This is a genomic window from Mycobacterium sp. 4D054 (genome assembly GCF_052245755.1).
Lineage (GTDB): Bacteria > Actinomycetota > Actinomycetes > Mycobacteriales > Mycobacteriaceae > Mycobacterium.
The window spans coordinates 1-113,302 of sequence record NZ_JBQQCF010000006.1 but is presented as its reverse complement, the minus strand read 5'-3'; the positions used below and the strand labels follow the sequence as shown (position 1 = coordinate 113,302).

The 113,302-nt window shown below is 69.5% G+C and carries 108 protein-coding genes, 2 tRNA genes and 3 pseudogenes (1 of these 113 cut by a window edge); 62 read left to right on the top strand and 51 right to left on the bottom strand.

Annotated elements, in window-relative coordinates:
• Both ACTWP6_RS07235 and ACTWP6_RS07230 read right to left on the bottom strand, forming a co-directional pair.
• A protein-coding gene (locus ACTWP6_RS07235; RefSeq protein WP_260755668.1) for an NCS1 family nucleobase:cation symporter-1 crosses the window boundary here: on the bottom strand, positions 1-584 show its 5' portion. 979 nt of this gene lie to the left of the window's left edge; only the first 584 of its 1,563 coding nucleotides appear in the window; the start codon lies at positions 582-584; its stop codon lies beyond the left edge, outside the window.
• A gap of 104 nt (positions 585-688) precedes the next feature.
• The gene (locus ACTWP6_RS07230; RefSeq protein ID WP_260755667.1) at positions 689-1,399 is read right to left on the bottom strand and encodes a GntR family transcriptional regulator; all 711 of its coding nucleotides are present in this window, start codon (positions 1,397-1,399) and stop codon (positions 689-691) included.
• 111 nt (positions 1,400-1,510) lie between these two features.
• Between ACTWP6_RS07230 and ACTWP6_RS07225 the strand changes: the two genes are divergently transcribed.
• Positions 1,511-2,848 carry a carotenoid oxygenase family protein gene (locus ACTWP6_RS07225; protein WP_260755666.1) on the top strand — a complete coding sequence of 446 codons (1,338 nt, stop codon included), beginning with the start codon at positions 1,511-1,513 and terminating at the stop codon, positions 2,846-2,848.
• A 30-nt stretch (positions 2,849-2,878) separates the two neighbouring features.
• Here ACTWP6_RS07225 and ACTWP6_RS07220 read toward each other — a convergent pair whose 3' ends face one another.
• Positions 2,879-3,724, bottom strand: coding sequence for an RDD family protein (locus ACTWP6_RS07220; RefSeq protein WP_260755665.1), 846 nt, complete (start codon positions 3,722-3,724; stop codon positions 2,879-2,881).
• Between the two features lie 28 nt (positions 3,725-3,752).
• Between ACTWP6_RS07220 and ACTWP6_RS07215 the strand changes: the two genes are divergently transcribed.
• Positions 3,753-4,745, top strand: a complete 993-nt coding sequence (locus tag ACTWP6_RS07215) for a stage II sporulation protein M (RefSeq protein ID WP_260755664.1) — start codon at positions 3,753-3,755, stop codon at positions 4,743-4,745.
• 92 nt (positions 4,746-4,837) lie between these two features.
• On the opposite strand, the gene ACTWP6_RS07210 is transcribed toward ACTWP6_RS07215, so the two are convergent.
• From ACTWP6_RS07210 to ACTWP6_RS07185, 6 genes are all read right to left on the bottom strand, one after another.
• On the bottom strand, positions 4,838-5,722 hold the full coding sequence (locus ACTWP6_RS07210) for a hypothetical protein (protein ID WP_260755663.1): 885 nt from the start codon (positions 5,720-5,722) through the stop codon (positions 4,838-4,840).
• A 169-nt stretch (positions 5,723-5,891) separates the two neighbouring features.
• Positions 5,892-7,217, bottom strand: a complete 1,326-nt coding sequence (locus tag ACTWP6_RS07205; protein ID WP_260755662.1) for a DUF58 domain-containing protein — start codon at positions 7,215-7,217, stop codon at positions 5,892-5,894.
• 10 nt (positions 7,218-7,227) lie between these two features.
• A complete protein-coding gene (locus ACTWP6_RS07200) occupies positions 7,228-8,148 on the bottom strand; it encodes an AAA family ATPase (RefSeq protein WP_260757838.1) in 921 nt (306 codons plus the stop codon).
• 38 nt (positions 8,149-8,186) lie between these two features.
• Positions 8,187-9,326, bottom strand: coding sequence for a DUF4350 domain-containing protein (locus ACTWP6_RS07195; protein WP_260755661.1), 1,140 nt, complete (start codon positions 9,324-9,326; stop codon positions 8,187-8,189).
• Positions 9,323-9,973, bottom strand: coding sequence for a DUF4129 domain-containing protein (locus ACTWP6_RS07190; RefSeq protein ID WP_443187229.1), 651 nt, complete (start codon positions 9,971-9,973; stop codon positions 9,323-9,325). The genes ACTWP6_RS07195 and ACTWP6_RS07190 overlap by 4 nt, the downstream gene beginning before the upstream one ends.
• Position 9,974: 1 nt before the next feature.
• The gene (locus tag ACTWP6_RS07185) at positions 9,975-11,153 is read right to left on the bottom strand and encodes a hypothetical protein (protein ID WP_260755659.1); all 1,179 of its coding nucleotides are present in this window, start codon (positions 11,151-11,153) and stop codon (positions 9,975-9,977) included.
• Positions 11,154-11,260: 107 nt separating this feature from the next.
• On the opposite strand from ACTWP6_RS07185, the gene ACTWP6_RS07180 reads away from it, so the two are divergent.
• Together ACTWP6_RS07180 and ACTWP6_RS07175 are read left to right on the top strand one after the other, a co-directional pair.
• Positions 11,261-12,247: an LLM class F420-dependent oxidoreductase gene (locus ACTWP6_RS07180; protein WP_443187228.1), complete on the top strand. Its 987-nt coding sequence runs from the start codon at positions 11,261-11,263 to the stop codon at positions 12,245-12,247.
• Between the two features lie 10 nt (positions 12,248-12,257).
• A complete protein-coding gene (locus ACTWP6_RS07175) occupies positions 12,258-12,386 on the top strand; it encodes a hypothetical protein (protein WP_260755657.1) in 129 nt (42 codons plus the stop codon).
• A 46-nt stretch (positions 12,387-12,432) separates the two neighbouring features.
• On the opposite strand, the gene ACTWP6_RS07170 is transcribed toward ACTWP6_RS07175, so the two are convergent.
• From ACTWP6_RS07170 to ACTWP6_RS07160, 3 genes are read right to left on the bottom strand one after another with little or no spacing between them, the layout of a single operon-like run.
• A complete protein-coding gene (locus ACTWP6_RS07170) occupies positions 12,433-13,350 on the bottom strand; it encodes a phosphatase PAP2 family protein (RefSeq protein WP_260755656.1) in 918 nt (305 codons plus the stop codon).
• Positions 13,351-13,374: 24 nt separating this feature from the next.
• Complete coding sequence (locus ACTWP6_RS07165) at positions 13,375-14,361, bottom strand: hypothetical protein (RefSeq protein WP_260755655.1); 987 nt, start codon at positions 14,359-14,361, stop codon at positions 13,375-13,377.
• Positions 14,351-16,003 (bottom strand): HsdM family class I SAM-dependent methyltransferase, encoded by a 1,653-nt coding sequence (locus tag ACTWP6_RS07160; RefSeq protein WP_443187227.1) that lies wholly within the window; start codon positions 16,001-16,003, stop codon positions 14,351-14,353. Before ACTWP6_RS07160 ends, ACTWP6_RS07165 begins: the two co-directional genes overlap by 11 nt.
• A gap of 350 nt (positions 16,004-16,353) precedes the next feature.
• Here ACTWP6_RS07160 and ACTWP6_RS07155 point away from each other — a divergent pair.
• The 3 genes and pseudogenes from ACTWP6_RS07155 to ACTWP6_RS07145 form a co-directional block, all read left to right on the top strand.
• Positions 16,354-16,810: pseudogene (locus ACTWP6_RS07155) on the top strand (dioxygenase family protein); the annotation flags it as partial.
• Between the two features lie 5 nt (positions 16,811-16,815).
• Positions 16,816-17,160, top strand: a complete 345-nt coding sequence (catC, locus tag ACTWP6_RS07150; protein WP_260755653.1) for a muconolactone Delta-isomerase — start codon at positions 16,816-16,818, stop codon at positions 17,158-17,160.
• A 72-nt stretch (positions 17,161-17,232) separates the two neighbouring features.
• Positions 17,233-18,015 carry an ESX secretion-associated protein EspG gene (locus ACTWP6_RS07145; protein WP_443187226.1) on the top strand — a complete coding sequence of 261 codons (783 nt, stop codon included), beginning with the start codon at positions 17,233-17,235 and terminating at the stop codon, positions 18,013-18,015.
• Here ACTWP6_RS07145 and ACTWP6_RS07140 read toward each other — a convergent pair.
• From ACTWP6_RS07140 to ponA2, 7 genes are all read right to left on the bottom strand, one after another.
• Positions 18,002-18,742 (bottom strand): hypothetical protein, encoded by a 741-nt coding sequence (locus tag ACTWP6_RS07140; RefSeq protein WP_260755651.1) that lies wholly within the window; start codon positions 18,740-18,742, stop codon positions 18,002-18,004. The genes ACTWP6_RS07145 and ACTWP6_RS07140 overlap by 14 nt on opposite strands.
• Positions 18,739-20,109, bottom strand: a complete 1,371-nt coding sequence (locus ACTWP6_RS07135; RefSeq protein WP_443187225.1) for a hypothetical protein — start codon at positions 20,107-20,109, stop codon at positions 18,739-18,741. Before ACTWP6_RS07135 ends, ACTWP6_RS07140 begins: the two co-directional genes overlap by 4 nt.
• A gap of 3 nt (positions 20,110-20,112) precedes the next feature.
• Entirely contained in the window at positions 20,113-20,397 is a 285-nt protein-coding gene (locus ACTWP6_RS07130; RefSeq protein ID WP_443187224.1) for a hypothetical protein, read from the bottom strand.
• A gap of 165 nt (positions 20,398-20,562) precedes the next feature.
• Positions 20,563-20,636 (bottom strand) — tRNA-Pro (locus tag ACTWP6_RS07125).
• 243 nt (positions 20,637-20,879) lie between these two features.
• Entirely contained in the window at positions 20,880-21,971 is a 1,092-nt protein-coding gene (locus ACTWP6_RS07120; RefSeq protein ID WP_443187223.1) for a PLP-dependent cysteine synthase family protein, read from the bottom strand.
• Positions 21,968-22,933 (bottom strand): metallophosphoesterase, encoded by a 966-nt coding sequence (locus ACTWP6_RS07115; RefSeq protein ID WP_260755643.1) that lies wholly within the window; start codon positions 22,931-22,933, stop codon positions 21,968-21,970. Before ACTWP6_RS07115 ends, ACTWP6_RS07120 begins: the two co-directional genes overlap by 4 nt.
• Before the next feature lie 46 nt (positions 22,934-22,979).
• A complete protein-coding gene (ponA2, locus tag ACTWP6_RS07110) occupies positions 22,980-25,430 on the bottom strand; it encodes a transglycosylase/D,D-transpeptidase PonA2 (RefSeq protein WP_443187222.1) in 2,451 nt (816 codons plus the stop codon).
• Positions 25,431-25,761: 331 nt separating this feature from the next.
• On the opposite strand from ponA2, the gene ACTWP6_RS07105 reads away from it, so the two are divergent.
• Positions 25,762-26,118: a WhiB family transcriptional regulator gene (locus tag ACTWP6_RS07105; protein WP_396884657.1), complete on the top strand. Its 357-nt coding sequence runs from the start codon at positions 25,762-25,764 to the stop codon at positions 26,116-26,118.
• A gap of 114 nt (positions 26,119-26,232) precedes the next feature.
• Here ACTWP6_RS07105 and ACTWP6_RS07100 read toward each other — a convergent pair whose 3' ends face one another.
• Positions 26,233-27,363, bottom strand: a complete 1,131-nt coding sequence (locus tag ACTWP6_RS07100; RefSeq protein ID WP_260755641.1) for an ArsA family ATPase — start codon at positions 27,361-27,363, stop codon at positions 26,233-26,235.
• 14 nt (positions 27,364-27,377) lie between these two features.
• Positions 27,378-28,436 carry an ArsA family ATPase gene (locus ACTWP6_RS07095; RefSeq protein WP_260755640.1) on the bottom strand — a complete coding sequence of 353 codons (1,059 nt, stop codon included), beginning with the start codon at positions 28,434-28,436 and terminating at the stop codon, positions 27,378-27,380.
• Between the two features lie 74 nt (positions 28,437-28,510).
• Between ACTWP6_RS07095 and ACTWP6_RS07090 the strand changes: the two genes are divergently transcribed.
• From ACTWP6_RS07090 to ACTWP6_RS07080, 3 genes are read left to right on the top strand one after another with little or no spacing between them, the layout of a single operon-like run.
• Positions 28,511-28,672, top strand: coding sequence for a DUF4177 domain-containing protein (locus ACTWP6_RS07090; protein ID WP_157897640.1), 162 nt, complete (start codon positions 28,511-28,513; stop codon positions 28,670-28,672).
• A complete protein-coding gene (locus ACTWP6_RS07085) occupies positions 28,669-29,127 on the top strand; it encodes a RidA family protein (RefSeq protein ID WP_260755639.1) in 459 nt (152 codons plus the stop codon). Before ACTWP6_RS07090 ends, ACTWP6_RS07085 begins: the two co-directional genes overlap by 4 nt.
• Before the next feature lie 26 nt (positions 29,128-29,153).
• Complete coding sequence (locus ACTWP6_RS07080) at positions 29,154-29,930, top strand: MBL fold metallo-hydrolase (RefSeq protein ID WP_443187221.1); 777 nt, start codon at positions 29,154-29,156, stop codon at positions 29,928-29,930.
• Between the two features lie 13 nt (positions 29,931-29,943).
• Here the strand turns inward: ACTWP6_RS07080 and crp are convergent, their stop codons facing one another.
• Together crp and ACTWP6_RS07070 are read right to left on the bottom strand one after the other, a co-directional pair.
• Positions 29,944-30,618, bottom strand: coding sequence for a cAMP-activated global transcriptional regulator CRP (gene crp / locus ACTWP6_RS07075; protein ID WP_003931718.1), 675 nt, complete (start codon positions 30,616-30,618; stop codon positions 29,944-29,946).
• 112 nt (positions 30,619-30,730) lie between these two features.
• Complete coding sequence (locus ACTWP6_RS07070; protein ID WP_260755636.1) at positions 30,731-31,063, bottom strand: hypothetical protein; 333 nt, start codon at positions 31,061-31,063, stop codon at positions 30,731-30,733.
• Positions 31,064-31,255: 192 nt separating this feature from the next.
• Here ACTWP6_RS07070 and nth point away from each other — a divergent pair, with 192 nt between their 5' ends.
• Genes nth through marP form a run of 4 tightly spaced genes read left to right on the top strand, consistent with a single transcriptional unit; the run spans position 31,256 to position 34,568 of the window.
• Positions 31,256-31,936: an endonuclease III gene (gene nth, locus ACTWP6_RS07065; protein WP_260757836.1), complete on the top strand. Its 681-nt coding sequence runs from the start codon at positions 31,256-31,258 to the stop codon at positions 31,934-31,936.
• Between the two features lie 9 nt (positions 31,937-31,945).
• Positions 31,946-32,599 carry a TlpA disulfide reductase family protein gene (locus tag ACTWP6_RS07060; protein ID WP_260755635.1) on the top strand — a complete coding sequence of 218 codons (654 nt, stop codon included), beginning with the start codon at positions 31,946-31,948 and terminating at the stop codon, positions 32,597-32,599.
• Positions 32,596-33,378 carry an NUDIX hydrolase gene (locus ACTWP6_RS07055; protein WP_443187220.1) on the top strand — a complete coding sequence of 261 codons (783 nt, stop codon included), beginning with the start codon at positions 32,596-32,598 and terminating at the stop codon, positions 33,376-33,378. Before ACTWP6_RS07060 ends, ACTWP6_RS07055 begins: the two co-directional genes overlap by 4 nt.
• On the top strand, positions 33,375-34,568 hold the full coding sequence (gene marP, locus ACTWP6_RS07050; protein WP_443187219.1) for an acid resistance serine protease MarP: 1,194 nt from the start codon (positions 33,375-33,377) through the stop codon (positions 34,566-34,568). Before ACTWP6_RS07055 ends, marP begins: the two co-directional genes overlap by 4 nt.
• 4 nt (positions 34,569-34,572) lie before the next feature.
• Here marP and ACTWP6_RS07045 read toward each other — a convergent pair whose 3' ends face one another.
• Entirely contained in the window at positions 34,573-35,532 is a 960-nt protein-coding gene (locus ACTWP6_RS07045; protein ID WP_443187218.1) for an alpha/beta fold hydrolase, read from the bottom strand.
• Positions 35,532-36,038 carry a phage holin family protein gene (locus ACTWP6_RS07040; protein WP_260755631.1) on the bottom strand — a complete coding sequence of 169 codons (507 nt, stop codon included), beginning with the start codon at positions 36,036-36,038 and terminating at the stop codon, positions 35,532-35,534. The genes ACTWP6_RS07045 and ACTWP6_RS07040 overlap by 1 nt, the downstream gene beginning before the upstream one ends.
• 136 nt (positions 36,039-36,174) lie before the next feature.
• On the opposite strand from ACTWP6_RS07040, the gene ACTWP6_RS07035 reads away from it, so the two are divergent.
• On the top strand, positions 36,175-36,879 hold the full coding sequence (locus tag ACTWP6_RS07035; protein WP_443187217.1) for a S1 family peptidase: 705 nt from the start codon (positions 36,175-36,177) through the stop codon (positions 36,877-36,879).
• A gap of 7 nt (positions 36,880-36,886) precedes the next feature.
• Here ACTWP6_RS07035 and acs read toward each other — a convergent pair whose 3' ends face one another.
• On the bottom strand, positions 36,887-38,848 hold the full coding sequence (gene acs / locus ACTWP6_RS07030) for an acetate--CoA ligase (protein WP_443187216.1): 1,962 nt from the start codon (positions 38,846-38,848) through the stop codon (positions 36,887-36,889).
• Between the two features lie 146 nt (positions 38,849-38,994).
• Between acs and ACTWP6_RS07025 the strand changes: the two genes are divergently transcribed.
• On the top strand, positions 38,995-39,741 hold the full coding sequence (locus ACTWP6_RS07025) for an oxidoreductase (RefSeq protein ID WP_260755628.1): 747 nt from the start codon (positions 38,995-38,997) through the stop codon (positions 39,739-39,741).
• 448 nt (positions 39,742-40,189) lie between these two features.
• Here ACTWP6_RS07025 and ACTWP6_RS07020 read toward each other — a convergent pair whose 3' ends face one another.
• Entirely contained in the window at positions 40,190-41,047 is an 858-nt protein-coding gene (locus ACTWP6_RS07020; RefSeq protein ID WP_443187215.1) for an HAD-IB family hydrolase, read from the bottom strand.
• Between the two features lie 456 nt (positions 41,048-41,503).
• On the opposite strand from ACTWP6_RS07020, the gene ssd reads away from it, so the two are divergent.
• From ssd to ACTWP6_RS06980, 8 genes are read left to right on the top strand one after another with little or no spacing between them, the layout of a single operon-like run.
• On the top strand, positions 41,504-42,604 hold the full coding sequence (gene ssd / locus ACTWP6_RS07015; RefSeq protein WP_443187214.1) for a septum site-determining protein Ssd: 1,101 nt from the start codon (positions 41,504-41,506) through the stop codon (positions 42,602-42,604).
• Positions 42,601-43,779 carry a TadA family conjugal transfer-associated ATPase gene (locus tag ACTWP6_RS07010; RefSeq protein ID WP_443187213.1) on the top strand — a complete coding sequence of 393 codons (1,179 nt, stop codon included), beginning with the start codon at positions 42,601-42,603 and terminating at the stop codon, positions 43,777-43,779. The genes ssd and ACTWP6_RS07010 overlap by 4 nt, the downstream gene beginning before the upstream one ends.
• Positions 43,776-44,558 (top strand): type II secretion system F family protein, encoded by a 783-nt coding sequence (locus tag ACTWP6_RS07005; protein WP_443187212.1) that lies wholly within the window; start codon positions 43,776-43,778, stop codon positions 44,556-44,558. The genes ACTWP6_RS07010 and ACTWP6_RS07005 overlap by 4 nt, the downstream gene beginning before the upstream one ends.
• Positions 44,555-45,127 carry a type II secretion system F family protein gene (locus tag ACTWP6_RS07000; protein WP_443187211.1) on the top strand — a complete coding sequence of 191 codons (573 nt, stop codon included), beginning with the start codon at positions 44,555-44,557 and terminating at the stop codon, positions 45,125-45,127. The genes ACTWP6_RS07005 and ACTWP6_RS07000 overlap by 4 nt, the downstream gene beginning before the upstream one ends.
• A gap of 24 nt (positions 45,128-45,151) precedes the next feature.
• Positions 45,152-45,355 carry a DUF4244 domain-containing protein gene (locus tag ACTWP6_RS06995; protein WP_443187210.1) on the top strand — a complete coding sequence of 68 codons (204 nt, stop codon included), beginning with the start codon at positions 45,152-45,154 and terminating at the stop codon, positions 45,353-45,355.
• A 14-nt stretch (positions 45,356-45,369) separates the two neighbouring features.
• On the top strand, positions 45,370-45,684 hold the full coding sequence (locus ACTWP6_RS06990; protein WP_313901381.1) for a TadE family type IV pilus minor pilin: 315 nt from the start codon (positions 45,370-45,372) through the stop codon (positions 45,682-45,684).
• Entirely contained in the window at positions 45,584-46,021 is a 438-nt protein-coding gene (locus ACTWP6_RS06985) for an Rv3654c family TadE-like protein (protein WP_396884655.1), read from the top strand. The genes ACTWP6_RS06990 and ACTWP6_RS06985 overlap by 101 nt, the downstream gene beginning before the upstream one ends.
• Positions 46,022-46,076: 55 nt before the next feature.
• Positions 46,077-47,306, top strand: coding sequence for a serine/threonine-protein kinase (locus ACTWP6_RS06980; protein ID WP_260755620.1), 1,230 nt, complete (start codon positions 46,077-46,079; stop codon positions 47,304-47,306).
• An 18-nt stretch (positions 47,307-47,324) separates the two neighbouring features.
• Here the strand turns inward: ACTWP6_RS06980 and ACTWP6_RS06975 are convergent, their stop codons facing one another.
• Together ACTWP6_RS06975 and ACTWP6_RS06970 are read right to left on the bottom strand one after the other, a co-directional pair.
• Entirely contained in the window at positions 47,325-48,410 is a 1,086-nt protein-coding gene (locus tag ACTWP6_RS06975) for a PAS domain-containing protein (protein WP_260755619.1), read from the bottom strand.
• Between the two features lie 84 nt (positions 48,411-48,494).
• A complete protein-coding gene (locus ACTWP6_RS06970) occupies positions 48,495-50,843 on the bottom strand; it encodes a DEAD/DEAH box helicase (RefSeq protein WP_443187209.1) in 2,349 nt (782 codons plus the stop codon).
• A 279-nt stretch (positions 50,844-51,122) separates the two neighbouring features.
• Here ACTWP6_RS06970 and ACTWP6_RS06965 point away from each other — a divergent pair, with 279 nt between their 5' ends.
• The 3 genes from ACTWP6_RS06965 (at position 51,123) to topA (ending at position 55,002) form a co-directional block, all read left to right on the top strand.
• On the top strand, positions 51,123-51,326 hold the full coding sequence (locus ACTWP6_RS06965; protein ID WP_003882601.1) for a cold-shock protein: 204 nt from the start codon (positions 51,123-51,125) through the stop codon (positions 51,324-51,326).
• A 131-nt stretch (positions 51,327-51,457) separates the two neighbouring features.
• On the top strand, positions 51,458-52,048 hold the full coding sequence (locus tag ACTWP6_RS06960; RefSeq protein ID WP_260755617.1) for a hypothetical protein: 591 nt from the start codon (positions 51,458-51,460) through the stop codon (positions 52,046-52,048).
• 134 nt (positions 52,049-52,182) lie between these two features.
• Positions 52,183-55,002, top strand: coding sequence for a type I DNA topoisomerase (gene topA / locus ACTWP6_RS06955; protein WP_443187208.1), 2,820 nt, complete (start codon positions 52,183-52,185; stop codon positions 55,000-55,002).
• Between the two features lie 15 nt (positions 55,003-55,017).
• On the opposite strand, the gene ACTWP6_RS06950 is transcribed toward topA, so the two are convergent.
• A complete protein-coding gene (locus tag ACTWP6_RS06950; RefSeq protein WP_260755615.1) occupies positions 55,018-56,619 on the bottom strand; it encodes an adenylate/guanylate cyclase domain-containing protein in 1,602 nt (533 codons plus the stop codon).
• 81 nt (positions 56,620-56,700) lie between these two features.
• Here ACTWP6_RS06950 and ACTWP6_RS06945 point away from each other — a divergent pair, with 81 nt between their 5' ends.
• Complete coding sequence (locus tag ACTWP6_RS06945; RefSeq protein WP_260755614.1) at positions 56,701-57,924, top strand: DNA polymerase III subunit delta'; 1,224 nt, start codon at positions 56,701-56,703, stop codon at positions 57,922-57,924.
• A 47-nt stretch (positions 57,925-57,971) separates the two neighbouring features.
• Positions 57,972-58,047, top strand: a tRNA-Thr gene (locus ACTWP6_RS06940).
• A 38-nt stretch (positions 58,048-58,085) separates the two neighbouring features.
• Here the strand turns inward: ACTWP6_RS06940 and ACTWP6_RS06935 are convergent.
• Genes ACTWP6_RS06935 through ACTWP6_RS06915 form a run of 5 tightly spaced genes read right to left on the bottom strand, consistent with a single transcriptional unit; the run spans position 58,086 to position 67,426 of the window.
• Positions 58,086-59,861 (bottom strand): hypothetical protein, encoded by a 1,776-nt coding sequence (locus tag ACTWP6_RS06935; protein ID WP_443187261.1) that lies wholly within the window; start codon positions 59,859-59,861, stop codon positions 58,086-58,088.
• Positions 59,858-60,850 (bottom strand): UDP-glucose 4-epimerase GalE, encoded by a 993-nt coding sequence (galE, locus tag ACTWP6_RS06930; protein ID WP_443187207.1) that lies wholly within the window; start codon positions 60,848-60,850, stop codon positions 59,858-59,860. Before galE ends, ACTWP6_RS06935 begins: the two co-directional genes overlap by 4 nt.
• Positions 60,847-62,127, bottom strand: coding sequence for a hypothetical protein (locus tag ACTWP6_RS06925; RefSeq protein ID WP_443187206.1), 1,281 nt, complete (start codon positions 62,125-62,127; stop codon positions 60,847-60,849). Before ACTWP6_RS06925 ends, galE begins: the two co-directional genes overlap by 4 nt.
• Positions 62,124-63,470 carry a M1 family metallopeptidase gene (locus ACTWP6_RS06920; RefSeq protein ID WP_260755611.1) on the bottom strand — a complete coding sequence of 449 codons (1,347 nt, stop codon included), beginning with the start codon at positions 63,468-63,470 and terminating at the stop codon, positions 62,124-62,126. The genes ACTWP6_RS06925 and ACTWP6_RS06920 overlap by 4 nt, the downstream gene beginning before the upstream one ends.
• Complete coding sequence (locus tag ACTWP6_RS06915; protein WP_443187205.1) at positions 63,467-67,426, bottom strand: Pls/PosA family non-ribosomal peptide synthetase; 3,960 nt, start codon at positions 67,424-67,426, stop codon at positions 63,467-63,469. The genes ACTWP6_RS06920 and ACTWP6_RS06915 overlap by 4 nt, the downstream gene beginning before the upstream one ends.
• 220 nt (positions 67,427-67,646) lie before the next feature.
• Here ACTWP6_RS06915 and ACTWP6_RS06910 point away from each other — a divergent pair, with 220 nt between their 5' ends.
• Together ACTWP6_RS06910 and ACTWP6_RS06905 are read left to right on the top strand one after the other, a co-directional pair.
• Positions 67,647-68,684: a TerC family protein gene (locus ACTWP6_RS06910; protein WP_260755609.1), complete on the top strand. Its 1,038-nt coding sequence runs from the start codon at positions 67,647-67,649 to the stop codon at positions 68,682-68,684.
• A 101-nt stretch (positions 68,685-68,785) separates the two neighbouring features.
• Positions 68,786-69,151, top strand: a complete 366-nt coding sequence (locus ACTWP6_RS06905) for a hypothetical protein (protein WP_443187204.1) — start codon at positions 68,786-68,788, stop codon at positions 69,149-69,151.
• Here ACTWP6_RS06905 and ACTWP6_RS06900 read toward each other — a convergent pair.
• The 3 genes and pseudogenes from ACTWP6_RS06900 to ACTWP6_RS06890 all read right to left on the bottom strand — a co-directional run bounded on the left by ACTWP6_RS06900 (position 69,133) and on the right by ACTWP6_RS06890 (position 71,496).
• Positions 69,133-70,292, bottom strand: a pseudogene (locus ACTWP6_RS06900) (serine hydrolase domain-containing protein). The gene ACTWP6_RS06905 and the pseudogene ACTWP6_RS06900 overlap by 19 nt on opposite strands.
• 40 nt (positions 70,293-70,332) lie before the next feature.
• On the bottom strand, positions 70,333-70,854 hold the full coding sequence (locus ACTWP6_RS06895; RefSeq protein WP_260755607.1) for a 2-oxo-4-hydroxy-4-carboxy-5-ureidoimidazoline decarboxylase: 522 nt from the start codon (positions 70,852-70,854) through the stop codon (positions 70,333-70,335).
• Between the two features lie 156 nt (positions 70,855-71,010).
• The gene (locus ACTWP6_RS06890) at positions 71,011-71,496 is read right to left on the bottom strand and encodes an inorganic diphosphatase (RefSeq protein WP_260755606.1); all 486 of its coding nucleotides are present in this window, start codon (positions 71,494-71,496) and stop codon (positions 71,011-71,013) included.
• A 118-nt stretch (positions 71,497-71,614) separates the two neighbouring features.
• On the opposite strand from ACTWP6_RS06890, the gene dacB reads away from it, so the two are divergent.
• From dacB to ACTWP6_RS06865, 5 genes are read left to right on the top strand one after another with little or no spacing between them, the layout of a single operon-like run.
• Positions 71,615-72,988, top strand: a complete 1,374-nt coding sequence (gene dacB / locus ACTWP6_RS06885) for a D-alanyl-D-alanine carboxypeptidase/D-alanyl-D-alanine endopeptidase (RefSeq protein ID WP_443187203.1) — start codon at positions 71,615-71,617, stop codon at positions 72,986-72,988.
• Positions 72,985-74,046: a zinc-dependent metalloprotease gene (locus tag ACTWP6_RS06880; protein ID WP_443187202.1), complete on the top strand. Its 1,062-nt coding sequence runs from the start codon at positions 72,985-72,987 to the stop codon at positions 74,044-74,046. The genes dacB and ACTWP6_RS06880 overlap by 4 nt, the downstream gene beginning before the upstream one ends.
• Complete coding sequence (gene tilS, locus ACTWP6_RS06875) at positions 74,025-74,999, top strand: tRNA lysidine(34) synthetase TilS (protein ID WP_443187201.1); 975 nt, start codon at positions 74,025-74,027, stop codon at positions 74,997-74,999. The genes ACTWP6_RS06880 and tilS overlap by 22 nt, the downstream gene beginning before the upstream one ends.
• 3 nt (positions 75,000-75,002) lie before the next feature.
• Positions 75,003-75,587, top strand: a complete 585-nt coding sequence (gene hpt, locus ACTWP6_RS06870) for a hypoxanthine phosphoribosyltransferase (RefSeq protein WP_260755602.1) — start codon at positions 75,003-75,005, stop codon at positions 75,585-75,587.
• A gap of 15 nt (positions 75,588-75,602) precedes the next feature.
• On the top strand, positions 75,603-77,825 hold the full coding sequence (locus ACTWP6_RS06865) for a molybdopterin-dependent oxidoreductase (protein ID WP_443187200.1): 2,223 nt from the start codon (positions 75,603-75,605) through the stop codon (positions 77,823-77,825).
• A 6-nt stretch (positions 77,826-77,831) separates the two neighbouring features.
• Here ACTWP6_RS06865 and ACTWP6_RS06860 read toward each other — a convergent pair whose 3' ends face one another.
• The 3 genes from ACTWP6_RS06860 to ACTWP6_RS06850 all read right to left on the bottom strand — a co-directional run bounded on the left by ACTWP6_RS06860 (position 77,832) and on the right by ACTWP6_RS06850 (position 81,063).
• On the bottom strand, positions 77,832-78,569 hold the full coding sequence (locus tag ACTWP6_RS06860) for an SIMPL domain-containing protein (protein WP_443187199.1): 738 nt from the start codon (positions 78,567-78,569) through the stop codon (positions 77,832-77,834).
• 72 nt (positions 78,570-78,641) lie between these two features.
• On the bottom strand, positions 78,642-80,051 hold the full coding sequence (locus ACTWP6_RS06855; protein ID WP_443187198.1) for a PE-PPE domain-containing protein: 1,410 nt from the start codon (positions 80,049-80,051) through the stop codon (positions 78,642-78,644).
• A gap of 61 nt (positions 80,052-80,112) precedes the next feature.
• On the bottom strand, positions 80,113-81,063 hold the full coding sequence (locus ACTWP6_RS06850; RefSeq protein ID WP_443187197.1) for an alpha/beta fold hydrolase: 951 nt from the start codon (positions 81,061-81,063) through the stop codon (positions 80,113-80,115).
• Between the two features lie 208 nt (positions 81,064-81,271).
• Between ACTWP6_RS06850 and ftsH the strand changes: the two genes are divergently transcribed.
• The 11 genes from ftsH to ACTWP6_RS06795 all read left to right on the top strand — a co-directional run bounded on the left by ftsH (position 81,272) and on the right by ACTWP6_RS06795 (position 90,922).
• Positions 81,272-83,629: an ATP-dependent zinc metalloprotease FtsH gene (gene ftsH / locus ACTWP6_RS06845; protein ID WP_443187196.1), complete on the top strand. Its 2,358-nt coding sequence runs from the start codon at positions 81,272-81,274 to the stop codon at positions 83,627-83,629.
• An 18-nt stretch (positions 83,630-83,647) separates the two neighbouring features.
• Complete coding sequence (gene folE / locus ACTWP6_RS06840; protein WP_260755597.1) at positions 83,648-84,256, top strand: GTP cyclohydrolase I FolE; 609 nt, start codon at positions 83,648-83,650, stop codon at positions 84,254-84,256.
• Positions 84,257-84,300: 44 nt separating this feature from the next.
• Positions 84,301-85,107 carry a dihydropteroate synthase gene (gene folP / locus ACTWP6_RS06835; RefSeq protein WP_260757832.1) on the top strand — a complete coding sequence of 269 codons (807 nt, stop codon included), beginning with the start codon at positions 84,301-84,303 and terminating at the stop codon, positions 85,105-85,107.
• Positions 85,100-85,507, top strand: a complete 408-nt coding sequence (gene folB, locus ACTWP6_RS06830) for a dihydroneopterin aldolase (RefSeq protein ID WP_260755596.1) — start codon at positions 85,100-85,102, stop codon at positions 85,505-85,507. The genes folP and folB overlap by 8 nt, the downstream gene beginning before the upstream one ends.
• The gene (gene folK, locus ACTWP6_RS06825) at positions 85,504-86,034 is read left to right on the top strand and encodes a 2-amino-4-hydroxy-6-hydroxymethyldihydropteridine diphosphokinase (RefSeq protein ID WP_443187195.1); all 531 of its coding nucleotides are present in this window, start codon (positions 85,504-85,506) and stop codon (positions 86,032-86,034) included. The genes folB and folK overlap by 4 nt, the downstream gene beginning before the upstream one ends.
• The gene (locus ACTWP6_RS06820) at positions 86,034-86,510 is read left to right on the top strand and encodes a DUF3180 domain-containing protein (protein ID WP_443187194.1); all 477 of its coding nucleotides are present in this window, start codon (positions 86,034-86,036) and stop codon (positions 86,508-86,510) included. Before folK ends, ACTWP6_RS06820 begins: the two co-directional genes overlap by 1 nt.
• A 73-nt stretch (positions 86,511-86,583) precedes the next feature.
• A complete protein-coding gene (locus ACTWP6_RS06815) occupies positions 86,584-87,738 on the top strand; it encodes a DUF6779 domain-containing protein (RefSeq protein ID WP_443187193.1) in 1,155 nt (384 codons plus the stop codon).
• A 77-nt stretch (positions 87,739-87,815) separates the two neighbouring features.
• Positions 87,816-88,763, top strand: a complete 948-nt coding sequence (locus tag ACTWP6_RS06810; protein WP_260755593.1) for a Rossmann-like and DUF2520 domain-containing protein — start codon at positions 87,816-87,818, stop codon at positions 88,761-88,763.
• Entirely contained in the window at positions 88,760-89,701 is a 942-nt protein-coding gene (gene panC / locus ACTWP6_RS06805; protein ID WP_443187192.1) for a pantoate--beta-alanine ligase, read from the top strand. Before ACTWP6_RS06810 ends, panC begins: the two co-directional genes overlap by 4 nt.
• Positions 89,701-90,108, top strand: a complete 408-nt coding sequence (gene panD / locus ACTWP6_RS06800) for an aspartate 1-decarboxylase (protein ID WP_443187191.1) — start codon at positions 89,701-89,703, stop codon at positions 90,106-90,108. The genes panC and panD overlap by 1 nt, the downstream gene beginning before the upstream one ends.
• A gap of 4 nt (positions 90,109-90,112) precedes the next feature.
• A complete protein-coding gene (locus ACTWP6_RS06795) occupies positions 90,113-90,922 on the top strand; it encodes a type III pantothenate kinase (protein WP_260755590.1) in 810 nt (269 codons plus the stop codon).
• Here the strand turns inward: ACTWP6_RS06795 and ACTWP6_RS06790 are convergent.
• On the bottom strand, positions 90,919-92,187 hold the full coding sequence (locus tag ACTWP6_RS06790; RefSeq protein ID WP_443187190.1) for an amino acid deaminase: 1,269 nt from the start codon (positions 92,185-92,187) through the stop codon (positions 90,919-90,921). The two genes, ACTWP6_RS06795 and ACTWP6_RS06790, sit on opposite strands and share 4 nt — an antisense overlap.
• Before the next feature lie 23 nt (positions 92,188-92,210).
• Here ACTWP6_RS06790 and lysS point away from each other — a divergent pair, with 23 nt between their 5' ends.
• The 6 genes from lysS (at position 92,211) to ACTWP6_RS06760 (ending at position 98,791) form a co-directional block, all read left to right on the top strand.
• Entirely contained in the window at positions 92,211-93,716 is a 1,506-nt protein-coding gene (gene lysS, locus ACTWP6_RS06785; RefSeq protein WP_443187189.1) for a lysine--tRNA ligase, read from the top strand.
• A gap of 107 nt (positions 93,717-93,823) precedes the next feature.
• A complete protein-coding gene (gene lsr2 / locus ACTWP6_RS06780; RefSeq protein ID WP_260755587.1) occupies positions 93,824-94,165 on the top strand; it encodes a histone-like nucleoid-structuring protein Lsr2 in 342 nt (113 codons plus the stop codon).
• 289 nt (positions 94,166-94,454) lie between these two features.
• Entirely contained in the window at positions 94,455-96,998 is a 2,544-nt protein-coding gene (gene clpC1 / locus ACTWP6_RS06775; protein ID WP_443187188.1) for an ATP-dependent protease ATP-binding subunit ClpC, read from the top strand.
• A 201-nt stretch (positions 96,999-97,199) separates the two neighbouring features.
• A complete protein-coding gene (locus tag ACTWP6_RS06770) occupies positions 97,200-97,415 on the top strand; it encodes a CbtB-domain containing protein (RefSeq protein ID WP_260755585.1) in 216 nt (71 codons plus the stop codon).
• A 23-nt stretch (positions 97,416-97,438) separates the two neighbouring features.
• Entirely contained in the window at positions 97,439-98,230 is a 792-nt protein-coding gene (locus tag ACTWP6_RS06765) for a CbtA family protein (protein WP_260755584.1), read from the top strand.
• Positions 98,231-98,236: 6 nt separating this feature from the next.
• Positions 98,237-98,791 (top strand): histidine phosphatase family protein, encoded by a 555-nt coding sequence (locus ACTWP6_RS06760; RefSeq protein WP_260755583.1) that lies wholly within the window; start codon positions 98,237-98,239, stop codon positions 98,789-98,791.
• A gap of 10 nt (positions 98,792-98,801) precedes the next feature.
• On the opposite strand, the gene ACTWP6_RS06755 is transcribed toward ACTWP6_RS06760, so the two are convergent.
• Both ACTWP6_RS06755 and mhuD read right to left on the bottom strand, forming a co-directional pair.
• The gene (locus tag ACTWP6_RS06755) at positions 98,802-100,163 is read right to left on the bottom strand and encodes a serine hydrolase (protein ID WP_260755582.1); all 1,362 of its coding nucleotides are present in this window, start codon (positions 100,161-100,163) and stop codon (positions 98,802-98,804) included.
• The gene (gene mhuD, locus ACTWP6_RS06750) at positions 100,147-100,467 is read right to left on the bottom strand and encodes a mycobilin-forming heme oxygenase MhuD (RefSeq protein WP_260755581.1); all 321 of its coding nucleotides are present in this window, start codon (positions 100,465-100,467) and stop codon (positions 100,147-100,149) included. Before mhuD ends, ACTWP6_RS06755 begins: the two co-directional genes overlap by 17 nt.
• Positions 100,468-100,506: 39 nt before the next feature.
• Here mhuD and ACTWP6_RS06745 point away from each other — a divergent pair, with 39 nt between their 5' ends.
• The gene (locus tag ACTWP6_RS06745) at positions 100,507-101,262 is read left to right on the top strand and encodes an alpha/beta fold hydrolase (RefSeq protein WP_260755580.1); all 756 of its coding nucleotides are present in this window, start codon (positions 100,507-100,509) and stop codon (positions 101,260-101,262) included.
• Here ACTWP6_RS06745 and ACTWP6_RS06740 read toward each other — a convergent pair.
• On the bottom strand, positions 101,245-101,496 hold the full coding sequence (locus ACTWP6_RS06740) for a hypothetical protein (protein ID WP_443187187.1): 252 nt from the start codon (positions 101,494-101,496) through the stop codon (positions 101,245-101,247). The genes ACTWP6_RS06745 and ACTWP6_RS06740 overlap by 18 nt on opposite strands.
• 72 nt (positions 101,497-101,568) lie before the next feature.
• Between ACTWP6_RS06740 and ACTWP6_RS06735 the strand changes: the two genes are divergently transcribed.
• Positions 101,569-102,549: a GlxA family transcriptional regulator gene (locus tag ACTWP6_RS06735; RefSeq protein WP_260755578.1), complete on the top strand. Its 981-nt coding sequence runs from the start codon at positions 101,569-101,571 to the stop codon at positions 102,547-102,549.
• Positions 102,550-102,558: 9 nt separating this feature from the next.
• On the opposite strand, the gene ACTWP6_RS06730 is transcribed toward ACTWP6_RS06735, so the two are convergent.
• Positions 102,559-103,461, bottom strand: coding sequence for an A/G-specific adenine glycosylase (locus tag ACTWP6_RS06730; RefSeq protein WP_313901346.1), 903 nt, complete (start codon positions 103,459-103,461; stop codon positions 102,559-102,561).
• Here ACTWP6_RS06730 and ACTWP6_RS06725 point away from each other — a divergent pair.
• Together ACTWP6_RS06725 and ACTWP6_RS06720 are read left to right on the top strand one after the other, a co-directional pair.
• Positions 103,460-104,080, top strand: a complete 621-nt coding sequence (locus ACTWP6_RS06725) for a carbonic anhydrase (RefSeq protein ID WP_260755577.1) — start codon at positions 103,460-103,462, stop codon at positions 104,078-104,080. The two genes, ACTWP6_RS06730 and ACTWP6_RS06725, sit on opposite strands and share 2 nt — an antisense overlap.
• A 59-nt stretch (positions 104,081-104,139) precedes the next feature.
• On the top strand, positions 104,140-104,913 hold the full coding sequence (locus tag ACTWP6_RS06720; RefSeq protein WP_260755576.1) for a hypothetical protein: 774 nt from the start codon (positions 104,140-104,142) through the stop codon (positions 104,911-104,913).
• 18 nt (positions 104,914-104,931) lie between these two features.
• Here the strand turns inward: ACTWP6_RS06720 and disA are convergent, their stop codons facing one another.
• The 3 genes from disA to ACTWP6_RS06705 form a co-directional block, all read right to left on the bottom strand.
• Positions 104,932-106,011 carry a DNA integrity scanning diadenylate cyclase DisA gene (gene disA, locus ACTWP6_RS06715; protein ID WP_396885337.1) on the bottom strand — a complete coding sequence of 360 codons (1,080 nt, stop codon included), beginning with the start codon at positions 106,009-106,011 and terminating at the stop codon, positions 104,932-104,934.
• A gap of 69 nt (positions 106,012-106,080) precedes the next feature.
• Positions 106,081-107,469, bottom strand: coding sequence for a DNA repair protein RadA (gene radA, locus ACTWP6_RS06710; protein ID WP_443187186.1), 1,389 nt, complete (start codon positions 107,467-107,469; stop codon positions 106,081-106,083).
• A 69-nt stretch (positions 107,470-107,538) separates the two neighbouring features.
• Positions 107,539-108,126 (bottom strand): hypothetical protein, encoded by a 588-nt coding sequence (locus ACTWP6_RS06705; protein WP_443187185.1) that lies wholly within the window; start codon positions 108,124-108,126, stop codon positions 107,539-107,541.
• A 260-nt stretch (positions 108,127-108,386) separates the two neighbouring features.
• Here ACTWP6_RS06705 and carD point away from each other — a divergent pair, with 260 nt between their 5' ends.
• From carD to rlmB, 4 genes are read left to right on the top strand one after another with little or no spacing between them, the layout of a single operon-like run.
• A complete protein-coding gene (gene carD / locus ACTWP6_RS06700; RefSeq protein ID WP_067954270.1) occupies positions 108,387-108,875 on the top strand; it encodes an RNA polymerase-binding transcription factor CarD in 489 nt (162 codons plus the stop codon).
• A gap of 23 nt (positions 108,876-108,898) precedes the next feature.
• The gene (gene ispF, locus ACTWP6_RS06695) at positions 108,899-109,420 is read left to right on the top strand and encodes a 2-C-methyl-D-erythritol 2,4-cyclodiphosphate synthase (protein WP_443187260.1); all 522 of its coding nucleotides are present in this window, start codon (positions 108,899-108,901) and stop codon (positions 109,418-109,420) included.
• Between the two features lie 47 nt (positions 109,421-109,467).
• Positions 109,468-110,859: a cysteine--tRNA ligase gene (gene cysS, locus ACTWP6_RS06690; RefSeq protein WP_443187259.1), complete on the top strand. Its 1,392-nt coding sequence runs from the start codon at positions 109,468-109,470 to the stop codon at positions 110,857-110,859.
• Positions 110,859-111,800, top strand: a complete 942-nt coding sequence (rlmB, locus tag ACTWP6_RS06685; RefSeq protein WP_260755571.1) for a 23S rRNA (guanosine(2251)-2'-O)-methyltransferase RlmB — start codon at positions 110,859-110,861, stop codon at positions 111,798-111,800. Before cysS ends, rlmB begins: the two co-directional genes overlap by 1 nt.
• Before the next feature lie 10 nt (positions 111,801-111,810).
• Here rlmB and ACTWP6_RS06680 read toward each other — a convergent pair whose 3' ends face one another.
• Both ACTWP6_RS06680 and ACTWP6_RS06675 read right to left on the bottom strand, forming a co-directional pair.
• On the bottom strand, positions 111,811-113,052 hold the full coding sequence (locus tag ACTWP6_RS06680; RefSeq protein WP_443187184.1) for an SLC13 family permease: 1,242 nt from the start codon (positions 113,050-113,052) through the stop codon (positions 111,811-111,813).
• Positions 113,043-113,302 (bottom strand): annotated as a pseudogene (locus ACTWP6_RS06675) (MBL fold metallo-hydrolase); the annotation flags it as partial. The gene ACTWP6_RS06680 and the pseudogene ACTWP6_RS06675, both read right to left, overlap by 10 nt.

Genomic DNA, 113,302 nt, shown 5'->3' with positions numbered 1-113,302 from the left:
TGCAGGACCCACAGCAGCAGGAAGCTGCCCCAGCCGAGCAGGGAAAGCCCGGCAAAGCCGTAGTTCTCAACCTCGGCGTAGGGCATCAGTCCGGGAAACAGCTTGAGCAGCACCACATCCAGCGCCGCTGAGGCCAGGTAGGTCTGAATGCCATACCAGGCCACCGCGATCAGGCCGCGGATGATCGCCGGGATGTTGGCGCCCAGCACGCCGAACGAGCTGCGGCACACCACCGGGTAGGGCACGCCGGCCCGCTGGCTGGGTTTGGCCACCAGATTGCAGAAAATGTTGACGATCACGATGCCCACGAGCAGCGCGATCAGCACCTGCCAGCTGGCCAGGCCGAGCGCGAACAGGCTGCCCGCGGTGACGTACCCGCCGACGCTGTGCACGTCCGACATCCAGAACGCGAAGATGTTGTAGGACGTCCAGCGCTGCTTGGCCAGCGGCGCCAGATCCTCGTTGGTCAGCCGCGGGTCGTAGCCGGCCTTGATGAGGCCTGCGCCGACGGGATGCCCGGAGGCTTCGACCATGTCGTCGGCGTCGACTCGGGCGCCCGGAGGCAGGTCTCGGATGTCTGTCATGGGATCAGCTCCCTGCTCGAAGGCGAAGAACGTCGATGCACGGAAGCTAGTTTCGGTGTGTTTCTCCACCGTTGCGCCGAGAATATATTTCGCCGGCTCGCCGCTCAGGCGCCGTCGATCACCAGTCCGGTGTCGGCGGGCAGCGAGGCCACCACCCCGTTGAGGCGCTTGTTGTGCGTCGCCGCGGCGGCCAGCAGCGCGTCGGGATCCCGGTCCAGGAACGCGTCGAGCATCACGCGGTGGTCCTCGTGCAGCATCGTGCGCTGGTCGCGGCCGACGTGCACCATCAGCTGCACGGGTTCGGTGATGTTCCAGGCGTTTTCGAGCATGCGCACCAGCCGCAGCATGCAGGACGGACGACTGAGCGCCATGTGGAACTGCCTGCTGTAGCGGTGGTAGGCCTGGGCGTCGTCGAACTTCAGTGCCTGTGCCATGTTTTCGTGTGTCTCGGTCAGGTGGGCGCGGTCGGCGGCGGTGGCCCTGTGCACGGCGGCGGCCATCGCGGCCGACTCGAGGGTCTCGCGCACGAGGTACATCTCGGCGAGTTCGCTGACCGTCAGCTGCGCGACGGCGTAGCCGGCGTTCGGCCGGTGCTGCACCAGTCCTTCCCCGGTCAGGGTTTTGAGGCTTTCCCGGACCGGGATGTGGCTGACTCCGAACAGGTCGGCGACCTCGCCCACCGGGATCGGGGTGCCGGGCGGCACCGCGCCGTCGAGGATCACCCGGCGCAGTTCGTCGACGATGTTCGGCGCCGGCGTGCCGGCGCGGCCCACGACCGCCTTGAACAGCGCCGCGGAGTGTCGGCGATCGGGCATCCTGTGATCCTCCTCCGCATACGGCGGGTTCGCGACACAAACACATTCCACTATTGACAGGTCATTAGTGGGGTGTCAGTGTGGAGTGACCGTGACAGGAGGTTGCGCCCCATGACCGAGACCACCTCGAAGCCCACTCCGGTCGACGCCGACGAGATCTTCAAGGTCGGCAACTACGCGCCGATTCCCGACGAGCTGACCGCGTTCGACCTGCCGGTGGAGGGCGCGATTCCCGCCGAGCTGGAAGGCTGGTACCTGCGCAACGGCCCCAACCCACGGCAGGCGACCGGGCACTGGTTCACCGGCGACGGCATGATCCACGGCGTCCGCATCGAGAACGGCCGCGCCGCCTGGTACCGCAACCGCTGGGTGCGCACGGACAGCTTCATCGACCCGTTCCCGCTGTACAACTCCGACGGCACCCGCAACCTGCGCGCCAGCGTCGCCAACACCCACGTGGTCAATCACGCCGGCAGGACCCTGGCACTGGTCGAATCATCTCTGCCGTATGAGATCACCGACGACCTGGAGACTGTAGGGGCCTTTGACTTCGGCGGCAGGCTGGCGGACTCGATGACCGCGCATCCGAAGATCTGCCCGACCACCGGTGAACTTCACTTCTTCGGCTACGGCAACATCTTCACCCCCCACGTCACCTACCACCGCGCAGATGCCAACGGCGAGTTGGTGATCGACCGTCCGCTCGACGTGCCCGCGTTGACGATGATGCACGACTTCGCGCTGACGGCGAACTACGTGGTGTTCATGGACCTGCCGATCGTGTTCAACATCGACATCGCGGTCGGTGGCGGCCGGGACATGCCCTACCGCTGGGACGACACCTACGGCGCCCGGTTCGGGGTGCTGCGCCGCGACGACCCGTTCGGCGAGGTGCGCTGGTTCGACATCGACCCCTGCTACGTCTTCCACGTCGCCAACGCACACGATGACGGCCGGACGCTTGTGGTGCAGGGCGTTCGCTATCCCGAATTATGGCGTGGCAACGGTGGATTCGACGCCGACGGGGTGATGTGGACCTGGACGATCGACCTGACGACCGGGGCGGTGCACGAAAGCCAGCTCGACGACCGGGTGGTCGAGTTCCCGCGGATCGACGACCGGCTGGCCACGCTGCCGGCCCGGTATGCGGTCTCGGTCGGCGAGGCCAGCCTGATCCGCCACGATCTGGTCACCGGCTCGGCCGTCGAGCACCGGTTCGGCACCGAGACTTCGCCGGGTGGACCGGGAGAAGCGGTCTTCGTGCCGTCGACGTCCGGGCCTGCAGACGAGAGCAGCGGCTGGTATCTGGGTTACGTGTACGACCCTGCACGCGACGGCAGCGATCTGGTGATCATCGACGCCTCGGACTTCTCCGGCGCACCGGTGGCGAGGATCAAACTCCCGCAGCGAGTTCCGTATGGCTTCCACGGGAACTGGATCGCCGGGTAGCCCTCACGACGGCTTCTGCTCGATTGCCGTCTACGACGGCGGTGCGAACCCGTTGCCCGCAGGGGGCTGCGGTGCCGGTGCACTCGGCGGGGGCGGGGCGGTCCAGGGGGGCGTCGGTGCCGGCGCCTGCTGCATGCGACCCAGTTCGCGGCGGTGCCGCTCGGCAAGGACGGCGGCCAGTACCATCGCCGGCGGGGTGCCCGGTGGTGGCGGCGGCGAGATCTGTGCGGCGACATCAGTGGCGATCCGGTAGGCCATCTGGTCGCGCACCTGTGGATCCAACTGTGCTGCGCGAGAAAGGAACTGGCGTGCCATCTCGGTCTGTGCCGGGTTCAGGCCCGACAGCTGCAGCGTGGTGGCCCACCAGGCCAGCTGCGGCGGCATCGCCGGTGGCGGGGCCTGGCGGGGCGCACGCTCGCTGATGACCACGGTGCCGGCGAAGATGTCGCCGATGCGCTTGCCTTTGGGCGACAGCATGCTGCACAGCACGGCGGGGCCGCCGGTGAGCATCCACAGTTCGATCGACCCGGCCAGCGCACGGAACAGCGCCTGACGGAAGCGCTCCGGACTGCCGTCCTCGGACACCACGCGCAGCCCCAGCGCCATCTTGCCCAGCGTCTTGCCGCGGGTGGCGGTCTCGAAGATCGTCGGATAACCGACCAGCGCCAGCACGGTGAAGATGATCAGCACCGCACCCGAGAACGCCGAATCGAACTGCGACAGCGTCACCGCCCACAGGATCACACCGAGCACGTACACGACGAAGACGACGACGACGTCGATCAGCGCCGACAGCGCGCGGACCGGCAGCTGGGCGATCTGCACGTCGAGGACGACGGCGTCACCGGTCACCACGGGCTGTTGCTGGCCAACCATAATCAGCCACGCTACTAAAATCCCTGGAGTGGATGTCGATGCGTTTGTCCTGGCGAACCGGCCGACGTGGGAGCGCCTCGAACATCTGGTGAAAAAGCGCCGCACACTCACCGGTGCAGAGGTCGACGAGCTGGTCGACCTGTACCAGCGGGTGTCGACCCACCTGTCGATCGTGCGCTCGGCGTCCTCGGATGCGGTGCTGATCGGCAAACTCTCCGGCCTAGTCGCCCGGGCGCGGGCGGTGGTCACCGGCGCTCACGCGCCGCTGTGGCGCGAGTTCGTCCGGTTCTGGACGGTGTCCTTCCCCGTCGTCGTCTACCGGTCGTGGCGGTGGTGGGTGGCCTCGGGGGTGGTGTTCTACGCGGTCGCGGCCGTGATCGCGGTGTGGGTGGCGCACTCGCCGGAGGTGCAGGCCTCGATCGGCACGCCCGGCGAGATCGAGCAGCTGGTCAACCACGAGTTCGCGAACTATTACAGCGAGCACCCGGCCGGGTCGTTCGCGCTGCAGGTGTGGGTGAACAACGCGTGGGTGACCGCCCAGTGCATCGGCATGTCGGTGCTGCTGGGAATCCCGATTCCGTACATCCTGTTCCAGAACTCGGCGAACCTCGGGGTCAACGCCGGACTGATGTTTCAGGCAGGCAAGGGTGACGTCTTCCTCGGCCTGATCACCCCGCACGGACTCATCGAGCTGACCGCGGTGTTCGTCGCGGCCGGGGTCGGTATGCGGCTGGGCTGGTCGGTGATCTCGCCGGGGGACCGTCCCCGCGGGCAGGTGCTGGCCGAACAAGGCCGCGCCGTGGTCGCCGTCGCGATCGGCCTGGCGGTGGTGCTGATGCTCGCCGGCGCGATCGAGGGATTCGTGACGCCGTCGTCGCTGCCGACGTTCGAGCGGGTCGCGATCGGGGTGGCCGCGGTGGTGGGCTTCTTCGGCTATGTGTTCCACTTCGGCCGCAAGGCCGCGCTGGCCGGCGAGACCGGCGATATCGAGGATGTGCCGGACGTGGTGCCGACCAGCTGAGCGTTCCGGGTTTCGGCGAGCAGACAGAAACTCGCACGAATCTGGGGTCAACCGTGCGAGTTTGCGCCTGCTCGCGGTCCACAGTCGCGGTCTCAGCTGGCCGCGGCAGCTCGCCATAGGTGCTCCCGAATCCGTTCAGCCATCCGCTCCGGATGGAAGCGAACGTCGGTGACGGTGATGGGAATGACCGTCCAACGCGCGTGCTGGATGCCCGCGAATCGCGCCTTGTCCCTCAGCATCGCGTCACGGCCGGCGTGCCAGTCGACGCTCTCGTACTCGGCCGCAACCTGGTAATCGGGCCAGGCGAAGTCCACGCGCCAGCTTTCCCACCGGCCGTGAATCAGATACTGAAGTTCGGGGCGGGGCACGTCGTGCTCGTGCATTGCCAGTCTTGCCTCGCTCTCCATCGGAGATTCGGCGCGGTCGTCGGCGAGGGGGAGAAGTTCACGTACGGCCACGATGCCCCGCCGACCGCGCTGCTCCGCGATCGCCTCACCGAGATCGGTCGGCGTGCACGACCCGGCGTGCAGGGCCGCGTCGAGCGTCGCGAGCGCGCGAGGCCGCCGCAAGGTGCGCGCGATCTCGACTGCGGTCCATGCGGGTGATGTCGCCAACCGGCCATTCACACGCTGCAGTGGCGCACCGAGGCGCTGGTGCACCACTAGACCCGGGGCGGGACGAATCCGGCGGCCGGGGTCGAGGATGTGCACCGCGGCAGTGCCCTCGGTGTCGAATCCGTACAGTGCGGCTGCAGTGCCCATACAGGCGACCGCGGGCAGGCCGAGGTATTTGTCCAGGGACACCAGCCTGCCGAAGCGATCAGGCTCGGCAGGTGCGTAGACCCCGTGCCATACGCGGATCAAGGTGCCGCGCCGCACCTGTACGTCGAGCTGCTGCCGGGTGAGCACCTGCAGCAGCGCCGCCGTCGTCGCATACCCGCCACCGGTCAGGAAGAGTTGTCGAACGGCATCCTGCACCCCCGAATCCTCATACCGTGCAGCCACCGGGCAGGCGACTCACCTGCGTCGCTGTGGATGAAACTCGGATTGTGGACGGGGATATTCCGTCGAGCAGACACAAACTCGCACTGAAAGGGTCGAATCCGTGCGAGTTTGTGTCTGCTCGCGGTGAGAACCGGGCAGGGGGCTACAGGCGGCCGGCGGCCTTCATCGCCAGGTAGTGGTCGGCCAGCTCCGGCGCGAGGTCCTCCGGCGGCGCGTCGACCACCTCCACGCCCATCCCGCGCAGCCGGGAGGCCACCGCGCGGCGGTCGTTGCGGGACCGTTCGGCAGCGGCGGCGTCGTACACCTCGACCGCGTCGGCCCGCCCCGCGGCGAGCCTGTCCACCCGCGGGTCGGCCACCGCGGCGACGATCACGCGGTGCCTGGCGGTCAGTTGCGGGAGCACGCTCAGCAGGCCCTCGTCGATCGCTGACGCGTTGAGGTCGGTCAGCAGCACCACCAGCGCCTGGCGCCGCACCCGGCGCTGCACCGCAGAGACCATCGCGCGCGCGTCGGATTCCACGAGCGCGGGTTCCAGCGGCGCCATCGCGGCGACCAGCTGGGCCAGCAGGTCGGTGCGGGACGCATTGACCACGGCCGCGCGGGTCTCGCGGTCATGCGCCAGGAAGTCGACGTGATCGCCCGCACGCGCGGCCAGCGCGGCCAGCAACAGCGCGGCGTCCATGGACCAATCCAGGCGGGGCCAGCCCGTGGCGGGGTCTGATCCGGTGGGGTCCACCCCGACCCGGCCCGCCGACGTGCGTCCGGTGTCGAGCACGATCAGCACCCGCCGGTCGCGTTCGGGTCGCCAGGTGCGCACCACGACGTCGGCGCGCCGGGCGGTGGCCCGCCAGTCGATCGAACGCACGTCGTCGCCGACCACGTACTCCCGCAGCGAGTCGAATTCGGTGCCCTGGCCGCGGATCAGCGCCGGCGTCATGCCCTCCAGCTCCCGCAGCCGGGCCAGCCGCGACGGCAGATGCTTGCGGGACAGGAACGGAGGCAGGATGCGGATCCGCCACGGCACCCGATGCGAACCTTGGCGGCCGGCCAGCCCGAGCGGGCCGATCGACCGGGCGGTCACCAGCGCCGACACCTGGTCCCCGCGACGGACCGGCCGTAACTCCGATCGCAGCGTGACCCGTTGCCCGGCAGCGATGTTCACCGGCTGCACTCGCGGTTCGGCCCGCGCGCTGGGAGCCCACGCGTCGCGGATCACGCCGCGGAACCGCGCGCGGCCGGTGTTGCGCACCGTCAACTCCGCGGTCACCGGCTGACCGAGCCGCGCCGACGTCGGACCCCCGCGGCTCAGTTCGAGTGCGCGGGGACTGCCCGCGAGCACCGCGTCGAGCACCACCGCGGCCGCGAGCAGCGCCGCCAGAACCGCGAAAGTCGCTGCGGGGTAGGGCGACAGCACAACCGGGAGCGCGCACAACAGCGCGATCAGCCCGACGCGACCGGTGAGAACCACGAAACGCCGGCTATCTCGGCACAGGCACCGCGGACAGGATGCCCTCGATCACCCCGTCGGCGGTGGCGCCTTCGAGCTCGGCTTCGGGCCGCAGCGCCACCCGGTGCCGCAGGGTGGGCCGGGCCATCGCCTTGACATCGTCGGGGGTGACATAGCCGCGGCCCGACAGCCACGCCCACGACCTCGCGGTGGACAGCAGCGCCGTCGCGCCACGCGGAGACACGCCCAACTGCAGCGACGGGGAATTCCTTGTGGCGCCGACGATGTCGACGATGTATCCGAGCACCTCGTCGGCGACGAGCACCTGACGGACCGCGTCGCGGCCCGCGGCCAGTTCGGCGGGTCCGGCGACCGGCCTCACGAACGACAGATCGCGGGGGTCGAATCCGTGGGCGTGCCGGTTCAGGATCGCGATCTCCTGATCCCGCGGCGGCAGTGGCACATTCAGCTTCAGCAGGAAACGGTCCAGCTGCGCCTCCGGCAGCTGGTAGGTGCCCTCGTACTCGATCGGGTTCTGGGTGGCGGCGACGATGAACGGGTCGGGCAGGGCCCGTGGCTTCCCGTCCACGCTGACCTGACGTTCCTCCATCGCCTCCAGCAGCGCGGCCTGCGTCTTGGGCGGGGTGCGGTTGATCTCGTCGGCCAGCATCAGATTCGTGAACACGGGCCCGGCCCGGAACTCGAACTCGGCGGTGCGTGCGTCGTACACCAGCGATCCCGTCACGTCGCCCGGCATCAGGTCGGGGGTGAACTGCACCCGCTTGAAGTCCAGCTGCAGCGCCGCGGCCAGCGTGCGCACCAGCAGTGTCTTGGCGACACCGGGAACACCCTCGAGCAGCACGTGCCCCCGGCACAGCAGCGCGATCACCAGGCCACTGACGACGGCGTCCTGCCCGACCACCACCTTGCCGATCTCGCTGCGCAGAGCCATCAGCGCATTGCGGGCACCCTCGTGCTGGGTGGGCTGTGTCACGACTGTGCGACCTGCCTTTCGATGTCGTCGAGTGCGCGAACGAGGTTGACCAGTTCGGCGTCGGTGGCCGGCGCCGGCCCGTACAGAATATGGGCGACCGATGCCGAATCCAGCCCGCACCGGGCGGCGACGGCCAGGCTGAGGTCGTGCGGTGCCGCCGCCGCGGTGAGGCCGAGTCGGGGCAGCATGCGCTGGCGCGCCGCCGTGCGCAGCGACTCGGCGGCGACGTCGCGGGTGCGGCGGGACCGGTACAGCCGGCCGCGGCCCTCGACGGTCTCGGAGGCCCGCACCACCACCGGCAACTGCTCGGCGACCAGCGGTCCGACACGGCGCCCCTTCCACCAGGCCAGCAGCGCGACCGCCACGATCAGCTGAAGCACCAGCCAATCGACCTGTGGCGGAATGAGATCGGTGAGCGAGGCAGCGCCGTCGGAGTCGTCGCCCTCACTGCTTTGCGGCGCGTACCAGATCATCCGCGGGTGGGATCCGGTCAAGTTCATGGCCAGCGCCGCGTTGCCCTCTTCGGCCAGTCCGCCGTTCATCACGAACTGGTCGCTGCCGACCGCCGTGACGGTGCGGCCCTCCTTGCTGTAGCGGGCCAACACGCCGTCGTAGCAGCGGGTCACCGGCAGCGAGCCCTCGGCCTCGAACGTCTCGGCGATGCCGAATTGCACGGCGCCGGCGCGGGTGGCCTCGCGCAGGTCGCAATCCGGAGAGCGACCGCCGAACTCCGTGCTTTCGGCCTTGCCCAACTCGGGAGCCAGTGCCTCGCGGGTCTTGCCGAGAGGCGCGATGAGCAGCCGGTCGCCCGGCACCTCGGAGAGACGGCGCAGCTGTTCGTCGTCGAACAGGTGGTAGGTCTGCGCGGCGACCACCAGGGTGTCGGCGCGTGCCTCGCGTTCGACGTCGGCGACCGAGGCGGCCTCCACGACGGTGATGCCGCGCTCACGCAGCAGGGTGATCAGCGCGTGCACACCGTCGGCGGAGGTGGACGCCGGGTCGAGGTGCCCACCGGGGCGCGGCGCGGTCAGCCAGGTCGTCAGCGCGGCGACGCCGACGATCGCGGCCAGCCCCAGCAGCACCCAGCGCAGCACCGACCACCGCTGGGTGAAGGTGGACCCGACTGCGGTGCTCATCGCACCTCGGCCCACGGCTGGTGGGTCAATTCGCTCTGGGCGGCAACCGCACTCGGCATCCGGCTGCCCAGCCGGTCGTCGAGCGCCGCGATGGTCCGGTATTGCGGCTCGCTGCTGGGTCGCTCACCGTAGGTGACGTCGTTGAAAATCTCTGCGGCGGTGAAGAGTTCACCGGCCAACGCGGGCAGCGCGCGGCCGGCGGCGCCGGCGAGTTCGGTGGCGGTGCGGCCCGGCACCGGATCCAGGACGCCGTCCTCCTCCAGCCGGCGGGCCAGCGCGCGGACCCGATGCCTGATGGCGGGCCCCCAATCACCCTCGGCCGCATACCGTTCGGCGGTGGCGCGGTGCTCGGCAGCGCTGAGCACCCGATCCCCGAACAGCGGCGGCGCGGCGCTGCGGTCGCTGCGCATGGCCCGGCGAGCGATGCGAACCGCGACGACCACCGCGACGATGAGCAGCGCCGCCAGCACGGTCACGGTGTACCAGCCGCCGGGGAACTGCGACGCCGACGCGGTCAACCGGTACAACAACTCCTCGATCCAGTCGAGCAGCATGTCCGTCGCCGAGGGTTTGGGATAGATGTTTTTGGCGAGCTCGTTCTGTGCCGCCTCCCGCGCCGTGTCGCGGTCGATGTCTATGGTCGACACGTCAGCGCGGGCCGCCGGTCAGCCAGAGATGGTCGGTGGAGTCGGCCGCGGCCTGCGGCCCGGCCGCGGCGCCGGTCTGCAGCACCAGGTCGAACGCCTCGGCGCGGATTCTGCGGTCGGTGTACTGCAGCACCGTCACACCGGCGCTGAACGGCCCGGTGATGATCTGCCCGACGGCGCCGCCGACCGAGAACAGCACCATCGCGATCATCGCCGCGGTGGTGGTGGCGGACGCGGTCAACACCACCTGTCCGCCGATGCTGAACGGGATCGACACCGCTGCGGCGATGAACTGGGCCACGATCGCGGCGAGCAGCCAGATGCCGAACACGCGCCAGAAGTCACCCTTGATCAACGCGAAGGACCGTTTGACGGCGGTCAGTATGTCGCGGCGTTCCAGCACGATGGCCGCCGGCGCGAACGTGAGCATCACCGACGCCCAGACCGCGGCGAGAACGGCTGCGAGCACCAGCGGAGCGGCGATCAGAAACGCGGCCGGTCCGTCCACCACGGCCACCGCCAGCACGACCACCAGCAACACCACACCGAACCACACGATCAGCGCGAGGGTCTTGAGCACGGTGAACCCGATCAGCGTCCACAGCCTGGGCCGCAGTCGACGCCACGCCTCGCCGATCGTGATACCGGAGCCGAACACCGAACGGCCGATCACCACCGTGAGCAGCCCGCTGAGCAGCGTCGTCGACAGGGCGGTGGTGATCGCGGCGGCCAGGCTGGAGGCCATCCAGCTGACCAGCACCTCGGTGGAGGCCTCGTCACCGTCGAGGGACTCAGCGAACTGCCCGGTCAGCGCGAACGGCCACAGCGACAGCAGCAGCGCGATCACCTGGGAGGCGACCACCACGATCGTCGTCAGACCCAACGTGGCTTTGGGGTTGGCCCGGATATAGGCCACCGCGCCGTTGAAGATGTCCGACAGCGTCAACGGGCGCAGCGGTACCACGCCGGGTTTGAGAACCGGCGGCCCGTACGGCGGGGGATACCCGGGGGCGCCGTAGTGCGGGCCGGGGTAACCCGGTGCGTAGCCGGACGGGTAGCCAGGGGATTGCCAGTGGGGTGGCGGCGGATACCCCTGGTATCCAGGTGGGGGATAACCGGGGCCTGCCGCGCCGGGGGCCGGTGGTCCGGGGGGACCGTATCCGCCGGCGTTGTAGGTCATGCCCACCATCCTGTCGATCACCGGCGAAATTGACAATGTGGGCGGTCCGGGCACGCCGTCGCCTTCCGTACCGTTTTGCATACGCACGTCGGGGTACTCCGGGGCGCATGACTCGTTTCGGCTACACCCTGATGACCGAGCAGAGTGGACCCAAAGACCTTGTGAGCTATGCGGTGTCGGCAGAGCAGGTCGGTTTCGACTTCGAGGTGTCCAGCGACCACTACTTTCCCTGGCTGTCCTCCCAGGGCCACGCGCCATACGCCTGGTCGGTGCTGGGCGCCGTCGCCCACGCCACCGAACGCGTCGAGCTGATGACGTACGTGACCTGCCCGACCCTGCGCTACCACCCCGCGATCGTCGCGCAGAAAGCCGCGACCCTGCAGTTGCTCGCCGACGGCCGGTTCACACTGGGCCTGGGTAGCGGGGAGAACCTCAACGAGCACGTCGTAGGCAAGGGCTGGCCCACGGTGGCGCGCCGCCAGGACATGCTCTCCGAAGCCATCCAGATCATCCGTGAGCTGTTCACCGGCGACATGGTCGACTGGAAGGGGGAGTACTTCGAGGTCGACTCGGCGCGACTCTGGGACGTGCCCGAGGTGCCGGTGCCGATCGCGACGGCGGTTTCCGGAGACCGGTCGGTGCGGCAGTTCGCGCCGCTGGCCGACCACCTCGTCGCGGTCCAGCCCGACAAGCATCTCGTCGACTCGTGGCATGAGGCACGACGGGCTACCGGGCTGCCCGGCGACGTGCGGGTGATCGGCCAGATCCCGATCTGCTGGGACCCCGACCGCGACGCGGCGATCGACCGCGCCCATGACCAGTTCCGCTGGTTCGCCGGCGGGTGGGCGGTGAACTCCGATCTGCCGACGACCGCCGGCTTCGAAGGCGCCACACAGTTCGTGCGCAAGGAAGACGTCGCCGGGTCCATTCCCTGCGGGCCCGACCTCGACGCCATCGTCGAATCGGTGCGTGAATACTGGGAAGCGGGCTTCACCGACATCGCGCTGATCCAGATCGGCGGCGACAGTCAGGAAGCGTTCTTGAAGGAGGCAGCGGCGCCGCTGCTGGACAAGCTCCGTTCCGCATCCCACTGAGAGGCTCTCGATGACCCGCGGTAAAGGGATCTACGACGACGAAGACGACTCGGCGGCGTCGAAATCCGTCGACTCCGAGAAGGACCCGGACCGGGACACCCCGGACGTGGACAAGGACACCGAGGAGCCGACGGCTTAGCGCACCGCGGCCCGGATTCATTCAGCGCACCGCGGCCCGGTTTCATTCAGCGCACCGCGCTGGTGTCCCCGCGGCGCTTGGTCTCCAATCGGTGCCACGACCACCAGAACAGCAGCGCGGCGGCGATCGACCCGGCCGCCGCAAGCCATTGGGCGCTGAGGAAGAGCCGCCACTCGGCGGCGGTGTCAATGTCCTGATGCAGTGCGGCCAGCAGCGCCACCGCGCCCAGCGCCGCGCTCACCGCGCCGACCACGGTGACGATCGCGACGAACACCGTCCTCAGCGTGTACCGCGCCGCCCCCGGGGTGACGACGGCGCGGATCCGTCCGGTGCTGGCCAGGAAATGCGAAGCCGCGCAGGCCACCGCGAGCGTCACCGCGTCGGCGGCCAGCGTGTCCGAAAGCCGGTGCCACTGCGCGATCACCGTGTAGGCGCCGATGCCCACGGCCCAGGTCAGCGCGAAGAACATGGCCACCCCGCGGAACCGGTACGGCATCACGATCAGGGTGGCGAACAACACCGACATCGCCGCGGTGGTGTGGCCGCTGGGCAGCGTGTTGGACAGGTAGTCCTCGTTGCCGGTCAGGTTGGGCCGTTGCAGCACAAAGAACTTCAGGACCTGTGTGACGGCCTGGCTGCCCAGGATCACCGCCATCGCGGCGACGGCGAGGTTGACCTGACGCCGCAGCAGCCCGATGGCGCCGACCAGCAGTGTCGCCGACGCCAGCGACGTCACCGTGATGGTGTCGAGCAGTCTGCTGGCCGCCAGGAACGCCCGCGGATCGACCTGGTCGGCGCCGTACAGTGCGGCGTTCTCGACCTCCTGGCCGGTGGTGGTGCGCACCGCCAGCCAATAGACGGCTGCGAGGAACAGCAAGGCGCACAGCAGGATCACGGTCCACCGACGGTGCGCACGCGTGAGTCGGCGACGCGTTTCGTCCTGGGCGAGAAGATCGGTCTGCACGGGGCCACGATCCTCTCATGCCGGTCAGCCGCGTGCTCGACTGCGCCGCAGCCGCGCCTCCTCGTGCTGGGTGATGTTCGAGTTCTCCAGCACGATCGTCAGCATCACCGCGAAGAACCGGGCCGGGCTGAGCTCGTCGGGCACCAGGTCGGTGCGCAGGGTCACCTCGGGCAGCACGGCGATCTGCGCGGCCACGTCGATCGGCGCCGGCTCCGCGGCGTCGTCGTCGAGCTCGAAGAGGTACGGCTCGATCACGGCGTCGTCGGCGCCGGGCGGCTCGTCGACCGGCCCGGCCCCTTCCCACTCGGGCACCACGAGAGCACACGCGTCGTAGGCGTCGGCCTCCCTGCCGAGTTTGATCAGCAGATCGACGATCCAGTCGAACTGCCTGCGCTCCTCGGTGTGGGCGGTCGACCGCAGCGAGTACATGAACCCCAGCGCCGCCAGCGGATGACGCAGCGCCAGGTTCTTGGCGTCGCCGTAGGACTCCTCGACGCGGTTGGCGGCATTCTTGCCGAACGACGAATCCATCCGCTTGGTCGAGATCAGCAGCTCCGGCCCCGTCTGCCAGGACGACATGATCACGTCGACCTGTTTGAAGTAGTTCTTGCCGGCGATGTTGGCCGAGGCCGCACCGCCGGTGGCGGCGCCGGTGCGCAGCCGCGCCAGCAACTCGTCGCGGCCCGCCGCCTTCGGGATCGACTTCAGAAAGCTCAGCACGTCCCGGTCCACCACCCGCGGGGCCTCGGCCCGCGGCCACACTGCGTCCGGGTCCAGGCCGGCGCGGCGCAGCTCGTAGGCCACCCACACATCGAGGGCCAGCGCGGGCACCCCGGATCGGCTCTCGGCGCCCAGCATGATCGGCACCGCGAGCAACTTGCGCAGCGTGCCGTAGTCGGGGGCGAAGGTGCCGTCGGCCTTCCACGGGTTGACGGTCTTGAACTCGGAATTCTCGACCAGGGCGTCGAACAACGGCCACGCCAGCGATTTGGCGCTGGGTTTACTTGCCACCGTTGCCTTTTCCGCGGGCGACCCGACGCGCGGTGAGGGCCGCGTGGTCACGGCGGACTGCGCGCAGGCCGCGCTCGGACAGTGTCGAGGAACCGAGCAGCAGCACGTCGTCGACCAGGGCCACCGCGTCGAGCAACCGTCCGTCGCGCAGGCAGGCGGCCACCGCCGGACGGATACGGCGAAGGTCGTCGGCGTTGCGGCGCACCAGCTCCGGTGACGGCACCGGCAGCACGTCGGCCTCCCGCGGTTCGATCTTCAGCATCCCCCCACCGTAAGCGCGGCCCACCGTCTCGGCGCCGAGCAGGGTCACCGAGTTCAGCGACGCCAGCGGCAGCAGGCTCGTGCCCAGCCGGCGCAGCTCGTCGCGCAGATACACCCCGTGCACCGAGTTGAGGTGGTGCGCGCGGGCCCGGTTGCCGCACAGGCGCGGGGTGTCGGCGTTCATGTAGGTCAGGAACAGGTCCGCCGGGCGCAGGTAGGGCACCCGCCACCACGGCGTGCGCACCCGGCACTTGTAGGCCCGGTGCACGTCGAGGTCCTCGCCGGAGGCGATGTAGTGCCGGGCCGCGGGGGAGGGTTGTCCGGCGGGTCGGAACAGGTAGGTCGAGCGACCTTCCGCGCCGAGGGTGCGCAGCGCGCCCGGGGTGAGCGCCAAACCGCGCAGGTGGCGCGATCCCGGCGGGGATAGCGCAAGCAGGTCTGATGGGGTCAAGCCGAGCGCGTCGGCCTTGGCCGGTGACAGCGTGAAGAACCGGTTGCTGCCGGTCACCATGCCCAGGGTGGTGTCACCCCAGGTCTCCAGGAATGTGAAGGCGTCGCTGCGCACCGCCGTGTCGAACGCCGAAAGGCCCGCCGCCGACATCAGCCCGGCCGACCACTTGGCGCCGTTGCCTGGCGGACTCCACCGCCGGGGCACCGGCACCCGGGCCAGACCGTCGGCGTCGCGGACCTGGAACAGCTGCATGTGGTCGGCGCCCGTGCCGCCGTCGGGGTGGTAGCCGTCGGCCAGCAGTAGCACGACCTCTTCGAGCACGCCGGGGAACACGCGTTCGTCGAACAGCACCAGGCCGACCGAGGTGAAGTGGTCCATCAGGTACTGACGCACGCCCGCGGCGTAGTTCACGCTCAGCAGCTCGGCGGGCAGCACGAGCGCCAGCCGGCCGCCGGGTCGCAGGTGCAGCGCCGAGTGCACCGTGAAGGCCGCCCAGGATGACGCAAGGTTGGACAGTGTGACGCCCGCGCGCAGCGCGGCCTGACGTGCTCGGGCCCGGGGCTCCCCGGCGAAGTCCTGGTAGCGGACATACGGCGGGTTGCCGACCACCACGTCGTAGTGGCCGAACTGGTTGTGGGAGAAGAAGTCCTGCGTGTGAATGACTGCGTCGATGCCGTGCGCGCGCAGCCCGCGCTGCGATTCGGCGGCCGAATCGGCGTGAATCTCGACGCCCACCAGCGGGCCGGTGTGGCCACCGCGCCGCCCGATCTCGTGCAGGAAAACGGCCTCGCCGCAGGAGGGTTCGAGTACAGCGTGCGCGGGATCGCGGACCGCCCACTCCACCAGGAAACGCGCCACCGGTACAGGGGTGAAGAACGCCCCACGCGCCTTGCGCAGCGAGGCGTGGTCTCCTCTGTCACCGATGAGCATGCCGATATCGTGCCGCAGGGCACCGACAGAACCCCGCTGACCCGCCGACCTCGGCGGACGGGCTCAGGGATGGGTCGGTGCCGACCACGAGAGGACTTTCGGCCGTACCCGGCGGCCCGCCGCCGGAAATACCATGCCCACATCGGCACGGCAGGAGGACAGCGATGGCACGCAGCATCGGCGATCGGTATGAGTGCACGGAGTGCGGGGCGGCCCTCGTCTACGAGAAACCGTGCCCGTGTCCACCCGAGATGGAACACCGGGAGGTCTGCTGTGGGCAGCCGATGACCCAGGTCGCCGGCGCGTCCTGAGCCGGCCAGCTGGACCGCCCAGCATCTCGCCCCGCTCCCGGCCCTTATCACGTGCCCGACTCGCCGGAATGCGGTGCACGAGGCACGATCCGATGCGCAACGGAGAGCATGGCAGCCCACTGGTGTGGGCGGGCGCCATCACCTCCACCGACGGCACCCCGCCGGAGGGTAAGGTCGAGCTGTGGCACGCCGATGCCGACGGCTTCTACTCGCAGTTCGCGCCCAACCTGCCCGAGTGGAACCTGCGCGGCAGTTTCAGCACCGGTCCCGACGGCGCGTTCGAGACCAGCACGATCCTCCCCCGCCGTACCAGGTCCCCACCCACGGCTCCTGCGGCAAGCTGATCGCCGCGGCGGGCTGGCACGCCTGGCGTCCGGCCCACATGCACGTCAAGGTGTCCGCACCCGGCCACGAGCTGCTGACCGCCCAGCTGTACTTCCTCGGTGACCCGCTCAATAAGGACGACATCGCCGGCGCGGTGAAGCCCGAGCTGATCCGCCGATGATGTTCCACGTCCGCATGGACGACGCGATCCCGCCGGACATGGACCCGCAGCAGCGGGCCGATTTGGTGCACCACGAAAAGCTGTACTCGCAGCAGTTGCAGCGGGACGGCAAGTGGCCGCACATCTGGCGGATCGTCGGCGAGTACGCCAACTACTCGATCTTCGACGTCGACTCCAATGACGAACTGCACCACATTCTTTCGGGCCTGCCGCTGTTTCCGTACATGAAGATCCACGTCACGCCGCTGGCCGTGCACCCGTCGGACGTCAACGCGGAGTACGGTTTTCTGTCCCGGGTCCCATTCGTCCCGGTGGCCTCACGTATCCGCTTTTCTCAGTGAAAGTGCGAGAAGACCTCTGCAAAGAGTGGGTTCGTGTGACTCGTGATGACGCGCGGGCAGCAGAATGGAGCCATGGCGGGCGGTCTCTCGGAGAAGGTGTGGTCGGAACTGGTGGGCACGGTCGCGGTGGTCGATCTGGAGTCGGCCTGCGAACTGTACGGCCGTGACCTGCCGCCGTACCCGTTGGGACGGACCCGGCCGGTGGGGTCGGTGTGGCTGGCCTGCCGCGAGGTGGGACGGGCGGAGGAGCGGCTGAGCGACGGGGATCTGCGCGGTATCCGGCCCTGGGTGGAAACCCTTGTGCGGGCGGAGGTGTGCGTCGAATGCCGGGTTCATCACGTCGACGAGGACACCCCCGACCTCCGGCTGCACGGGTTGCGGGCCGGCGGGGACGGGTTCGTCGCGATGCAGCGTCGAGATCGCGACGGAGTGGACGTCGTCGACATCTACGCGGTGTCCCCGGAGAGCCTGGCTGTGGTGGTCACCGGCGCGGCCGGGCTGGTCGGTCCCGGGACCCATCCACGGATCGCGGTGGCCGGCATGGAGGATCGGTTGCCGGAGCCGCCGGAAACGTTGGACCGGTACGACGACCTCGGCCTCACGATGACCCCCGCCGCCGAAGAACCCGAGGTGTGCGTCGTCGAAGGTCGTGATGTCGTGGCGACCGGGACCGTGCAGGTGCGGCATGACGTGGCGCGGCAGTGGGGCGTCGATCCCGACAGTCCGCTCCTGCAGTGGGTGCAGGTCCGTGACGACGGCGACTACCTGTACGAACCGGACGACACCGGCTGCGCCGAACCGCTGGACGCCGAGTTGCTCAATGCCTGCGTGGATCAGCTGATCATTCGGGGATGAACCTTTCGTCGTGCAGACGTTGCAGGGCGCGGCGGTCGACAAGCTCGTCTCGGTATTCGGGGTGCTGCCAGTAGAAGCGGACCCACTCGCGGAGCGCGTCACTGTTGTTTGTCATGGTGTCGGTCACCAGCATTGCGCTGCGGCGGGGCAGCTTCACAACGATCATCTCGCGCCCGATGCTTCGGCCACGGGGCTGACGGTCCAGGATCTGTTCGATCTCGTCCCATTCTCCGCGCTTGAAGACGTTCCAGTGGCCGTTCCAGATCTCAAAGCCGCCGGGGTGGAGGCGCAGGTGGCTGTCGCCGTGCTGGAACATCCGGTAGAGGACCGCGACCCCGAACGTCAGGACGAAGATGCACAGCGAGAAAATCCCCACTCGGAGAGTGCCTCTCGGAACGTAATCGACCATGCCCTGAGGGGCGAACACCAGGTACAAGCCCGCCGCGAGGACACCGCACGTGAATCCGACGATGCTCACCGGGTCGAGCCACTTCGCCGGCCGGATCACCGTGCCGGCGGAACCATATTCCGTCCGTGGTCGGGCCGCTCCCGACAGCGCGTACCCCGCCTGGAAAGTCGCAGTGGAGCACATGATGCCGGCACCGAGCATGATGACCGCGGTGAGGTAACTGCCGCGTAGAAGCCAAGTGACAGACCATCCCACGAGGAAGACGGACAAGACCGCCACGCATACGATGCCCACGATCAGCCGGCCGGGGGATCTCATCGCGGACAGAACGTGTTGCCGATCCAGTTGCCCAACGCCTGACCGGCACCGGACGCGCCGAACACTGCGACAGCGGTGATCGGTGGGCTGAACGTAGCAGTGGCGATGCCCCCGAGGGTGCCCGCAGCCACCGAGGTGGCGCCTTCGGCCGCTGCGACGCACTTCTCGAAACCTGTGTCCGCCACTGCGATATCCCACAACGCAGTGCCGATACCCAGTGCCGGTCCGCCGTACTTCGCCCCGAACCGCACCTTCTCCGCAGCGTCATCGGTGAGCATCGGGATACCTCGTCCGGCTTGGTTTTCCAGTCCACTCAGAGCAGCGCCGGCGGCGGTCAGAATCGGATGGTTGTAGAGGTCGAGCGGCACATCGGCCTGGCGGCCGTCCGGCGTCGTGATGGTGCCGACCTTCTGGCCGTTGGGGCGCTCCAGGAAAAGGATGACCGTGCCGTCGGCGAGTTGTGTCGTGGTCGATTTCGAGCCGGCCAGGCTGTGGTGCGCCCAGTCCTCGAAGACGACCGAGGTCGTCTCCGAGATCGTGTTGCCGTCCTTGTCGAAATGCACTTCGGTGGTCAGCGGCCCACGGTCGGAGAACTGCGGTTCGGCATCGGCAGTCCTGACGTGTTTACTACCGTCCTGCATGAACATCGTCGTGACGGTGGCGATCTCTTCTCCGGCCTCAGAGTGGAACTGCTTGTCCACCTTGGTATCCCGGATCGTCTGCGCCATGTCCGCGTCCCGGATGGTGGCCTGCTGAAGGAGACCCAGGGCGGTCGACGGATCGGGCACGTCGTCACCGGGCCGCTCTGTTCCCGGGAGCAGCAGGCCGCCGAGATCGGCCTGGTTGGGCGCCTCGAATCCGTACGGCTGTGCGGCGTCGGTGACGGCGGCGGCGGTCTCGTCATCGGCGGCTCCGACCGCCAGCAGCAGCCGGTTGACCGCGGCCTGCTCGGACTGGGCCCGCCGTTCCAGCGCCGCGGTCTGTTCGGCGGAAAGCTGAGCGCCGGTGATCAGCACCACCCACTGGTCACTGACGTGCAGCTCGCCGCTCATATCGAGGTGATCGGCTTTGTCCAACAGCGAGGTTCGGGCCGCGCCGATGGTGCCGGCGCCGTGTGTCAGGGCTTGACCGACGGCGGTGGTGTACGCCGAGAACGCACTCGTCTGCTTCGCCGCCCGCTCGAACATCGACGCGGCTGCCGTGTGCGCGTCGCCCGACCAGGCCCTGGTGTCCGGCATCGTGGCGATGTTGGTGCCGACCGCCGTCACCGCGTCTTCGATCGCCGTGCCGGTGTCGGTGATGGACCGGCCGGCGAACGTCAGCGTGTCAGGGTTCCAGCGTTCCAGCCGGGAACGTGAGGGCAACACGGATCAGAAGATCCCGACGAAGCGTTCCGCCAGACCCTGGTCCGTCACCTCATAGGTGTTGCCTGCTCCGCGCACCGCCGTACCCATCTCGGCGACGTTGGCCGCGATTTGGCCGGCGAGCTGGTCGACGTGGGCGCCGACGAGTCCGGCCGCCCACTGCGTGGTCGATCTGTCCAGGCCGTCGGCGGCCGAGGAGACTTTGCCCCCGACGTCGGCTTCGCGAATCCGGCTCGACGCGATGTCCGCCTGCCGGGCGAAGGCACGCAACACGTCCGGGTCAACTTCCACAGCAGTCTCCCTCCGACCGATCGACACGCAGGGTCAGCTAGGAGATTAGTTGCGGCTCAGAGGGGGTCAGGTCACCAATTTCCGGGCCCGGGGACGGCCTGCTGCGACAGCAAGAAGGCCCCGACCGGATCACCGGTCAGGGCCTCTCACCTGCGAACACACGAGTCGGGGTGGCGGGATTCGAACCCACGACCTCTTCGTCCCGAACGAAGCACGCTACCAAGCTGCGCCACACCCCGAGTGAAGCCACGACAGCGTATCGCACCGGGCGCCGAAGACGCCAAACGCCCATCCGTGACGCGACACACCCCGGGGAAGGAACGGAGCTGTCGGTGGCGTTATGCACACTGACAGACACAGACCGACGAAACGAGGCGAGCCATGACCGGGTTGGGCGCATCGATCTACCTGGGCTTCTTCTTGCTGGCCGCGCTGTGGCTGTTCCTGACTTCCGACGGCCCGCTAACGCGGCGCGCCGACGATCAGGGCCAGCGCCCGGACCGCTCGAACTCGGCCAGCACCCCGGACGATTCGGCCGGGTCGATGCCGTGGCTGGTCAGCCACTCGTCGCAGAAGTAGGTGTCGGAGTAGCGGTCGCCGCTGTCGGCGAGCAACGTCACCACCGACCCGCTGCAGCCCTCGGCCACCATTTCGGCGAGCAGGCAGAACGCCCCCCAGATGTTGGTCCCCGTGGAGGGGCCCACCCGCCGCCCGAGCACCCGGCCCACGTGGTGCGCCGCCGCCACGGACGCGCAGTCGGGCACCGAGATCATCCGGTCCACCACTCCCGGCACGAACGACGGCTCGACCCGCGGACGCCCGATCCCCTCGATGCGTGACGACGCGCCGGTGACCACATCCTCCCCACTCATGTACGACGGGTAGAACGCGGAGTTCTCCGGGTCCACCACGCACAGCCGGGTGGGGTGACGCCGGTAGCGGATGTAGCGCCCGATGGTGGCGCTGGTGCCGCCGGTGCCGGCGCCGACGACGATCCAGTCGGGCACCGGGTGGTTCTCCTGGCCCATCTGCGAGAAGATCGACTCGGCGATGTTGTTGTTGCCCCGCCAGTCCGTCGCGCGCTCGGCGTTGGTGAACTGGTCGAGATAATGCCCGCCGGTCTCGTCGGCCAGCCGGTGCGCCTCCTCGTACACCTGCGCCGCCTCCTCGACGAAATGGCAACGCCCGCCCTGGGATTCGATCAGCGCGATCTTCGAGGCACTCGTCGAGGCCGTCATCACCGCGATGAACGGCAACCCCAGCATCGCCGCGAAGTACGCCTCCGACACCGCCGTGGAGCCTGACGACGCCTCGATGACCGTCGTATCCTCACCGATCCAGCCGTTGCACAGCGCGTACAGGAACAGCGACCGCGCCAGCCGGTGCTTGAGGCTTCCGGTGATGTGGGTGGTCTCGTCCTTCAGATACAGCGAGACGCCCGCCGACCAACTCGACGGCAACGGGTAGCGCAGCAGGTGCGTGTCAGCGCTGCGGTGCGCGTCGGCCTCGATCAGCCGGACCGCGTTGTCCACCCATGCCCGCGATTGCCGCTGACACGGGCCCGGCGGGCTCACCGCGCCGATACGGAGGGGCTCGACTGTCCGGCCTTCGATCCCGCGTCGGAACCCCCGGTCGGAGCCGCCACCAGCGTCAGCAATGTCGCCTCGGGGCGGCAGCAGAACCGCAGCGGCGCGAACGGCGAGGTGCCGATGCCGGCCGACACGTGCAGCTGGGTGCGGGCGCCCCAGCGCGACGGGCCCTTGGCCCGCGACCGGTCGAGGTCGCAGTTGGTGACGATCGCACCGTAGAACGGCAGGCACAGCTGACCGCCGTGGGTGTGGCCGGCCATCACCAGTTGGTAGCCGTCGGCGGCGAAGCGGTCCAGCACCCGCGGCTCGGGGGAGTGCGTCAACCCCAGCGTCAGGTTCGCCGACGGGCTGGCCGGCCCGGCGATGGTGTCGTAGCGGTCCCGGGTCAGGTGCGGGTCGTCCACGCCGGCCGCGGCGACGTGCAGGCCGGCCACCTCGAACTCGCGCCGGGTATGGGTCATGTCCAGCCAGCCGCGCTCGGTGAACGCCGCCCGCAGGTCCTGCCAGGGCAGCGGCTCACCGTGGATCCGGTGGGTGGGCTTGGTCAGATAGTTGGCGGGGTTCTTCAGCTTCGGCGCGAAATAGTCGTTGCTGCCGAACACGAAAACACCGGGTACCGACAGCAGGTCGCCGAGGCCCTGCACCACGGCCGGCACCGCTTTCGGGTGCGCCAGGTTGTCGCCGGTGTTCACGACGAGATCGGGTTCCCAGCCCGCGAGCTCGCGCAGCCACGCCTGCTTGCGCCGCTGAGTGGGCCGCATGTGGATGTCGCTGATATGCAGCACCTTCAGCGGGGACGACCCGGGGGTCAGCACCGGCATCGTCGCCTCGCGGACCACGAAGGCGTTGCGCTCGATCAGCGACGCGTACCCGATGCCGGCGACGAGCGTGCCGACCGACGCGGCGGCGGTGGTCTTCAGGATCGATCCCGGTGAAGCGACGTGCATTCGCCCAGCCTATCGCTACTCCCCGTGCGTCACAGGTTCCCGGGGGTCAGCCCGGCGGCGGTGGCGGCGGCGGGCCGAGGACCGGCACCGTGATCGGCGGCAAGCCCGGAATCTGGATCACCTGCTGGCCGACCGGCGGTGGCGGCCCGCCCGGCGGCGGCGCACCGGCCGGCGGCGGTGGCGGAGCGGGGGCGATGCCGTTCGAGATCTGGATGGTGATGATCGATCCCGGAACCGTCTGCCCGGTCGGGGACGTGCCCACCACGGTGCCGTACGACGACGAACTGTTGACCGGCGAGGGCTGATCGGCGACCTGGAATCCGGCCTCGCGCAGACGTTGCCGCGCGGCGTCCTGGGTCAGACCCGCCACGCTGGGCACCTTCGAACCCGGCGCCCCGTCCACGTAGCGCGGATCCGTGGGCGGGAGCGTGACGTCACCGAACGCGGTGGCGATGGGTGTCATCGCGGTGAACCAGGTGCGGGCCGGCTCATTGCCGCCGAACAGGTTGCCGGAGCCGCACTGCCGCAACGGGAACGAGCACAGCTCGGTGGGCGCCGTCGAGTCGTCGTAGATGTAGCTGGCCGCGGCGTACTGGTTGGTGAAGCCCAGGAACGCCGACGAACGGTTGGCCTCGGTGGTGCCCGTCTTGCCGGACATCGGCAGGGTCCAGCCCGCCGAGCCCGCCGCACCGGCGGCGGTTCCCGCACCGGTGTCGTCCTTGCTCATCGCGACGGCCAGTGTGTTGGCCAGCCCCTCCGGGACGACCTGCTCACACGTCTCGGTCGTCACCGACACCGGCTCGCCGTAGCGGTCGTACACCTCGGCGATCGGGTTGGGCGGGCACCACGTGCCGCCGGAGGCCAGCGTCGCGGCCACGTTGGACAGCTCGAGTGCGTTGACCTCCATCGGGCCGAGGGTGAACGAACCGATGTTCTGCCGCTTCACGAAGTCGGCGAGGCTCTCGTTGCTTTCCGGGTCGTAGTCGCGCGCGGTGCCCGGCAGCGCGTAGGAGCGCAGGCCCAGCCGCACCGCCATGTCCACGGTGCGCTGCACCCCGACCTGGGCGATCAGCTTCGCGAACGCCGTGTTGGGGGAGGTGGCCAGTGCATCGGTGACGCTCATCTGGCCGCGGTAGTTGCCGGCGTTCTGTACGCACCAGGTCGCGGGCGGGCAGCCCCGCGCACCGCCGCTGCCCAACCCCTTGGCCTCGAAGCGGCTGGGCGCATCGAGCTGGGCGTTGATGCCCATGCCCATCTCCATCGCCGCGGCCGTGGTGAAGACCTTGAACACCGACCCGGCGCCATTGCCCACCAGCGAGAACGGCTGCGGCTGCATCGTCTCCCCGGCGTCCAGATTCAGGCCGTAGGTACGGTTACTGGCCATCGCCAGCACCGGGTGCGACTCCTTACCCGGCCGGATCACGCTCATCACACTCGCGACGCCGGGTAGATCCGGGCTGGCGTACTGGGTGATCGCGTTCTTGACGGTGGCCTGCACGTCCGGATCCAGCGTCGTCTTGATCATGTAGCCGCCCTTGGCCACCTGATCCTTGCTGATCCCGGCGCGGGCCAGGTACTCCAGCACGTAGTCGCAGAAGAACGCGCGGTCGCCGGCGGCGATGCAGCCGCGCGGCAGTTCCTTCGGCTGGGGCAGTATCCCCAGGGGCTCCTCCCGGGCCGCGCGCAGCTCGTCGGCGTACTCGGGCAGGTTGTCGATCATGGTGTCGAGCACCACGTTGCGGCGCGCCAGCGCACCGTCGGGGTTGGTGTACGGATTGAGCGTGCTCGTGGACTGCACCATGCCGGCCAGCAGTGCGGCCTGCTGCCAATTCAGCTCCGAGGCGTTGACACCGAAATAGGTCTGCGCGGCGTCCTGCACGCCGAACGCGTTGTTGCCGAACGACACCAGGTTCAGGTAGCGGGTCAGGATCTCCGGCTTGGTGAGCGTCTCGTTCAACGTCAGCGCCATGCGGATCTCGCGCAGCTTGCGGGCCGGGGTGGTCTCGATCGCGGCCCGCTTCTCGGCGTCGGTCTGCGCGATCACCAACAACTGGTAGTTCTTCACGTACTGCTGTTCGATCGTCGAACCACCCCGGGTGTCGAGGTTGCCCGACAGGTAACCCGACAGGCCCGTGAGCGTGCCCTGCCAGTCGACACCGTTGTGGTCGGCAAACCTTTTGTCTTCGATAGAAACGATCGCCAGCTTCATCGGGTTGGCGATCTGATCGCTGGGCACCTCGAAGCGCCGCTGGTTATACAGCCACGCGATGATGTTGCCCTTGGAGTCCGTCATGGTCGACACCTGAGGGACCTCACCCTCGACCAGTTGCGCCGAACCGTTGGCGACGACGTCGGACGCGCGGTTGGACACCAACCCGAAACCCCCGACGATCGGGAACATCAATCCGGCGGCCACCACGCTGGCGAGCAACACACACCAGGCGAGCTTGATGACCGTCACCGCGCGCGGCGGACGGCCCGAGGGGTGCTCCGGCATGCGTACAGACTAGCGACGAATTCCGGGCGCCCGGTCACGAGCAGCCCGGATACGGTCGTGACAGGCCATGTCAAACGCCATTCGGAAGCGGTTATGCACAGACGAGCCCCCCGAGGTCCGGCACGATACCCGCATGACGGCACGGTCGTCCCAAAAAAGTGGTCACGGATGTATTGCGCAAACCGTCCCTGACCACCTAAGTTGAGCTGACAGTGCGATGCAGGTCACACCTGGTACTCGCAGTGTGGCGTAGATCGCATCAGCAATCGACGCGTGGGTTAATAATCGTCTGCGTTGTCGGGGCGCGGCCAGAACGATAAGGGGATCGCCGGTGTCAACAATCAAGCCTGCGGCTCGTAAGACCTCCGTGGACCCATCCGGCCAGTCCATTCCGCACAGCGCAGAGGCCGAGGCCCGTATTGCCTGGGTCTCACAAGCCCGGTGTCGCCAGACGGATCCGGATGAACTGTTCGTCCGCGGCGCTGCCCAGCGCAAAGCCGCGGTGATCTGCCGGCATTGCCCCGTCATCGCCGAGTGCGGCGCTGACGCGCTGGACAATCGGGTGGAGTTCGGCGTCTGGGGAGGCATGACCGAGCGTCAGCGCCGCGCCCTGCTTAAGCAGCATCCCGAGGTCGTCTCCTGGGCCGACTTCTTTGCCGCTCAGCGCAAACACCGTACTGCTGGCTAACACCTCGCACAGCTGAGCCGCGATTGCCTGATTCGCGGGTCGGCCCAGCCGATCGGACACGCGGAAGCCGCGCCCTCCGGGGCGCGGCTACTGCATTGGGGCGAAATTCGCGGTCTACGCCGCGGCTGGCCCGCCGGTGATCTGATCGGCGATCGCTCGCAGCGCCTCGAGGTCGGATACGTCGAACGGCAGTGACGGCACACCCACGAGCGCCACGTGCGGGTTCGCGCCGGTGAAACGCGACAGCAGCCTCACCTCCCGCTTGGCCGTCGAGGCCCGGTCGGCATGAATACGCAAGGCCGCCACCGCCACCGAGTCCGGGTCGGTCTCGGCCAGATCGTCGGCGGCCTCGGCCGCTTTCTCGGCGTGCAGTTGACACAACGTCGGATGGGTCCGGTTGAGGATCAGCCCGGCCAGCGGCATGTGCTCGGAGGAGAGCCTGTCGACGAAGAACGACGCCTCACGTAGCGCGTCGGGCTCGGCGGCCGACACCACCACGAACTGTGTGCCCCGCCGTTTGAGCAGATCGTAGGTACGGTCGGCCTTCTCCCGGAATCCGCCGAACGTCGCGTCCAGGGACTGCACGAAAGAGGCTGCGTCCGAAAGCATTTGGGAACCGAGAATCGTCGACATGCCCTTCATCGCCAGGCCGACCGCGCCGGTGACCAACCGGCCGATGCCGCGGCCCGGTGCCAGTAGCATCCGCCACAACCTGCTGTCCATGAAGCTGCCCAGGCGTTTGGGGGCGTCGAGGAAGTCCAGCGCATTGCGCGACGGCGGGGTGTCGACGACGATCAGATCCCACTTGTCTTCTGCCAGAAGCTGTCCCAACTTCTCCATGGCCATGTACTCCTGTGTGCCGGCAAGCGAGGTGGCCACAGTTTGGTAGAACTGGTTGTCCAGTATGGCGTCCGCCGTGCCGGGTCCGGAGTACTGAATCACCATCTCGTCGAACGTGCGACGCATGTCGAGCATCATCGCGTGCAGTTCGCCGGGCACCTCCGGCGCGAGCGGCACCCGCTGCGGGGTGTTGCCCAGATCCCGGATCCCGAGCGCCTGGGCCAGCCGCTTGGCCGGGTCGATGGTCAGCACGACCACGGTGCGGCCGTATTCGGCGGCCCGTAGAGCCATCGCGGCCGCGGTGGTGGTCTTGCCGACGCCGCCCGCCCCGCAGCAGACCACGACCCGGTTGGAGGTGTCGCGCAGAATCGACGCCATGTCGAGGGCCGGTGGGGTGTGGCTCATCGTGTCTCTCCCGCTCACCGCACGCCCTGGTGGGCGAGCTCTTCGGCTAGTTCGTAGAGGCTGCCGAGGTCGACCCCGTCGGGCAGCGAGGGCAGGTCCAGCCGGGCCACATCGAGTTCGGCGAGCTGCTCGGCACTCTCGTTGCGCGCCGCGATGCGGGTGGCGTGCTGGATGGTTTCGGTGAGCAGGCCGGCGAAATCGTCGTCGGAGAGCGTGATGCCCGCGTTCGCCAGACCGGCCCGCACCGCATCGGCGTCGATGACGCCCTCGGCGGCCTTGGCCAGGTCGTCGGGAGCGAGGTAGGCGGGGATGTTGCGGTTGACGATGACGCTGCCGATGGGCAGACCCATCTCCCGCAGCTCCTCGATCGCCTCCAGCGTCTCCTGGATCGGCAGCGCTTCAAGCAGCGTGACGAGGTGGATCGCCGTCAGATCCGAGTGCAGCAGCTTGACCACACCTTCGGCCTGCGAATGCACGGGCCCGCCCTTGGCCAGGTCCGACACGGCCTTGGTGACGTCGAGGAAGCGTGCGATACGTCCGGTGGGCGGCGAGTCGACGACGACCGCGTCGTACACGGCGCCCTTGCCCCGCGGCTGATCCTTCTCGTTACGCGTGACGATCTCTTTGATCTTGCCGGTCAACAACACGTCCCGCAGGCCGGGAGCGATCGTCGTCGCGAACTCGACGGCGCCGATCCGGCGCATCGCCCGTCCGGCCAGGCCGAGGTTGTAGAACATGTCCAGGTATTCGAGGAACGCCGCCTCGGTGTCGATGGCCAGCGCGTTGACCTGGCCCCCGCCTTCGGCGGTCGCGATCTTGACCTCTTCATAGGGCAGTGGCGGGACGTCGAAGAGCTGCGCGATCCCTTGGCGCCCTTCGACTTCGACGAGGAGCACCTTGCGGCCACCCGCGGCCAGCGCCAGCGCCAGCGCCGCGGCGATGGTCGACTTGCCCGTGCCGCCTTTGCCGGAGACGAAGTGCAGCCGCGCCTTGGTCAGGCGCGAAGGCCAGCCGGGCTGCTTGGTGCGGGACGATCCGGAAGAACCGGAAGACCCGGAAGGGGTGGTAGCCACCCAAGCATGCTAGCCAAGGCCTGTCCGATCCCGGATAAGCTCAGCCGCATGAGCGAACAGAAGAGGTGGGCGGCGTGAGCGAAGCGACCAAATGGGAGTACGCGACCGTCCCGCTGTTGACGCACGCCACCAAACAGATCCTCGACCAGTGGGGTGAAGACGGCTGGGAACTGGTCTCGGTGCTGCCCGGACCCACCGGCGAGCAGCACGTGGCCTACCTCAAGCGACCCAAGTGAGCGCCTGGTCGGCCCGACTGGACGAGCTGGGCATCGCGCTGCCCGAGGTGGTCGCGCCGCTGGCGGCCTACGTCCCGGCGGTGCGCACCGGCAACCTCGTCTACACCGCCGGACAGCTGCCGATCGCCGGCGGTGAGCTGACCGTGACCGGCAAGGTGGGCGCCGAGGTGTCGGCCGAGGATGCGCACGCGCTGGCCCGCCGGTGCGCGCTCAACGCGCTGGCCGCCGTCGACGCGCTGGTCGGCATCGACGCTGTGGTCAAGGTGGTCAAGGTCGTGGGCTTCGTCGCCTCCGCGCCCGGCTTCGGCGGGCAGCCCGGTGTCATCAACGGGGCCTCCGAGTTGTTCGGCGAGATATTCGGCGAGGCCGGCGCCCATGCCCGCTCCGCGGTCGGGGTGTCCGAGCTGCCGCGAAACGCGCCGGTGGAAGTGGAAGTGATCGTGGAGGTCGCGTGAGCGACGATCGGGCTGAGGTCGCGTAGGTGGAGCACCCCGCGTACAACGTGCTGCGACCGGTGACCGACACCGCGTCGGTGCTGCTGTGCGAGAACCCGGGGCTGATGACGCTCGACGGGACCAACACCTGGGTGCTGCGCGGACCGGGCAGCGACGAGATGGTCGTAATCGATCCCGGCCCCGACGACAAGGACGAGCACATCGAGCGGCTTGCCGCGCTCGGCCCGATTCCGCTGGTGCTGATCAGTCACCGCCACGGCGACCACACGGGCGGCATCGACCGACTGGTCGACCTGACCGGAGCGGTGGTGCGGTCGGTGGGCAGCGGTTTCCAGCGCGGTCTCGGCGGCTCGCTGACCGACGGTGAGGTGATCGACGCGGCCGGTCTCAAGATCACCGTGATGGCGACCCCCGGCCACACCGCCGATTCCGTGTCCTTCCTCGTCGATGACGATTTGGTGCTGACCGCGGACACGATCCTGGGGCGGGGCACCACCGTCATCGACGACGAGGACGGCGACCTCGGGGACTACCTGGAGTCGCTGCGCCGGCTGCGCGGTCTCGGGCACCGTAGGGTGCTGCCCGGGCACGGACCCGAACTCGACGACATGGTCGCCGTCAGCCAGATGTATCTGACGCATCGCGAAGAGCGACTCGACCAGGTCCGGGCCGCGCTACGCGCATTGGGGGAGGACGCCACGGCCCGGCAAATCGTCGAGCACGTGTACACCGATGTCGATGAGAAGCTGTGGGACGCCGCCGAATGGTCGGTGCAAGCGCAGCTGAACTTCCTGCGGAAGTAACCGCGGAAAGGGTCTACCTCGCTCGGCGGGCCAGCCGCTCGGAGTCGCTGATCAGCACACTCTTGCCCTCCAGGCGGATCCAGCCGCGGTGGGCGAAGTCTGCGAGCGCCTTGTTGACGGTCTCGCGGGACGCGCCGACCAGCTGGGCGATCTCCTCCTGGGTCAGATCGTGCGTGACGCGCAGCGCGCCGCCCTCCTGCGTGCCGAAGCGCTGCGCAAGCTGCAGCAGCTGCTTGGCGACGCGGCCGGGGACGTCGGTGAAGATCAGGTCGGCGAGGTTGTTGTTGGTGCGGCGAAGACGGCGGGCCAGCACGCGCAGCAGCTGCTCGGCGATCTCGGGCCGGTCGGCGATCCACGCCCTCAGCGCTTCACGGTCCATCGACACCGCGCGCACCTCGGTGATGGTGGTGGCGCTCGAGGTCCGCGGACCCGGGTCGAAGATCGACAGCTCACCGAACATGTCCGACGGGCCCATGATCGTCAGCAGGTTCTCGCGACCGTCCGGGGAACGGCGACCGATCTTCACCTTCCCGGAGATGATGATGTACAGGCGGTCGCCGGGCTCACCCTCGGCGAACACCGTGTGTCCGCGCGGGAAGTCGACGGGCTGCAACTGCTTGGTCAGCGCGGAAACGGCGCTCGGTTCTACACCCTGGAAGATTCCGGCCCTGGCCAGGATCTCGTCCACGTTGCCCCTTTGTGCGTTCGATGTTTGTGCGTTCGATGATCAAAAAATGCGCGAGCCGACCTCGAAAGTCGTGACGTCAGTCTAGAGGCAAGCCCTGTGTGACCTGCCCACGCTACACACGATCGGCATGTCGGGTCTGCCGAAACTCAGTATTCGCGAGCGTAGCGAAGTACCCGCCGGCGGTCAGTCCCGGCGCCGACACAGGTTCGAGAAACCCGTCCGTCGGAGTGTCCCGCTGCTCGACGCGCCGGGGCGGTGTGCGCGGCGCCCTGTCGGCGTTCGCCGATGCCGGAGTCTCGGCGCGGTCGGTGTCGGCCCGGCGCAGGAACTCGTCGACGTCGGCCGGGGAGAACGCGTCGCGACGCAGGCCGGCCTCGACGCGCTCCAGACCGAAGGTCGCCAACATCAGCAACCCAGGGATCAGCGCGACGAGCAACCACGACACAACGCAGAAGTAAACACGGTGAAGGTCTCGGCGGGATCACGAAAAGTCCACGTTAAGGACCTATCCACCACCGGGTGTGTCGGTCGTCGTCAGTACCCTGGCCTGGTGACCGTGAAACCGGCCGGCAGGGCCCCGCGCGCCGCGAAATGGGACAAAGAGACCCGGCTCGGCCTGGTCCGCCGCGCCCGCCGGATGAACCGCGCTCTGGCAGAAGCGTTTCCGCACGTGTACTGCGAATTGGACTTCACCAATCCGCTGGAGCTCACCGTCGCAACCATTCTGTCCGCGCAGAGCACCGACAAGCGCGTCAACCTCACCACCCCGGCCCTGTTCAAGAAGTACCGGACTGCCGTGGACTACGCGACCGCCGACCGTACCGAGCTCGAGGAGCTGATCCGGCCCACCGGGTTCTACCGCAACAAGGCCAACTCGCTGATCGGGCTGGGCCAGGCGTTGGTGGAACGCTTCGATGGGAAGGTTCCGGCCACCCTCGACGAACTGGTCACGCTGCCCGGCGTCGGCCGCAAGACCGCCAACGTCATCCTGGGCAACGCGTTCGACGTCCCGGGAATCACCGTCGACACCCACTTCGGGCGGTTGGTCCGTCGGTGGCGCTGGACCGCCGAGGAGGACCCCGTCAAGGTCGAGCACGCCGTCGGCGAGCTCATCGAGCGCCGCGAGTGGACACTGCTCAGCCACCGGGTGATCTTCCACGGCCGGCGCGTGTGCCACGCCCGTAAGCCCGCCTGCGGGGTGTGCGTGCTCGCCAACGACTGCCCGTCTTACGGGACCGGCCCCACCGACCCGCTCATCGCCGCGCCGCTGGTCAAGGGGCCCGAGACCGAGCACCTGCTGGCGCTGGCGGGGCTGTAGGCGCAGGTCTTGTCCGTCAGTGCGTCGACCCGGTGGAGCATCGTGGCGCTGGTCATCCTGATCGCCCTCGGTGTCGCGCTGTGGACCGAACTAGGTGCCGGCGACTCCGAACCGGGCGCGCGACGCGACGTGCCGTCTGCGCGGGACCGGCGCGACGCCGACACCCCGGAGGCGCTGACCGGTCCGCGTGCCCGCGCCGATCTGGCGCCGTGCCCGTCGCCGGGTCCCGGTCCCGGCCCGGAGGCGCTGCGCGGCATCGTGCTCGAGTGCGCCGGGGACGGATCGCGTGTCGACGTCGCGAAAGCGCTGGCCGGCAAGGCCGTGGTGCTCAACCTGTGGGCGTACTGGTGCGGACCCTGCGCCGACGAGCTGCCCGCGATGGCCGAGTATCAGCGCCGCGCCGGCCCGGCGGTCACCGTGCTGACGGTGCACCAGGACGAGAACGAGAGCGCGGCGTTGCTGCGGCTGGCTGAGTTGGGGGTGCACCTGCCGACCGTGCAGGACGGGCGCAGGACCATCGCCGCAGCGCTGCAGGTGCCCAACGTGATGCCGGCCACGGTGGTGCTGCGCCCGGACGGTAGCGTTGCCGAGATCCTGCCCCGGTCATTTGCGACCGTTGACGAGATCGCCGCCGCGGTCGACCCGAAGATTGGAGTCGCGTGAGCTGGGACAGCAGACACGACGAGCTGATCCCGTCCGCCGCTCCGCCCTGGCTGGTCCCGCTCGTCGAAGACCCCGGCGCGGTCAAGAACGCCTACCGCCGCAGAGTTGCGCCCGAGGTGCTGGCGGGGCTCGCTGCGGCCAACACCACGGCCGCGGTGACCGGCACCCGCCGGGACGCTGCGGTGCTGGTGCTGTTCTCCGGCCCCCGGGACGGGGCGCCGGGTGTCCTGCCCGACGACGCCGACCTGCTGGTGACCGTGCGGGCCTCCACCCTGCGCCATCACGCCGGCCAGGCTGCCTTCCCCGGCGGGGCCGCCGACCCACAGGACCGCAGCCCGGTGCACACCGCGCTGCGGGAGGCCACCGAAGAGACCGGCATCGACACCGGCCGAGTGCAGCCGCTGGCCGTGCTGGACAAGATGTTCATCCCGCCGTCGGGCTTCCATGTCGTGCCGGTGCTGGCGTACTCACCGGATCCGGGACCGGTCGCGGTGGTCGACGCGGCCGAGACGGCCGTCGTGGCCCGGGTCCCGGTGCGCGCCTTCGTCAATCCCCAGAATCGGATCTCGGTGTACCGCAAGCAGAACACCCGCCGCACGGCCGGCCCGGCATTCCTGCTCAACGAGATGATGGTGTGGGGGTTCACCGGGCAGGTGATCGCCGCTCTGCTGGAGGTGGCGGGCTGGGCGGTGCCGTGGGAAAGCGACAACGTGTACGAACTCGACGACGCAATGGCGTTGCTGGACGCCCAGGGCAGTTACGGTGATGCGCAACGATGAACTCGTCTCAGTGGCTTGATATCAGCATCCTGGCGTTAGCCCTGATCGCCGCCATCTCCGGCTGGCGATCGGGCGCGCCGGGCTCCTTGCTGGCTCTTGTCGGGGTGGCGCTGGGCGCCGCGGCGGGAATCCTGCTGGCCCCCTACGTCGTCGACCACATCAGCGGCCCGCGCACCAAGCTCTTCGTCACCCTGTTCCTGATTCTGGCGCTGGTCGTGATAGGCGAGATCGCGGGGGTGGTGCTCGGCAGAGCCGTACGCGGGGCGATCCGCAGTCCCGGGCTGCGGGTGGTCGACTCGGTCGTCGGGGTCGCGTTGCAGCTGGTGCTGGTGCTGACGGCGGCCTGGCTGCTGGGCACCGCGCTGGTGTCCTCGCCGCAACCCAATCTGGTCGCCGCGGTGCAGGGTTCCAAGGTCATCGCCGAGGTCGACTCCGTCGCTCCCAGCTGGCTGCGATCGGTACCCAACCGGCTTTCGGCGCTGTGGGAGACCGCCGGACTGCACGACGTGCTCAAACCGTTCGGACCGACACCGGTCGCCGAGATCGACCCGCCGGACCCGTCGCTGGCCACCTCACCGGTGGTCAACACGACCCGGTCGAGCGTGGTGAAGGTGCGCGGAGTCGCGCAGAGCTGCCAGAAAGTGCTGGAGGGGACCGGTTTCGTCATCGCCCCCAACCGGGTGATGTCCAACGCGCACGTGGTGGCCGGGTCGAACAGTGTCACCGTCGAGGTGGACGGACAGACCTACGACGCGGGGGTGGTCTCCTACGACCCCAACGCCGACATCTCGATCCTCGACGTGCCCAACCTGCCGTCCGCCCCGCTGCAGTTCGTCGACGCGGAGGCGCAGCCGGGCACCGACGGCATCGTGATGGGCTATCCCGGCGGCGGCGCCTTCACCGCGACCCCGGCGCGGGTGCGCGAGGTCATCGAGCTCAACGGGCCGGACATCTACCGGTCCACCACCGTCACCCGCGAGGTCTACACCATCAGAGGCACTGTGCGCCAGGGCAACTCCGGCGGGCCGATGATCAACCGGCAGGGCAAGGTGCTCGGTGTGGTGTTCGGCGCGGCCGTCGACGACGTCGACACCGGGTTCGTGCTCACCGCCGACGAGGTGGCCCGGCAGATGGCCAAGGTCGGCAACGTCGAACGCGTCCCGACCGGCACCTGCATCAACGCGGGCTGACCCGTCAGCCGTACACCTGGCCCAGGAAGCGGCGCAGCTGTTCGTTGACCGCTTCCGGTGCTTCCTCATGGCTGTAGTGACCGGCGCCGTCGATCGAGACGTACCGGCCGTGCGGGGCGTAGCGCTGGGTGCGCTGCACCGGATCGGCCAGCACATACGGGTCGGCGTCCCCACGCAGGTGCAACACCGGCACCCCCAGCGGCCGCTTCATCGAACCCATGAAGCGGCGCCCCTCACCGCGCAGCTGGCTGCGCACCGCCCAGCGCTGGTACTCCAGGGCGCAGTGCGCCGCCGACGGGATCTGGATGGCGCGCCGAAGATGGCCGACGGTCTCCGCGAAATCCTCGCTGGCGTGCCATTTCGCCGTGGACCGGCTGCGCACCAGCCGCTCGATTTCGGCGCCGTCGTGGCGGGTCAGCGCGCGCTCGGGCCACATCGGCAGCTGATAGCGCAACATCCACGGCAGCAGGGCCCGACCCTGATCGCGCCGGGTCAGGGTCGAGGTGCGCAGTGCGGCCGGGTGCGGGGAGCTGACCACCGCGATCGCCCGCACGGCTCGTGGATGCAGCACCGAGGTGGCCCAGCAGACCAGGCCGCCGTCAGCGTGGCCGACCAGGGTGGCGCTGTTGTGGCCCAGTGCCCGGACCAAGCCCGCGGTGTCCCCGGCCAGCGTCCACCCGTCGTATCCGCGCGGCGGCTTGTCGCTGCCGCCGTAGCCGCGCAGGTCCACGGCCACGACGCGGGCACCGGTCAGACCGGTGAGCTGATGGCGCCACGACCACCAGAATGACCCGAATCCGTGCAGCAGGATGACCAGCGGGCGGTCCGTCAACGGGCGTGACCGGTCGTCGAGCTCGGCTGGGCGCTGCGCTTCCACCACGTGGAAACGAATCCCGTTGGCGTGCACGTCCAGATGCCGCCACGGCCCGCCGATGCGCACCACCGACGGATCGGGTGGGTTCATTACCAGCCTGAGGGGTCTTTTTGCGTCGACGGATCGCCGTTGGTGGTCGCTACGGTCCTCTTGTCCGGGCCGGGGGTGAACGCCTCCGGGATCTCCTTGACCGTCTCGATGGTCTTCTGGGGGCCCCGAATACGGCGCACCTTCAGGTAACCGAACAGCGCGAGCAGCCCGGTGAGAACGACCATGATGCCGAAGACGATCAGATAGGCCGCCCATTTCCACAGCCAGTTGTCGAGCAGCTCGGCCAGGAAGAAGAAGAAGAAGAAGGTCGAATAGAACAGCACGACCAGCGCGGCGATGAAGAAGACGCTGCCGGTGAGCCCTTTCTTGACGTCCCGGGTGATCTCGGCCTTGGCCAGCTCGACCTCGGCCCGCACCAGCGTCGACACCTGCGCGGTCGCGTCCTTGACCAGATCCCCGATCGACGGGTCGGGTTTCGGTGCGTGAGGGTCCACCAGCGGTATCGACGTCACGGTGTTCGGCACGCCGTTTCTGCGATCGCTCACGCGGGGCTTCCTTCCGGCCACTCTTCTCGGTCGCGTTCATGTTGCCACGTGGCGTCCCACTAAACGATTCCGCCCGAGGATAGACTGCGCGAGTTCCTTGCTGGGCGGGTCGGGCACCTCGATAGGGGATTGACATTTGAACACGAGCGGGCGCTTTGTGCCGGTCCGCGCGGCGCTCCTGGCTCTGGTCGCCCTGCTGACCCTCGCCACCGTTCCCGCCCACGCCGCACCGCCGGTGGCCCTCGGTGGCGGCTCCGGGCTCGTCGTCGACGGCGAGACGCTGTGCACGCTGACCGCCATCGGCACCGACAGCCAGGGCAGCCTGATCGGGTTCACCTCGGCGCACTGCGGCGGCCCGGGCGCCGTCGTCGCCGCGGAGGCCGATCAGGACGCGGGCCCCGTCGGGACGATGGTCGCGGGCAACGACATCCTCGACTACGCCGTCATCAAGTTCGACCCGGCCAAGGTCACACCCGTCAACACGGTCAACGGCTTCCGCATCGACGGCCTGGCGCCAGATCCCCGCTTCGGCGACGTGGCCTGCAAACTCGGTCGCACCACCGGATATTCGTGCGGAGTCACCTGGGGCCCCGGAGAACAGCCGGGGACCATCGTCAACCAGGTGTGCGGGCAGCCGGGTGACTCCGGCGCACCCGTCACCGTCAACAACCGGCTCGTCGGCATGATCCACGGCGCGTTCTCCGAGGACCTGCCGACGTGCGTGATCAAGTTCATCCCGCTGCACACCCCGGCGGTGACCATGTCGTTCAACACGCAGCTGGCCGACATCACCGCCAAGGGCCGGCCCGGCAGCGGTTTCGTACCCGTCGGGGCGGGTTAGCCCCGGCCTACTTGCTCGCCCGGATCGCCTCGAACACGCTCGGATCCACCAGCGTCGAGGTGTCGCCGAGCTCGCGGCCCTCGGCGACGTCACGCAGCAGGCGCCGCATGATCTTGCCGCTGCGGGTCTTGGGCAGCTCCGGCACGACGTGGATCTCGCGCGGTTTCGCTATCGGGGAGATCTCCCGGGCCACCTCGGCGCGCAGCTCGTCGATCATGTCCTCCTGCCCGCCGTGCGCGCTGGACTTGAGGATGACGAACGCGCAGATGGCCTGGCCGGTGTGCTCGTCGGTGGCGCCGACGACCGCCGCCTCGGCCACTCCCGAGTGCCCGACGAGCGCGGATTCCACCTCGGCGGTGGAGATCCGGTGCCCGGAGATGTTCATGACGTCGTCGATGCGGCCCAGCACCCAGATCTCGCCGTCGCTGCCGTACCGGGCGCCGTCGCCGGCGAAGTACCAGCCCTGCTCGGCGAAGCGAGACCAGTAGGTCTCCTTGAACCGCTCCTCATCGCCCCAGATGCCGCGCAGCATCGCCGGCCACGGCTTGTCGAGCACCAGGTAGCCGGTGACGTGCTCGCCGAAGTCAGCGGACGGCTCGAGCTCGTTGCCGTCATCGTCGACGATCTTGGCCGAGATGCCGGGCAGCGCGCGCATCGCCGATCCCGGCTTGCACGCCGTCACGCCGGGCAGCGGCGAGATCATGATCGCGCCGGTCTCGGTCTGCCACCAGGTGTCCACGACCGGGGTCTTGTCCCCGCCGAACGCCATCCGGTACCAGCGCCACGCCTCCGGGTTGATCGGCTCGCCGACTGACCCGAGCAGACGCAGACTCGACAGGTCGTGCTCGGCGGGCAGCTGACGGCCCCACTTCATGAACGTGCGGACCAGCGTCGGAGCGGTGTAATAGATGGTGACGCCGTACTTTTCGATGACCTGGTAGTGGCGATGCTCATCGGGCGAGGCCGGGGTGCCCTCGTAGACCACCTGAGTGGCGCCGTTGGCCAGCGGGCCGTACACGATGTAGGTGTGCCCGGTGACCCAGCCGATGTCGGCGGTGCACCAGTACACGTCGCTCTCGGGTTTGAGATCGAACACGTTGAAGTGCGTGTAGGCGGCCTGGGTGAGGTAGCCCCCCGAGGTGTGCATGATGCCCTTGGGCTTGCCGGTGGTGCCCGAGGTGTACAGCAGGAACAGCGGTTGTTCGGAGTCGAAAGCCTCAGGCGTGTGCTCGGTCGAAGCCTTCGGGACGAGCTCGTCCCACCACAGGTCGCGGCCCTCGGTCCACGGGGTGTCGATGCCGGTGCGGCGGACCACCACGACGTGCTCGACCGGGCTGTCGTCACCGAGCCCGTCGATGGCCTCGTCGACCCCGGTCTTGAGCGTGACCGCCGACCCTCGCCGGAACTGCCCGTCGGTGGTGACGACGAGCTTGGCCTGAGCATCATCGATGCGGGCCTTGAGCGCGCTGGCGGAGAAGCCCGCGAACACGACGCTGTGCATCGCGCCCAGACGCGCGCACGCCAGCATGGCGATGATCGCCTCAGGCACCATCGGCATGTAGATGGCGACGCGGTCGCCGGCCCGCAGGCCGAGTTCGGCGAACGCGTTCGCGGCCTGGCACACCTCGTCCTTGAGCTGTGCGTAGGTGATGTCGCGGGCGTCGCCGACCGGCTCGCCCTCCCAATGGATCGCGACGCGGTCGCCGTTGCCGGCCTCGACGTGGCGGTCGACGCAGTTGTAGGCGACGTTGAGCTTGCCGCCGACGAACCACTTCGCGAACGGCGCGTCCGACCAGTCCAGCACCTCGGTGAACGGGGTCTCCCAACTCAGCCGGTCGGCCTGCTTCGCCCAGAACGCCAAGCGGTCGGCCTCGGCCTCCTCGTAGAGCGCCTCGGTGGCGTTGGCGTTCGCGGCGAACTCAGGAGCCGGGGGGTAGGACGCAATCGCGTCCACATGCGTCTCGGTCATGTGTGTGAGGGTAGTCACCCAACGTTGCAAAGAGGTTGGCAACTCACTTCTGCGGCTGTGGGCGGCGCTTTCGCCGCGACGAGCGTCACGGCGCACGCGGTCACTGGTCGACTACCGTGTCCACGCGTGACCCCTGGTGCCCTTCGATGAGCCCGACCGCCGGCGATCCGTTGGCGCCGCTGACGACGTTACCCGGGGTCGCGCAGGCCGGCGACGAGGCCCGGGAAGCGCTGGGCAGGGCTCACCGGCACCGTACGAACTTGCGCGGCTGGCCCAAGAACGCCGCCGAGGCGTCCCTGCGGGCCGCGCGCGCGTCGTCCGTGCTCGACGGCGGGCCACTGCAGTTCGCGCCGGACGGAGACCGCGACCCGGTGCTCGCCGGAGCGCTGCGGGTCGCCGAGGCGCTCGAAGGCGGTGAGGGGGCACTGGTCGGAGTGTGGCGGCGCGCCCCGCTGCAGGCCATCGCCAGACTGCACGCGTTGGCCGCGGCCGACCTGGTCGGCGACGACGCGCTGGGCCGGCCGCGGGAAGGGGTGGGGCGCCGGCTGGAGCTGCTCGCCGACCTCGCCACCGGCGGAACCCGGGTGCCTGCGACCGTGCTGGCCGCGGTCGCGCACGGGGAACTGCTGACGCTGGAACCGTTCGGCACCGCCGACGGTGTGGTCGCCCGGGCGGTCTCGCGGCTCATCACGATCGCCACCGGTCTGGACCCGCACGGGCTCGGTGTGCCCGAGGTGCACTGGATGCGGCGATCCGGTGACTACCGCGCTGCGGCACGGGGATTCGCCTCCGGAACGCCGGACGGTCTGGCGGCATGGCTGGTGCTCAGCAGCGAGGCGCTGCACGCGGGCGCGCGCGAAGCGCTCTCGATCGCGCAGGCCGCGACGTCCTGACCCCGCCGTCCGCACCCTCCAGCAACACGAAGCGGGCGGTGCTCCGATCGGTCTTGCGACCGAGTCGGCTCACCGCCCGCTAGCACGGGTCACCGGTTACCAAGCGTGCAATATCGGGTTGCGTGGGTGGCCTCGGCGTAATTGCGCTCCGCTACGGCTGCAGCCCAACCCAAAGGGCTGCAATGGCCGTCAGATCTTCGCAATCACGCAGGCCCGCAACGCCTTCACCTCTCCCGCGGTGCGTGCGCCGCGTGGGTTCCGGGACCCGTGCTAGGAGCCGAGATCGGGAGATCGAGCCTTCTCTTCCGGCTCGGCCTTGGCCTCACCCGGCTGCCTTGCGTTCCTTTGTACTCCGTGACCACGGTCACATCAAGTGCCAATCAGGGTGCGAACCCGGATCGTTACTCTCCCGGTCCAGCAACCGGTGTGTCGGTGCAGGTGGCTTGCCTCAGAACGCGAATCGGCGCAACAGCGAGTACGTCAGGGCGCCCGCAGCCAGTGCGCTCACCCCTACCGCGGCGGTGGTCGCGACGGCCGCCCCGGACGGCGCGGGGATCCGGTCGCGCAGCGACACCGGTTTGGAGAACGTGCGCACCGGCCACCCACGGGCGGCCGCTTCTTTGCGCAGCGCCCGGTCGGGGTTCACCACGGTCGGATGCCCGACCAGTTCGAGCATCGGCAGATCGGTGATCGAATCCGAGTAGGCGTAGCAATGCTCGAGCGCGTAACCCTCTCGGTCGGCGAGGGCGCGAATGGCCTCGACCTTGCCCTCGCCGTAACAGTAGAAGGCGATGTCGCCGGTGTACTTGCCCTCGTCGACCACCATCCGCGTGGCCATCGCGTGGGTGGCGCCCAGCGCACGGGCGATGGGTGCCACGATCTCCTCGCCGGACGCGGAAACCACCACCACGTCGCGGCCGCACAGCTTGTGGTCGGCAATCAGCTCGGCGGCCTCAGCGAACACCAACGGGGTGACGATCTCGTGCAGCGTCTCGCCGACGATGGCTTTCACCTGCTCGACATCCCACCCCGCGCACATGTTGGTGATGTAGGAGCGCATCCGGTCCATCTGGTCGTGGTCGGCCCCTGACATAAGGAATAGGAATTGCGCATACGACGACTTCAGCACGGTGCGCCGATTGATTAGCCCTTGGCTGAAGAACGGTTTGCTGAAAGCCAAAGTGCTCGATTTCGCAATGACGGTTTTGTCGAGATCGAAGAAGGCCGCTGTGCGAACGGGGGTCTCCGACGGAGCCGGCGCTGTCGGTGCCTGGCTACCCTCGGTCGCCGGCTCGGGTGACGTCACATGGTCAGCATAGGCGTGGGCTGTGTGACAGATCGCGGCAGATCGTACAAATTGGCAGATCACGACACCTGTCTGCGACTGCATCTTTCCTGGTCTCTGGCCGGGTTGTTGCCATTTCGATACTTGCGCCGGCCCTGTCCGGCGTGTGTATAGTTGTCATTACTCGGCTTATGCCGGGTGTGCATCAGCCCGACCCCCCGGGGCTGATACACGACGACCTCCGCCTCCTCCCCCCCTGGCGGGGGTCGTCCCTTTTGTGGGGGCTATTGGCAAAGTCGTGGCGGCTTTCGCAAAGCGGATAGAAAATGTCCCGAAAACGACGTTGCGGAATGCTGTTTTCGCTGCGCACGGACGTGCTGTGCGCCGGTTATTCACAGTCTCGCGTCGATCCACAGATCGTAGCCAGGACCCTCCAGGGCCCTGGCCTGCGGTGCGGAACCGGTCGAGGCTGGGGTCATGTCCGCCTCCGACGCCATCCTGGTTCTGGTCGACGACCCGCTGCTGGGCACCGACGTCGACCGGATCGTCGCCGCCGCAGGCATGCAGGTCGTGCGCGCGGCGGATCCGTCCAGTCATCGGGTGTGGTCCGGGGCGGCGGCGGTGCTGCTCGACGCCGCGGCCGCCCGCCGGTGTGCCGCGCGTAATCTGCCCCGACGTCCCAGAGTGCTTCTGATCAGCGGCGCAGCAGCGCCCGAGCGCAGTGACTGGGAGGCTGCGGTGGCTGTCGGTGTGCAACGCGTTGTGACGTTGCCCGCAGATGATCGCGCGCTGATGGCCGTGCTGGCCGACGCCGCCGACGCCGCACGGCACACCGGCGCGCGCGGACCGGTGGTGGCCGTGCTGGCCGGCCGCGGTGGGGGAGGCGCGTCGGTATTCGCGACCGCGCTGGCGAAGATCGGCGCGAAATCCCTTTTGATCGACGGGGATCCGTGGGGCGGTGGGCTCGATCTGGTCCTGGGCAGTGAGACCGAACCCGGTTTGCGGTGGCCCGATCTTTCGCCGGCAGGTGGGCGGATCGCCTTCTCCGCCCTCCGCGATGCGCTCCCGTCGCGGCACGGCGTGAGCATCCTCTCTGCCAGTCGGGTGTTGTCTGGTGACGCTGTCAGCAACGACATCGATGCCGCGCCGCTGGAAGCCGTGGTCGAGGCCGGCAGCCGCGCCGGTCTGACCGTCGTCTGCGACGTGGCGCGGCGGCCCGGCCCGGCGAGCGACACGGCCGTGTCGGCGGCGGATCTGGTGGTGTTGGTCACGCCTGCCGATGTCCGTTCGTGCGCCGCGGCCGCTGTGACCGCGATGTGGGCGACGGCCATCAACCCCAATGCCGGCGTCGTCGTGCGCGGGCCGTCCCCGGGCGGCCTGCGCCCGCTGGATGTCGCGCGCATCGTCGGTCTGCCCGTGCTCGCGGCGATGCGACCGCAGCCCGGTGTCGAAAGTTCGCTCGAGCGTGGCGGGTTGCGTGTGCGGACCCGCTCACCACTGGCCCGCGCGGCCCGCGAGGTGTTAGCCGTACTCGGCCAGAATCCGCAACTCGGGCCGGCCGCCGAGGCCGCCGCATGAGCGCCCCGCTGATCGACCGGGTGCGGGAGCGGCTGGCCGCGCAGTCTTCCCCGCTTCGGCCCAGCGTGGTCGCCGCCGCGATCCGCGCGGAGTCCGGCGGTGTCCTCGGCGACGCCGAAGTGCTGACCAACCTCCGCCAACTTCAGACCGAACTGCTCGGCGCGGGCATCCTCGATCCGCTGCTGTCGGCACCCGGCGTCACGGATGTGCTCGTCACCGCACCCGACGCGGTGTGGGTCGACGATGGCACCGGCTTACGACGGACCGATCTGCGGTTCGCCGACGACGCGGCGGTGCGCCGGCTCGCGCAGCGGCTGGCGCTGGCGGCCGGCCGCCGACTCGACGAAGCCCAACCGTGGGTGGACGGGAATCTGAGCGGACTGGGCGCCGCACAGCCGGGGGCCGCGCTCAACGTCCGGCTGCACGCGGTCTTGCCGCCGGTCGCCGTCGGCGGCACCTGCCTGTCACTGCGCGTGCTGCGGCCGGCCAATCAAAACCTCGACGCCCTGGCCGCCGCGGGCGCGGTCGGCCCAGAGGCGGCCGAGCTGCTGCGCGGCGTGATCGGCGCGCGGCTGGCGTTCGTGATCTCCGGCGGTACGGGTGCCGGCAAGACCACCTTGCTCGCGGCGCTGCTCGCCGCGGTACCGGGCCGGGAGCGCATCGTGTGCGTCGAGGACGCCGCCGAGCTCGCGCCCGCGCACCCCCATCTGGTCAAACTGGTGGCGCGGTGCGCGAACGTCGAGGGCGCCGGTGAGGTCACCGTGCGTGACCTCGTCCGGCAGGCGTTGCGGATGCGACCCGACCGCATCGTCGTCGGCGAGGTACGTGGAGCCGAAGTGGTGGACCTGCTGACGGCCCTGAACACCGGCCATGACGGCGGCGCCGGGACCGTACACGCGAACAATCCCGCCGAGGTGCCGGCCCGGTTCGAGGCTCTGGCGGCCCTCGGCGGTCTGGACCGCGCCGCGCTGCACAGCCAGCTCGCCGCGGCTATCCGGGTGGTGCTGCACGTGGCGCGTGATCGCACCGGGCGCCGGCGCCTGGCCGAGGTGGGGGTGCTGCGGCGCCGAGACGACGGGATCGTCGAGGTCCTCACCGGCTGGCACGCCGACACGGGTTTCGGTCCGGCCGCCGACACGCTGCATGACCTCGTGCAGGACGCGAGCAGGACATGACCGTCGCCGCGCTGACCCTGGCTGCGGCGGTGCTGTTGGTGCCGGTCCGCTCGCGCCGGCGCGCTGTGCTGTTCCCGGCGCCGCAGACCCGCCGGCTGCGTATCCCGGCGCCGGTATGCGCGTTGGGGGTGTGCGTCGCCGTGGCGGTGTCGTCGACGCCCGCCGCCGCGGTGTCCCTCGGCCTGCTGGCCGCGACACTGCTGGCGCGCAACCGGGCCGTCGCACGGCGGCGGGATCGCGCGGCGGAAGCGGCGGCGCTGCAGGCCGCCCTCGACGTGCTCCTCGGCGAGCTGCGGGTCGGTGCCCACCCGGTCGCGGCGATGCGCGCCGCGGCGCAGGAGTCCACCGGCCGGACGGCGACGTCGCTCGGCGCGGTCGCGGCCCGAGCCCTGCTCGGGGCGGACGTCGCCGAAGGTCTGCGCGCCGAGGGCCGCCGGTCCCTGCTGCCGGGGTACTGGGAACGGCTCGGGGTGTGTTGGCGTCTTGCGCAGGCGCAGGGATTGGCGGTGGCCAGCCTGATTCAGGCCGCGCAGTGCGATGTCGTCGAGCGTGAACGCTTCCGCGGCCGTGTCGAAGCCGGTCTGGCCGGTGCGCGCGCCACCGCGGCGATCCTGGCCGGGCTGCCGGTGCTCGGCGTGTTGCTCGGGCATGCGGTCGGCGCAGATCCGCTGAGCTTCCTGTTGTCCGGCGCGGGCGGATGGCTGCTGGTGATCGGGACGACGTTCGTCTGCGCCGGACTGCTGTGGTCCGACCGCATCATGGCCGGCGTCATGACATGACCTGGCCCGCACTGTTTCTGGCGCTCGCTGTACTGACGTTGCCCGCCGCCTCGGAGGCCAGGGTCCGCCGGGGCCGGCAACCCGCGCGGCCCGTGCGCGGACGGCCGGGGCCCGATGACGTCCTCGCCGTCGCAGCCACGCTGGACGTGCTTGCGGCGTGCCTGCGTTCCGGCATGGCGGTGTCGGCCGCGGCGTCCGCGGTGGCCGAGTCCGCACCGCGGGGATTGGCTGCGCTGTTGCGGCGGGCGGCCGATCTGACGGCGCTGGGCGCCGACCCTGCGCACGCGTGGTCGAGTCCCGACGCGGCCCCCGGCCACGCCCTGAATGCGGTGCTGCGGATGGCCCGTCGCTCCGCCACGTCGGGCGCCGCGCTGGCCCGCGGCGTCGAGGATCTGGCCGTCCAGCTGCGGGCCGAAGCCGCGGACGCGGCCGGTGCGAAGGCCGAACGCGCCTCGGTGCTGATGGCGGGGCCGCTCGGGCTGTGTTATCTGCCGGCGTTCCTGTGCCTGGGCATCGTGCCGGTCGTCGCCGGCTTGGCCGGAGACGTCCTGCAGTCGGGAGTGCTGTGAACACCAGAGAAAAAGGGGAAAAGCATGTGGAAAGACCGTATCCGCGACATTCGCACCAGGATGCTCGTGCTGGCTGTCGCCGACGACGGCATGTCCACCGTCGAGTACGCCATCGGCACCATCGCCGCGGCGGCGTTCGGCGCGATCCTGTACACCGTGGTCACCGGGGATTCGATCGTGTCCGCGCTGACCAACATCATCAGCCGGGCGCTGAACACCAACATCTGAGCGGTGAATCCGGAATCGCCACCGCCGAAGCCGCTTTCGCGATCGCCGCGCTGGTGGCCGTGCTCGTCGTCTGCGTCGCGGGGCTCACCGCGGTGTCGCTACAGGTGCGCTGCATCGATGCCGCCCGTGAGGCGGCCCGGCTGGCGGCGCGCGGGGATCACGCGTCGGCCACCCGCGCGGCGCGGCAGATCGCGCCGCCCGAGGCGGTCGTCGCGGTGCGCCGCGACGGTGATTTCGTCGTCGCCCGGGTCACCGCGGGATCGGCGGTACTGCCCGGCATCGTCATCGCGGCCGAAGGGATGTCGGTGGCCGAGCCCGGCCAGCGATGAGGACGGCGCCGCCACCGTCACCGCGGCGCTGATGGTGCTGGTCCTGCTGACCCTCACCTGGGGCGGGCTGGCGATCGGGTCGGCGGTGACGGCCCGCCATCGAGCGCAAGCCGCCGCCGACCTTGCCGCGCTCAGCGCCGCATCTCGGACCGCGGCGGGGCAGGCCGCGGCATGCGGGGTCGCCGAGCACGTGGCCCGGTCCTTGGGCGCGACGCTGACCGGCTGCGCGTTCGACGACCTTGACGTCGTGGTTCGTACCGGCGTCCCGGTGCGCACCGGCGGATTCGTCCTGGGTCCGGCGTCGGCGATGGCCCGTGCCGGTCCCGTCGCCGGCTGATCGGGGAGCTGACGCGGTGGGTTTACCTCCCCGCGGGTACGGATACGCTGCCGGCATGACTGGCAGCGAGACGCTTGCCGGCCGTTATGAATTACGGGGCCTGCTCGGGTGCGGCGGCATGGCCGAGGTTCGCGACGGCTGGGACACGCGGCTGAACCGTCCGGTGGCGGTCAAACTGCTGCTGCCGAACCTCAACGCCGACCCGGGAGCCCGGCTCAGATTTCAGGACGAGGCCCGCTCCGCGGCGGCGCTGTCGCATCCCAACATCGTGGCGGTCCACGACTTCGGCGAGCACGACGGTCGTCCGTTCATCGTGATGGAACGGCTGCCGGGCCGCACACTGGCCGATCTCATCGCCGAGGTCCCGCTGCCGGCAGCGCAGGTGCGGGCCATGCTCGACGACGTGCTCGCCGCGCTCGACGCCGCGCACACCGGCGGGGTGCTGCACCGCGACATCAAGCCGGGCAACATCCTGCTGTCGGCCACCGGCGACCGCATGCAGGTCGCCGACTTCGGCATCGCCAAGAGCGGCGGAACCGCGCACACCATGACCGGGCAGATCATCGGCACGCTGTGCTACATGAGTCCTGAACGCGTCGCCGGCGCGCCGGCTTCGGTCGCCGACGACCTCTACGCGGTCGGCGTCATGGGCTACGAGGCGGTACTGGGCCGCCGCGCCTTCCCGCACGACAATCCCGTGGCGCTGGCCCGGGCGATCATGGACGCGCCGCCACCGCCGCTGGCCGGGCTGCGCACCGGCGCCGATCCGGTCCTCGCCGCGGTCATCGACCGCGCGATGAGCCGTGACCCCCGGTTGCGTTTCGGAAGCGCCGCCCAGATGCGCGCCGCACTCGCCGGTGATGCCGCGGCGATGAGCGCCGGCGCGGCACCGATCGGGGTGCCGCCACGTCCGGCGACCAAGGTGCTCGCCGAACCGTTGCCGCCGTCGGCTTACCACCGGGCCGCGCCGCCGCAACGGCCTGCGTCCCTGAGACGCAGATACGCTCTGATCGCCGCGGCTGCGGCGGCCTTCCTGGTCGCGGCGCTCGCCGTGGCGATGAACCCGTTCTCGTCGTCGACGCCGGTCCAACCCGTCAGCACCAGTACGCCGGCTCCGCCCCCGACACAGCCCCCGTCCCCGCCGCCCGCGCCCACGGCCTCACTGGTGACGCAGCAGCCGCCGCCGCCCGCGCCCGACGTCAAGGGCCCAGACAAGAAAGGCAACAACGGCCACGGGAAGGGAAACGGAAAAGGTAACGGCGCCAACAAGGGTCGCGACGACTGACGCCGACCGGCCGCTCGACTACATGCGGCCGGCTTTGTCCTTGCGCGAGAGCGCCTTGGTTCGGCGTCCGGTGCTCTCGACCGCACCCTCAAGTCCCGCGGCGGCGAGTTCGGCCGCCGTCGGCAGCCGCAGTGACGCCAAGCCGGCATAGGCGTTCTTGCCCAGCTTGACCCGGTTCACCGTGACGTGCACCGGCGTCCAGCCCCCGTCGGGGCCCACCATGCGCAGCACGCCGCTGGCGACGCCGGTCGCGAAGTCGGCGGCCATCGCGACCATCGTGGTAGCCCGGTCGTGCGGATGGACGGTCGCCTCACTGGACATGTGCGCGCGCCAGTTGAGGAACGGGACCGGATCGTCGAGCCACTTCAGCAAGGTCCAGTGCCGCGGATCCACCAGCGCCCTGTACACGCCGGGCTGTCGCATCCCGTCGACGATGCGCTGGGCCAACAGGTCGTGTTGGATGCTCGGGCCTTCGCGTACGCTGCGCCAATTCATGGCGCGGCAGATCAACCGCTCTCTGCCGTCGTCGGCCACCTCAGGAAGTGAGCGGGCCACGAACCCGACCGTGATGGGCTGACCCCGGTAGTCGGTGACCTCCCAGGTGTTGCACAACGTCACCCCCGGCTCAGGTCTGATCACCATGGTGAGCACCTCGGCCTCGTTCGGATTGAGGTCGCGGCGGGGCAGGTCGTCGGCGAAGGCACGACCGTGTGTGGCCTGTTTGTTCGGATCCCAGCCGCCCACCTCGAGCGACTCGCGGGTGTCGGTGGCGGTCCCACTGGTGAGATCCCACAGCAGCGGCCCCACCAGTGGACGTTCCGGTGGGGTGTCGTCGGGTGCGCCGGCCCACACCTGAACACCGTGGATCCGGCCGTCGGACATCTGGACCACCTCGGTGCGGATGACCCGGTCGTTCTTGGGGGTGATGCTGCTCAGGCCCGCCCCCGCGCGGACTGTCTCACCGATGGCGGTCTGGATGGCCATCAGGTACGGGTTGCGGCGCAGGTAGTTGCCGATCGGGACGAGGTCCTTGGTGTACGCGCCATGCGCGACGACGGCGGGCTCGGTGCCGAGTGTTTCCACGAGCAGCCAGTCGTGGGTCATGCCGGTGATCCTACCGAGGCCGCAGGCGCCCGACGGCGGGGAAGGTTCGCGGCGCGGGGATCTCCGAGCCAGTTGGTGTCAGGTTCAGTCCAGCCGTGCCGTGAGCAGTCGCACGACCAGTCGCAGAACCCGCACGGCGCCGTCCTTGTCCAGAGGATCGTTTCCGTTGCCGCACTTGGGGGACTGCACGCACGACGGGCATCCCGACGGGCACTCGCACGCCTCGATCGCCGACGCGGTGGCCTCCCACCAGCGGTCCATCGTGGCGAACCCGCGTGCAGCGAACCCGGCCCCGCCGGGGTGGCCGTCGTAGACGAAGATCGACGGCAGCCCGTCGACGGGGCCGATCGCGGTCGAGACCCCGCCGATGTCGCCGCGGTCGCAACTGGCCACCAGCGGCAGCAGGCCGATCGCCGCGTGTTCGGCCGCGTGCAGCGCACCAGGTGTCCGCAGCGGGTCGATCCCGTTGTCCTGCAGCGCCTCCGGTGTGATGGTGCACATCACCGCCATCGTCTCCAGGCTGCGGGTGGGCATGTCGAGTTCGACGAAGTCGATCACTTCACCGTTCATCCGCCGCCGCAGATACCCCGTGACGGTGTTGCTCACCGACACCGGCACCAGACCCACTGTGACCGGCCCGAAGTCGGTGCGCTCACCGGGACCGGTAACGCTGATGTCGGTCAGCTCCCGGGCGAAGGTGGTGTAGCCGGGATCCTCGGCGTGCACGAACGCGACGCCGTCCTCGAAATCCAGAGAATCGACGACGTAACTCTCGCCCTGGTGCAGATACACCGCACCCGGGTGCACCGAGGACGACGCCTGGCCTGCGCCCGTGCTGCCCAGCATCCTGCCGGTGTCCGCCTCCAGGATCGCGATCTGTCCGCCCGTGGCGCCCCGGATATCCACCGCGGGGTGGGGGTCCAGGCCCGGCGCGGGGAAGTAGCCGCTGGGGCGGCGGCGCAGCAGGCCGTCGTCGACCAGGGATTCGGCCACCGCCTCGGCGCCCCACATCCGGACCTCGGTCTCGGTGAGCGGTAATTCAGTTGCTGCGCAGAGCAACTGCGGACCCAGCACGTAAGGGTTGCCGGGGTCGATGACCACCCGCTCGATCGGTTTGTCCAGCAGGGCCGCCGGATGGTGCACCAGGTAGGTGTCGAGCGGGTCGTCGCGGGCGATCAGCACGATCAGCGCGCCCTGCCCGCGACGGCCCGCGCGGCCGGCCTGCTGCCAGAACGACGCCACCGTCCCCGGAAAACCGGCCAGCACAACGGCATCGAGCCCGGCGATGTCCACGCCGAGCTCCAACGCGTTCGTCGTCGCCACGCCGCGCAGTTCGCCCTCGGTCAGCGCGCGCTCCAGCGCGCGGCGGTCCTCCGCCAGATAGCCGGCGCGGTAGGACGCCACCAGCGGCGCCAGCTCAGGTGCGGTGTCGGCCAATCGGTCCCGTGCGCCGAGCGCGGTGAGTTCGGCGCCGCGCCGGGAACGCACGAAAGTCAGCGTCCGGGCACCCTCGACGATCAGGTCGGCCATCACCCGGGCCGCCTCGGCGCCCGCCGAACGACGCACCGGGGCACCGTTCTCGCCGAGCAGATCGGTCATCTGCGCCGGCTCCCAGAGTGCGACGGTGCGGGCCCCCTGCGGCGACCCGTCCTCGGTCACCTCGACCACGGTCTGGCCGATCAGCTCCGACGCCGTCGCGGCGGGCTGGGCGGTGGTGGCGCTGGCGAAGATGACCGTGGGCCCGGCGAATTCGGAGCCGGCGGCCGAGTACCGCGCGCACAGCCGCAGCAGGCGGCGCAGCACCATCGCCACGTTGGACCCGAAAATGCCGCGGTAGTAATGGCATTCATCGACGACCACGTACTGCAGATGGCGCAGGAACACCGCCCAGCGGGCGTGGTTGCGCAGCAGCGACAGGTGGATCATGTCCGGGTTGGAGAAGATCCACCGGGACCGCTCGCGGGCGAAGCGGCGTACCTCGGAGGGGCTGTCGCCGTCGTACGGGCTCGGCGCGACGTCGGCCAGGCCGGGCACCGCGGCGGTGAGCGCGGTGGCCGCACGCAGTTGATCGTGGCCGAGTGCCTTGGTCGGGGACAGATAGAGCGCCCGCGCCCGCGGATTCTGCTTCAGCGCCGTCAATATGGGCAGTTGGTAGGCCAGTGACTTGCCCGAGGCCGTGCCGGTGCTCAGCACGACGTGCCGGCCGTCGCGGGCCAGCTCGGCGGCCGCCAGCTGGTGGGACCACAACGCCTCGACACCGCGATCACGGAACGCCCCCACCAGATCTGGGTCCGCCCATGCGGGCCACGCCTGCCGCCGGGCCCGTCTGGGCGCCAGATCCGCGACATGACGCAGCGGATGCTCGTCGGCGGCGGTTCCGTCGATGGCGCACGCGAGCAGTTCGCGGCCGAAATCCGGCCCCGGATCTGTCACGGCGGTCCCTCCAGGTGTTGTCCTACGTGAATTGTTCACTACGTGATGGCCGCGAGAACTGTCGCAGCTGGCCTGAACATGATTGACTTACGACGGTCGCAGCTTCTGTGTTCGTGTATCAGCACTCGCAGGAACGACGTTGCGATCGCGGTTCCTGCGAGGGTTGTAGGTCGGGTCGAGTTCCGAGCACTCCACGAAGGTATGGCGGTCGGAACGGGCCCGGCCTGCCGAAAGACGGCGGGCCGCACCCGGTGAATACAGAGAAGGAAAGTACGAAAGATGCCACAGGGAACTGTGAAGTGGTTCAACGCGGAGAAGGGCTTCGGCTTCATCGCCCCCGAGGACGGCTCCGCTGACGTTTTTGTCCACTACACGGAAATTCAGGGTTCCGGCTTCCGCACCCTGGAGGAGAACCAGAAGGTCGAGTTCGAGGTCGGCCAGAGCCCCAAGGGGCCCCAGGCCACCGGCGTTCGCGCCATCTGAGCGGGCCCCCAAGACCTCAAGACGCCCCCGCGCCGTCCTGCCGGACGACACGGGGGCGTTCTTCTCTTCACGCACGCCCGGGATGGCCGGGTAACGGGGCTGTGGGGCCCGGCTGCCCTAGTGTCTGTTCTGTGAGCCAGCTGTCCTTCTTCTCGGCCGAGTCGGTGCCCCCGGCGATCGCCGACCTGACGGGGATCCTGGCCGCGCCCGGACAGGCGGTGCTCGTCGGCGGCGCCACCGGAGCGGCCGCACGGCTGTCCGTGGTGGTGGACGCGTTGTGGCGGGCCGAGGGACTGGCCGAGATGATCGCCGAGGCCGGCCTGGACCCGGAGATCGCCCGGACCGACGAGAACACCCCGCTGGTGCGCACCGCGGTCGACGCCAGACTGGTCGTAATCGCCGCCGAGTGGACCAGGGGAGCGGTCAAGACGGTCCCCCCGCAGTGGCTGCCCGGGCCTCGGCAGCTGCGGGCCTGGACATTGGCCGCCGGGCGCCCCGAGGACGACCGCTACCTGCTCGGGCTGGACCCGCACGCGCCCGACACGCATCCGGCGCTCGCGTCGGCGATGATGAGGGTCGGGATCGCGCCGACTCTGATCGGCACCCGGGGGGCTCATCCTGCGTTGCGGATCAGTGGACGACGACGGCTATCGCGCCTGGTAGAGAACGTGGGGGAACCGCCGGAGCAGGATGGGGCGTTGTCGCAGTGGCCGAGGCTGTAACCGGCCGGAACAGCTCTGACGGGGCGGGGACGGTTTGCGTAGGCAGGCGCGGGGTGCCAAATTGTCACTTGCCGGGGCGGGACGCATGAGTAAGTGCATTTCGCGGGCAGCTGAAGAATTGGAGCTGGACAAAGGTGGCTGACGAGGACCGCGGCAGCGGACGTGTGCGGCGACTCGTGATCGTCGAGTCGCCGACCAAGGCGCGCAAGATTGCCGGTTATCTCGGCTCGAACTACATCGTCGAGTCCTCGCGCGGGCACATCCGTGACCTGCCGCGCAACGCAGCCGACGTCCCGGCCAAGTACAAATCCGAGCCATGGGCGCGCCTGGGCGTCGATGTGGAGCACAATTTCGAGCCGCTCTACATCATCAGTCCGGACAAGAAGAGCACGGTCGCAGACCTCAAAGACAAGCTCAAGAACGTCGACGAGCTCTATCTGGCCACCGACGGTGACCGCGAGGGCGAAGCCATCGCCTGGCACCTGCTGGAGACGCTCAAACCGCGCATCCCGGTCAAGAGGATGGTGTTCCACGAGATCACCGAGCCCGCGATCCGGGCGGCCGCCGAGGATCCCCGCGACCTGGACAACGACCTGGTCGACGCGCAGGAGACCCGTCGCATCCTCGACCGTCTCTACGGCTACGAGGTCAGCCCCGTGCTGTGGAAGAAGGTCGCGCCGAAACTGTCGGCCGGCCGGGTGCAGTCCGTGGCGACCCGCATCATCGTGCAGCGCGAGCGGGAGCGGATGGCCTTCCGCTCCGCCGACTACTGGGACGTCAGCGCCGAGCTGGACGCCAGCGTCTCCGACGCTTCGGCCAGCCCGCCGACCTTCACCGCCAAGCTCAACACCGTCGACGGTCGTCGGGTGGCCACCGGCCGTGACTTCGACTCCCTCGGCGCGGTCAAGAAACCCGACGAGGTGCTCGTCCTGGACGAGGCCGGCGCCAACGCGCTGGCCACCGGCCTGCGCGGCGCGCAGCTGGCCGTCACGTCGGTCGAGCAGAAGCCCTACACCCGCAAGCCGTACGCGCCGTTCATGACCTCAACACTGCAGCAGGAGGCGGGCCGCAAGCTGCGGTTCTCGTCGGAGCGCACGATGAGCATCGCTCAGCGGCTCTACGAGAACGGCTACATCACGTATATGCGTACCGACTCGACCACGTTGTCGGCCAGCGCTGTGGAAGCCGCACGCAATCAGGCTCGCCAACTCTACGGCGAGGAGTACGTGCATCCGACGCCTCGGCAGTACACCCGCAAGGTGAAGAACGCGCAGGAGGCGCACGAGGCGATCCGCCCCGCCGGCGACGTGTTCCAGACCCCCGGTCAGCTGCACAGCCAGCTCGACACCGACGAGTTCCGCCTCTACGAGCTGATCTGGCAGCGCACCGTCGCCAGCCAGATGGCCGACGCGCGCGGCACCACGCTGAGCCTGCGGATCGGCGGGAATGCCCGTTCCGGCGAGCAGGTCGTGTTCAACGCCAGCGGCCGCACCATCACGTTCCCGGGCTTCCTGAAGGCTTACGTCGAGAGCCTCGACGAGCAGGCCGGTGGGGAGGCCGACGACGCCGAGAGCAGGCTGCCGAACCTGACCCAGGGGCAGCGCGTCGACGCCAAGGATCTGACCGCCGACGGGCACAGCACCTCGCCGCCGGCGCGCTACACCGAGGCGTCGCTGATCAAGGCGCTCGAAGACCTCGGGATCGGCAGGCCGTCGACCTACAGCTCGATCATCAAGACCATCCAGGACCGCGGCTACGTGCACAAGAAGGGCAGCGCGCTGGTCCCGTCGTGGGTGGCGTTCGCGGTCATCGGTCTGCTCGAGCAGCATTTCGCGCGCCTGGTCGATTACGACTTCACCGCCGCGATGGAAGACGAACTCGACGAGATCGCTGCCGGTAACGAGCGACGCACCAACTGGCTCAACAACTTCTACTTCGGCGGCGAACACGGCGTCGACGGATCGATCGCCAGGGAGGGCGGGCTCAAGAAGCTTGTCGGCGGCAACCTGGAAGAGATCGACGCGCGAGAAGTCAACTCCATCAAACTCTTCGACGACGCCGAAGGCCGCGCGGTCAACGTCCGGGTGGGCCGCAACGGCGCCTACCTGGAGCGCATGATCGTCGGTGAGGACGGCGAGCCGACCCCACAGCGGGCCAACCTCAAAGACGAGCTGACGCCGGACGAGCTGACCCTGGAGCTGGCCGAAAAGCTGTTCGCCACCCCGCAAGAGGGTCGATCGCTGGGTGTCGACCCGGAGACCGGGCACGAGATCGTCGCCAAGGACGGCCGCTACGGACCGTACGTGACCGAGGTGCTGCCCGAACCCGGACCTGGAGACGACGGCGACGCCGGTGCGACGGCCAAGAAGGGCAAGAAGCCGACCGGGCCGAAGCCGCGCACCGGGTCACTGCTCCGGAGCATGGATCTGGAGACGGTGACGCTGCAGGACGCGCTCAAGCTGCTGTCGCTGCCGCGGGTGGTCGGTGTCGATCCGGCCAGCGGCGAGGAGATCACCGCGCAGAACGGCCGCTACGGCCCGTATCTGAAGAAGGGCACCGACTCCCGATCGCTGGCCACCGAAGACCAGATCTTCTCGATCACCCTCGACGAGGCGCTGAAGATCTACGCCGAGCCCAAACGGCGCGGCCGCCAGGGCGCGGCCACACCGCCGCTGCGCGAGCTGGGTGTCGACCCGGTATCGGAGAAACCGATGGTGATCAAGGACGGCCGTTTCGGGCCGTACGTCACCGACGGCGAGACCAACGCGAGCCTGCGCAAGGGCGACGACGTCATGTCGATCACCGATGAGCGGGCCTCCGAGCTGCTGGCGGACCGCCGCGCCCGGGGCCCGGTGAAGAAGAAGGCCACCAAGAAGGCCCCGGCGAAGAAGGCGGCCAAGAAGACCCCGGCGAAGAAGGCCGCGGCGAAGAAGGCCGCGGCGAAGAAGGCCTGAGCCTCTGTCGGCGGGTTACTGCGAGACGTCGCTGGCGACTTCCTGGCCGACGTCGTGCGGCGAGATCAGGTTGAGCGGGCGGGCGAGCTGGGTCGGGGCGGTACGACCGCGCAACTCGACGATCTCGCCGACATCCCAGCACAGCGCCTCGGCGTCGAGCGCGTCGGCGACGGCGATCGACGATGCCAGCACGTGCCCGGGTTCGAGTTTGGCCAGCTCGGTGAGCCGGGCGGCCTCGTTGACGGGGTCGCCGATCACGGTGTACTCGAACCGCGCCTGCGCGCCGATGTGGCCGGCGATCGCCCGGCCCGCGGACACCCCGATACCGAACTCGGTCTCACCGAGCACCCGGATCAGTTCGTCGTGCAGCTCGCGGGAGGCCGCCAGCGCCGCCCCGGAGGCGTCGGGATGTTCGATCGGCGCGCCGAAGATGGCCAGTGCCGCGTCGCCCTGGAACTTGTTGACGAAGCCGCCGTGCCGGTTGACCGTGTCGACGACGACGCGGAAGAAGTCGTTGAGCAGGTTCACCACCTCGGCGGCGGGCCGGGTCGCGGCCAAGTGGGTTGATCCCACCAGGTCGACGAACAGCACCGCGACGTCGCGTTCCTGACCGCCGAGCTCGGTGCCCCGCTCCAGGGCCCGGCGGGCGACGTCCTCACCGACGTAGCGGCCGAACAGGTCGCGCAGGCGTTGCCGTTCGGCCAGGTCGCGCACCATGTCGTTGAAGCCGGCCTGCAGCAGGCCCAGCTCGCTGGCGTCGTAGATCTGCATGTGGGCGTTGTAGTTGCCGCGCTGCACCTCGCCGAGAGCCCAGCGGAGCTGGCGCAGCGGGTCGGCGATCGACATCGCGACCAGCACGGTGCTGGACAGCCCGATGACCAGCGCCACGATCGCCAGCAGCAGGATCGTGGTGCTCAGCCGGTCGGCGGGAGCGGTGAGCACGTCGAACTTGCTTGCGACCAGCGCCAGCAGGATGGCCAGGACCGGAACGCCGGTGGACAGCACCCACGTCAGGACCTGGCGCAGGATGACGCCCGGGGCGCGGAAGTTCTCCGGCACGCCGCCGCGCAGCGCGGCCACCGCGACCGGCCGCAGCACCCGCTCGGATTGCAGGTATCCGATGATCGCGGTGGCCGTGGCGCCCAGGCCCGTCGCGACCGCCACCACCGGCGCGGACTTGCTGGCGACCGGCCAGCTGGCCACGATGAAGACCACCGAGCCGAGCAGCCAGTTCGTCGCGCTGATCACCGACCGGTAGAACGGCATCTTCAGCGCCCGCATGCGGGCGACCTCGGTTTCGGCGGGGTCGCGGTCGCCGAGCAGCATGTCGCGGCGCTGCCAGCGCATCACCGGAATCAGCATGCGCAGGGTCAGGTACGAGGCCACGGTGAACGAGATGAACAGGTAGCCGAGGAAGATCGCCAGGTTGTAGGCGGGCAGGTCCTGCAGCTGGATGCGGTCCTCCGGCGGGAGCCCGAACCGCAGGAAGCCCAGGACCAGCAGAGCGCCGATGATGTCGGCCTGCAGCATGCCCAGCGTGAACACCGGCCACGGTGTACGCGCGACCCAGCGGACGAATGCACTGATTCGTCCCACTTCGATCGGTTCGGCGGCCACCCGAATACCGTATCGGGCTCTCCTGACGCGGAAGGGGCGTCTGGGACGGACGTGTCGGTTCGCAGCATTACTGTTATCGCGATGGCCGGGGTTTTCTCGCGACTGGTGGGTCAGGACGCTGTGGAGCAGGAGTTGATCGCGGCTGCTCGCGCGGCACGCGGTGATTCCGCTCACATCGCCGGTAACGATGTGAGCGCCGCGCTCGGGACGATGACGCACGCGTGGTTGATCACAGGTCCGCCTGGGTCCGGCCGGTCGGTCGCGGCGCTGTGCTTCGCCGCCGCGCTGCAGTGCACCTCCGACGGCACCCCCGGATGCGGCGAGTGCCGGGCGTGTTCGACCACGATGGCCGGCACCCACGCCGACGTGCGCCGCATCATCCCGGAGGGCCTGTCCATCGGCGTGGACGCGATGCGCACGATCGTGCAGATCGCTTCGCGCCGTCCCGGGACGGGCCGCTGGCAGATCGTGGTGATCGAAGACGCCGACCGCTTGACCGAGGGCGCGGCCAACGCGCTGCTGAAGGTGGTCGAGGAGCCCCCGCCGTCGACGGTGTTCCTGTTGTGCGCGCCGTCGGTGGATCCCGAGGACATCGCGATCACGCTGCGGTCGCGCTGCCGCCACGTCGCGCTGGTCACCCCGCCCGTGGAGGCCATCGCCAAGGTGCTGATGGAGGCCGACGGACTCCCGGAGCGCGACGCGGTGTGGGCCGCGTCGGTCAGTGGCGGTCACGTCGGCCGGGCGCGCCGGCTGGCCACCGACGACCAGGCCCGGGATCGACGCAAACGCGCACTCGGGCTGGCGCGGGACGCGGCGACGCCGTCGCGGGCGTACGCGGCGGCCGAGGAGTTGGTGGCCACCGCCGAAGCCGAGGCGAAGGCGCTGACCGAGGGTCGCAACGAGGCCGAGGCCGAGGAGCTGCGCACCGCGCTGGGTGCGGGCGGAACCGGCAAGGGCACCGCCGGCACCATGCGCGGCGCCGCCGGCGCACTCAAAGACTTGGAGAAACGCCAGAAGTCCCGGCAGACGCGGGCGTCGCGCGACGCGCTGGACCGCGCACTGATCGACCTCGCGACGTACTTCCGGGACGCCCTGCTGGTGGCTTCCGGTGCCACCGACGTGGCCCCCAACCACCCGGACATGGCCGACAAGGTGGCCGCGATGGCCGCGCACGCCTCGCCGGACAAGCTGCTGCGCTGCATCGAGGCCGTGCTCGAATGCCGCGAGGCGCTCGCGGTCAACGTCAAGCCGAAGTTCGCGGTCGACGCGATGGTCGGCACCGTCGGGCAGGCGCTGCGCAGCTGAGTTGGGTCGCCGGGAGGCCCTGCCGTAGACTCATCCCGCCCGACAGCGCCGCCTTAGCTCAGTCGGTAGAGCGATTCACTCGTAATGAATAGGTCGGGGGTTCGATTCCCCCAGGCGGCTCCATGTTCCACCCGCACCGCGTCGATGCGCCCGGTCCGGGGTCAGACCGGCGCGACGAACCCGACCGGGCCCGAGGCCACACACACCGACAGGGCCGCGGTGTTGGCGCTGACGGTGATCGCGTCGCCGGCGCCGGGCACCCGCACGTAGACCCGGTTGAGTCCCGGCCGTACCGGGACCCTGACGTCCTCCCCCTCCGACAGTGACACCGTGATCGAGCCGTCGCTGTTGCCCAGGTAATTCAGTTCGACCGTCCAGTCGGCGGGCAGCAGCGGTCCGTCCAGCGGCATACGGACCGGGAAATCGGGCTGCACCAGATATCCGCACTGCGGGTCGGGTCCCTGACGGATGCTGCGGACCCACGTCACCAGCGCGTCGACGAGATTCCCGTGGACATCGAGCATGCGCAGATCGGTGGTGGCCGAGGCGAACTCGGGACGGTCGGGCAGCAGCGCGAACATGTGCGAGACCAGGTTCTCCGGCCAGGCCACCCGCTGCAGCACCAGCGGGTCCACCTCCTGATCGAGCATCGGCGCGTCCGATGACGCCCGCGCCCGCGCCAACCCGGCCCGCGCGTTCTGCAGATACGGCTGCGCGGGGTTGTCACGCCAGCTGGTCAGAAAGGTCGATGTCGAGTACAGGCTGCTGGCCACGAAAACCGTTGCCGCACAAACTGTTATGACGGTTCGACGGGTGGAGTGGTCGAGCCCGCGCGGGCTCTCCCGGTTGGGCGCGCACAGCCCGACGGCGGCCAGCAGCGCCAGCACCACGACCAGATCGGGCAGGTACCGCAACGTCTGGGCCAACTCCAGCGCGGTGAACCGCGACGAGCGCATCAGATAGATCGGAACCTGACAGACCACCGCGTAGCCCGGCGCGGCCAACCACACCGGGCCGAGGCGCCGCTTGCGTGACAGCGACACCGCGACCACCGCGCCGAGGGCCAGCCAGCCGAGCACCATCACCGTCACCGGCGGCGTCGCCCACGGCGACGCCGGAGCCCACCGCTGCCAGTCCCACGGCCCGCCGACCAGACCGGGCACGATGCCGTGGGTGAAGGAGCGGGACAACAGATCCCACGTCATCGCGAGGTCGAAGCTCCACCGCTGCTGGTCGACAACCAGCAGATAGACCCCGATCCAGGCCACGGTCAGCGCGGCCGTCGCGGTCCACAGCGCCAGGCCGCGGCGCCACACCTCGCGGACCGTGGCCGTGGCCGTCACATATCCGTACAGCGCCACGACCACGAACGCGACGAACGGGATGATCGCCGACTTCTCGAAGAACAGCAGCGCACCCAGGAACACGATCGCGCCGGACCACGCGTGGCGCCGGTCTCCGGTGCGCACCAACAGGATCGCCTCGGCGCACACCCACGACATCCCGGCCAGCATCGGCAGCGAGTTCAGCCCCGCGGCCCACCACGCAAATCCGGGTACCGCCAGCGGGGTGAACAACGCGAACGTCAACGGCACCAGTAACACCGGGCGCCAGCCCAGGATCACATACAGCGCGCGCAGCAGTGCCAGCGAGGCCAGCAACGCGAGGACGACCAGGCTCACTGCCGGCCAGATCCAGTTCAGCGGCGACAGGCGGGTGATCACCCCGGCGACCAGGAACGCCCCGGGCATCACGTGCCCGTCGTGGTCGTCGAAGAGGTAGCCCGGCGACCACAGCGGCTGGGTGCCCGCCCGCCCCACGAGAATGAGGTCGTCCCAGTAGAAGTAGCCGCCGAACGCCAGCACCGCCCGGATCACCAACTGCAGCGCGATCAGCGCCACCGCGGTGCGGCCGACCCAATTGTGCGCGGCTGTCAGGAGACCGCCCCGGCAGTGGGATACGCCGGCCCGGCTGCCCGGCGTGCTGACCACGCCGACGCCACCATGTCGGTCAGCGAATGCCGCATCCGCCAGTCCAGATCGCGCGCGGCCAGCTCGCCGACCGCGACGATGCGGGCCGGGTCACCGGGCCGGCGCGGCGCGACCTCAGGCTCGAAGTCGACGCCGGTCACCGCGCGCATCGTGGTCATGATCTCCCGCACCGAGGTCCCCGACCCGCTGCCGAGGTTGTAGACCGGCTCGACGGATTGCCCGTCGTCGAGGCGGCGGGCGGCCGCGACATGGGCGGCGGCGATGTCGCAGACGTGGACGTAGTCGCGCACGCAGGTGCCGTCCGGGGTGGGGTAGTCGTCGCCGTTGATCCGCGGGGTCTGGCCGCTCAACAGCATGTCGAACACCTTCGGGAACAGGTTGAACGGGCTGACATCGAATACGTCGTCGGAACCGGACCCGACGACGTTGAAGTAGCGCAGGCTGGTGTGGCGCAATGCGGTGGCGATGCCGATGTCGCGCAGCAGCCACTCGCCGATCAGCTTGCTCTCCCCGTAGGGCGACTCCGGCCGGGTGGCGGTGGTCTCGTCGACGACCTCGGTGTCCGGGGTCCCGTAGGTCGCCGCGCTCGAGGAGAACACCACCTTCTCGATTCCGGCGGCCGTGGCCGCGTCCAGCAGCGTGACCATCGCGGACACATTCTGCTGATAGGTGTGCAGCGGCCGGTGCACCGACTCGCCGGCGTACTTGTAGCCGGCGATGTGAATGATTCCGCTCACGCCGTACTCGGCCAGCGTCGCCCGCACCGCAGCCGCGTCGAGCAGGTTCGCCTGCACGAACGGCACCCCGCCCGGGACGAACTGTGCGAGGCCGGTGGACAGGTCGTCGATCACGACGACGCCCAGCCCGGCGCCGCGCAGTGCCCGCACCACATGTGCGCCGATGTATCCGGCGCCGCCGGTCACCAACCAGGTCACGGTGTCTCCTTCGTCGTCGCTCGCGGGGAATCGAGTGGTCGGTATGCCACCGTAACGAGTGCGCCCAGATGCACGGCGATGCCCAGCAGCGGACCGCACAACAGCGCCACCACCGTGCGCACCTCCAGATCGAGCGGGAGCAGCAGCAACAGCGCCGACGCCACCGTCGCGATCACCCACCCGGCGGCATAGGCGCGGTGCAGCGCCGCTGCCACAGTGGCCGCTCCCGTCAGCGTCAACAACGCGATCGCGACCGCCGCCGCGGTCAACCAGGCCAGCAGGCTGCCGTCGGCGTGGTACCGGGGCCCGAACGCCTCGCGCAGCAGCCACGGCCCGAACGCGCCAGCCAGCACGACGCCGACGGCCCCCAGCGTGGCGACCGCCGCTGACGGGGCGACGAGCGCCCTGAGCCGGTGGGCGCGCTGGTCGACGAAGTGGGCGATCAGATTGCCCTGCATCGCGGTCAGCGGGACCAGCAGCGGCGCCCGCGTCAGGGTCACCGCCAGGATCACCACTCCGCCGGCGGCGCCGAGGTCGCCGGAGGTGGCCTTGAGCAGTACCGGAAAACCCATCACCAGCACCGCGCTGGCGCCGGCCGCGGCGATCGAGTGTCCGGCGCCGCGCAGGAAGGTGACCGTCCCTCCGGGTGTCAGCAGCCGGGCCGCCGCCCGGGCGCCCGGGGACACCGGCAGCATCAGCAGCCAGGCGAACGCCCCCGCGACCGTCGCCCACAGATAACCGCCAAGGCCCCAGCCCAGCGCGAAGGTCGCCGCGGCGACCACCACCCGCAGCACCGCGTCGGCGACCATCAGCGCGCCGTACTCCGACCAGCGGTTCATCCCGGCCAGCGCGCCCAGCAGCGTGGTGTGCAGGCAGAAGCCGGCCAGGCCCGCAGTGAGCAGCAGCACGCTCAGTGTGCGCGCGTCGGCGAACACGTGACCGGACCACACCGGCGCCGTCACCGCGATCACCGCGGCGGCCCCGAGCCCGACGCCCGCGGCGACCCGCATCGGGTGGGTGCGCTTGCCGTCCGGGGCCGCCGACGGTGACCGCACCTCGCGGGTGGTCTCCTGCAGCAGCCCGAACGCGGCGCCGCTCACGAGCCCGAACGCGCCCCAGAACACCCCGAACACCGAGAACCCGGCGGGTTCGAGGTCTCGGGCCGCCAGATACAACACCGCGTAGCCGCACAGCGCCGACAGCGCCGTCGCGACCCCCACCCGGACCACGCTGCCCCGGGTGACCGCGCCGGAAGGTCCAGCCGTCGCGTCGGTCACGTCCCGGCGTCCAGCGCAGGGACCTCCGGTGTGTACAGCCACGCCGTCCACAGCGGGCGCAGCGAATCGTCGGTGTACTGGGCGGCCAGGCCTACGAAGTCGTCGGTGACGACGCTGGCGTGCCGGTACCGATTCGCCCAATCCTTCAGCAGCGCAAAGAAAGCCGTGTCGCCGAGGCGGCGGCGTAACGCGTGCAGGGTCAGCGCGCCGCGCTTGTAGACGCGGTCGTCGAACATGTCGCGCGGGCCGGGGTCGGCCAGCACCAGGTTCTGCGGAGAGTTCTTGAGCCGATCGTGGTAGTGGCGGGCCCACTGATCGGCCGTGCGGTCACCGCTGTGCTCGGACCACAGCCATTCGGCGTAGCAGGCGAAGCCTTCGTGCAACCAGATGTGGCGCCAGCGTTGCACGGTGACCGAGTTGCCGAACCACTGGTGCGCCAGCTCGTGGGCGATCAACCGCTCGGATCTGCGGTTGCCGTCGCAGTGGTTGGCGCCGAAGATCGAAATGCCCTGTGCCTCAAGGGGTATCTCGAGGTCGTCATCGGTGACCACCACGGTGTAGCCGGTGGCCAGGGGGTATGGCCCGAACAGCTTGGTGAACAGCTTCATCATCTGCGGCTGGCGGCCGAAGTCGTGGTCGAACTCCTCGCGCAGCCGGTCGGGCAGCACCGCGAACATCTCCACGCCGTTCTTGGCCATGCGGTGCCGCCCGTACATGCCGACCTGCAACGTAATCAGGTATGTCGAGGTCGGCTCGGCCTGTTCATAGACCCAGGTGGTCATTCCCGCACGGGCCCGACGGTCCAGCAGCTTGCCGTTGGCCAGCGCGAAATAGGGGCTCTCGGTGGCGATTTGGACGCGGAAGCTGGCCTTGGCGCTGGGATGGTCGTCGCACGGGAACCACGAGGACGCACCGTTGGGCTGGCCGGCGACCAGCACCCCTTCGGTGAGCTCCTCGAAACCGACCTCGCCCCACAGGGATCGGATGGGCCGCGGGGTACCGCCGTAACGCACTCCGACGGTCAACGCCGCCCCCGCGGGCAGACGGTCGCTGAGGCTGATGTGCAGCTTGCCGTGCGAGGCCCGGAACTGGGCCGGCCGTTTGCCGTTCACGGTGACCTTCGCGACCGACAGCGCGTCGGACAGGTCCAGGGTGAACGTCTTGAGCTCGGCCAGCGTGACCGCGGTGATGGTGGCCGTGCCCGAGAGCCGGTTGATCGCCACCTTGTACTCCAGCTCGAGCTCGTAGCGCGACACCCGGTAGCCGAAGTTGCCCGAGCCGGGCAGGTACGGGTCGATGACCGGCGCGGTGCCCTTCTTGGCGGCCCTCTTGCGCGCCGTCACGCGGCCGTAGACTTCTTGGACTTGGATTCCGAAGTCTCCGAACGCTTCTTGCGTGACGGCAGCCACGGTGCGATCGGATTGCCCTGCCACCGGGTCGACGGGGGCACCTCGTCGCCGCGCATCACCAGCGACGCGGGCCCGACGGTGGCGCCTGCCCCGATGCGCGCCGCCGGCAACGCGACGCAGTGCGGCCCGAGCGTCGCACCCCGATCCAGCGCCACGGTGTCCATCCGCATGATCCTGTCGTGGAACAGATGGGTCTGCACCACGCAGCCGCGGTTGACGGTGGCGCCGTCGGCCAGCGTCACCAGATCGGCCTCGGGCAGCCAGTACGTCTCACACCACACGCCACGTCCGATCTTCGCGCCCAGGGCCCGCAACCACAGGTTCATCACCGGCGTACCCGATGCCGCGCGCGCGAACCACGGTGCCGCCACCGTCTCGACGAAGGTGTCCGAGACCTCGTTGCGCCACACGAACGGCGACCACAGCGGGTGCTCGATCGCGCCGATCCGGCCCACCACAAGCCATTTCGCGAGTACGGCGACAGCTCCGGCGACCGCGCCGGCGCCCAGCAGGACCGGTGCGGTGGCCAACGCCGCCCACACCCATCCGAACGTCACCACCAGATACTGCAGCACGAGCAGCACCGCGATCCCGATCGCGAAGGTCACCACCAGCGGCACGAATCGGAACGTCTCCACGACGGCGCGCAGCACCTTCAGCCGCGCCGACGGATGGAACGTGCGCAGCGCGTCGGCCGCGGTCGGCTTGCGGCGCAACCGCACCGGCGGGCTGCCCAGCCACGACGAACCGGCCTTGGCCTTGTGCGGGGTGGCCGACAGCACGGCCACCAGACCGTCGTCGGGCACGCGGCGCCCGGGCTGGGTGATCCCCGAGTTGCCCAGGAACGCCCTTTTGCCGACGGTGGCGGGGGCGACGTGGATCCAGCCGCCGCCGAGTTCGTAGGACCCGACCATGGTGTCATCGGCCAGGAACGCGCCGTCCTCGACCACGGTGAACTTCGGGATCACCAGCGCCGTCGAGATCTCGGTGCCCTTGCCGACCTTCGCGCCGAGCAGTCGAAGCCACCACGGGGTCAGCAGACTGGCGTAGATCGGGAACAGGTAGTTGCGCGCGCCGTCCATCAGACGTTCGATAGCCCACAGCTGCCAGCCCGGGCGGCTGCGCACCGGGTGGTAGCCGTCGTCGAGCCCGACCGACAGCATCCGCACCCCCAGCACGGTGAGTACCGCGTACACCAGCAGCGCCGCCGCGGTGGCCGGCACCAGCCACAGCAGTGCCGGCCCGATCGCCGCCGTCACCGTCGCGGTGCCGCGCACACCCCAGCCGATCACGGCCAGCCCGGCGGCCAGCGCCGCCAGCGGCAACGCAGCCAGCAGCACCGACGTCACGCCGTACACGGCCACCCACAGCGGCGCCCTGGGCGGGCGGTGATCCGGCCACGGATGCCTGGCCTTGCCCGATTTCACCGCCGGCGAGCCCTTCCAGTACTGGCCGTTCTTCACCTTGCCGACCACGGCCGAACCGGGTGCGACGTCAGCGTTCTTGCCGACCACGGCCCCGGGCAGCAGCGTGGTCCGCGCCCCGACGGTCGCGTCGTTGCCGACGGTGATCGGGCCGACGTGGAACTGGTCGCCGTCGATCCAGTGTCCGGCCAGGTCCACCTCGGGCTCGATGGAACAGCGGTGTCCGAGGGTCAGCATGCCCGTCACCGGCGGCGCCGAGTGCAGGTCGACGCCGTTGCCGACGCTGTTGCCCAGCGCCCGGGCGTAGTAGACCAGCCACGGCGCCCCGGCCATGTTCTCCGCGCCGCTGGCCTCGGCCAGTCGTTCGGCCAGCCACACCCGCAGATGGGTGGGCCCGCCGCGGCGGTAGGTGCCGGGTTGCAGGTTGCCGATCAGCACCCGCGCGCCGAACACCGCGATGCTCATCCGGCCCGGCGGGGTCACGAACAGCAGGAAGCCGGCCAGGATCCACCACCAGCTGACCGGACGCACCCAGTCGGCGAGGTGCAGCGCCGCCGCGGCGTTGTTGGCGACGGCCAGCCACACCATCCACTGCATGCCGGTCAGCAGCGCCAGCGGCACGGTCAGCGCCACCTGCGCGGCCTGCGTCAGCCGAGGCACCGGCGCGACCTCGCGAGTGGTGACCACCGGGGGCGGCTCCAACTCGTCGAGGTAACCGGCCAGCGACCCCAGCCGCGGATGGTCGTAGACGTCGGCGACGGTGACCTGCGGATAGTGTTGTCGCAGCGCGGCGACCAGCTGGGCAGCCGACAGCGAACCGCCGCCGAGGGCGTAGAAATCCGCCTCGGGCCCGTCGACGGGCGCCGCGAGCACCTCCCGCCACACCCCGGCCAGCCAGCCGAGCGTGCCGCCGCCCAAGTCGGTACCCTGCTCGGCATCCGCGTCGCCGACGGGCCAGGGCAGCGCGTCGCGGTCGACCTTGCCGGACGTGCGGGTGGGCAGTTCGTCGACCACCACCAGACGCGGAACCAGCGCCGCGGGCAGGGACTCCGCCAGCCGGGCCCGGGCGGTGGCGACGTCGAACTCGCCGTCCAGATCCGGGGCGACCGCGATGTAGCCGACCAGCAGCGGTGTCCCGGACGCGGTGCGCCGCACCGCCGCGGCGCCGCCGGTGACCTCGGGCAGGTGCACCAGCGCGGTGTCCACTTCGCCGAGCTCGATGCGGCGGCCGCCGACCTTGACCTGGTCGTCGGCGCGGCCGACGAAATACAGACCGTCCGGTTCCAGCCGCACCAGGTCCCCGCTGCGGTACGCGCGACTCCAATGCCCGTGTCCGGCCAGAGTGGGCATGGGCGCGTATTTCTCGGAGTCCTTGTCCTGGTCGAGATAGCGGGCCAGGCCGACACCGCCGATGACGAGCTCGCCGACCTCGCCGAGGCCGACCGGCCGGCCGTCCTTGTCGACCACGGCCAGGTCCCAGCCGGGAAGCGGCAGCCCGATGCTGACCTGCCCGCCGGAACCGTCCAGACGTGCCGCACACGCTACGACGGTCGCCTCGGTCGGCCCGTAGGTGTTCCACACCTCGCGGCCGGCCGAGTCGGGGCCGGCGGCGAGCCGCTCGGCGAGTTCGGGCGGACAGGCCTCGCCCCCGAAGATCAGCAGCCGCACCGACTCCAGTGCCTCGGCCGGCCACAGCGCCGCCAGCGTCGGCACCGTCGACACGACGGTGATGTCCCGGGACACCAGCCACGGTCCGAGGTCCATCCCGCTGCGCACCAGCGACCGGGGCGCGGGCACCAGACAGGCCCCGTGCCGCCATGCCAGCCACATCTCCTCGCACGACGCGTCGAACGCCACCGACAGGCCCGCCAGCACCCGGTCGCCCGGGCCGAGCGGATTGTCCTTGAGGAACATCTGCGCCTCGGCGTCGACGAATGCCGCCGCGCTGCGGTGGGTGACGGCCACCCCCTTGGGCGTGCCGGTCGAACCCGACGTGAAGATGATCCATGCGTCGTCGCGGGTCAGTGGCGCCGTCGCGCGCCAGCCGCGCGACGAGCCGGGCCCGCGCACCAGGCCGCGTTCGGTGATCACCGCGACCACCTGGGCCTCGGTGAAGACCAGGTCGGCGCGCTCCTGCGGATCGTCGGCGTCGACGGGCACGTACGCCGCGCCGGTGGCCAGGGTCGCCAGGATCGCGACGTAGAGCGCGTAACTGCCGGACGGCATCCGGATCCCGATGCGGTCGCCGCGGCCGATCCCGCGGGCCCCCAGCCAGGCCACGCTGTCCTCGACGTCGGCGACGAGCTCGGCGTAGGTGAGCTGCACGGTCCCGTCATCGAGCGCCGGCGCGTCGGGGTACCGGCGCGCGGTGTCGTAGAGGATGTCGATGAGCGTGCGGGGCGGGGGAGCGAACTCCGACAGCAGGTATTGAGTGGGGATCTCAGGAGTTCGATCCGCGGCCGTCACGGGTACAAACTACTCAGCGTTCGGAGTCGCCTCACGCCCCTGGGCCGCTCATTTCGCGTGTCGGGCGACCGACTGGCACAATGAGCCGCTTGGAGGGGAGTATTCCTTCGCCACGGTGTCGTCATCACGTCGTCCCACCTGGGATGACCGGTGCCGTGGGCCTACCGCCGCAGGCGGTGGTGGAAGAGACCTCCGGCGTTTGACGACGACCGGAGGTTTGATGAACGTAAGTGGTCTCGAGTGGGGCATCACGCTCACCGTGACAATCGCGATCCTGCTGTTCGACGTGATCGTGATCGGGCGTCGCCCCCACGAGCCGCCTCGGCGTGAGACGGCCACGGCCCTGACGTTTTATGTCGGCCTGGCGATCGCGTTCGGGCTGTGGACCTGGTTCTTCCACGGCAGCCAGTACGGTGTGGAGTTCTTCGCGGGCTGGCTCACCGAATACAGCCTGTCGGTGGACAACCTGTTCATCTTTCTGATCATCATGGCCAGCTTCAACGTGCCGAAGATCTACCAGCAGCAGGCGCTGCTCGTCGGCATCATCCTGGCGCTGATCTTCCGCGGCATCTTCATCGCGCTCGGCGCGGTGGCCATCAACCAGTTCTCGTGGGTGTTCTACATCTTCGGCGCGTTCCTGCTCTACACCGCGATCAAGCTGGTCAAGGACACCGACCACGACGACGACGCCGACAACGCGGTGGTGCGCTTCGCGCAGAAGCGGATGAAGTTCACCGACCAGTGGGACGGCCTGCGGTTGTGGGTGAAAGAGAACGGCCAGCGGCTGATGACGCCGATGTTCCTGGTCATCGTCGCGTTGGGTACCACCGACCTGCTGTTCGCGCTCGATTCCATCCCGGCGATCTACGGTCTGACCCGCGAGCCGTACCTGGTGTTCACCGCCAATGTGTTCGCCCTGATGGGGCTGCGGCAGCTGTACTTCCTGCTCGGCGACATGCTCAAGCGGCTGGTGTACCTTTCGCAGGGGCTGGCGTTCATCCTGGGCTTCATCGGGATCAAGCTGCTGTTGCACGCGCTGCACGAGAACGAGTTGCCGTTCATCAACGGCGGCGAGCACGTGCCGGTGCCGGAGATCCCGACACTGCTGTCCCTCGGCGTGATCGTGGTCACGCTGCTGATCACGACTGCGGCCAGCCTGTACAAGACCCGCGTGCACGACGTACGCAAGAACGGCAGCTCAAACGGGGTCTCCGAGGAGAAGGCCGTGCCGGATCCGCATCACGACCCGAGCCGCTGAGCGTGCGATTGTTGCACTCTCGCTGATCACAACGCTGGGTCGCGCCCGGCAGCGCTGGATAGCGTGGCCGGGTGCGGCTATTCGTGGCAGATGACGGTGGCGTGAGCGAGCTGACCGACGGCGACCAGCAGATCGTCCGGGTGGCGGCCAAGGACCTGCAGCACGCCCGGCGGGTGCGGGCCCGGATCCGCGCCGGCGCCGACGACGTCGCGGTGATCCTGGACGTCACCGTCGCCGTCGCAGGCGATTTCCGGTCGGCGCAGCAGGTGCTGGGTCCGGCCGATTCCGGGACGGTGCACTACGCCGGCACCGTGGACGGTCTGGCAGGACTGATCGCCGACATCGCGTCGGCGGAGGTGGCCGACGGCGTGACTCTGATTCCGGCCACTCCCCGTCAGGATCTCGGCACGGTGGGCCGCGACGTGCTCGGCCGCCTCGCCGCGCGCGATCAGCCGCGCGCGTCCTGAAGCGCGGCGTCGATCAGCGCCGCGTAGCGCACCGTGCGGGCGGTGCCGGTGGTGCCCTCGCCCATCTTGTTCATCACGTAGGCGAACGTCGCCCGCCGGTCGAGGTCCATCACCACCAGGGAACCGCCCCAGCCGCCCCACCAGCAGACGGTGCCGGCCGGGACAGCCCGCACGCGCTCGGGCGTGGGCAGGCCGAATCCGATGCCGAAGCGCAGCGGCACGAACAGCACCTGATCCATGCCGTGGGACTGTTCGGTGAAGATCAGCTCGATGGTGCTCGGGCCGAGCAGCCGGACCCCGTGCGCACTGCCGCCCAGCGAGACCGGAGTCAACGCACGGACCAGCCCGCGGGCGTTGCCGTGGCCGTTGGCGCCGCCGATGTCGGCCCGTCGCCACGCGTCGGTCTCGGCGTGGGCCACGCCGTACGCGCCGGGCGGGAACGCCGCGAACGTCCTGACCGCCGGGTGGTCGGGCGGCAGCTTGCCCACGCCGCGGTCGCGCGGTGGGGGGCGACCAACTCGGCGATACGGGACGCGTCCTCGGGCCGCGCCCCGATCTGCACGTCGGCCGACAGCGGCGCCGCGATCTGCTCGGCGACGAAATCCTTCAGTGTCGTGCCGGTGATACGGCGCACCAGCTCGCCGATCAGGTGGCCGTAGTTCATGGCGTGGTAGCCCGACGCGGTCCCCGGCGGCCACCACGGCGCCTGCGCGGCCAGGTGCGCCGTCGCCGTGGCCCAGTCGTAGATGTCCTCCACCCCAAACGGTGTCTGCCACCCCGACACCCCGGACGTGTGGGACAGCAGGTGGCGCACCTCGATGCTGGCCTTGCCGTTGGCGGCGAACTCCGGCCAGTAGCGGGCGACGGGGGAGAAAGGGTCGAGTTCGCCGCGGTCGACGAGCATCAGCGCCGCCAGCGCGGTCAGCGTCTTGGTGCAGGACCAGAAGTTGACGATCGTATCTTGTTGCCAGTCAACGGTTTTCGCCCGGTCGGCGTGGCCGGCCCACATGTCGGCGACCAGTTCGCCGTCGACGTCGACGGCGATCGACGCCCCGAGCTCCTCCCCGGCGGCGACCTCGTCGGCCAACGCCTCGGCCAGCGCGTCGAAGCGGGGATTCCAGCGGCCGGACACCTCACCCATGGCAGAGACATTAGGCGCACCCGCCGGGCCTGGGGCGAGCTCACCAGTTGTCGTAACCGCCCTCAGGGCCCAGCATGCGCTCGAGCCGGGTCCGGTTGATCCGCGCCAGCTCGTTGCGGACCACCTTGCGTTCGGTCTCGTAGTCGTTGTGTAGCCGGTCCCGCATGGTCTCAAGAACCACGTCGGCGCCGTAGCCGTTGATGAACATCACGAAGCCGAACCCGAAATGATTGAGGTACTTCTTCGACGCGGTCGCGAGTTCGGCCATCACCTCGGGACGTTCGTCGGTGATCGCACACTGCTCGGCTTGGGACTTCTCGCTGCCCGGCCGTCTGCCCACGTCCGGGTAGGCCTGCAGGATCGAGTCGATCGACTCCTCGCTCAGCCCGAACAGCAGGGTGTCGGCGAAGCGGAACAACCGGTCGTGGGTGTCGAACGGCCGGGCGCGGGCCAGGTCGGCGGCCAGCGGCACGCTGTAACAGCATTCGAAGACCGCGTGGACGGCGCGGCGCATCGGAAGGGCGTTGAAAGCGTCCAGCCCGATCCCCTGATGCAGCAACACACCGCAATGATCGGCCGGTCAAGCGGCGCAGGCGTTACACCGTGTTACAGCCACGCAAATTCGCGCAGGGGCGCCGCCACACCTGCGCGAGCAGACACAAAATCGCACGAAATCGGGTCCGATGGTGCGAGTTTGTGTCTGCTCGCGAGGGGGAGGTCAGTGCCCTTCGGCCTTGAAGCGCTCGATCGAGCGCTGTACCTCGGCCTCGGCCTCCTCGCGGCCCACCCAGTCGGCGGCCTTGACGAACTTGCCCGGCTCCAGGTCCTTGTAGTGCACGAAGAAGTGCTTGATCGCGTCGAGCTCGAAGTCCGACACGTCGCCGATGTCCTGGATGTGGTCCCAGCGGGGATCGGCGAGCACGCACAGCACCTTGTCGTCGCCGCCCTTCTCGTCTTCCATCCGGAACATGCCGACGGGACGGGCCTCGACGATGCACCCCGGGAACACCGGCTCGGGCAGCAACACCAGCGCGTCCAACGGATCGCCGTCCTCGCCGAGGGTGTCCTCGATGTAGCCGTAGTCCGTCGGATAGCCGAACGAGGTGAACAGGTAGCGGTCCAGCTTCACCTTGCCGCTGTCGTGGTCCACCTCGTACTTGTTGCGGGAACCCTTCTGGATCTCGATGAGGACATCGAACTGCACGCCGTGACTCCTACTGTGCTGGGGCGGGGGCGTCGGCTGACGACGCGGGTTAACCCTAAACGAGGGATACGCTGCTCTACAGGGGTGGCTCGGCCAGACGATCGAGATCAGGAGAAACATGCGGCCCACGCGGTGGCGGCGATCCACGTATGTGGTCGTCGGGGCGGTGGTTCTGCTGCTCGTCGTCGTGGTCGTCGCGGCCGCCGCGTTGGTGGCCACCGGGCAGAGGGCCGACCAGGTCGCCGTCGAGCCGGCGCCCGCCCCGGCGACCGCGGCACCGGCCGTCGAACCGGTCTCGGATTCCGCCGACAAACCCACCCCCGAAGGCCTGACCCGCGCGCTGCGCGAGGTGCTGGCCAATCCCGATCTGGGCAGGTTCACCGGACGCATCACCGACGCGCTGACCGGTGAGCAGCTGTGGGCGCAGGGCGCCGGGGTGCCGATGCAGCCCGCGTCGACGAACAAGCTGCTGACCGCGGCAGCAGCGCTGCTGACCCTGGACCGCGACGTCAGGTTGACCACGCGCGTGCTCTCCACGACGCCGGGCGTGGTGGTACTCGTCGGCGGCGGCGACCAGACCCTGTCGGCCGCGCCCCGCAACGTCGACACCTGGTATCGCGACGCGGCGCGGATCGTCGATTTGGCCGACCAGGTGCGCCGCAGCGGCGTCGACGTCACGACCGTCCAGGTCGACGTCAGCGCCTACACCGGACCGACCATGGCGCCCGGCTGGGACCCGCTGGACATCGACGGCGGCGACATCGCGCCGATCGAGTCGATCATGCTCGACGGTGGCCGGACACAGCCGGTGAGTGTCGAATCGCGGCGGTCCAGGACACCGGCGTTGGACGCGGGCCGGGCGCTGGCCGTGGCGCTGCGGCTCGATCCGGCCAAGGTCACGGTGACGACCTCGGCGTCCCGCGGCACCGAGATCGCATCGGTGCAGTCGCCGCCTCTGATGCAACGGCTGCGCGACATGATGAACTTCTCCGACAACGTGATGGCCGAATCGATCGGCCGCGAGGTCGCCGCCGCGACCGGTGAGCCGCAGAGCTTCGCCGGCGCGTCTCGCGCAGTGCTGGGCGCCCTGGAAGACGCCGGTATCGACACCGCCGGCGCGCGGCTGCTGGACTCCAGCGGTCTGTCGGTCGACGACCGGCTGACCGCCGAGACGCTCGACGAAGTGGTGCAGGCCGCGGCGGGTGACGACGAGCCCGCGCTGCGCCCGCTCGTGGACCTGCTGCCCATCGCCGGAGGCAGCGGCACCCTGTCCAACCGGTACCTCGACAGCGAGGACGGCCGCGCCGCAGCGGGATACCTGCGGGCCAAGACGGGCTCGCTGACCGGCACCAACTCACTGGCCGGGATCGTGACCGGAGAGAGCGGGCGGGTGCTGACCTTCGCGCTGCTGTCCAACGACGCCGGCCCGACGGGGCGCACCGCCCTCGACGCGTTCGCCGCGACGCTGCGGACCTGCGGATGCCGCTCATGAGCGCGGCGTCGAAGTCCGGGCTCACCGTCGGTCGCGCGGTGGACTGGAAGCTGGCCGCCGCGCTCGGCGGCAAATTGGCCCGTCCTGAGCCGCCGGCCACCGAGTACACCCGCAGGCAGGTCGTCGACCAGCTCGCCGAGGCGGCCCGCGCCTCCGAGCTGCCGGTGCGGGAGACGACCGGCCTGATCGAGGGCGGCGAGATCCCCGAGGCCCGGGTGCTCAACCGTCCCGAGTGGATCCGCGCTGCGGCGCAGTCGATGCGGGTGATGACAGGCGGGCAGGGCGACGACGTCAGACCCCACGTGCTGACCGGCCGCATCGCCGGCGCGCAGACCGGGGCGGTGCTGGCCTTCGTGTCGTCGGGGATCCTCGGCCAGTACGACCCGTTTGCGGCCGGCGGCGGCGAACTGTTGCTGGTGTACCCGAACGTGATCGCCGTCGAGCGTCAACTTCGGGTGCTGCCCAAGGACTTCCGGATGTGGGTGTGTCTGCACGAGGTTACCCACCGGGTGCAATTCCGGGCCAATCCGTGGCTGGCCGACCACATGTCGAAGGCGCTGGCGGTGCTGACCGAGGACGCCGGCGACGACCTGCCCCAGATGGCGGGCCGGCTCGCCGAGTACGTGCGTGACCGCCGCACCAAAGCCGATGAGCAGGAACCGAATTCGGGTGGGATTCTCGGTCTTCTGCGGGCCGTGCAATCCGAGCCGCAGCGGCAGGCGCTGGACCGTCTGCTGGTGCTGGGCACCCTGCTCGAAGGGCACGCCGAACACGTGATGGACGCCGTCGGCCCTGCCGTGGTGCCGTCGGTGGCCTCGATCCGGCACCGGTTCGATCAGCGCAGGCAACGCAAACAGCCACCGCTGCAACGACTGCTGCGCGCACTGCTGGGTGTCGACGCGAAACTGAGTCAGTACACCAGGGGCAAGGCGTTCGTCGACCACGTGGTGGGCAGGGTCGGTATGGCCCGCTTCAACGCGGTCTGGACCGACGCCGAAAGCCTGCCGCTGCCCACCGAGATCGACGAACCGCAGCGATGGATCGACAGGGTGCTGTAGCCGCGCTGCGCACCGCGCTGACCGGTTTCCTCGGTGACCATCCTGACGTGTCCGGGCCGTGGTGCGTCGCCTTGTCCGGCGGCCCCGATTCGCTGGCTCTGACGGCGGTCGCGGCGGCTCTGCGGCCGACCACGGCGTTGATCGTCGATCACCGGCTGCAGCCGGATTCCGACCGCGTCGCGGCGACAGCGCGCGGTCAGGCGCTGAGCCTGGGATGTGTTGGGGCACAGGTTCTCCCGGTCGACGTCGGCACGCACGGCGGTCCGGAGGGCGCGGCCCGCGCCGCCCGGTACGCCGCGCTCGACACCGCTCGGCACGGCGCGCCGGTACTGCTCGCGCACACGCTCGACGACCAGGCCGAGACGGTGCTGCTCGGTCTGGGCCGGGGCTCGGGCGCCCGCTCCCTGGCGGGGATGCGCCGCTACGACCCGCCGTGGTGCCGGCCGCTGCTGGGGATCCGGCGCGAGGTCACCCACCGGGCGTGCGACGAGCTCGGCCTGCCCGCGTGGCAGGACCCGCACAACAGCGACCCCCGCTACACCCGGGTGCGGCTGCGCGCCGAGGTGCTTCCGCTGCTGGAGGACGTGCTCGGCGGCGGCGTGGCCGAAGCGCTGGCCCGCACGGCCACCGCGCTGCGTGAGGACACCGACGCCCTCGACAACCTCGCGGCGCAGACCTTCGTCGCCGCGGGCGGCGCCGGCCTGCCCGTCGCCGCGCTGACGCCGCTGCCCGCTGCGGTGCGGCGCAGGGTGATCCGGCGCTGGCTGCTCGCAGGGGGCGCGTGCGAGCTCACCGACAAGCAGATCCGCGCCGTCGACGCGCTGGTCACCGACTGGCGCGGGCAGGGCGGCGTGGCGGTGCCCGGCGGAGTTCCCCGCGAACGGTTGTTCGCCGGCCGCCGCCGCGACGTGCTGACCCTGTACCGCGAACCGGTCGCCGAGCGGCACCGCTAGGCTGTGGGCGTGCCTGCGCATGCTGCGGACTTGTATCCCGGGGACATCAAATCGGTGTTGCTGTCGGAAGAACAGATCAAAGCCAAGACCGCCGAGATGGCCGCGCAGATCGCCGTCGACTATGAGGTGTCGGGATCCGGCCAGGACCTGTTGCTGATCACCGTGCTCAAGGGCGCGGTCATGTTCGTCACCGATCTCGCCCGGGCGATTCCGGTGCCCACGCAACTGGAGTTCATGGCCGTCAGCTCGTACGGCTCGTCGACGTCGTCCTCGGGTGTGGTCCGCATCCTCAAGGACCTCGACCGCGACATCAACGACCGCGACGTGCTGATCGTCGAGGACATCGTCGACTCGGGGCTCACCCTGTCCTGGCTGCTGCGCAACCTCGCGACGCGGCGGCCGCGGTCGCTGCGGGTGTGCACGTTGCTGCGCAAACCCGACGCGGTGCGTGCCGACGTCGACATCCAGTACATCGGGTTCGACATCCCGAACGAGTTCGTCGTCGGGTACGGCCTCGACTACGCCGAGCGCTACCGCGACCTGCCCTACATCGGCACGCTCGATCCGAAGGTCTACGAGAACTCCTGAGCGCAGAATGCAGGCATGGCCGAGACCGCGTTACGCATCTGCCCGCTCTGTGAAGCGACCTGCGGTCTGACGCTGACCGTCGACGACGGACGGGTCGTCGGTGCGCGCGGCGACCGGGACGACGTGTTCTCCGCCGGCTTCATCTGTCCCAAGGGCGCGAGCTTCGGTGAGCTCGACAACGACCCGGACCGGTTGAGTGCCCCTCTTGTCCGCCGGGGCGGCGTGCTGACCGAGGCGACGTGGGACGAGGCGTTCGCCGCCGTGGCCGAAGGCCTCGGCGCAGCGGTGCGCGACCACGGCGGGGCATCGGTCGGGGTGTATCTGGGCAACCCGAACGCCCACACCGTCGCCGGTGCGCTGTATCCGCCGCTGATCATCCGCGCGCTCGGCACCAGGCAGGTCTATTCGGCGAGCACGCTGGACCAGATGCCCAAGCATGTGTCGCTCGGGCTGATGTTCGGCAGCCCGGTCGCGTTCACCGTCCCCGACCTGGATCGCACCGACTACCTGGTGGTGATCGGCGCCAACCCGCTGGTGTCCAACGGAAGCCTCGCCACCGCGGCAGATTTCCCGGGCAAGCTACGCGCACTACGCAGACGCGGTGGACGGCTCGTCGTGATCGACCCGGCCCGCACCCGCACCGCCGAACTGGCCGACCGGCATCTCGCGCCGCGGCCGGGCACCGATGCCGCGCTGCTGCTGGCCGTGGTGCACGTGCTGTTCGCCGAGCATCTGGTGGATCTCGGCGCAGCCGCCGAGTACGTCACCGGCGTCGATGACATCCGCACTCTCGCAGCAGATTTCGATCCTAGGCAGGTGGCCGGGTACTGCGGCGTGGCCGCCGAGGACATCCAGATCCTGGCCCGCGAGCTGGCAGCGGCGCCCACCGCGGCAGTGTACGGACGGATCGGCACCTCGACCGTCGAATTCGGGACGCTGGGCAGCTGGCTCGTCGACGTCGTCAACGTGCTGACCGGCAACCTGGACCGGCCGGGCGGCGTGATGTTCCCGCTGTCCCCGGTGGCGCCCGCGCCGCGCGGCCACCGGCCGGGCCGGGGCTGGCGCACCGGCCGCTGGCACAGTCGGGTGTCCGGTCACCCGGAGGTGCTCTCCGAACTGCCGGCCGCGGCCCTGGCCGAAGAGATCGAGACCCCCGGCGACGGGCAGATCCGCGCGATGATCACCATCGCCGGGAACCCGGTGCTGTCGGCGCCGAACGGCGACCGGCTCGACCGGGCGTTGGCCGGGGTGGACTTCATCCTCTGTGTCGACCCGTACCTGAACGAGACCACCCGGCACGCCGACGTGATCCTGCCGCCCCCGCCGCCGTCACGTAGCCCGCACTTCGATTTCGCGCTGAACAACCTCGCTGTCCGCAACAACGCCCGGTACTCCCCGCCGGCGCTGCCACTCGACGGCAGGCCCGACGAGGCCGAGATCCTGTCGCGGATCGCGCTGGTGCTCTACGGCGCCGGTCCCGGCGCCGACCCGGACCTGGTCGACCAGCAGGTGATCGCGGCGACCCTGGCCAAGGAGAGTGCCGACGCCGGATCCCCGGTGGCCGGGCGAGCCGTCGAGGAGCTGACCGCGATGCTGGCCGACGGTCCGGGTTATGAACGCCGCCTGGACATGATGCTGCGGCTCGGCGCCTACGGCGACGCGTTCGGCGCCCGGCCCGACGGCCTCACCCTGCAGAAACTCAAGGACGCCCCGCACGGCATCGACCTGGGGCCGCTGCAGCCGCGGCTGCCGGAGGTGCTGCGCACCCCGTCCGGCAGGGTCGAGCTCACGCCGCCGCAGCTGATCGCCGACGCCGCGCGGCTGCGTGCCGCGCTGGGCCGGCGCGGCGACGGGTTTGTGCTGATCGGCCGACGGCACCTGCGCTCCAACAACAGCTGGATGCACAATCTGCCGGCGCTGGCCGGGGGCAGCAACCGCTGCACGCTGAGGATGCACCCCGACGACGCCGCCGAGCTCGGCGTGACCGACACGGCCGTCGTGAAGGGGCCCGGCGGTGAGCTGGTGGTGCCGGTCGAGATCACCGACGGCATCCGGCGCGGGGTGCTGTCCCTGCCGCACGGCTGGGGTCACGACCGTGACGGCACCGGCCAGCGGCTGGCCGCCGAGGCGCCCGGAGTCAACGCCAACCAGCTCAACGACGGATCGGCGCTGGACCCGCTGTCGGGCACCGCCGTGCTCAACGGCATCCCGGTGGTGGTCGGGCCCGGTCAGGGCTGAGGTCGGTCAGGTCAGCTCCCAGATCACCGTCACCGAGAACCCGACCGTCTGCTGACCGGGCTCCAGCGGCACGGCGGCCTCCATCGCGCGTGGCGCCTGCATGGGGATCGGCGGGGCGGGCGCCGTGGACTCGGAGATCGAGATGACCTTGCCGAGGTTGAGCCCCGACAGCTGCGCGTACTGGCCGGCCCGGTCCTTGGCGTCCTCGAACGCGCGGGCCCTGGCGTCGCGCACCAGCTGCGAATCGTCCTCGATGGAGTAGCTGATCGAGTTGATCCGGGTGGCATTGCCGCCGGTGTCGACGATGAGGCCGATCGCTTCCGAGGCCAGGTTCAGGTCACGGATCGTCAGGTTGATCGAGTTGGTGGCTCGGTAGGTCGAGATCGAGGTGTTGTCGTTGCCGTACTGCGGCTGCAGGTCCGCCGCCGTGGTGGCGATGTCCCCGCGCTCGATGCCCAGGCTGGTCAGCGCGTCGATCACGGTCTGCTGCAGGTCGTTGGTCTGGCTCATCGCCGAGGTCGCGTCGGGGCCGAGGGTCTCCATCGATGCGTTCACCGTCAAGGTGTCGGGGGTGCCCTGCACCTCGCCGGAGCCGACCACGGTGACCTGGCGGCTGTCGGCCCCCGGCTCCAACGACGTCGAACTCTGCGCGTCGCATGCGGTCAGCCCGGCGGCCGCCAATCCCGTCGCGGCGACCGTGACCAGCATGTTCCTGACTCTGTTCGCGCGCGCTGCGGTAAGCATGGGTCGCACCCTAGCGCGTAGGTCGCGCCGTCAGAGGTAACCACGCGGTCCGGCGATCCCGGACCGGCCGGATCAGCTTCCGACGGTGTTGTCCGTGGTGCGCGGAGCCTCCGCTTCCACCGCTCCCGGACCCTCCGGCGTGTCCTGAGCCGCGGTCTCCCCGGCGGTGACGTCGGGGTCGTCGGCGTGCACCTCTGGGTCCTCCGGCGGTGGTTCGGCATCAGCCGAGTCCTCCTCGAGGGCGGAGGTCTGCTCACCGATCGGCGCGGAGTGTTCGCCGAGAACGTCGGGATCGTCGGCCGCAGCGCCGGCGTCACGGTCCGCCCGCGCCTGCGTGTCGGCCACGCCGGCCTCGGCAGCGGGCTCGGCGAACGAGGTGTCGGCCGGATCGGTCGCTTCCGTCTTTGCCAGATACGGGCGGTCATACGCCTGCTCCACGAGCTCTTTGAGCGGTTCGTTCAGCGCATCGGCCAGCCGGCCCAGCCCGATCAGCCGCAGCGGCGTGAGCAGCGGAAGGTTCTGGGTCGGCACGAACACATACGTGATGTTGTCCTCGGTCCACACCGTGTTCCGCGGATCGTCGATGTCCACGCCGGTGTAGTCGAGGTGCACCGACGACAGGATTCCGGCGCCGATGTTGAGCATCGCGAACAGGTTGAACGGGTTGTCGGGGAAGTCGGCCACCGGATCGTACTGGCGGACGACGTCGACGACGCGGTACCGGGTGTGTGGCAGCGCCGGCTTCGTGCCGCCGTGGGCGCGCATCGGATTCCCGATCAACACGAACGACAGCCGGTCGGCCGGGGGAGCCCAGGATTGGTCGGCGTACTCGGCCAGCCATCGACCGGCCACCACCGCGCCGTGGCTGTAGCCGAAGACGACCGTGCCGGTGTCGCTCGCGAGGCGGCCGGCGTCTGTAGGGGAGGAAAGGCGTGTGTTGAGCAGGCTGACGCCGGCTGCGGTCGAAAACGGCAGATACGGCACGGCGTCGCAGCCGCCGGACTGGCACAGCGACCCCTGCAGCGCAAACTCCAGCGGCCACACCGGCCACAGCGGGGTGAGCGTCAGCACCGTGGGGACCGGCGACTCAGCGGCTGCCACAGGTTCGGTGACGGCCGCCGCTGCGGCCGGCGAGGGTGTCATCGGCATGCCCGTCGGAGCCGCCACCGTCGTCACCGCCGCCAGCGCAGCCAACGGCGCGACCGCGTACCTGAGACCGGACCGACCGCGGGATGCCGCGTCGCCGGCCGCCTCACGGTGGTCGTCGCCGACGGACGCGACGAGGTCGGCGAGCACCGCGTCGATCAGCTCGTCCCGGTCGGTGAAGTGCCGGTACAGCACGTCGACTCCGCAGCCGGCATGGCGAGCGATGTCCTCCATGCCGGCGCCGGGACCGATGTCGCCCAGGGCGGCACGCGCCGCGGCGATCAGCGCGGTGGGCGACTCGGCCTGGTCACCGGCGGTCCGCTTGAGTCGTTTCATGTGGCGCCTCCGCGGTGTGACCGGATATTGACGCGCGCGGATTACCCGGAAGTGATCCGGCTCACACGTGTCGGCGGGGTTGCTGGCCGAGACCGGCGAGAAATTCCAGCAACACGCGCGACACGTCGTCGGGACGCTCCTCGGGCAGCCAGTGGCCGGCGCCGTCGATCATCACCTCGCGGTAGTCGCCGGCGACCAGTTCCCGGGCGCGGTGGCGTGGTGTGTAGGCCAGCGTCGGGTCCTCGGTACCGCCGACGAACAGTGCCGGAACGTCGATCGTCGTCGCCGCCGGATCGGCGGTCAGTTCCCAGTTCCGATCGAAGCACCGGTACCAGTTCAGCGGCGCGGTGAATCCGCCGCGGGTGAACTCGTCGACGTAGACGTCGAAGTCCGGGTGGCTGATCCAGTCGGGTATCCGCCCGGGGTCTGGGATGCGGTCGAGGAATCCCTGGCCCCCGGTTTCGGCCGTGCCCGTGGCCGACATGGTGAACAGCTTGCGGAACGTCGCGGCGGGATCTCGGGCCAGCTCGGCGTCGGCGGGGCCGGGCTCCTGGAAGTACAGGATGTAGAAGAAGCGATCGCCGAAGATCCGCCGGAACGCCTGGGTGGTCGGCACCTTCGGCCGGGGCACCGGCGGCAGACTGAGCCCGGCGACCGCCGAGAAGCGCTCCGGCCGCAGTAACGGCGCGCCCCACGCCACGACGGCGCCGAAGTCGTGGCCGACGAGTGCCGCCCGTTGGGCACCGACATCGTCGAGCAGTCCCACGACATCGGCGGTGAGCTCGGCGACGGTGTAGGCCGCCACGGCCGATGGCCGATCCGAGCCACCGTAACCACGCTGGTCAGGGGCCAGCACGTGATATCCGGCGTCGGCCAGCGCGCGCACCTGGTGGCGCCAGGTGAACGCCAGCTCGGGGAAGCCGTGTAAGAGCACGACCACCGGCGCGCCGGGGTCCCCGGCCTCAGTCACCCTCAGCGTCACACCGTTGGTCCGCACCTGCCGCGTCCGCATGGCCCCACTTTCGCCCAGATCGTTGCCGGCCTGATCGTCGCTTGCGTGAACGTCGGGAACTGCCGAACGTTGGTCTAGCGGTAGCCTTGACTATTCCAGCTGCACGTATTGGAAGGATTGGCCGGCGAACCGAACGACGGCCGTACACATAATTGATGAACCGGACACCCGAGATGGACCGCAACCCCGGCATGGACCGACTTCCCTCATGAACCGAAAAAATGTGATCCGCACACTCACGGTGATCGCCGTGGTGCTGCTGCTGGGTTGGTCGTTCTTCTATTTCAGCGACGACACCCGCGGGTACAAGCCCGTCGACACGTCCATCGCGATAGCGCAGATCAACGGCGACAACGTCGACAGCGCTCAGATCGACGACCGCGAACAGCAGCTCAGGCTGGAGCTGAAGAACGGTAACGGCGACACCGAGGACAGCACGCAGATCATCACCAAGTACCCGACCGGGTACGGCGCGACGCTGTTCGAGGCGCTGCAGGACAAGAACGTCAAGACCAACACCGTGGTCAACCAGAGCAGCATCCTCGGCACGCTGCTGATCTACATGCTGCCGTTGCTGCTGCTCGTCGGCCTCTTCGTGATGTTCTCCCGGATGCAGACCGGCGGCCGGATGGGCTTCGGTTTCGGAAAGTCACGGGCCAAGCAGCTGTCCAAGGACATGCCCAAGACCACGTTCGCCGACGTCGCAGGCGTCGACGAGGCGGTCGAGGAGCTCTACGAGATCAAGGACTTCCTGCAGAACCCCAGCCGCTACCAGGCCCTCGGCGCGAAGATCCCGCGCGGCGTGCTGCTCTACGGCCCGCCCGGCACCGGCAAGACGCTGCTCGCACGCGCCGTTGCCGGCGAGGCCGGCGTCCCGTTCTTCACGATCTCCGGCTCGGACTTCGTCGAGATGTTCGTCGGCGTCGGCGCATCCCGCGTGCGCGACCTGTTCGAGCAGGCCAAGCAGAACAGCCCGTGCATCATCTTCGTCGACGAGATCGACGCGGTGGGCCGCCAGCGCGGGGCAGGCCTCGGGGGTGGCCACGACGAACGCGAGCAGACCCTCAACCAGTTGCTCGTCGAGATGGACGGCTTCGGCGACCGGCAGGGCGTCATCCTGATCGCCGCCACCAACCGGCCCGACATCCTCGACCCCGCGCTGCTGCGTCCGGGCCGTTTCGACCGCCAGATCCCGGTGTCCAGCCCCGACCTGGCCGGCCGGCGCGCGGTGCTCAAGGTGCACTCGGCGGGCAAGCCGATCGCCGACGATGCCGACCTCGACGGCTTGGCCAAGCGCACCGTTGGAATGTCCGGCGCCGACCTGGCCAACGTCATCAACGAGGCGGCGCTGCTCACCGCCCGTGAGAACGGCACCATCATCACCGCCCCCGCGCTCGAGGAGGCCGTCGACCGGGTGGTCGGCGGGCCGCGCCGCAAGGGCCGCATCATCAGCGAGCAGGAGAAGAAGATCACCGCCTACCACGAGGGTGGGCACACCCTCGCCGCGTGGGCGATGCCCGACATCGAGCCCATCTACAAGGTCACCATCCTGGCGCGCGGGCGCACCGGCGGCCACGCCGTCGCGGTGCCCGAGGACGACAAGGGGTTGATGACGCGCTCGGAGATGATCGCGCGCCTGGTGTTCGCGATGGGCGGCCGCGCCGCCGAGGAACTGGTCTTCCGCGAGCCGACCACGGGCGCGGTCTCCGACATCGAGCAGGCCACCAAGATCGCGCGTGCGATGGTCACCGAGTACGGCATGAGTTCCAAGCTCGGCGCGGTCCGCTACGGCACCGAGCACGGCGACCCGTTCCTGGGCCGCACGATGGGCACCCAGGCCGACTACAGCCACGAGGTCGCCCAGATCATCGACGACGAGGTCCGCAAGCTCATCGAAGCCGCCCACACCGAGGCGTGGGAGATCCTCACCGAGTACCGCGACGTGCTCGACACTCTTGCCGGCGAACTGCTGGAAAAGGAGACGCTGCACCGCGTCGAGCTGGAGGCGATCTTCGGCGACGTGAAGAAGCGCCCACGCCTGACGATGTTCGACGACTTCGGCGGTCGCGTGCCGTCGGACAAGCCGCCGATCAAGACGCCGGGCGAGCTCGCCATCGAACGCGGCGAACCGTGGCCCAAGCCGGTCCCCGAGCCCGCGTTCAAGGCCGCGATCGCGCAGGCGTCCAAGGCTGCCGCCGAGCGCGTGCACAATAACGGAGGCAATGGAGCTCAGGCTTCCCATGCCGCCAACGGGGCGCCCGGCGGTCCTACCCAGCCCGATTACGGCGCTCCGGCCGGCTGGCACGCCCCCGGCTGGCCGCCCCGGCCCGGCGCGCCCGGGCAGCAGCAGCCGCAGGGCTACTGGTACCCGCCCCCGGCGCGGCCGGGGTGGCAGGGCGGACCGCCGCCCGCTCCGACGTATCCGGGGTATCCCCCGTATCAGCCGTACCCGCAGCCCGGGCAGCATTCTCCGCATGGCGGTGCACCCGCACCGACTCCGAAGGAGGATCCCGGCCACGACAGCGGCGGGGAGAACGGGCGGAGCGCTCCGCCTTCGAACGGCTGACACGGAACGGAGATCTCGATGACGCGGTCGTCCAACAATTCGGCGACGATCACCACCCCCGGTTTCGATCAGGCGCGCGCCGAGGCAGCTGTGCGCGAACTGCTCATCGCGATCGGGGAGGACCCGGACCGGGAAGGGCTGCGGGACACCCCGGCCCGGGTGGCCCGGGCATACCAGGAGATCTTCGCGGGCTTGTACGTCGACCCCGATGAGGTCCTCAAGACCATGTTCGACGAGCAGCACGACGAGCTCGTGCTGGTCAAAGACATCCCCATGTACTCGACGTGCGAGCACCATCTGGTGTCGTTCCACGGGGTGGCCCATGTCGGGTACATCCCCGGTGAGGACGGCCGCGTCACCGGCCTGTCGAAGCTGGCCCGCGTTGTGGACCTGTACGCCAAGCGGCCGCAGGTGCAGGAACGCCTTACCGTGCAGATCGCCGACGCGCTGATGCGCCGGCTGGACCCGCGCGGTGTGATCGTCGTGGTGGAGGCAGAGCACCTGTGCATGGCGATGCGCGGCATCCGCAAACCCGGCGCGGTCACCACGACGTCGGCGGTGCGCGGACAGTTCAAGACCGACAAGGCCTCTCGCGCCGAAGCCCTGGAACTGATCTTGCGGAGGTGAGTCCTGCCAGCGATCCGCCCGCCGCACCGCCGGCCGTGCAGGTGATGGGCGTCGTCAACGTCACCGACGACTCGTTCTCCGATGGCGGTCAGTTCCTGGACCGGGAGCGGGCGGTGGCTCACGGGCTGGAACTGGCGCGCCTGGGCGCGGCGATCGTCGATGTCGGCGGTGAGTCGACGCGGCCGGGCGCCACACGCATAGACCAGAAGGTCGAATCTGCGCGGGTGCTTCCCGTGGTCAGAGAGCTTGCCCGGCAAGGCATCACGGTCAGCATCGATACCATGCACGCTGCGGTGGCACGGGCCGCGCTCGAGAACGGCGCGCAGATCGTCAATGACGTGTCCGGCGGTCAGGCCGATCCCGACATGGTCCGGGTTGTCGCCGACGCCGGAGCGCCGTGGGTGTTGATGCATTGGCGTTCCGTGGACAGTGACCGGCCGCACGAGGTGCCGCCGTACCGGGACGTGGTCGTCGAGGTCAGGGACGAGCTGATGGCAGGCGTCGACGCCGCGGTGGCCGCCGGGGTGGACCCGGCGAAGCTGATCATCGACCCGGGTCTGGGTTTCGCCAAGACCGCACAACACAATTGGGCGCTGCTGCGTGCGTTGCCGGAATTCGTCACCACCGGTATCCCGGTGCTGGTCGGTGCCTCACGCAAACGGTTCCTGGGCAGTCTGCTCGCCGGCGCCGACGGAGAACTGCGCCCGCCCGCCGGACGCGAGACCGCCACCGCGGTGATCTCGGCGCTGGCCGCCTGGCATCACGTGTGGGGTGTGCGGGTGCACGATGTCCGCGCGTCGGTCGATGCGCTGGCGGTGGTCAGAGCGTGGCAGGCAGGTGGCGATGGGTGATACCGGGCTGAACCCGACGACTGATCGGATCGAGCTGCGCGGCTTGCGGGTCCGCGGTAACCACGGCGTTTTCGAGCACGAACGCCGCGACGGGCAGGACTTCGTCGTGGACATCACGGTGTGGGTCGACCTGGCAGCGGCGGCCGCCAGTGACGACCTCGCCGAAACCCTCGATTACGGCGTGCTGGCCCAGCGGGCCGCCGACATCGTCGCCGGACCGGCCCGGCAGCTGATCGAGACCGTGGCTGGGGAGATCGCCGAGGACGTCGTGCGTGACGCCCGGGTGTATGCCGTGGAGGTGGTGGTGCACAAACCGTCGGCCCCGATTCCATTGCAGTTCAACGATGTCGCCGTGGTCGTACGACGCTTCCGGCGCGGTGGGCGGGGCGCTGCCCCGTGACCACGCGCATCGTGCTGTCCATCGGGTCCAACGTCGGGGACCGGTTGGCGCATCTGCAGTCGGTGCTCGACGGGCTCGGCGCCGCCGCCACAGCGGTATCCCCGGTCTACGAGACCGCGGCGTGGGGTGGGGTCGAGCAGGGGCCGTTCCTCAATGCCGTTGTGCTGGCCGAGGATCAGGACCTCGATGCGCACGGCTGGCTTCGGCGCGCCCAGGAGCTGGAGAACGCCGCCGGCCGGATGCGCGAGCAGCACTGGGGACCTCGGACGCTCGACGTCGACCTGGTGCAGTGTCACGGACCGGACGGGGAGGTGACGCTGCGCGACCACGACCTGACCCTGCCGCATCCGTACGCGCATGTGCGCGCTTTCGTCCTGGTGCCGTGGCTTGAGGTGCAACCCGAGGCGACCCTGACCGTGGCGGGCCGCACCGACCCGATCGCGGTGCACCTGGCGGCGGTCGACGCCGCCGAGCGCACCGGTGTGCGCAGGACAGAACTCACGCTGCGGATCGGGGAGGGGAGCTGATGGGGCCGACCCGTAAACGCGAACTGGTGATCGCCGCGGCCGCGGCCGCGATCGCGGGTTACGTACTGGTGCACCTGATCTACCGCTGGTTTCCGCCGATCGACGTGTGGGCCGGGGTGTCTCTGCTCGGTGTCGCGGCGGCGGTCGCCGGCTGGGGGTTCTATGTGCGGGCCCGGATCAGGGACGGTGAGATCGGGGTCGGGCAGGGCCGTCTGCACCCGCTGGCGGTGGCCCGGTCGGTGGTGATCGCGAAGGCCTCGGCGTGGATGGGCAGCGTCGTCTTCGGCTGGTGGCTGGCGGTGGTGGTCTACCTGCTGCCGCGCAGAGGCAGCATGCGGGTCGCCGCCGAGGACACCCCCGGCGCGGTGGTGGCGGGACTGTGCGCGGTGGCCCTGGTCGTCGCGGCGATGTGGTTGCAGCATTGCTGCAAGTCGCCCGAGGACCAGTCGCAGGACGTCGACGCGGCGCCGGGCTGACCTGTTCGCGTACCCGGGCCGAATCGCCGCAGAGGTCGACACGCGAAATGACCTGTGACGGTACAGTCGCCCCATGACCGATCCGACCCGGGGCGCCCGTCTGCGGCGCAGCGGCCGCAGGCCGGGTTGGTTCCTGATGACGGTGTTGCTGGTGCTGGCGATCGGTGCCAGTTCAGCGCTGGTTTTCACCAACCGGGTCGAATTGCTAAAGCTCGCCGTCATTCTCGCGTTGTGGGCGGCCGTGGTCGCCGCATTCGTCTCGGTCATCTACCGCAGGCAGAGCGACGCCGACCAGGCCAAGGTGCGCGACCTCAAGCTGGTGTACGACCTGCAACTGGACCGCGAGATCTCGGCGCGCCGCGAATACGAGTTGGCCGTCGAATCTCAGCTGCGCCGTGAGCTGGCCTCGGAACTGCAGGCGCAGTCGGCCGACGAGGTGGCGGCACTGCGGGCCGAGTTGGCCGCGCTGCGGGCCAATCTGGAATACCTGTTCGACGCCGACCTGTCCCATCGCCCGGCCCTGGAGACCGAACGCACCGCGGGGCGCGTCAGCAGCAGCCGGATCGACACCGAGGACGAATTCGCGGTCGCCCCGGACCCGTACGCCCCCGAGACCGACGAGAGCCCGATCATCGATGTGCCCGTCGAGCCGCACCCGCCCGAGAGTGAGTGGGCGCAGCCCGGCGAACCCGGTGGCGCGCACCGCCGCTCGGCCGAGCAGACCGGCGGTCGCCGGCACCGCGGGGAGCAGGCCGTAGCACAGCAGCCGCCGTGGGCTCCGCCGCCACCCCCGCCGCCGCCACCCCCGCCGCCACCGCCGGTGCCACCGAGCGCCCCGTCACCGCAGTTCCCGTGGCTGCCTGCGCCCCCGCCGCCGCAGGCGGCCCCGGCCGGTGCCCAGTGGCAGCCCGCACCTGCCGAGGGGCGGTGGGTTCCGGCGGGCCAGCCCGGAAGCAACTGGGAACCCTCAGCCGACGGGGACGCGCACGACGAGTACGTCGGTAGGCGCCGGGCTCCCGAGCCGGAGGTCGAAACGGAAGAGCCGCCGCGCGGTAAGCACTCCGCGTCCGGTGAGGAGCAGGAGGAGCCTCCCGCTCCGGCAGAGGAGCAGGTCGAGGAGGACGCCGACGGTGGCGCCCACACCGGCGGGCAGTCGGTGGCCGAGCTGCTGGCCCGGCTGCAGGCGACGCCGTCGGGTGGTGGGCGGCGAAGGCGCCGGGAGGATTGAGTAGGCTCGTGGCGACCGTCCGGTACCCGCGCCGCGGGACCGGAACGAAGCCATGAGAATCTGCGAGGTCGACTGCGATGGTGCAGCCCCCCGCCGGCGGTGACATCCCGCACGACGGACTCCGCCCTGCCCGGCTCACGATCGGGATCATCTCCGCCGGCCGGGTCGGCACCGCCCTCGGCGTCGCACTGGAACGCGCCGAACACGTCGTCGTCGGCTGCAGCGCAGTATCGGCGGCCTCCCGCGCCCGCGCGCAGCGCTGGTTGCCGGACACTGCCGTGCTGGCCGTCGACGACGTCGCCGCGCGCGCCGAACTGTTGCTGCTGGCCGTGCCCGACGCCGAGCTGCGCGCGCTGGTGAACGGCCTGGCCGCCACCGGTGCGGTGCGCCCGAACACCATCGTCGCGCACACCTCGGGCGCCAACGGCATCGGAATTCTGGCCCCGCTGGCCGAGCAGGGCTGCATCACGCTGGCGATCCATCCGGCGATGACGTTCGCCGGAACCGACGAGGACGTCGACCGGCTCCGCGGCACCTGCTTCGGGGTGACCGCCGGCGACGAGATCGGCTACGCCATCGCACAGTCGCTGGTGCTGGAGATCGGCGGCGAACCGTTCCGGGTCCGCGAGGACGCCAGGACGCTGTATCACGCGGCGCTGGCACACGCCGGCAACCACGTCGTCACCGTGCTGCTCGACGCGGTCGACGCGCTGCGCTCGGCACTGTGGGGCCAGGAGCTGCTCGGCCAGGAGCCCGTCGACGACACCCCGGGCGGGCTGCCCGAACGGATCATCGGCCCGTTGGCGCGGGCGGCGCTGGACAACGCGCTCCAGCGCGGGCAGGCCGCGCTGACGGGTCCGGTCGCGCGCGGGGACGCGGCGGCGGTCGCCGGCCACCTGCAGGCGTTCGGCGAGGTGAACCCCGATCTGGCGCAGGCGTATCGGACGAACTCGTGGCGCACGGCCCAGCGTGCGCACGCCCCGAAGGAAGTCTTCGACGTGCTGGCGGAAGCAGGACAGTCATGATCAGGCGGGATGCCCCGAAATTCACCGGCGGACAGCTGAATGTGTACCGCGGGCCGAAGGACGTCGCCGGTGTGACGAGGGCGCTGCGGGCCACCGGGCGGCGGATCGTGCTGGTGCCGACGATGGGTGCGCTGCACGACGGTCACCTGGCGCTGGTCCGCGCCGCCAAGCGGGTACCCGGTGCGGCGGTCGTGGTGTCGATCTTCGTCAACCCACTGCAGTTCGCCGCGAACGAGGACCTGGGCGCCTATCCGCGCACCCTCGACGACGATATGGACGCGCTGCGCGCCGAGGGCGTCGACATCGCGTTCACCCCGACCGCCGAGGACATGTACCCGAACGGCATGCGCACCACGGTGCACCCCGGGCCCCTCGGCGCTGAGCTCGAAGGTGCCTCGCGCCCAACGCATTTCGCCGGGGTTCTGACGGTGGTGCTGAAGCTGTTCAACACCGTGCGCCCGGACCGGGCCTACTTCGGCGAGAAGGACTTCCAGCAGCTCGCGCTGATCAAGCAGATGGTGACCGACCTCGATCTCGACATCGAGATCCAGGGCGTGCCGATCGTGCGGGAAGCCGACGGTCTGGCGATGTCGTCGCGCAACCGCTACCTCGACGAGGTCCAGCGCGAGCAGGCCGGGGCGCTGTCCGCGGCGCTGCTGGCCGGGATGTACGCCGCGTCCACCGGGGTGGGCGCGGCACTGGACGCCGCCCGGGCGGTGCTCGACGAGGTGCCTGCGCTGGAACTGGACTATCTGGAGGTCCGCGATCCGATGCTGGGGCCGGCCCCCGCCGAGGGCGCGGCACGCATGCTGATCGCCGCCCGCCTGGGCCGCACCCGGCTGTTGGACAACATCGCCGTGGACATCGGGGCGAGCGCGGGTCTCGACGGCCATCCGCGCACCGCCGGCGAGAACCACGAACTTCCCTGGAGGAACTGATGTTACGGACGATGCTCAAGTCCAAGATCCATCGCGCCACCGTCACCCAGGCGAACCTGCACTACGTCGGCTCGGTGACGGTCGACGCCGACCTGATGGAAGCCGCCGACCTGCTCGAAGGCGAGCAGGTCACGATCGTCGACATCGAGAACGGCGCCCGGCTGGTCACCTATGTCATCACCGGCGAGCGTGGGAGCGGCGTGATCGGAATCAACGGCGCCGCAGCGCATCTGGTGCATCCCGGCGATCTGGTGATCCTGATCGCGTACGCGACGATGGACGACGCCGAGGCCAGGTCCTACCGGCCTCGGGTGGTTTTCGTCGACGCGCAGAACCGGCCGGTCGACCTCGGCGCGGACCCGGCCTTCGTCCCGCCGGGCGCCACCGAGCTGATGTCGCCGAGGTGATGTCGTGCTGCTAGCCATCGACGTCCGCAACACCCACACGGTGGTCGGGCTGATCGCGGGGTCCGGGGACCATGCGAAGGTCGCGCAGCACTGGCGGATCCGCACCGAACCCGAGGTGACGGCCGACGAACTCGCGTTGACGATCGACGGCCTGATCGGTGACGACGCCGAAGTGCTCACCGGCGCGGTCGGATTGTCGACCGTGCCCTCGGTGCTGCACGAGGTGCGGGTGATGCTCGACCAGTACTGGCCGGCGGTCCCACACGTGCTGATCGAGCCGGGCGTGCGCACCGGTATCCCGCTGCTGGTCGACAACCCCAAAGAGGTCGGGGCCGACCGGATCGTGAATTGCCTTGCCGCGTACCAGAAATTCGGCACCGCGGCGATCGTCGTCGACTTCGGCTCGTCGATCTGCGTCGATGTGGTCTCGGCCAAGGGGGAGTTCCTCGGCGGCGCGATCGCCCCCGGCGTGCAGGTGTCTTCGGACGCGGCGGCCGCCCGGTCGGCGGCGTTGCGGCGTGTCGAGCTCACCAGGCCGCGCTCGGTGGTCGGCAAGAACACCGTCGAGTGCATGCAGGCGGGCGCGGTGTTCGGTTTCGCCGGGCTGGTGGACGGCCTGGTGAACCGGGTGCGAGAGGACGTCGACGGTTTCGCCGGCGACGACGTCAACGTGATCGCGACCGGCCACTCCGCGCCGCTGATGCTGGCCGACCTGCACACCGTGGCGCACTACGACCCGCACCTCACGCTCGACGGACTGCGGCTGGTTTACGAACGCAACCGGGACAACCAGCGGGGGAAGGTCAAGCGCTAGAAGAACGTCCGGATCAGATCGACGACGCGGTCCTGCGCGTCGAGCACCGGAAGCAGCCGCCATTTGTCGAAGACGGTGCACGGATGGGAGATTCCGAACCGCAGCCAACGGCCGACCTCCGCGTCCTCGCCGGCGCCGAGCCGCAGGTAGGCGTGCTGGTCGTTGAGCTTGGTCACCGTCGCGGCCGGAAGCTCCAGCGCGACGGGCAGGCCTTGGTCGAAGGACACGTCGCGCCGGCCCATGGTCAGAATCGCCAGGTCGGGTTCCGGCCGGGACACCACCTGGGCGTACACCTCCAACGCCGGTCGCAGGCCGGTGGCCCCGTCCCGGGTCAGCGGTGAGGTCCGCGCGTAGAGCCCGTGGTCGTGCGTTACGTAACAGCCGCTGCGCAGTACGGTGCGCGCCCGCAGACCCGACGGCCAGCCGGTCAGCGCGTCGGCGACGACGTCGAAGTATGTGCTGCCCCCGGCGGTGACGAGCACGTCGTCGGTCTCGAACAGCGGGGCAAGCGCAATGGCGGCCGTACGCAGGTCCTGCAGGTGGGCTGCGGCGGCGGCCACCGCGTCGTCGGTCAGCGCCTGTGCCACCGCAGCCTCGTACCCGGCGACCCCGACCAGGCGCAGCCGCGGGGACGCGGCCGCGGCGCGGGCGACCTCGTCGGCGATCGCCGGGGCCCGGCACCCGGTCCGGCCGCCGGGCATGCCGATGTCGATGCACACGTCGACCGGCCGCCCGGTGCCGGTGAGGGCGCGCGTCATCAGCTCCACCCCGCGCACCGAGTCCACCCAGCACACGAAGCCCAGCCCGGGATCGCGGTCCAGCTCTGCGGCCACCCAGCGCAGCCCTGCCTCGTCCACCAGCTCGTTGGCCAGCAGCAGATTCGTCACGCCGAACGCGCGGTAGACCGCGGCCTGGCCGACGGTGGCGACGGTGATTCCGTACGCGCCCGCAGCCAGCTGACGGGCGGCCAGCTGTGGCGACATGTGCGTCTTGCCGTGCGGGGCGAGCTGAACCCCCCGGTCGCGGCACCAGCCGGCCATCGCGTCGATGTTGTGCTGCAACGCCTCGGCGCGAAGCACACAGACGGGACCGCTGAGGCCCGAGTCGAACAGTCCCGGGCGCTGCGCGACGATCTGTGCGGGCGTGCGTCCCCACCACTGCGGCGGGACGCCCTTGAAGCTCCAGTCCAGCGGCCGGTCGAGCAGGGGGCGTACGCCCGCGGCGTAGCCTGCCTCGTCGATCGGCGCGTTGGCGGGCACGGTCATCTGTTCATTTAAGCTGGCTCGTCGTGACGTCCCCCGATTCTGTTGACGACATCCCCGAGCAGTTCCGCATCCGGCAGGGCAAGCGTGAACGGCTGCTGAGCGAGGGGCGCGACCCGTACCCGGTCAAGGTCGACCGCACCCACACCCTTGCCGATCTGCGTGCGGCGTATCCGGACCTCGCCGCCGACACCAAGACCGGTGAGAAGGTCGGCGTCGCCGGCCGCGTCATCTTCGCCCGCAACTCGGGCAAGCTCTGCTTCGCCACCCTGCAGGAGGGGGAGGGCACCCAGCTGCAGGCGATGATCAGCCTCGATCAGGTCGGTCAGGAATCGCTGGACGCGTGGAAGGCCGACGTCGACCTCGGTGACATCGTGTTCGTTCACGGCGAAGTGATCAGCTCGCGGCGGGGCGAACTGTCTGTGCTCGCCGACTCTTGGCAAATCGCCTCCAAGGCGCTGCGGCCGCTCCCGGTCGCGCACAAGGAGATGAGCGAAGAGTCCCGGGTGCGGCAGCGCTACGTCGACCTGATCGTGCGGCCGGAGGCGCGCGCGATCGCCCGGCAGCGGGTGGCGGTGGTGCGGGCCGTGCGGTCGGCGCTCGAGCGGCGCGGGTTCCTGGAAGTGGAGACCCCCATGCTGCAGACACTGGCCGGCGGCGCTGCCGCCCGTCCTTTTGTGACGCACTCCAATGCGCTCGATGCCGACCTTTACCTACGCATCGCTCCGGAACTGTTTCTGAAGCGCTGTGTGGTGGGTGGATTCGACCGGGTCTTCGAGCTGAATCGAAACTTCAGAAACGAAGGCGCGGATTCCACACATTCGCCGGAATTCGCGATGTTGGAGACATATCAGGCGTACGGGACCTACGACGATTCCGCGATCGTCACGCGTGAACTTATTCAGGAGGTCGCCGACGAAGCGATCGGCACTCGACAGGTGCCATTGGCCGACGGGTCTGTCTACGACCTCGACGGTGAATGGGACACCATTGAAATGTATCCGTCATTGTCCGAAGCGCTGGGTGAAGAGATCACCCCGCAGACCAGTGTGCAGCATCTGTGGCGGATCGCGGACCGTTTGGGCGTGGAGATTGCCCGTGACCGCGGTTATGGGCACGGGAAATTGGTCGAGGAACTGTGGGAATTCACCGTGGGCGACAAGTTGTGGGCGCCTACGTTTGTACGGGACTTCCCGGTCGAGACCACGCCGCTGACGCGCCCGCACCGCAGTGTCGACGGCGTGACGGAGAAATGGGATCTTTATGTTCGTCACTTCGAGTTGGCGACCGGCTACTCGGAGTTGATCGATCCCGTGATTCAGCGCGAACGTTTTGAAGCTCAGGCGCGCGCGGCCGCCGCCGGAGATGACGAGGCAATGGCGCTCGATGAGGATTTCCTGGCCGCCCTTGAGTACGGTATGCCGCCCACCACAGGCACCGGAATGGGCATCGATCGCTTGTTGATGGCGTTGACAGGACTGTCGATTAGGGAGACGGTTTTGTTCCCGATTGTTCGCCGACACGGCAACTGAACTGCCGCGAATCTCACGTTGTTGAATGGCCCGCCCCTTTATGGCAGATTGGTGTCCGAGATGGGGCCATATCCGCCCATCTGAGACGTGAGAAGGGCAGTGGGGTAATGGCTAAGAAAGTCACCGTCACGTTGGTCGACGATTTCGACGGTGAGGGTGCCGCTGACGAGACGGTGGAATTCGGTCTCGACGGTGTCAGTTATGAGATCGATCTCTCTGCCAAGAACGCCGCAAAGCTCCGTAATGAGCTGAAGCAATGGGTCGATGCGGGCCGTCGGGTCGGCGGCCGGCGCCGCGGACGCGCGGTGGGCACCGGACGCGGTCGTGCTGCCATCGATCGGGAACAGAGCGCGGCCATCCGTGAGTGGGCGCGCCGCAACGGGCACAACGTCTCGACCCGCGGCCGGATCCCGGCCGACGTCATCGACGCGTTCCACGCAGCAACGTAACGGCGGATTGCCGGTTCGACAGGAGCCGGTATCGCGTTCGCTGGTGGCGAACCGCCGGCGGCGCGGATCCGGAAACGAATTGCCGCTACCTCGCGTTGGTTCTAACAGCACCGGGTAGTTGCCTTCCGCGGTTCATGTGTCAATCCCTTCGGGGACCGGCAGGCGGGGCACCCGGAGCCGCCGACCATTAGAGTGGACGGCGTAGGTGCAAAGCACTGGAGCGACACCGCCGTCAGGGCGCATCAGTGCAGACCACCTCATATATGCGATGGAGAGCAGGTAACCACGGATGTTCGAAAGATTCACCGACCGTGCGCGTCGGGTTGTCGTCCTGGCTCAAGAAGAGGCCCGGATGCTCAACCACAACTACATCGGCACCGAGCACATCCTGCTGGGCCTCATTCACGAAGGTGAAGGCGTAGCCGCCAAGTCGCTCGAGTCGCTGGGCATCTCCCTGGAGGGCGTGCGCAGCCAGGTCGAAGAGATCATCGGCCAGGGTCAGCAGGCGCCGTCCGGGCACATCCCTTTCACCCCCCGAGCCAAGAAGGTGCTGGAGCTCAGCCTTCGTGAGGCGTTGCAGCTCGGCCACAACTACATCGGCACCGAGCACATCCTGCTCGGTCTCATCCGCGAGGGTGAGGGCGTCGCCGCGCAGGTGCTCGTCAAGCTCGGAGCCGAGCTGACCCGGGTGCGCCAGCAGGTCATCCAGCTGCTGAGCGGCTACCAGGGCAAGGAGACCGCCGAGGCGGGCACCGGAGGCCGGGGCGGCGAGGCGGGCAACCCGTCCACCTCGCTCGTGCTCGACCAGTTCGGCCGCAACCTGACCGCCGCCGCGATGGAGGGCAAGCTCGATCCGGTCATCGGCCGTGAGAAGGAAATCGAGCGGGTCATGCAGGTGCTGAGCCGCCGCACCAAGAACAACCCGGTGCTGATCGGCGAGCCCGGTGTCGGCAAGACCGCCGTCGTGGAGGGCCTGGCCCAGGCGATCGTGCACGGCGACGTGCCCGAGACGCTGAAGGACAAGCAGCTCTACACGCTGGACCTCGGGTCGCTGGTCGCGGGCAGCCGCTACCGGGGTGATTTCGAGGAACGCCTGAAGAAGGTGCTCAAGGAGATCAACACCCGCGGCGACATCATCCTGTTCATCGACGAGCTGCACACGCTCGTCGGCGCGGGTGCCGCCGAGGGCGCGATCGACGCCGCGTCCATCCTCAAGCCGAAGCTGGCCCGCGGTGAGCTGCAGACCATCGGTGCGACCACCCTCGACGAGTACCGCAAGTACATCGAGAAGGACGCCGCGCTGGAGCGCCGCTTCCAGCCCGTCCAGGTCGGCGAGCCGACGGTCGAGCACACGATCGAGATCCTCAAGGGTCTGCGCGACCGCTACGAGGCGCACCACCGGGTGTCCATCACCGACGGTGCGATCGCCGCCGCGGCCACGCTGGCCGACCGCTACATCAACGACCGGTTCCTGCCGGACAAGGCGATCGACCTCATCGACGAGGCCGGCGCCCGGATGCGCATCCGCCGGATGACCGCGCCGCCGGACCTTCGCGAGTTCGACGAGAAGATCGCCGACGCGCGCCGGGAGAAGGAGTCCGCGATCGACGCGCAGGACTTCGAGAAGGCCGCGAGCCTGCGCGACAAGGAGAAGCAGCTGGTCGCGCAGCGCGCTGAGCGTGAGAAGCAGTGGCGCTCAGGTGATCTCGATGTCGTGGCCGAGGTCGACGACGAGCAGATCGCCGAGGTGCTGGGCAACTGGACCGGAATCCCGGTCTTCAAGCTGACCGAGGAGGAGACCACCCGTCTGCTCCGCATGGAAGACGAGCTGCACAAGCGGATCATCGGCCAGGAGGACGCCGTCAAGGCCGTCTCGAAGGCGATCCGCCGTACCCGTGCGGGTCTGAAGGATCCGAAGCGCCCGTCCGGTTCGTTCATCTTCGCCGGCCCGTCCGGTGTCGGTAAGACCGAGCTGTCCAAGGCGCTGGCCAACTTCCTGTTCGGCGACGACGACGCGCTCATCCAGATCGACATGGGCGAGTTCCACGACCGCTTCACCGCGTCGCGGCTGTTCGGTGCCCCTCCGGGGTACGTCGGCTACGAAGAGGGCGGCCAGCTCACCGAGAAGGTGCGCCGCAAGCCGTTCTCGGTCGTGCTGTTCGACGAGATCGAGAAGGCACACCAGGAGATCTACAACAGCCTCCTGCAGGTGCTCGAGGACGGCCGCCTGACCGACGGTCAGGGCCGCACGGTCGACTTCAAGAACACGGTGCTGATCTTCACCTCGAACCTCGGCACCAGCGACATCAGCAAGGCGGTCGGTCTGGGCTTCACCCAGGGTGGCGGCGAGAACAACTACGAGCGGATGAAGCAGAAGGTTCACGACGAACTGAAGAAGCACTTCCGTCCGGAGTTCCTCAACCGTATCGACGACATCATCGTGTTCCACCAGCTGACGCAGGACGAGATCATCAAGATGGTCGACCTGATGATCGGCCGGGTGTCCAAGCAGCTGAAGGCCAAGGACATGGAGATGGTGCTGACCGACAAGGCCAAGGCGCTGCTGGCCAAGCGCGGTTTCGATCCGGTGCTGGGCGCCCGCCCGCTGCGACGGACCATCCAGCGCGAGATCGAGGACGCCCTGTCGGAGAAGATCCTCTTCGAGGAGGTCGGACCCGGTCAGCTCGTCACCGTCGACGTCGAGAACTGGGACGGCGAGGGTCAGGGCGAGGACGCGGTGTTCACGTTCTCCGGCGCCCGCAAGCCGGCCGCCGGTGCGGAACCGGAGCTCTCCGGCGCCGGAGCCGGTGGCGGGGCAGCCGCAGCCGAGTAACAGCGACAACCCAGACGGGGCGGTCACCTTTCCCAATTCTCGAACCGGGGGAGGGTGGCCGCCCCGTCTGGCTTACGATGCTCGAGTAATCGACGGGCACCGGAACCTGGTGGAATTCCAGAACGGTCGCGCCACTGTGACAGTCAGACCCGGATCCGTCGCACATCTGGCAGGGACGCGAAATCCCGGAAAGGAACCACCATGACGTCACCCGAGCTGAGCAGGACCTCCGCAGGCGCCATCGACTTCTCAGGAACCAGGGCCGCGGTGTGGCTCTCGCTGACCGCGTTCTTCGCGCTCGTCGTCCTGTACTTCGTCGGCATGGATCAGGGGGCGACGTCGGTCTTCGGCAGCAACACCTACATCCACGAGTTCGTGCACGACGCCCGCCATCTCCTCGGCTTCCCCTGCCACTAGAGGCTCGGGAGGCATAACCGAACATGGAGAAGCAGATCATCGGGCGCGGCCTCCTGGCCGGCGCCATCGCAGGCATGCTCGCGTTCCTGTTCGCCAGGATCTTCGTCGAGCCGCAGATCGAACGCGCCATCGGATACGAAGAGGGTGTGGGCGCCGCGCATGAGGCGCTCGAGCACGGCGGTCACGGCCACAGCCACGGCGACGGCGGCGGATTCACGCGCGGTGTCCAGATGAACATCGGCATGGGGCTGGGTGTGCTGTTGTTCAGCCTGGCCATCGGCGCGTTGTTCGCCGTCGCGTTCGCGGTGGCCTACGGCCGGGTCGGCGACATCTCGGCGCGATTGCTGTCGCTGTACGTCGCGGGCGGAATGCTGTTGAGCCTCTACGTGGTTCCGTCGCTGAAATATCCGGCGAGCCCGCCGGCACTGAGCCTGGACGAGACGATCCGGCAGCGCACGCTGCTCTACCTGGCCGTCGTCGTGCTGTCGGCCGCTCTGCTGGTCGGCGCGGTGTACCTCGGTAGGCGGTGGGCGGTCAGGCTCGGCGCCTGGAACGCGACGGTCGCCGCCGGGGCTGCGTACCTGGTCGCCATCGCCGTCGTGATGCTGGTGCTGCCGTCGATCGAGGAAACCCCAGGGCCGTTGATCGATGATGCGGGCGTCATTGTGTACGAGGGATTCCCGGCCGATGTGCTCTACGAGTTCCGCCTGTACTCGCTGGGCACCCAGGTGGTCATCTACGCGACGATCGGTCTGGTGTTCGCCGCGATGATCTCGCGAGTGCTCGGGGAGCGTAAGCAGCCCGTCTCGGGGTGACTCGCGGTGAGTGAAGTCGTCCGGCTGACGCTCGTGTCGCACGCGATGACCGACGCGATGTCGGCCGGACGGTTTCCCCGCGACGAGCCGGTGAACCGGCTCGGACGAGACCAGATCGCCCGCGTCGGCCGAATCGACCTTGCCGGGGCGGGGCGGGTGTTCTGCGGTCCCGAGGCGCGGGCCCGGCAGACGGCCGAGCTGCTGGGCCTGGCCCCGGCCGTCGAGCCGTTGCTGGCCGACCTGGACTGCGGCCGGTGGCAGGGGGATGCGCTCAGCGCCGTGGCCCCCGATCAGATGGCGGTCTGGCTCACCGATGCGGCGAGTGCCCCGCACGGCGGCGAATCGGTGGCCGACCTGATCGCCCGGACGGGCCGCTGGCTGGCCGCGGTGACGTCCGAGCCCGGCCGCGTCGTGGCCGTCACCCATCCGGCGGTGGTCCGGGCCGCGATCCTGGCCGCGCTCGACGCACCGGCGAAGTCGTTCTGGCGCGTCGACGTCGCGCCGGTCAGCTGCACGGCCATGCATTTCCGCGGGCACGCGTGGACCCTGCGGACGATGTGAGGCCCGCTGCTCAGTTCGGGATCAGCTCGAAGGTCTGCCGGGCGATCGACATCAGCCACGCCGCAGCTGTCTGGCTGCGGAACTCCGGCCAGTTCGACTGCAGGCTGACCACCCACGGCTGACCGGACGCGTCGACGGCGTACCAGCTGAACGTCAGGTCGCCGGGCAGATTGCCCGCCTTGGCACCGATGTAGGGCCACTCCCGGCGGTCCAGATCGATGCCGGGGACCGCCGACAGGATGTCCTTCACCGGGGCCGCCTCACCCACCGCGCCTTTCTGCAGCGCGGCGTGCAGCCGGCAGATGTCGGCGGCGCTGCCGTACCATTCGGCGCCGATGTCCGACGCGGGCTCGTGAGTGCGCTTCGGGTCCGGTTCGTAGGGGCGGGAATTCGTCTGCTGCAGCAGCTGCGCGCGGCCCTCACGCGAGGCCTGCTTCCACTGCTCGCGCAGATCCGGGGTGCCCCAGCCGACCGAGAAGAGCTCGTGCATCGTCGGGAACGGCGTCATGCTCGCCGGATCGTGATGTCCGGCCGCGACCAGCGCCCGCTCGATGGCTCCGGGTCCGAGCCGTTCGATCAGCAGGTCGGTGGCCATGTTGTCGCTGGCCGAGATCATCTGCTGGGCGGCCTCGCGTACCGAGACCGTGGCGCCGGGGTCAAGGTCGTCGAACGCCGACGAACCGACGGCCTTGGCGTCCTCGGTGATCGTCAGGGTGTCCGTCCACTCCAGGGTGTCCGCCTTGACCGCGTCGGCGACGGCGAGCAGCACGTAGAGCTTGAAGATCGACGCCAGTGGCAGGGACATGTCGGTGTTGGAACCCGCCACTTTGACGCACCGCCCGTCGTCGACCTTGGCCACCTGGTAGGAGTAACGCGCTCCCGCCCCGGTCAGCAGTTCGTCGATGTCGGACCACTCCTCGACGACCGGAGGCACCAATTCGACGTTGAACCGGTCCACCATGCCGGCGTCATCGGTGCGCAGCTCGATCGTCTGGGCGACGCCATAGGACGTGAGCACGTCGAGCTTCGCGTGCCCGGCCCCGACGTCGACGTCGGTCACGGTGAACGGCCTGTCCCACCACATCCGGTCGAGAGTGACGCCGACGTGCTCGACGGCCTGCGGGGCGGCCAGCGTGCGGACGCCGACCTCGCCGATCGGCCAGTCGCTGTTGAGCATGTCCATGGTCTGCTTGGCCCGCAGACCCTGGGGCGTGTTGATCTGGATGGGCGCGCCGTACGCGGCGTCGGCCGGAGCCGGGTGCGTGGCTGCACACCCGCAGGCCAGGGAGGCGACACTGACCAGGGCGACCACCAGCGTGGCCGCTCTGCGTCGGGTCCGGCCTGCCTGCGCCCTGTTAGTCAGTCCCCGCAACGTCGAGCACGACCTCGAACTCCAGCAGTGAGGCACCCTTGGCCACAGGGTTGGCGCGCTCACCGGCGTGCGCCTCGATGGCCGGGCCGGTGGCCCAGGCCTGGAACGCCTCGTCGGACTCCCACTGGGTGACGACGAAGTAGCGGTCCTCGCCCTTGACCGGGCGCAGCAGCTGGAAGCCCAGGAAGCCGGGCTGGTTGTCGACGGCGTGGGCGCGGTGGGCGAACCGCTTCTCCAGCTCTGGGCCGGCGCCCGCCGGGACCTCGATTGCGTTGATCTTCACCACAGGGGTCTTGGTGGACATGGCGTTCAGGCTACCGCGCCCCGTCGGCATGATGGATTGATGGATCTGCTCACCTTCCACGGTGGTCGCGGGCGTCCACTGGTCCTGGTGCACGGCCTGATGGGCCGGGGCAGCACCTGGCCGAGGCAGCTGCCGTGGCTGACGCAGCTGGGCCGGGTGTACACCTACGATGCGCCATGGCACCGGGGCCGGGATGTCGCCGATCCGCATCCGATCTGCACCGAACGGTTCGTGGCCGATCTCGGCGACGCGGTCACGCAACTCGACGAGCCCGCTGTCATGGTGGGGCATTCGATGGGAGCGCTGCACTCGTGGTGTCTGGCGGCCGAGCGTCCGGATCTGGTCGCGGCGCTGGTCGTGGAGGACATGGCGCCGGACTTCCGGGGCCGGACGACGGGCCCGTGGGAACCGTGGGTGCACGCCCTGCCGGTCGAGTTCGGCTCGGCAGATCAGGTGTACGCCGAGTTCGGGCCGGTGGCCGGGCAGTACTTCCTGGAGGCGTTCGACCGGACGGCCACGGGCTGGCGGTTGCACGGCCACCCCGCCAAGTGGATCGAGATCGCCGCGGAGTGGGGGAGACGGGACTATTGGGACCAGTGGCGGGCAGTCGCGGTGCCGGCCCTGCTGATGGAGGCGGAGGCGTCGGTGGCCCCGCCGGGGCAGATGTGCGCGATGGCCGAGATGTCGCCGGCGGCCCGGTATCTGCATGTGCCCGGCGCCGGGCACCTCATCCACGACGACGCCGCGCGGAAATATCGGGACGCCGTGACGGAGTTTCTAACGACGTTCGCCTGACGCGCTCGGGACAGGCCAACTCGGGTGCTCCTCGAACCTGGTGCGGATCGCGTCGAGGTCGTGCTGTTCCCGGTCGCGGTCGCGGTCGGGGAACAACAGCCCGGCCATCGGTGCTGCCCAGCGGAACTGGTCGAGGTGCACACGGAGGGTGCCGGAGCGGTGGGCGGCCCAACCCAGGACCGCTGCCAGCGCGAACGGAGAAAACAGCATCAGATAGGGCAATGCGATACTCATGGCAGCAATAGTGCGTTCAGGCAATATCCGGCCAACAGTGGCAGAAGTGACATCTGACGATAAGATACTGCCATGACGTTGAAAAGTGTGTCGGCGCTGGTGCTCGACAACCTCGCGGTGTTCGAGTTCGGGGTCATCTGCGAGGTCTTCGGCATCGACCGCTCCGGCGACGGGGTGCCGAACTTCGACTTTAAGGTGTGCGGTCCGGAGCCGGGTAAGCCGCTGCGGACCTCGGTGGGGGCCTCGCTCACCCCTGACCACGGCCTCGACGACCTGCTCGGGGCTGATCTGGTGGCGATACCGGCCATCGGCGGCGCCGATTACCTGCCTGAGGCGCTCGACGCGGTGCGGCGCGCGGCCGACGCGGGGTCGATCATCCTCACCGTGTGCTCGGGGGCATTCGTCGCCGGCGCCGCAGGTCTGCTCGACGGGCGTCCGTGCACCACGCACTGGATGCACGCCGACGAGCTCGCGCAGCTGTATCCGACTGCCCGGGTCGACCGCAACGTGCTGTTCGTCGACGACGGCAACCTCATCACCAGCGCGGGCACCGCCGCCGGCATCGACGCGTGCCTGCACCTGGTGCGCCGCGAGCTCGGCAGCGAGGTCACCAACACCATCGCCCGCCGCATGGTGGTGCCACCCCAGCGCGACGGCGGGCAACGGCAGTACATCGAGCAGCCGATCCCGGTGAAGTGTTCCGAACGGTTCGCCCCCCACTTGGACTGGATCCTGGCCAACCTGGACAAGCCGCACACCGTCACCACGCTCGCGCGGCGGGCCCACATGTCGGGGCGCACGTTCGCGCGCCGCTTCGTCGAGGAGACCGGCCGCACCCCGATGCAATGGGTGACCGACCAGCGGGTGCTCTACGCACGCCGCCTGCTCGAAGAGACCACGCTGGACGTCGACAGCATCGCCGAACGGTCCGGCTTCGGCACCTCGACGCTGTTACGCCACCACTTCCGCCGCATCATCGGGGTGACGCCGTCGGACTACCGCCGGCAGTTCAACTCCGCGGAATCCGAAGCGAAGGTGGCCGTGCTGGCGTAGCGGCCATCCTCAACAACTGCCCTCGCCGCACAGCGCGAAGCGGCCGTCCGCGGTCTGCTCCACCAGCCCGTCGACCAGCAGCGAGTCCAGGGCCCGATCGCGCTGCGCGGTGTCGGTCGTCCACGCGAGGTCGAGCTGCTCACGTGACACCGGAGAAACGCTGGCGCGCAACACATCCAGGAGGCGGCCACGCACCTGCCGGTCGGTGCCGGCATACTTCTGCACCCGCTTGGCCGGGCCGCTGCCCGCAGGGAAACCGCGCGAGCGCCACGCACACCGTGGCAGCGGGCACACCCCGCACCGGGGGGCCCTGGCCGTGCACACCGTCGCGCCGAACTCCATGAGCGCCACCGAGAATCGGGCCGCCCTGTCGTGACCGGGCAGCAGTGCCTCGACGTCGGCGAGGTCGCGCGTCGACGGGGAGCCGGCGTCGGCGAGGCCGTGCACGGTGCGGGCCACCACACGGCGAACGTTGGTGTCCACGACCGGAACTCGCTGCCCGTAGGCGAAACAGGCCACAGCTCGCGCGGTATAGGTCCCGATGCCCGGCAGCGACAGCAGCGTGTCGACATCGGCGGGCACCACGTCGCCGTGTTCGGCGGCGATCACCGTGGCGCATTCGTGGAGCCGCTTGGCCCGCCGCGGATAGCCGAGCTTGCCCCACGCGCGCAGCACCTCGGCGGCGCCCGCGGCGGCGGTCGCCGAGGGTGTCGGCCAGCGCTCGATCCAGGCCACCCAGATCGGCTGCACCCGCGCCACCGGGGTCTGCTGCAGCATGAACTCGCTGACCAGGATCTGCCACGCCGAGACGCCCGGCCTGCGCCACGGCAGGTCCCGCTGGGCATCCTCATACCAGTTGATCAGGTCCTCGGGATCGATCATCGCGACCGGCTCAGGCAGAATGACGGCCATGCCGAACACGAGCCCGTTGACCGCCTGGAAAGCACTCAAAGAGGGTAACGAGCGTTTCGTTGCCGGGCGTCCCGAGCACCCGAGTCAGAGCATCGAGCACCGAGCCAAGCTGGCGGCCGCGCAGAAGCCGACCGCGGTGGTGTTCGGCTGTGCGGACAGCCGGGTCGCCGCCGAGATCATCTTCGACCAGGGCCTCGGCGACATGTTCGTCGTCCGCACGGCCGGCCACGTGATCGACGGCGCAGTGCTGGGCTCCATCGAGTACGCCGTCACCGTGCTCAGCGTTCCGCTGATCGTGGTGCTCGGCCACGACAGCTGCGGCGCGGTCGGAGCGACACTGTCGGCGCTCGACGAAGGAGTCGTGCCGTCCGGGTACGTCCGCGACGTCGTGGAGCGGGTGACGCCGTCGATCCTGTTGGGCCGCCGCGACGGGTTGACTCGGGTCGACGAGTTCGAGGCCCGCCACGTCACCGAGACCGGCAGGCAGCTGCTGAGCCGCTCCACCGCGATCTCCGAGGCGGTGCGGGACGGGAAACTGGCGATCGTGGGGCTGACCTATCACCTGGCCGACGGTCAGGTGGTCTTGCGTGACCATATCGGGGACATCGGCGAAGCCTGAGGCGCGACACGCCGGGGCACGTCGGACAAGGCGGCGTGACCTGGCCTTACCGTGATGATGTGCTGGATCTAGAACCACATGGGCCGCTGCCCAGGCAGATTTACTGGCGCCGCAGGGCGCTCGCGGCCGGCATCGCCGTGCTGGTCATCGCGATCGTCGCCGCTGTGGTCGCGGTCGTCGTGATGAACAGCACCAGCAGTGAGCAGCCGACGGCCAACGAGTCGGAGGCGCCCAGCGCCGAGGCAGCCCCGCCACCGCCGCTGCCGGGTGAGGATCCCAACGTCAAGACGCCGATCCAGCCGCCGGCGCAGCAGGCCCCGCCGCCGACCCCAACCCCGACGGCCGCGGTGGTACCGCCGCCCATCCTGAAAGAGGGCGACGACTGCCCGGATTCCACGCTCGCCGTCAAGGGCATCACCAACCAGCCGCAGTACATCGTGGGCGATCAGCCGAAATTCACGATGGTGGTCACCAACATCGGTCTGGTCGCCTGCCAGCGTGATGTCGGGGCGGCCGTGCTCGCGGCCTACGTGTATTCGCTGAACAACGAGCGGCTGTGGTCGAACCTCGACTGCGCGCCGTCCAACGAGACGCTGATCAAGACCTTCCAGCCGGGCGAGCAGGTCACCACCGAGGTCACCTGGACCGGCATGGGTTCGGCGCCGAATTGCCCGCTGCCGCGGCAACCCATCGGCCCCGGCACCTACAACCTCGTCGTGCAGCTGGGCAATCTGCGGTCGGCGACGGTGCCGTTCATCCTGGCCCAGCCCGCGGCCGCGCCGGGCAACCTTCCCCCCCAGGGCCCCGGGCAGCCGCCCGGACCCATCGGCTGAGCCAGGCGGCCGGTCGGCTCAGGCGAGCCGGTCGGCGATCGTGGACTCGGCCAGCTGAGACAGGCCCTCTCTGATGTGGCGGGCCCACATCGAGCCGATGCCTTCGACCGACTGCAGGTCGCTGGCGCTGGCCGCGAGCAGCCCCTGCAGCGAGCCGAAATTGCGGACGAGCAGGTCGACATGCGCGAACTGCAGCCGCGGGATACCCGCCATCGCCCGGTAGCCGCGTGAGCTCATCGCCGAGTCCTGCGCTTCGGCCGTCGACGGGTAGCCGAAAACCCGCGCGAGTGTGGTGAAGTCCAGCAGCTCGTTGTCCGACAGCGCGTCGAGCTCCTCCAGCGTCGCGGTCACCTGCGCCGACGTGGGCGGGTCGGGGTTGGCGTGGTAGTCGCGAACGATCAGCTCGCGCTCGGTGTCGTTGTCGCCGACCAGTTCGTCGAGCTGCAGCTTGAGCTGACGCCCGTCGGTGCCGAGCTCGACCACGTCGGAGTCGATCTCCAGGCTGATCCGGCGCACCATCTCCAATCGCTGCACGACGGTCATCACGTCCCGCAGCGTCACGAAGTCCTCGATCTCGGCCATCGACAGCTGCCGGCTGACCTCGTCGAGACGCGTCTTGTAGCGCTCGAGCGTGTCGATGGTCTGGTTCGCGCGCGACAGGATGGTCGCCGACTCGGGCACCACGTGGCGCTCGCCGGCGACGTAGACGGTCACGATGCTCATCGAGTGACTCACCGAGATCACCGGGTAGCCGGTCTGGATCGCGGTGCGCTCGGCGGACCGGTGCCTGGTTCCGGACTCTTCGGTGGGGATGGACGGATCGGGTACCAGCTGGACGTTGGCCCGCAGGATGCGGCTGCCGTCGCTGGACAGCACCACCGCCCCGTCCATCTTCGACAGCTCCCGCAGCCGCGTCGGCGCGTACCGCACATCCAGGGAGAAGCCACCGTCGCAGATGGCCTCCACGCTGTCGTCGTAGCCGATCACTATCAGCGCGCCGGTGCGACCGCGCAGGATGCGTTCCAGGCCGTCGCGCAGTGGCGTCCCGGGGGCCAGCCGCGCGATCGTTTCACGCAGCGTCGGGCGTACCAGTGGCACGACCGTGCGCGCAGCCCGGGCTGTCGTCGACTTCACGGCCACATCGTCTCCACGGTCTGCGCTGGACTGTCAGTTCGCGCCATTCTGGCTGATGCGCCGCAGCACCTGCAATGCCGAGGTGATGTTGTCCGCCGACAGCACCTGCAGCCCGGGCGGCGCCGACGCCACCCCGGCCGGGACGACCGCGCAGGTGAACCCGAGCCTGGCCGCCTCGGCCAGCCTGCGGTCCATGCCCGTCACCCGGCGCAGATCCCCGGCCAGGCCGACCTCGCCGATCGCAATCGCGGTGGTGGGCAGCGCGAGATCGGTGTAAGCCGACGCGATCGCCAGGGCCACCGCCAGGTCCGAGGAGGAGTCGGTCAGTCGCATGCCGCCGACGGTGGACAGGTAGATGTCGTTGGTGCCGACCGGCAGCCGCGCCCGCTTCTCCAGCACCGCGGTGATCATCGCCGCGCGGGACGAGTCGATGCCACTGACGGCCCGCCGGGGGCTGCCGCTGGCCGGCGCGCCGATGAGGGCCTGCACCTCTCCGATCATGGGCCGCTTGCCGTCGAGCGTGACCGTGACCGCGGTGCCCGACACCGGCTTGGGCCGCTGGTCGAGGAACAACCCGGATGGATCGGACACGCATTCGATTCCGTTGTCGTGCAACAGGAAACACCCGACCTCGTCGGCGGCGCCGAAACGGTTCTTGATGCCGCGGACCATGCGCAGCGCGGACGCGCGGTCGCCCTCGAAGTGCAGGACGACGTCGACAAGGTGCTCCAGGGACCGCGGCCCGGCGATCGCGCCGTCCTTGGTGACGTGTCCGACGAGCAGCATCGCGACACCGGTCGTCTTGGCCGTCATGGTCAGTGCGGTGGTGACGGCGCGGACCTGGGTGACTCCGCCGGTCACCCCGTCGGCCTCGGTGGTCGACATGGTCTGCACAGAGTCGACGACGACCAGGCTGGGTGCCACGACGTCGATGTGGCCGAGCGCAGTCTGCAGGTCGGACTCGGCGGCGAGGTAGACCTCGTCGTGGGTGCAGCCGGTGCGCTCGGCGCGCAGTCTGATCTGCCCGGCCGACTCCTCGCCCGACAGGTACAGCGCCCGGCGGCCGGTCGATGCCCAGCGGTGGGCGACCTCCAGCAGCAGAGTCGATTTGCCGACCCCGGGATCTCCGGCGAGCAGGGTCACCGAGCCGGGGACCACGCCGCCGCCGAGCACCCGGTCGAGCTCGCTGATACCGGTGTGGAAGTGCCGGGTGCTGCCCGGGTCGATCGAGCTGATCGGCACGGCCGGGGAGGCCGGCGCGACCGGACGCCGGGCCGCCGAACCGCCGACCGCGCTCAGCGCCACCTCGTTGACCGTGCCCCAGGTGCCGCATTCCGGGCATCGGCCCACCCATTTCGGGGTGACGTGATGGCACTCCGAACAACGATACTGCGAACGTACTTTCGAATTTGTCCGGGCCACGCGCTGACCGTAGCCGCCGGCCCCGACAGAACGCCGGTGGCGCGCAACCGTGTCGCGCCGGACGGCGCTCTAGTGTCCGCCACCCCCGCCGTGGGTGGCTCCACCGCCGCCTCCGGCGTCCCGGCGCGGGGTCTCACCGGCCGAGATCGGCACCGGCACGGTCGTCTCGCCGGCGTTCTGGAAGGTGAAGGTGAAGTCGTAGGTGAGGCCGTTGGTGATCGGCTTGTTCAACTCCACGGTGGCCTCGGCCGCGTCGGCCGGTTCCACGCTTTCCAGCGCCGAGATCTGGCCATCGGGTGCGCCGACCAGGAGTGAACCGTTCACCGGCACGGCGCCGTCGCCGGTCAGGGTGACCTCGCCGATGTCGGAGGTGATCTTGACCAGCTTGTCGGGGACGTCGGCCGAGGCGTTCGCCGCGACGAACAGCAACTCGACCTCGGTGCCGGGCTGTACGTAGTCGGTGGTCTGAGGGGCGCGGAGGTGGACGTTGCGCAGCGCAATGCTGCCGACGTTGCCACTCGTGCCGTTGACCGCGGGCTCCTGGGTCGCGGTCTGGGAGACCTGCCCGGCGCCGCAGCCGCTGAGCACGACCGACGCGGCCACACCGCAAGTCGCCAGCGCGGCGACGACAGAAGAGCGCCGTTTGAAGGGGTTCACTGGGGGCCTCCTGCTTAGCCGGCGGTGACATTTCCCGCCGGGCACCGTGGTTCGACTATGCAGAGTAGTAGGTGATGAATTGCCGCGGTAGCGGAGGTCGGGGCCGCTCCCGTCACGCCCGCGATCGGGGCGTGGCGATGCACGGATTCGCTGTGGTGTCAACCCCTGGCGCAGACCATCGGTGCCCCTGACCTGCATCGTTGATCCGCACCGGATAACGGCCCGTGTTAAGATCGAGGGGTGAAAGGGGCTCGAAACTGATGATTTTCAAGGTCGGAGACACCGTCGTCTATCCACACCACGGTGCTGCGTTGATCGAGGCGATCGAAACCCGGACCATCAAAGGCGAGCAGAAGGAGTATCTCGTCCTGAAGGTCGCCCAGGGTGATCTCACCGTTCGAGTACCCGCAGACAACGCCGAATACGTGGGCGTGCGCGATGTTGTCGGGCAGGAGGGCCTGGACAAGGTCTTCCAGGTGTTGCGGGCACCGCATACCGAGGAGCCGACCAACTGGTCGCGGCGGTACAAGGCCAATCTGGAGAAGCTGGCCTCCGGTGACGTGAACAAGGTCGCCGAGGTCGTTCGCGACCTGTGGCGTCGCGATCAGGAGCGCGGCCTTTCTGCGGGTGAGAAGCGCATGTTGGCCAAGGCTCGCCAGATCCTGGTGGGTGAACTCGCGCTTGCCGAGAACACCGATGACGCCAAGGCCGCGACGATTCTGGACGAAGTCCTCGCCGCAGCGTCCTAGTCGCACCTGTTGATGCGGCTGTGATACCGCCGAGCATCCGCGTCGGGCTCGGCACTGACGTACATCCCATCGAATCCGGTCGTCCGTGCTGGCTGCTGGGTCTGCTGTTCGATGACGCAGACGGTTGCGCCGGCCACTCGGACGGTGACGTGGCCGCCCATGCTCTCTGCGACGCGCTGCTGTCCGCAGCGGGCATGGGCGACATCGGCGAAGTGTTCGGCACCGACCGGCCACAATGGCGGGGAGTCAGCGGTGCCGACATGCTTCGGCACGTGCATTCTCTGTTGGCCGCCGCAGGCCTGCGCGTCGGCAACGCCGCCGTGCAGGTGATCGGGAACCGGCCCAAGATCGGCCCGCGCCGCGCCGAGTCTCAGAAGCTACTCTCCGAACTGCTCGGTGCGCCGGTGTCGGTGTCGGCGACCACCAGCGACGGCCTGGGTCTGACCGGCCGGGGCGAGGGTCTGGCGGCGATAGCGACGGCCCTGGTGGTGACCGACGAGCGCTTGCGCGAGGAGTCGGCCCGCCGCGATGCGGGTTCAGCCTGAACCTGCCGGTAAGCTGGCCGGTCGTGACCGAAAGCCCCGCAGCTGTCATGCGGCTCTATGACACGTTGTCTGGCGGTGTGCGCGACTTTGCGCCACTGCGGCCCGGCCACGTCTCCATCTACCTGTGCGGCGCGACGGTGCAGGGCCTGCCCCACATCGGCCACGTGCGCAGCGGTGTCGCGTTCGACGTGCTGCGACGCTGGCTCACCGCCAAAGGCTTCGACGTCGCGTTTATCCGCAACGTCACCGACATCGACGACAAAATCCTTACCAAGGCCGCCGACGCGGGCCGCCCTTGGTGGGAGTGGGCCGCCACCTACGAACGCGCGTTCAGCGCCGCCTACGACGCGCTCGGGGTGCTCCCGCCGTCTGCCGAACCGCGCGCAACCGGGCACATCACCCAGATGGTCGAGTTGATCGGGCGGCTGATCGAGCGCGGCCACGCCTACACCGGTGACGGCGACGTGTACTTCGACGTGTCCACGCTGCCCGATTACGGCAAGCTGTCCGGCCACAGGATCGACGATGTCCACCAGGGCGAGGGCGTCGCGACGGGCAAGCGCGACCAGCGTGACTTCACGCTGTGGAAGGGCGCCAAACCCGGTGAGCCGTCGTGGCCGACGCCGTGGGGCCGCGGCCGTCCCGGCTGGCACACCGAATGCGTCGCGATGTGCGAGTCCTACCTCGGGTCGGAGTTCGACATTCACGCCGGCGGTATGGATCTGGTGTTCCCGCACCATGAGAACGAGATCGCGCAGGCCGAGGCTGCCGGCGACGCTTTCGCCCGGTTCTGGCTGCACAACGGCTGGGTCACCATGGGCGGCGAGAAGATGAGTAAGTCGCTGGGCAACGTGCTTGCGATTCCCGCTGTCCTGCAACGGGTTCGGGCGGCCGAGCTGCGCTACTACCTGGGCAGCGCCCACTACCGGTCCATGCTGGAGTTCTCCGAGACCGCCCTGCAGGACGCGGCCAGGGCCTACACCGGCATCGAGGACTTTCTGCACCGGGTGCGCACCCGCGTCGGCGCCGTCGTTCCCGGACAGTGGACGCCGAAGTTCGGTGCCGCGCTCGATGACGATTTGGCGGTGCCCGCCGCGCTGGCCGAGGTGCACGCCGCGCGGGTGGAAGGCAACCGGGCGCTCGACGCCGGGGACCACGACGCGGCACTCGACCACGCCATGTCGATCCGGGCGATGATGGGCATTCTCGGCGCCGACCCACTCGACGAGCGCTGGGAGTCCCGCGACGAGACCTCGGCGGCGCTGGCCGCGGTCGACGTGCTGGTCCAGGCGGAGGTGCGCCGCCGTGAGGAGGCCCGCGCCCGGCGCGACTGGGCCGAGGCCGATGCCATCCGCGACCGCCTCAAGGAGGCGGGTATCGAGGTGACCGACACCGCCGACGGTCCCCAGTGGTCACTACTGGACGGAACGGATAAGTAATGGCGGGCAATTCACAGCGTCGCGGTGCGGTGCGCAAGGCCGGAACCAAGAAGGGGCCGACCGTCGGGTCCGGCGGTCAGCGCAGGCGCGGGCTGGAGGGCAAGGGCGCAACCCCACCGGCGCATCAGCGACCCCATCACCCGGCCGGCAAGCGGGCCGCGAAGGCGGCACGGCAGGCTCAGGGCCGGCACAAGAAGACCGACGACACCGAGATCGTGCTTGGGCGCAACCCGGTCCTCGAGTGCCTGCGCGCCGGGGTGCCCGCCACGGCGTTGTACGTGGCGCTGGGCGCCGACTCCGACGAGCGGCTCACCGAGGCCGTGCACATCGCCGCGGACAAGGGCATCTCGATCCTGGAGGTGCCGCGACACGACCTGGACCGGATCGCGTCCAACGGCATGCACCAGGGTCTGGCGCTGCAGGTGCCCCCATACAACTACGCCCATCCCGACGATCTGCTCGCCGAGGCCAAGGCCGATGCGGCGCCGCCGCTGATGGTCGCTCTGGACAACATCTCCGATCCGCGCAACCTCGGCGCGATCGTTCGGTCGGTCGCCGCGTTCGGCGGCCACGGTGTGCTCATCCCGCAACGCCGCTCTGCGTCGGTCACCGCGGTGGCGTGGCGCACCAGCGCGGGCGCGGCGGCGCGCCTGCCCGTCGCGCGGGCCACCAACCTGAACCGCACACTGAAGCAGTGGGCCGACGCGGGCCTGCAGGTCGTCGGCCTCGACGCCGACGGCGACACCACGATCGACCAGCTCGACGCCGACGGTCCGATCGTGGTGGTGGTCGGTTCCGAGGGCAAGGGACTTTCCCGGCTGGTCCGGGAGAACTGTGACGCGATCGTGTCCATCCCGATGGCCGGGCCTACCGAATCGCTCAACGCGTCGGTCGCAGCGGGCGTGGTGCTCGCCGAGATCGCCAGGCAGCGCCGCGGCTGAGCCGATGGGCCTAAAGCCCGAACAGCTGGATCCACACCCACAGCCCCAGCACCGCGGCGAGCAGGGTCAGCGGTGCGGTGCACACGCCGACGCGGCTGAACTCGGCCAAGCCGGCCTTCATGTCGCGCCGGACCACGTTGCGCCACAACAGGTTCGCCAATGAGCCGACGTAGGTGAGGTTGGGTCCGATGTTGACCCCGATCAGCACCGCGAGCACGGCGGCCGGACCGGCCGCGGTCACCAACGGCAGCAGCACCAGGACCGCCGGCAGATTGTTGACGACGTTGGACAGCACAGCGGCCACCGCCGCGATCCCGAGCAGCGCCGCGAACCCCTGACCGTCCGGGAGCAGCCGGTGCATCGCCGGCTCCAGACCGCTGCGCATCACCGCGGCGACCACAACACCCAGGCACAGCACGAATGCCAGGAACGGCACGTCGGCGGCGGCGGCGATCCTTGGGACTGTGGTGCGGTGTTCGACCAGCGCCCGCACACCGAGCACCGCCGCGCCCGCCAGTGCCGCCCACGCCGGTGAGAGTCCCAGCAGCGAGGTGACGGCAAAACCGAGCAGCGTCAGTCCGACCACCACCAGCGCGAACAGCGGCATCTCGACGGGAGCGGTGGGCGGCTGCCGCCGCGGCCGCACCGCCAGGTCTTTGGCGAAAATCCAACGCAGCAGCGCGAATTCGACGAGAATTGCGGCCATCCAGGGCAGCGACATGGCCGCCGCGAAATGCAGGAACGACAATCCGGCCGCGCTGAAGGCCAGCAGATTGGTCAGGTTCGACACCGGCAGCAGCAGTGACGCGGTGTTGGCCAGATGCGCGGTGGCATAGACGTGGGGTCGGGCCGGCACCGCGAGCGTGCGTGCGGTGGCCAGCACGACGGGCGTCAGCAATACCACCGTGGCGTCCAGGCTCAGGACCGCGGTCACCCCGGCGGCGATCGCGAAAACAGAGGCCAGCAGCCGGTTCTGGCCGCCTGTGGTGGCACGGGCCATCAGCTGCCCGGCCGCGTGGAACAATCCCACGTCATCACACAACCGGGCCAGCACCAGCACCGCGGCCAGGAAGCCGACCACCGGTGTCAGCCGGGCGACCTCGGTGATCGCGTCGTCTGGGGAGATGGCGCCGGCGGCGATCACCACACCGGCTGCGGGGACCGCCACCACGGCCTCAGGCCAGCGGTGCGGCCGGAGCAGCGCGAAGCCGAGCACCGCGGCCAGCGCCGCGACGGAGACGGTCAGTTCCACGGAGCGGCCGGCCGCCACAGCGTGGGCAGGTGCAGTCCGACGCCGTCCTCGGCGGCCAGCCGGGACAGCACGCGCATCGACGCATCGAGGTCGTCGGCAGCGAACGGCAACGCGCGCAACGGTTTGTGCAGTGGGCGGAAGAAGTCGTCCCAGTGAATCAGCACCACCTGGCGTGCCCCGACGGTCCGTACCGTCTGCGCCCAGTACTCGACCAGATAGCTTTCCGGTTGCAGACCCAGCTGCCCGACAC

What these genes read in the sequence shown, in the direction of transcription:
- ACTWP6_RS06740 (WP_443187187.1), bottom strand. Translation starts at nt 101,496, where the DNA reads ATGAGTATCGCATTGCCCTATCTGATGCTGTTTTCTCCGTTCGCGCTG.
- ACTWP6_RS07195 (WP_260755661.1), bottom strand. Translation starts at nt 9,326, where the DNA reads ATGAGCACCGCAGTCGGGTCCACCTTCACCCAGCGGTGGTCGGTGCTG.
- lsr2 (WP_260755587.1), top strand. Translation starts at nt 93,824, where the DNA reads ATGGCTAAGAAAGTCACCGTCACGTTGGTCGACGATTTCGACGGTGAG.
- ACTWP6_RS07200 (WP_260757838.1), bottom strand. Translation starts at nt 8,148, where the DNA reads ATGGCTCTGCGCAGCGAGATCGGCAAGGTGGTGGTCGGGCAGGACGCC.
- ACTWP6_RS06880 (WP_443187202.1), top strand. Translation starts at nt 72,985, where the DNA reads ATGAGCGCGGCGTCGAAGTCCGGGCTCACCGTCGGTCGCGCGGTGGAC.
- ACTWP6_RS06735 (WP_260755578.1), top strand. Translation starts at nt 101,569, where the DNA reads ATGACGTTGAAAAGTGTGTCGGCGCTGGTGCTCGACAACCTCGCGGTG.
- marP (WP_443187219.1), top strand. Translation starts at nt 33,375, where the DNA reads ATGAACTCGTCTCAGTGGCTTGATATCAGCATCCTGGCGTTAGCCCTG.
- cysS (WP_443187259.1), top strand. Translation starts at nt 109,468, where the DNA reads ATGCGGCTCTATGACACGTTGTCTGGCGGTGTGCGCGACTTTGCGCCA.
- ACTWP6_RS06820 (WP_443187194.1), top strand. Translation starts at nt 86,034, where the DNA reads ATGGGGCCGACCCGTAAACGCGAACTGGTGATCGCCGCGGCCGCGGCC.
- ACTWP6_RS06730 (WP_313901346.1), bottom strand. Translation starts at nt 103,461, where the DNA reads ATGGCCGTCATTCTGCCTGAGCCGGTCGCGATGATCGATCCCGAGGAC.
- clpC1 (WP_443187188.1), top strand. Translation starts at nt 94,455, where the DNA reads ATGTTCGAAAGATTCACCGACCGTGCGCGTCGGGTTGTCGTCCTGGCT.
- ACTWP6_RS07220 (WP_260755665.1), bottom strand. Translation starts at nt 3,724, where the DNA reads ATGGTTGGCCAGCAACAGCCCGTGGTGACCGGTGACGCCGTCGTCCTC.
- ftsH (WP_443187196.1), top strand. Translation starts at nt 81,272, where the DNA reads ATGAACCGAAAAAATGTGATCCGCACACTCACGGTGATCGCCGTGGTG.
- ACTWP6_RS07100 (WP_260755641.1), bottom strand. Translation starts at nt 27,363, where the DNA reads ATGAGCCACACCCCACCGGCCCTCGACATGGCGTCGATTCTGCGCGAC.
- ACTWP6_RS07010 (WP_443187213.1), top strand. Translation starts at nt 42,601, where the DNA reads ATGAGCGCCCCGCTGATCGACCGGGTGCGGGAGCGGCTGGCCGCGCAG.
- mhuD (WP_260755581.1), bottom strand. Translation starts at nt 100,467, where the DNA reads ATGTCCACCAAGACCCCTGTGGTGAAGATCAACGCAATCGAGGTCCCG.
- ACTWP6_RS07225 (WP_260755666.1), top strand. Translation starts at nt 1,511, where the DNA reads ATGACCGAGACCACCTCGAAGCCCACTCCGGTCGACGCCGACGAGATC.
- ACTWP6_RS06810 (WP_260755593.1), top strand. Translation starts at nt 87,816, where the DNA reads ATGGTGCAGCCCCCCGCCGGCGGTGACATCCCGCACGACGGACTCCGC.
- ACTWP6_RS06850 (WP_443187197.1), bottom strand. Translation starts at nt 81,063, where the DNA reads ATGCGGACGCGGCAGGTGCGGACCAACGGTGTGACGCTGAGGGTGACT.
- rlmB (WP_260755571.1), top strand. Translation starts at nt 110,859, where the DNA reads ATGGCGGGCAATTCACAGCGTCGCGGTGCGGTGCGCAAGGCCGGAACC.
- ACTWP6_RS06910 (WP_260755609.1), top strand. Translation starts at nt 67,647, where the DNA reads ATGAACGTAAGTGGTCTCGAGTGGGGCATCACGCTCACCGTGACAATC.
- ACTWP6_RS06855 (WP_443187198.1), bottom strand. Translation starts at nt 80,051, where the DNA reads ATGAAACGACTCAAGCGGACCGCCGGTGACCAGGCCGAGTCGCCCACC.
- dacB (WP_443187203.1), top strand. Translation starts at nt 71,615, where the DNA reads ATGCGGCCCACGCGGTGGCGGCGATCCACGTATGTGGTCGTCGGGGCG.
- ssd (WP_443187214.1), top strand. Translation starts at nt 41,504, where the DNA reads ATGTCCGCCTCCGACGCCATCCTGGTTCTGGTCGACGACCCGCTGCTG.
- ACTWP6_RS06790 (WP_443187190.1), bottom strand. Translation starts at nt 92,187, where the DNA reads ATGACCGTGCCCGCCAACGCGCCGATCGACGAGGCAGGCTACGCCGCG.
- ACTWP6_RS07045 (WP_443187218.1), bottom strand. Translation starts at nt 35,532, where the DNA reads ATGAACCCACCCGATCCGTCGGTGGTGCGCATCGGCGGGCCGTGGCGG.
- folB (WP_260755596.1), top strand. Translation starts at nt 85,100, where the DNA reads ATGGGTGATACCGGGCTGAACCCGACGACTGATCGGATCGAGCTGCGC.
- ACTWP6_RS07025 (WP_260755628.1), top strand. Translation starts at nt 38,995, where the DNA reads ATGAGCCCGACCGCCGGCGATCCGTTGGCGCCGCTGACGACGTTACCC.
- ACTWP6_RS07175 (WP_260755657.1), top strand. Translation starts at nt 12,258, where the DNA reads ATGACCCGCGGTAAAGGGATCTACGACGACGAAGACGACTCGGCGGCG.
- ACTWP6_RS07115 (WP_260755643.1), bottom strand. Translation starts at nt 22,933, where the DNA reads ATGCACGTCGCTTCACCGGGATCGATCCTGAAGACCACCGCCGCCGCG.
- folP (WP_260757832.1), top strand. Translation starts at nt 84,301, where the DNA reads ATGGGCGTCGTCAACGTCACCGACGACTCGTTCTCCGATGGCGGTCAG.
- ACTWP6_RS06865 (WP_443187200.1), top strand. Translation starts at nt 75,603, where the DNA reads ATGGCCGAGACCGCGTTACGCATCTGCCCGCTCTGTGAAGCGACCTGC.
- ACTWP6_RS07000 (WP_443187211.1), top strand. Translation starts at nt 44,555, where the DNA reads ATGACCTGGCCCGCACTGTTTCTGGCGCTCGCTGTACTGACGTTGCCC.
- ponA2 (WP_443187222.1), bottom strand. Translation starts at nt 25,430, where the DNA reads ATGCCGGAGCACCCCTCGGGCCGTCCGCCGCGCGCGGTGACGGTCATC.
- ACTWP6_RS06725 (WP_260755577.1), top strand. Translation starts at nt 103,460, where the DNA reads ATGCCGAACACGAGCCCGTTGACCGCCTGGAAAGCACTCAAAGAGGGT.
- acs (WP_443187216.1), bottom strand. Translation starts at nt 38,848, where the DNA reads ATGACCGAGACGCATGTGGACGCGATTGCGTCCTACCCCCCGGCTCCT.
- ACTWP6_RS07180 (WP_443187228.1), top strand. Translation starts at nt 11,261, where the DNA reads ATGACTCGTTTCGGCTACACCCTGATGACCGAGCAGAGTGGACCCAAA.
- ACTWP6_RS07005 (WP_443187212.1), top strand. Translation starts at nt 43,776, where the DNA reads ATGACCGTCGCCGCGCTGACCCTGGCTGCGGCGGTGCTGTTGGTGCCG.
- ACTWP6_RS06995 (WP_443187210.1), top strand. Translation starts at nt 45,152, where the DNA reads ATGTGGAAAGACCGTATCCGCGACATTCGCACCAGGATGCTCGTGCTG.
- ACTWP6_RS07230 (WP_260755667.1), bottom strand. Translation starts at nt 1,399, where the DNA reads ATGCCCGATCGCCGACACTCCGCGGCGCTGTTCAAGGCGGTCGTGGGC.
- ACTWP6_RS07185 (WP_260755659.1), bottom strand. Translation starts at nt 11,153, where the DNA reads ATGACCTACAACGCCGGCGGATACGGTCCCCCCGGACCACCGGCCCCC.
- tilS (WP_443187201.1), top strand. Translation starts at nt 74,025, where the DNA reads ATGGATCGACAGGGTGCTGTAGCCGCGCTGCGCACCGCGCTGACCGGT.
- panD (WP_443187191.1), top strand. Translation starts at nt 89,701, where the DNA reads ATGTTACGGACGATGCTCAAGTCCAAGATCCATCGCGCCACCGTCACC.
- ACTWP6_RS06965 (WP_003882601.1), top strand. Translation starts at nt 51,123, where the DNA reads ATGCCACAGGGAACTGTGAAGTGGTTCAACGCGGAGAAGGGCTTCGGC.
- ACTWP6_RS06860 (WP_443187199.1), bottom strand. Translation starts at nt 78,569, where the DNA reads ATGCTTACCGCAGCGCGCGCGAACAGAGTCAGGAACATGCTGGTCACG.
- nth (WP_260757836.1), top strand. Translation starts at nt 31,256, where the DNA reads ATGAACCGCGCTCTGGCAGAAGCGTTTCCGCACGTGTACTGCGAATTG.
- ACTWP6_RS07145 (WP_443187226.1), top strand. Translation starts at nt 17,233, where the DNA reads ATGGCGGGCGGTCTCTCGGAGAAGGTGTGGTCGGAACTGGTGGGCACG.
- carD (WP_067954270.1), top strand. Translation starts at nt 108,387, where the DNA reads ATGATTTTCAAGGTCGGAGACACCGTCGTCTATCCACACCACGGTGCT.
- ACTWP6_RS06770 (WP_260755585.1), top strand. Translation starts at nt 97,200, where the DNA reads ATGACGTCACCCGAGCTGAGCAGGACCTCCGCAGGCGCCATCGACTTC.
- ACTWP6_RS06980 (WP_260755620.1), top strand. Translation starts at nt 46,077, where the DNA reads ATGACTGGCAGCGAGACGCTTGCCGGCCGTTATGAATTACGGGGCCTG.
- ACTWP6_RS06815 (WP_443187193.1), top strand. Translation starts at nt 86,584, where the DNA reads ATGACCGATCCGACCCGGGGCGCCCGTCTGCGGCGCAGCGGCCGCAGG.
- ACTWP6_RS06945 (WP_260755614.1), top strand. Translation starts at nt 56,701, where the DNA reads ATGGCCGGGGTTTTCTCGCGACTGGTGGGTCAGGACGCTGTGGAGCAG.
- panC (WP_443187192.1), top strand. Translation starts at nt 88,760, where the DNA reads ATGATCAGGCGGGATGCCCCGAAATTCACCGGCGGACAGCTGAATGTG.
- ACTWP6_RS06765 (WP_260755584.1), top strand. Translation starts at nt 97,439, where the DNA reads ATGGAGAAGCAGATCATCGGGCGCGGCCTCCTGGCCGGCGCCATCGCA.
- ACTWP6_RS06745 (WP_260755580.1), top strand. Translation starts at nt 100,507, where the DNA reads ATGGATCTGCTCACCTTCCACGGTGGTCGCGGGCGTCCACTGGTCCTG.
- ACTWP6_RS07140 (WP_260755651.1), bottom strand. Translation starts at nt 18,742, where the DNA reads ATGAGATCCCCCGGCCGGCTGATCGTGGGCATCGTATGCGTGGCGGTC.
- folE (WP_260755597.1), top strand. Translation starts at nt 83,648, where the DNA reads ATGACGCGGTCGTCCAACAATTCGGCGACGATCACCACCCCCGGTTTC.
- catC (WP_260755653.1), top strand. Translation starts at nt 16,816, where the DNA reads ATGATGTTCCACGTCCGCATGGACGACGCGATCCCGCCGGACATGGAC.
- ACTWP6_RS06975 (WP_260755619.1), bottom strand. Translation starts at nt 48,410, where the DNA reads ATGACCCACGACTGGCTGCTCGTGGAAACACTCGGCACCGAGCCCGCC.
- ACTWP6_RS07160 (WP_443187227.1), bottom strand. Translation starts at nt 16,003, where the DNA reads ATGCTCATCGGTGACAGAGGAGACCACGCCTCGCTGCGCAAGGCGCGT.